Source organism: Streptomyces sp. NPDC006552 (assembly GCF_040611655.1).
Taxonomy (GTDB): domain Bacteria; phylum Actinomycetota; class Actinomycetes; order Streptomycetales; family Streptomycetaceae; genus Streptomyces.
Genome location: NZ_JBEXOS010000013.1, coordinates 1 through 115,343 on the forward strand (window position 1 = coordinate 1; position 115,343 = coordinate 115,343).

The 115,343-nt window shown below is 72.6% G+C and carries 98 protein-coding genes (1 of these 98 running past the window's edge); 69 read left to right on the forward strand and 29 right to left on the reverse strand.

Annotation, left to right across the window (positions count from 1 at the left end):
• The first annotated feature begins 105 nt into the window (after positions 1-105).
• The 3 genes from thiE to ABZY33_RS10560 all read left to right on the forward strand — a co-directional run bounded on the left by thiE (position 106) and on the right by ABZY33_RS10560 (position 2,686).
• Positions 106-753 (forward strand): thiamine phosphate synthase, encoded by a 648-nt coding sequence (gene thiE, locus ABZY33_RS10550; protein ID WP_356491145.1) that lies wholly within the window; start codon positions 106-108, stop codon positions 751-753.
• 67 nt (positions 754-820) lie between these two features.
• A complete protein-coding gene (metF, locus tag ABZY33_RS10555; protein ID WP_356491146.1) occupies positions 821-1,741 on the forward strand; it encodes a methylenetetrahydrofolate reductase [NAD(P)H] in 921 nt (306 codons plus the stop codon).
• A 45-nt stretch (positions 1,742-1,786) separates the two neighbouring features.
• Positions 1,787-2,686: a hypothetical protein gene (locus ABZY33_RS10560; protein WP_356491147.1), complete on the forward strand. Its 900-nt coding sequence runs from the start codon at positions 1,787-1,789 to the stop codon at positions 2,684-2,686.
• Positions 2,687-2,726: 40 nt separating this feature from the next.
• Here the strand turns inward: ABZY33_RS10560 and ABZY33_RS10565 are convergent, their stop codons facing one another.
• From ABZY33_RS10565 to ABZY33_RS10585, 5 genes are all read right to left on the reverse strand, one after another.
• Complete coding sequence (locus ABZY33_RS10565; protein WP_356491148.1) at positions 2,727-4,223, reverse strand: NAD(P)/FAD-dependent oxidoreductase; 1,497 nt, start codon at positions 4,221-4,223, stop codon at positions 2,727-2,729.
• Between the two features lie 43 nt (positions 4,224-4,266).
• Positions 4,267-4,878, reverse strand: coding sequence for a DUF4126 domain-containing protein (locus ABZY33_RS10570; RefSeq protein WP_356491149.1), 612 nt, complete (start codon positions 4,876-4,878; stop codon positions 4,267-4,269).
• A 350-nt stretch (positions 4,879-5,228) separates the two neighbouring features.
• Positions 5,229-5,855, reverse strand: coding sequence for a TetR/AcrR family transcriptional regulator (locus tag ABZY33_RS10575; RefSeq protein WP_356491150.1), 627 nt, complete (start codon positions 5,853-5,855; stop codon positions 5,229-5,231).
• A gap of 35 nt (positions 5,856-5,890) precedes the next feature.
• On the reverse strand, positions 5,891-7,975 hold the full coding sequence (locus ABZY33_RS10580; protein ID WP_356491151.1) for a YhgE/Pip domain-containing protein: 2,085 nt from the start codon (positions 7,973-7,975) through the stop codon (positions 5,891-5,893).
• A complete protein-coding gene (locus ABZY33_RS10585; RefSeq protein ID WP_356491152.1) occupies positions 7,947-8,753 on the reverse strand; it encodes an ATP-binding cassette domain-containing protein in 807 nt (268 codons plus the stop codon). The genes ABZY33_RS10580 and ABZY33_RS10585 overlap by 29 nt, the downstream gene beginning before the upstream one ends.
• Before the next feature lie 155 nt (positions 8,754-8,908).
• Here ABZY33_RS10585 and ABZY33_RS10590 point away from each other — a divergent pair, with 155 nt between their 5' ends.
• The 3 genes from ABZY33_RS10590 to ABZY33_RS10600 all read left to right on the forward strand — a co-directional run bounded on the left by ABZY33_RS10590 (position 8,909) and on the right by ABZY33_RS10600 (position 11,062).
• Positions 8,909-9,463: an SAV_6107 family HEPN domain-containing protein gene (locus tag ABZY33_RS10590; RefSeq protein ID WP_356491153.1), complete on the forward strand. Its 555-nt coding sequence runs from the start codon at positions 8,909-8,911 to the stop codon at positions 9,461-9,463.
• A gap of 98 nt (positions 9,464-9,561) precedes the next feature.
• Positions 9,562-10,383 carry a methyltransferase gene (locus tag ABZY33_RS10595; protein ID WP_356491154.1) on the forward strand — a complete coding sequence of 274 codons (822 nt, stop codon included), beginning with the start codon at positions 9,562-9,564 and terminating at the stop codon, positions 10,381-10,383.
• Between the two features lie 274 nt (positions 10,384-10,657).
• Positions 10,658-11,062, forward strand: a complete 405-nt coding sequence (locus ABZY33_RS10600; RefSeq protein ID WP_356491155.1) for a DUF3040 domain-containing protein — start codon at positions 10,658-10,660, stop codon at positions 11,060-11,062.
• 155 nt (positions 11,063-11,217) lie between these two features.
• Here the strand turns inward: ABZY33_RS10600 and ABZY33_RS10605 are convergent, their stop codons facing one another.
• The 4 genes from ABZY33_RS10605 to ABZY33_RS10620 all read right to left on the reverse strand — a co-directional run bounded on the left by ABZY33_RS10605 (position 11,218) and on the right by ABZY33_RS10620 (position 16,830).
• Positions 11,218-13,638 carry a DUF3488 and transglutaminase-like domain-containing protein gene (locus ABZY33_RS10605; RefSeq protein WP_356491156.1) on the reverse strand — a complete coding sequence of 807 codons (2,421 nt, stop codon included), beginning with the start codon at positions 13,636-13,638 and terminating at the stop codon, positions 11,218-11,220.
• Complete coding sequence (locus ABZY33_RS10610; protein ID WP_356491157.1) at positions 13,635-15,005, reverse strand: DUF58 domain-containing protein; 1,371 nt, start codon at positions 15,003-15,005, stop codon at positions 13,635-13,637. The genes ABZY33_RS10605 and ABZY33_RS10610 overlap by 4 nt, the downstream gene beginning before the upstream one ends.
• 20 nt (positions 15,006-15,025) lie before the next feature.
• The gene (locus ABZY33_RS10615) at positions 15,026-16,069 is read right to left on the reverse strand and encodes a MoxR family ATPase (RefSeq protein ID WP_356491158.1); all 1,044 of its coding nucleotides are present in this window, start codon (positions 16,067-16,069) and stop codon (positions 15,026-15,028) included.
• A gap of 218 nt (positions 16,070-16,287) precedes the next feature.
• Positions 16,288-16,830 carry a carbonic anhydrase gene (locus ABZY33_RS10620; protein WP_356491159.1) on the reverse strand — a complete coding sequence of 181 codons (543 nt, stop codon included), beginning with the start codon at positions 16,828-16,830 and terminating at the stop codon, positions 16,288-16,290.
• 405 nt (positions 16,831-17,235) lie between these two features.
• On the opposite strand from ABZY33_RS10620, the gene rsmH reads away from it, so the two are divergent.
• The 16 genes from rsmH (at position 17,236) to ABZY33_RS10700 (ending at position 35,243) form a co-directional block, all read left to right on the forward strand.
• Positions 17,236-18,192, forward strand: a complete 957-nt coding sequence (gene rsmH, locus ABZY33_RS10625) for a 16S rRNA (cytosine(1402)-N(4))-methyltransferase RsmH (RefSeq protein ID WP_356491160.1) — start codon at positions 17,236-17,238, stop codon at positions 18,190-18,192.
• 25 nt (positions 18,193-18,217) lie between these two features.
• Positions 18,218-18,895, forward strand: a complete 678-nt coding sequence (locus ABZY33_RS10630; protein WP_356491161.1) for a septum formation initiator family protein — start codon at positions 18,218-18,220, stop codon at positions 18,893-18,895.
• 4 nt (positions 18,896-18,899) lie between these two features.
• Entirely contained in the window at positions 18,900-20,852 is a 1,953-nt protein-coding gene (locus ABZY33_RS10635; protein ID WP_356491162.1) for a penicillin-binding protein 2, read from the forward strand.
• A gap of 149 nt (positions 20,853-21,001) precedes the next feature.
• Positions 21,002-22,585 (forward strand): UDP-N-acetylmuramoyl-L-alanyl-D-glutamate--2,6-diaminopimelate ligase, encoded by a 1,584-nt coding sequence (locus ABZY33_RS10640; RefSeq protein ID WP_356491163.1) that lies wholly within the window; start codon positions 21,002-21,004, stop codon positions 22,583-22,585.
• 4 nt (positions 22,586-22,589) lie between these two features.
• On the forward strand, positions 22,590-23,984 hold the full coding sequence (murF, locus tag ABZY33_RS10645; RefSeq protein WP_356491164.1) for a UDP-N-acetylmuramoyl-tripeptide--D-alanyl-D-alanine ligase: 1,395 nt from the start codon (positions 22,590-22,592) through the stop codon (positions 23,982-23,984).
• Entirely contained in the window at positions 23,981-25,054 is a 1,074-nt protein-coding gene (mraY, locus tag ABZY33_RS10650; RefSeq protein ID WP_356491165.1) for a phospho-N-acetylmuramoyl-pentapeptide-transferase, read from the forward strand. Before murF ends, mraY begins: the two co-directional genes overlap by 4 nt.
• 26 nt (positions 25,055-25,080) lie before the next feature.
• Positions 25,081-26,478 (forward strand): UDP-N-acetylmuramoyl-L-alanine--D-glutamate ligase, encoded by a 1,398-nt coding sequence (murD, locus tag ABZY33_RS10655; protein WP_356491166.1) that lies wholly within the window; start codon positions 25,081-25,083, stop codon positions 26,476-26,478.
• A 107-nt stretch (positions 26,479-26,585) separates the two neighbouring features.
• Positions 26,586-27,899 carry a putative lipid II flippase FtsW gene (ftsW, locus tag ABZY33_RS10660; RefSeq protein WP_356491167.1) on the forward strand — a complete coding sequence of 438 codons (1,314 nt, stop codon included), beginning with the start codon at positions 26,586-26,588 and terminating at the stop codon, positions 27,897-27,899.
• A gap of 6 nt (positions 27,900-27,905) precedes the next feature.
• On the forward strand, positions 27,906-28,994 hold the full coding sequence (gene murG, locus ABZY33_RS10665) for an undecaprenyldiphospho-muramoylpentapeptide beta-N-acetylglucosaminyltransferase (protein WP_356491168.1): 1,089 nt from the start codon (positions 27,906-27,908) through the stop codon (positions 28,992-28,994).
• A gap of 28 nt (positions 28,995-29,022) precedes the next feature.
• Complete coding sequence (locus ABZY33_RS10670; RefSeq protein WP_356491169.1) at positions 29,023-29,835, forward strand: FtsQ-type POTRA domain-containing protein; 813 nt, start codon at positions 29,023-29,025, stop codon at positions 29,833-29,835.
• Between the two features lie 288 nt (positions 29,836-30,123).
• Positions 30,124-31,353 carry a cell division protein FtsZ gene (gene ftsZ / locus ABZY33_RS10675; RefSeq protein ID WP_356491170.1) on the forward strand — a complete coding sequence of 410 codons (1,230 nt, stop codon included), beginning with the start codon at positions 30,124-30,126 and terminating at the stop codon, positions 31,351-31,353.
• A gap of 31 nt (positions 31,354-31,384) precedes the next feature.
• Positions 31,385-32,125, forward strand: coding sequence for a peptidoglycan editing factor PgeF (gene pgeF / locus ABZY33_RS10680; protein ID WP_356491171.1), 741 nt, complete (start codon positions 31,385-31,387; stop codon positions 32,123-32,125).
• Positions 32,126-32,131: 6 nt separating this feature from the next.
• Positions 32,132-32,860, forward strand: a complete 729-nt coding sequence (locus ABZY33_RS10685) for a YggS family pyridoxal phosphate-dependent enzyme (RefSeq protein WP_356491172.1) — start codon at positions 32,132-32,134, stop codon at positions 32,858-32,860.
• Positions 32,861-32,986: 126 nt separating this feature from the next.
• Positions 32,987-33,637: a cell division protein SepF gene (gene sepF / locus ABZY33_RS10690; protein ID WP_356491173.1), complete on the forward strand. Its 651-nt coding sequence runs from the start codon at positions 32,987-32,989 to the stop codon at positions 33,635-33,637.
• A 72-nt stretch (positions 33,638-33,709) separates the two neighbouring features.
• Positions 33,710-33,994, forward strand: coding sequence for a YggT family protein (locus ABZY33_RS10695; RefSeq protein WP_356491174.1), 285 nt, complete (start codon positions 33,710-33,712; stop codon positions 33,992-33,994).
• Between the two features lie 46 nt (positions 33,995-34,040).
• Positions 34,041-35,243, forward strand: a complete 1,203-nt coding sequence (locus tag ABZY33_RS10700) for a DivIVA domain-containing protein (RefSeq protein WP_356491175.1) — start codon at positions 34,041-34,043, stop codon at positions 35,241-35,243.
• A 157-nt stretch (positions 35,244-35,400) separates the two neighbouring features.
• Here the strand turns inward: ABZY33_RS10700 and ileS are convergent, their stop codons facing one another.
• On the reverse strand, positions 35,401-38,538 hold the full coding sequence (gene ileS / locus ABZY33_RS10705) for an isoleucine--tRNA ligase (protein WP_356491176.1): 3,138 nt from the start codon (positions 38,536-38,538) through the stop codon (positions 35,401-35,403).
• Between the two features lie 622 nt (positions 38,539-39,160).
• On the opposite strand from ileS, the gene ABZY33_RS10710 reads away from it, so the two are divergent.
• The 5 genes from ABZY33_RS10710 to ABZY33_RS10730 all read left to right on the forward strand — a co-directional run bounded on the left by ABZY33_RS10710 (position 39,161) and on the right by ABZY33_RS10730 (position 44,118).
• Positions 39,161-40,108: a TraR/DksA C4-type zinc finger protein gene (locus ABZY33_RS10710; RefSeq protein ID WP_356491177.1), complete on the forward strand. Its 948-nt coding sequence runs from the start codon at positions 39,161-39,163 to the stop codon at positions 40,106-40,108.
• 81 nt (positions 40,109-40,189) lie between these two features.
• The gene (gene lspA / locus ABZY33_RS10715) at positions 40,190-40,780 is read left to right on the forward strand and encodes a signal peptidase II (RefSeq protein WP_356491178.1); all 591 of its coding nucleotides are present in this window, start codon (positions 40,190-40,192) and stop codon (positions 40,778-40,780) included.
• A 120-nt stretch (positions 40,781-40,900) separates the two neighbouring features.
• On the forward strand, positions 40,901-41,842 hold the full coding sequence (locus tag ABZY33_RS10720; protein ID WP_356491179.1) for an RluA family pseudouridine synthase: 942 nt from the start codon (positions 40,901-40,903) through the stop codon (positions 41,840-41,842).
• Entirely contained in the window at positions 41,839-42,318 is a 480-nt protein-coding gene (locus ABZY33_RS10725) for a GNAT family N-acetyltransferase (RefSeq protein WP_356491180.1), read from the forward strand. Before ABZY33_RS10720 ends, ABZY33_RS10725 begins: the two co-directional genes overlap by 4 nt.
• Positions 42,319-42,531: 213 nt before the next feature.
• Complete coding sequence (locus ABZY33_RS10730) at positions 42,532-44,118, forward strand: Na+/H+ antiporter (protein ID WP_356491181.1); 1,587 nt, start codon at positions 42,532-42,534, stop codon at positions 44,116-44,118.
• 27 nt (positions 44,119-44,145) lie between these two features.
• Here ABZY33_RS10730 and ABZY33_RS10735 read toward each other — a convergent pair whose 3' ends face one another.
• The gene (locus tag ABZY33_RS10735) at positions 44,146-45,255 is read right to left on the reverse strand and encodes a mechanosensitive ion channel domain-containing protein (RefSeq protein ID WP_356491182.1); all 1,110 of its coding nucleotides are present in this window, start codon (positions 45,253-45,255) and stop codon (positions 44,146-44,148) included.
• A 62-nt stretch (positions 45,256-45,317) separates the two neighbouring features.
• On the opposite strand from ABZY33_RS10735, the gene ABZY33_RS10740 reads away from it, so the two are divergent.
• A complete protein-coding gene (locus tag ABZY33_RS10740; RefSeq protein WP_356491183.1) occupies positions 45,318-45,887 on the forward strand; it encodes a dienelactone hydrolase family protein in 570 nt (189 codons plus the stop codon).
• 35 nt (positions 45,888-45,922) lie between these two features.
• Here ABZY33_RS10740 and ABZY33_RS10745 read toward each other — a convergent pair whose 3' ends face one another.
• From ABZY33_RS10745 to ABZY33_RS10755, 3 genes are all read right to left on the reverse strand, one after another.
• Complete coding sequence (locus ABZY33_RS10745) at positions 45,923-46,774, reverse strand: thioredoxin domain-containing protein (RefSeq protein WP_356491184.1); 852 nt, start codon at positions 46,772-46,774, stop codon at positions 45,923-45,925.
• A gap of 55 nt (positions 46,775-46,829) precedes the next feature.
• A complete protein-coding gene (locus ABZY33_RS10750; RefSeq protein WP_356491185.1) occupies positions 46,830-47,510 on the reverse strand; it encodes a hypothetical protein in 681 nt (226 codons plus the stop codon).
• A 73-nt stretch (positions 47,511-47,583) separates the two neighbouring features.
• Entirely contained in the window at positions 47,584-48,915 is a 1,332-nt protein-coding gene (locus ABZY33_RS10755) for a DUF2252 domain-containing protein (RefSeq protein WP_356491186.1), read from the reverse strand.
• Positions 48,916-49,093: 178 nt separating this feature from the next.
• Between ABZY33_RS10755 and dnaE the strand changes: the two genes are divergently transcribed.
• Positions 49,094-52,633, forward strand: coding sequence for a DNA polymerase III subunit alpha (dnaE, locus tag ABZY33_RS10760; RefSeq protein ID WP_356491187.1), 3,540 nt, complete (start codon positions 49,094-49,096; stop codon positions 52,631-52,633).
• A gap of 94 nt (positions 52,634-52,727) precedes the next feature.
• Here dnaE and ABZY33_RS10765 read toward each other — a convergent pair whose 3' ends face one another.
• Positions 52,728-52,919, reverse strand: a complete 192-nt coding sequence (locus tag ABZY33_RS10765; RefSeq protein WP_356491188.1) for a hypothetical protein — start codon at positions 52,917-52,919, stop codon at positions 52,728-52,730.
• Positions 52,920-53,206: 287 nt separating this feature from the next.
• Here ABZY33_RS10765 and ABZY33_RS10770 point away from each other — a divergent pair, with 287 nt between their 5' ends.
• The 4 genes from ABZY33_RS10770 (at position 53,207) to ABZY33_RS10785 (ending at position 57,136) form a co-directional block, all read left to right on the forward strand.
• Entirely contained in the window at positions 53,207-54,445 is a 1,239-nt protein-coding gene (locus ABZY33_RS10770) for an NYN domain-containing protein (protein ID WP_356491189.1), read from the forward strand.
• A gap of 174 nt (positions 54,446-54,619) precedes the next feature.
• On the forward strand, positions 54,620-55,600 hold the full coding sequence (locus ABZY33_RS10775; RefSeq protein ID WP_356491251.1) for an ABC transporter ATP-binding protein: 981 nt from the start codon (positions 54,620-54,622) through the stop codon (positions 55,598-55,600).
• Positions 55,597-56,418, forward strand: a complete 822-nt coding sequence (locus ABZY33_RS10780) for an ABC transporter permease (RefSeq protein ID WP_356491190.1) — start codon at positions 55,597-55,599, stop codon at positions 56,416-56,418. The genes ABZY33_RS10775 and ABZY33_RS10780 overlap by 4 nt, the downstream gene beginning before the upstream one ends.
• A 34-nt stretch (positions 56,419-56,452) precedes the next feature.
• On the forward strand, positions 56,453-57,136 hold the full coding sequence (locus ABZY33_RS10785; RefSeq protein WP_356491191.1) for a DUF2567 domain-containing protein: 684 nt from the start codon (positions 56,453-56,455) through the stop codon (positions 57,134-57,136).
• 3 nt (positions 57,137-57,139) lie between these two features.
• On the opposite strand, the gene ABZY33_RS10790 is transcribed toward ABZY33_RS10785, so the two are convergent.
• The 5 genes from ABZY33_RS10790 to ABZY33_RS10810 all read right to left on the reverse strand — a co-directional run bounded on the left by ABZY33_RS10790 (position 57,140) and on the right by ABZY33_RS10810 (position 62,346).
• Entirely contained in the window at positions 57,140-58,093 is a 954-nt protein-coding gene (locus ABZY33_RS10790; protein ID WP_356491192.1) for a dihydrodipicolinate synthase family protein, read from the reverse strand.
• A gap of 213 nt (positions 58,094-58,306) precedes the next feature.
• Positions 58,307-58,807 (reverse strand): Cys-tRNA(Pro) deacylase, encoded by a 501-nt coding sequence (gene ybaK / locus ABZY33_RS10795; protein ID WP_356491193.1) that lies wholly within the window; start codon positions 58,805-58,807, stop codon positions 58,307-58,309.
• Between the two features lie 17 nt (positions 58,808-58,824).
• Complete coding sequence (locus tag ABZY33_RS10800) at positions 58,825-59,610, reverse strand: LON peptidase substrate-binding domain-containing protein (protein WP_356491194.1); 786 nt, start codon at positions 59,608-59,610, stop codon at positions 58,825-58,827.
• Between the two features lie 11 nt (positions 59,611-59,621).
• The gene (locus tag ABZY33_RS10805; RefSeq protein WP_356491252.1) at positions 59,622-60,590 is read right to left on the reverse strand and encodes a hypothetical protein; all 969 of its coding nucleotides are present in this window, start codon (positions 60,588-60,590) and stop codon (positions 59,622-59,624) included.
• A 172-nt stretch (positions 60,591-60,762) separates the two neighbouring features.
• Positions 60,763-62,346, reverse strand: coding sequence for an oxidoreductase (locus ABZY33_RS10810; RefSeq protein ID WP_356491195.1), 1,584 nt, complete (start codon positions 62,344-62,346; stop codon positions 60,763-60,765).
• A gap of 200 nt (positions 62,347-62,546) precedes the next feature.
• Here ABZY33_RS10810 and hisD point away from each other — a divergent pair, with 200 nt between their 5' ends.
• The 11 genes from hisD (at position 62,547) to ABZY33_RS10865 (ending at position 72,973) form a co-directional block, all read left to right on the forward strand.
• Positions 62,547-63,869 (forward strand): histidinol dehydrogenase, encoded by a 1,323-nt coding sequence (hisD, locus tag ABZY33_RS10815; protein ID WP_356491196.1) that lies wholly within the window; start codon positions 62,547-62,549, stop codon positions 63,867-63,869.
• Positions 63,866-64,984 (forward strand): histidinol-phosphate transaminase, encoded by a 1,119-nt coding sequence (locus ABZY33_RS10820; protein WP_356491197.1) that lies wholly within the window; start codon positions 63,866-63,868, stop codon positions 64,982-64,984. Before hisD ends, ABZY33_RS10820 begins: the two co-directional genes overlap by 4 nt.
• Positions 64,981-65,574: an imidazoleglycerol-phosphate dehydratase HisB gene (gene hisB, locus ABZY33_RS10825; RefSeq protein ID WP_324768309.1), complete on the forward strand. Its 594-nt coding sequence runs from the start codon at positions 64,981-64,983 to the stop codon at positions 65,572-65,574. The genes ABZY33_RS10820 and hisB overlap by 4 nt, the downstream gene beginning before the upstream one ends.
• A 2-nt stretch (positions 65,575-65,576) precedes the next feature.
• On the forward strand, positions 65,577-65,741 hold the full coding sequence (locus ABZY33_RS10830; protein ID WP_356491198.1) for a hypothetical protein: 165 nt from the start codon (positions 65,577-65,579) through the stop codon (positions 65,739-65,741).
• Positions 65,742-65,745: 4 nt separating this feature from the next.
• Complete coding sequence (gene hisH / locus ABZY33_RS10835; protein ID WP_356491199.1) at positions 65,746-66,384, forward strand: imidazole glycerol phosphate synthase subunit HisH; 639 nt, start codon at positions 65,746-65,748, stop codon at positions 66,382-66,384.
• Positions 66,385-66,386: 2 nt separating this feature from the next.
• Positions 66,387-67,112 (forward strand): bifunctional 1-(5-phosphoribosyl)-5-((5-phosphoribosylamino)methylideneamino)imidazole-4-carboxamide isomerase/phosphoribosylanthranilate isomerase PriA, encoded by a 726-nt coding sequence (gene priA, locus ABZY33_RS10840; protein WP_356491200.1) that lies wholly within the window; start codon positions 66,387-66,389, stop codon positions 67,110-67,112.
• Positions 67,109-67,546 (forward strand): RidA family protein, encoded by a 438-nt coding sequence (locus ABZY33_RS10845; protein WP_356491201.1) that lies wholly within the window; start codon positions 67,109-67,111, stop codon positions 67,544-67,546. The genes priA and ABZY33_RS10845 overlap by 4 nt, the downstream gene beginning before the upstream one ends.
• The gene (gene hisF / locus ABZY33_RS10850) at positions 67,543-68,298 is read left to right on the forward strand and encodes an imidazole glycerol phosphate synthase subunit HisF (protein WP_356491202.1); all 756 of its coding nucleotides are present in this window, start codon (positions 67,543-67,545) and stop codon (positions 68,296-68,298) included. The genes ABZY33_RS10845 and hisF overlap by 4 nt, the downstream gene beginning before the upstream one ends.
• A 341-nt stretch (positions 68,299-68,639) precedes the next feature.
• Entirely contained in the window at positions 68,640-69,515 is an 876-nt protein-coding gene (locus ABZY33_RS10855; protein ID WP_356491203.1) for an alpha/beta hydrolase, read from the forward strand.
• A gap of 94 nt (positions 69,516-69,609) precedes the next feature.
• Positions 69,610-71,577 (forward strand): LuxR C-terminal-related transcriptional regulator, encoded by a 1,968-nt coding sequence (locus tag ABZY33_RS10860; protein WP_356491204.1) that lies wholly within the window; start codon positions 69,610-69,612, stop codon positions 71,575-71,577.
• Between the two features lie 157 nt (positions 71,578-71,734).
• Positions 71,735-72,973 carry a helix-turn-helix domain-containing protein gene (locus tag ABZY33_RS10865; protein WP_356491253.1) on the forward strand — a complete coding sequence of 413 codons (1,239 nt, stop codon included), beginning with the start codon at positions 71,735-71,737 and terminating at the stop codon, positions 72,971-72,973.
• A 285-nt stretch (positions 72,974-73,258) separates the two neighbouring features.
• Here the strand turns inward: ABZY33_RS10865 and ABZY33_RS10870 are convergent, their stop codons facing one another.
• A complete protein-coding gene (locus tag ABZY33_RS10870) occupies positions 73,259-73,894 on the reverse strand; it encodes a TIGR03085 family metal-binding protein (protein WP_356491205.1) in 636 nt (211 codons plus the stop codon).
• Positions 73,895-73,976: 82 nt separating this feature from the next.
• Here ABZY33_RS10870 and hisI point away from each other — a divergent pair, with 82 nt between their 5' ends.
• The 10 genes from hisI (at position 73,977) to lgt (ending at position 82,752) form a co-directional block, all read left to right on the forward strand.
• Entirely contained in the window at positions 73,977-74,351 is a 375-nt protein-coding gene (gene hisI, locus ABZY33_RS10875) for a phosphoribosyl-AMP cyclohydrolase (protein WP_356491206.1), read from the forward strand.
• Between the two features lie 16 nt (positions 74,352-74,367).
• On the forward strand, positions 74,368-75,879 hold the full coding sequence (locus ABZY33_RS10880) for an anthranilate synthase component I (protein WP_356491207.1): 1,512 nt from the start codon (positions 74,368-74,370) through the stop codon (positions 75,877-75,879).
• A 49-nt stretch (positions 75,880-75,928) separates the two neighbouring features.
• Complete coding sequence (locus ABZY33_RS10885) at positions 75,929-76,579, forward strand: TIGR02234 family membrane protein (protein WP_356491208.1); 651 nt, start codon at positions 75,929-75,931, stop codon at positions 76,577-76,579.
• 125 nt (positions 76,580-76,704) lie between these two features.
• Positions 76,705-76,956 (forward strand): HGxxPAAW family protein, encoded by a 252-nt coding sequence (locus ABZY33_RS10890; RefSeq protein WP_356491209.1) that lies wholly within the window; start codon positions 76,705-76,707, stop codon positions 76,954-76,956.
• 128 nt (positions 76,957-77,084) lie between these two features.
• Positions 77,085-77,513 carry a DUF2752 domain-containing protein gene (locus ABZY33_RS10895; protein WP_356491210.1) on the forward strand — a complete coding sequence of 143 codons (429 nt, stop codon included), beginning with the start codon at positions 77,085-77,087 and terminating at the stop codon, positions 77,511-77,513.
• 130 nt (positions 77,514-77,643) lie between these two features.
• Positions 77,644-78,453: an indole-3-glycerol phosphate synthase TrpC gene (gene trpC, locus ABZY33_RS10900; protein WP_356491211.1), complete on the forward strand. Its 810-nt coding sequence runs from the start codon at positions 77,644-77,646 to the stop codon at positions 78,451-78,453.
• Positions 78,454-78,758: 305 nt separating this feature from the next.
• A complete protein-coding gene (gene trpB, locus ABZY33_RS10905) occupies positions 78,759-80,048 on the forward strand; it encodes a tryptophan synthase subunit beta (RefSeq protein ID WP_356491212.1) in 1,290 nt (429 codons plus the stop codon).
• Positions 80,045-80,860 carry a tryptophan synthase subunit alpha gene (trpA, locus tag ABZY33_RS10910; RefSeq protein ID WP_356491213.1) on the forward strand — a complete coding sequence of 272 codons (816 nt, stop codon included), beginning with the start codon at positions 80,045-80,047 and terminating at the stop codon, positions 80,858-80,860. Before trpB ends, trpA begins: the two co-directional genes overlap by 4 nt.
• Before the next feature lie 71 nt (positions 80,861-80,931).
• Entirely contained in the window at positions 80,932-81,699 is a 768-nt protein-coding gene (locus tag ABZY33_RS10915; protein WP_356491214.1) for a thioredoxin domain-containing protein, read from the forward strand.
• Positions 81,700-81,798: 99 nt separating this feature from the next.
• The gene (gene lgt / locus ABZY33_RS10920) at positions 81,799-82,752 is read left to right on the forward strand and encodes a prolipoprotein diacylglyceryl transferase (protein ID WP_356491215.1); all 954 of its coding nucleotides are present in this window, start codon (positions 81,799-81,801) and stop codon (positions 82,750-82,752) included.
• A gap of 26 nt (positions 82,753-82,778) precedes the next feature.
• Here the strand turns inward: lgt and ABZY33_RS10925 are convergent, their stop codons facing one another.
• The 3 genes from ABZY33_RS10925 to ABZY33_RS10935 are packed head-to-tail and all read right to left on the reverse strand — an operon-like array spanning position 82,779 to position 85,893.
• Positions 82,779-84,089: a sugar ABC transporter substrate-binding protein gene (locus tag ABZY33_RS10925; RefSeq protein ID WP_356491216.1), complete on the reverse strand. Its 1,311-nt coding sequence runs from the start codon at positions 84,087-84,089 to the stop codon at positions 82,779-82,781.
• On the reverse strand, positions 84,089-84,937 hold the full coding sequence (locus ABZY33_RS10930; RefSeq protein ID WP_356491217.1) for a carbohydrate ABC transporter permease: 849 nt from the start codon (positions 84,935-84,937) through the stop codon (positions 84,089-84,091). Before ABZY33_RS10930 ends, ABZY33_RS10925 begins: the two co-directional genes overlap by 1 nt.
• Complete coding sequence (locus tag ABZY33_RS10935) at positions 84,934-85,893, reverse strand: sugar ABC transporter permease (RefSeq protein ID WP_356491218.1); 960 nt, start codon at positions 85,891-85,893, stop codon at positions 84,934-84,936. Before ABZY33_RS10935 ends, ABZY33_RS10930 begins: the two co-directional genes overlap by 4 nt.
• Before the next feature lie 315 nt (positions 85,894-86,208).
• Here ABZY33_RS10935 and ABZY33_RS10940 point away from each other — a divergent pair, with 315 nt between their 5' ends.
• The 3 genes from ABZY33_RS10940 to ABZY33_RS10950 all read left to right on the forward strand — a co-directional run bounded on the left by ABZY33_RS10940 (position 86,209) and on the right by ABZY33_RS10950 (position 93,417).
• On the forward strand, positions 86,209-86,940 hold the full coding sequence (locus tag ABZY33_RS10940) for a VIT1/CCC1 transporter family protein (protein ID WP_356491219.1): 732 nt from the start codon (positions 86,209-86,211) through the stop codon (positions 86,938-86,940).
• A 395-nt stretch (positions 86,941-87,335) separates the two neighbouring features.
• Complete coding sequence (gene gltB, locus ABZY33_RS10945; protein ID WP_356491220.1) at positions 87,336-91,964, forward strand: glutamate synthase large subunit; 4,629 nt, start codon at positions 87,336-87,338, stop codon at positions 91,962-91,964.
• Positions 91,957-93,417, forward strand: coding sequence for a glutamate synthase subunit beta (locus ABZY33_RS10950; protein ID WP_356491221.1), 1,461 nt, complete (start codon positions 91,957-91,959; stop codon positions 93,415-93,417). The genes gltB and ABZY33_RS10950 overlap by 8 nt, the downstream gene beginning before the upstream one ends.
• A gap of 130 nt (positions 93,418-93,547) precedes the next feature.
• Here the strand turns inward: ABZY33_RS10950 and ABZY33_RS10955 are convergent, their stop codons facing one another.
• Positions 93,548-94,366, reverse strand: coding sequence for a chitosanase (locus ABZY33_RS10955; protein ID WP_356491222.1), 819 nt, complete (start codon positions 94,364-94,366; stop codon positions 93,548-93,550).
• 44 nt (positions 94,367-94,410) lie between these two features.
• On the reverse strand, positions 94,411-95,295 hold the full coding sequence (locus ABZY33_RS10960) for a rhomboid family intramembrane serine protease (RefSeq protein ID WP_356491254.1): 885 nt from the start codon (positions 95,293-95,295) through the stop codon (positions 94,411-94,413).
• A 114-nt stretch (positions 95,296-95,409) separates the two neighbouring features.
• Here ABZY33_RS10960 and ABZY33_RS10965 point away from each other — a divergent pair, with 114 nt between their 5' ends.
• The 6 genes from ABZY33_RS10965 (at position 95,410) to ABZY33_RS10990 (ending at position 100,599) form a co-directional block, all read left to right on the forward strand.
• On the forward strand, positions 95,410-95,994 hold the full coding sequence (locus tag ABZY33_RS10965; protein WP_356491223.1) for a HutD family protein: 585 nt from the start codon (positions 95,410-95,412) through the stop codon (positions 95,992-95,994).
• Positions 95,995-96,020: 26 nt separating this feature from the next.
• Positions 96,021-96,626 (forward strand): TetR/AcrR family transcriptional regulator, encoded by a 606-nt coding sequence (locus tag ABZY33_RS10970; RefSeq protein ID WP_356491224.1) that lies wholly within the window; start codon positions 96,021-96,023, stop codon positions 96,624-96,626.
• 143 nt (positions 96,627-96,769) lie between these two features.
• Entirely contained in the window at positions 96,770-96,973 is a 204-nt protein-coding gene (locus ABZY33_RS10975) for a cold-shock protein (RefSeq protein WP_005318814.1), read from the forward strand.
• Positions 96,974-97,065: 92 nt separating this feature from the next.
• Complete coding sequence (locus ABZY33_RS10980) at positions 97,066-98,709, forward strand: DEAD/DEAH box helicase (RefSeq protein WP_356491225.1); 1,644 nt, start codon at positions 97,066-97,068, stop codon at positions 98,707-98,709.
• 236 nt (positions 98,710-98,945) lie between these two features.
• Positions 98,946-99,671: an SDR family oxidoreductase gene (locus tag ABZY33_RS10985; RefSeq protein ID WP_356491226.1), complete on the forward strand. Its 726-nt coding sequence runs from the start codon at positions 98,946-98,948 to the stop codon at positions 99,669-99,671.
• Between the two features lies 1 nt (position 99,672).
• Positions 99,673-100,599: an SDR family oxidoreductase gene (locus tag ABZY33_RS10990; protein WP_356491227.1), complete on the forward strand. Its 927-nt coding sequence runs from the start codon at positions 99,673-99,675 to the stop codon at positions 100,597-100,599.
• A gap of 31 nt (positions 100,600-100,630) precedes the next feature.
• Here the strand turns inward: ABZY33_RS10990 and ABZY33_RS10995 are convergent, their stop codons facing one another.
• Positions 100,631-101,536: a hypothetical protein gene (locus ABZY33_RS10995; RefSeq protein ID WP_356491228.1), complete on the reverse strand. Its 906-nt coding sequence runs from the start codon at positions 101,534-101,536 to the stop codon at positions 100,631-100,633.
• Positions 101,537-101,788: 252 nt separating this feature from the next.
• Here ABZY33_RS10995 and ABZY33_RS11000 point away from each other — a divergent pair, with 252 nt between their 5' ends.
• On the forward strand, positions 101,789-104,875 hold the full coding sequence (locus tag ABZY33_RS11000) for an endo-alpha-N-acetylgalactosaminidase family protein (protein WP_356491255.1): 3,087 nt from the start codon (positions 101,789-101,791) through the stop codon (positions 104,873-104,875).
• A 443-nt stretch (positions 104,876-105,318) separates the two neighbouring features.
• On the opposite strand, the gene ABZY33_RS11005 is transcribed toward ABZY33_RS11000, so the two are convergent.
• A complete protein-coding gene (locus tag ABZY33_RS11005) occupies positions 105,319-107,061 on the reverse strand; it encodes a beta-galactosidase family protein (RefSeq protein WP_356491229.1) in 1,743 nt (580 codons plus the stop codon).
• 137 nt (positions 107,062-107,198) lie between these two features.
• Between ABZY33_RS11005 and ABZY33_RS11010 the strand changes: the two genes are divergently transcribed.
• From ABZY33_RS11010 to ABZY33_RS11030, 5 genes are all read left to right on the forward strand, one after another.
• Positions 107,199-108,086: an AraC family transcriptional regulator gene (locus ABZY33_RS11010; protein WP_356491230.1), complete on the forward strand. Its 888-nt coding sequence runs from the start codon at positions 107,199-107,201 to the stop codon at positions 108,084-108,086.
• A 6-nt stretch (positions 108,087-108,092) separates the two neighbouring features.
• Complete coding sequence (locus ABZY33_RS11015; RefSeq protein ID WP_356491231.1) at positions 108,093-108,446, forward strand: chorismate mutase; 354 nt, start codon at positions 108,093-108,095, stop codon at positions 108,444-108,446.
• 141 nt (positions 108,447-108,587) lie between these two features.
• A complete protein-coding gene (gene pepN, locus ABZY33_RS11020; RefSeq protein ID WP_356491232.1) occupies positions 108,588-111,101 on the forward strand; it encodes an aminopeptidase N in 2,514 nt (837 codons plus the stop codon).
• A 203-nt stretch (positions 111,102-111,304) separates the two neighbouring features.
• Positions 111,305-112,696: an aminotransferase class V-fold PLP-dependent enzyme gene (locus ABZY33_RS11025; protein WP_356491233.1), complete on the forward strand. Its 1,392-nt coding sequence runs from the start codon at positions 111,305-111,307 to the stop codon at positions 112,694-112,696.
• Positions 112,693-114,132: a SidA/IucD/PvdA family monooxygenase gene (locus ABZY33_RS11030; protein ID WP_356491234.1), complete on the forward strand. Its 1,440-nt coding sequence runs from the start codon at positions 112,693-112,695 to the stop codon at positions 114,130-114,132. Before ABZY33_RS11025 ends, ABZY33_RS11030 begins: the two co-directional genes overlap by 4 nt.
• Before the next feature lie 16 nt (positions 114,133-114,148).
• Here the strand turns inward: ABZY33_RS11030 and ABZY33_RS11035 are convergent, their stop codons facing one another.
• On the reverse strand, positions 114,149-115,343 hold the 3' portion of the coding sequence (locus ABZY33_RS11035; RefSeq protein WP_356491256.1) for a 5'-nucleotidase C-terminal domain-containing protein. 623 nt of this gene lie beyond the right edge of the window; the window shows 1,195 of its 1,818 coding nt (coding positions 624-1,818); its start codon lies off the right edge, out of view; it ends in the stop codon at positions 114,149-114,151.

The window sequence follows — 115,343 nt, forward strand, 5'->3', positions numbered from 1 at the left end:
GAGATGTTGAGCTGGTACTTGCCGGAACCGGAGATGCCGAACTGGCTGTCGACCGCGATGACCTCGTGGTGCAGGGCGCCCTTCGACACCACGGGGGATGTCCCAATGGCCGACCCGCAGCGCGCCCGGCTCGCCGACGCCCGGCTCTATCTCTGCACCGACGCCCGCAAGCGCCAGGGAGACCTGCCGGAGTTCCTCGACGCCGTGCTCTCCGGCGGCGTGGACATCGTGCAGCTGCGCGACAAGGGCATGGAGGCCGGCGAGGAGCTGGAGCACCTCGCGGTCCTCGCCGCCGCGGCCCGCCGCCACGGCAAGCTCGTCGCGGTCAACGACCGGGCGGACGTCGCGCACGCGAGCGGCGCGGACGTCCTCCACCTCGGCCAGGGCGACCTGCCCGTCCCCGCGGCCCGCGCCCTCCTCGGCGACGACGTCCTCATCGGCCGCTCCACGCACTCCGCCGCCGAGGCCGCCGCGGCCGCCGTCCAGGACGGCGTGGACTACTTCTGCACCGGCCCCTGCTGGCCGACCCCGACCAAGCCCGGCCGCCACGCCCCCGGCCTCGACCTGGTGCGGCACACCGCGTCCCTCGGCACCGACCGCCCCTGGTTCGCCATCGGCGGCATCGACCTGGAGAACCTGGACGAGGTCCTGGCGGCCGGCGCCCGCCGCGTCGTCGTCGTCCGCGCCCTCACGGAGGCCGCCGACCCGGCCGCCGCGGCCGCCGAGTTCGCCAAGCGGCTGCGCACGGCCTGAATCCGGGGGCCGTCCGCACCGTGGACAGGGATTAGGGGCAACCGCATTCCCTCAGTAACCTGCCGGTATGGCCTTTGGCACCGCTTCCACCAGGACTGATCGAGCGCGCACCGTGCGCGACATGCTCGCCGCCGGAAAGACGACGTATTCGTTCGAGTTCTCCGCGCCGAAAACCCCGAAGGGCGAGCGCAACCTGTGGAACGCCCTGCGCAGGGTCGAGGCCGTCTCGCCGGACTTCGTCTCCGTGACGTACGGCGCCGGCGGCTCCACGCGCGCGGGCACGGTCAAGGAGACCGAGCAGATCGTCGCCGACACGACGCTGACGCCGGTCGCCCACATCACCGCCGTCGAGCACTCGGTCGCGGAACTGCGGAACATCATCGGCCAGTACGCCGACGCCGGCATCCGGAACATGCTGGCCGTGCGCGGAGACCCGCCGGGCGACCCGATGGCCGACTGGATCTCGCATCCGCAGGGGCTGACGTACGCGGCCGAACTCGTCGAGCTGATCAAGGAGTCGGGCGACTTCTGCGTCGGCGTCGCCGCGTTCCCCGCGATGCATCCGCGCTCCGCGGACTGGGACACCGACGTGCGGCACTTCGTCGACAAGTGCCGGGCGGGCGCCGACTACGCGATCACGCAGATGTTCTTCTACCCGGAGGAGTACCTGCGGCTGCGCGACCGGGTCGCCGCGGCGGGCTGCGAGACGCCGATCATCCCCGAATGCATGCCGGTGACGAGCGTGCGCATGCTGGAGCGGCTGCCGATGCTCAGCAACGCGGATTTCCCCCCGGCGCTGAAAGAGCGGATCCTCACAGCGAAAGACGATCCGGCCGCTGTACGCTCCATTGGCATCGAGTTCGCCACGGAGTTCTGCGCGAAGCTGCTTGACGAGGGTGTACCGGGTCTGCACTTCATTACGCTCAACAACTCCACTGCGACGCTGGAGATCTACGAGAATCTGGGCCTGCACGAACAGCGGGCCTAGTGGGCCGTACCCGCACGGGGATACGGCCGTACGAGAGGGGCGTACATGGGCTGGGCGGTCCTCTACATCGCGTTCGGACTGGTGGCGCTCTGGCTCCTCGGTGAGGTGCTGCTGCAGTACAAGGCGCGGCTGCGCTGGCGCCTGCTCGCCTTCGTGGGCTTCCTCGGGGTGGTCCTGGGCGTCCTGATGCCCTCGGTGTACGTCATCGGGATCGGCGCCATCGCCTTCGCGATCGGCCAGACGTACGTCACGCTCTCCTTCCGCAGCGGCTTCGCGGCGGGCTGGGCCCTCAAGAACGCTCCTGGCGCGCCGGAGAGCGGCAGTAAGCGCCGCAGGAAGGCGCCGGCCCGCAAGGACCCGACGCTGGAGGTCTCGGACCTGGAGTACGAGCAGGGCCCGCAGCAGGAGTACGCGCAGCCGACGGAGGCGCCGCAGAGCGCGGCCGAGTCCACCGCGGTGTACGCCACCACGGAGCCGATGCCCGACGACACCGGCCAGTACGGCGTCTACAGCGACGCGGCGTACGCGCAGTCGGCGCAGGGTACTCAGGCCCAGGCCCAGGCCCAGGGCTACGGCTATGACACGGCGTCCTACGGCTACGACCAGCAGGGCTACGGGTACGACGCGACGCAGCAGCAGTACGCGGCGCCGTACTCCGATCCGTACATCGGCAACCAGAGTTATCCGGCGCAGCCCCAGTACGGCGACCCTTACGCCGCCACCGGCGAGCAGCAGTACAGCGACCCGTACGCGACGGACGCGGGCTACGGCACGGACACCCCGCCCGGCGGCGTCTGGGTGCCGCAGCAGCGCAACAGCGAGGGCCGGCAGCAGGAGTACGGCGGCGAACTGCCCCCCGAGCAGCCCTATCCGGCCTACCCGCAGCACGACCCGAACACCGGGTACGACACCGGCTACAACGAACAGCAGCAGTACCGGTACTAGGCCTCCTTCGCCCGCGCTCGCCCGGAGACCCGCCCGCGGCTCACTGCGAGCCGCGGAACTCCGGGCCCTCGACGATCAGGCCCGCCACCAGCGCCCCGCTCATCCCCGCGTGCGGCAGCCCGCCGCCCGGATGTGCCCAGCCGCCCACCGCGAAGAGGCCGGGCAGCTCCGTCCGGTTGGCCGGGTGCAGCAGCCGCCCGCCGGCGGCGGCCAGCGCGGGCGCGGGCACGGCCCCGCCCTGCGCCCCGGTCGCCTCGGCGATGTCCTGGGGCGTGCGCAGCTCGTGCCACAGCAGCCGCTCGCGCAGGCCGGGCAGGGCCTGCGCGGCCTGCGCGAGGACCGCGTCCACGTCCGCCGCGCCCACGCGCGCGTGGGGCGGCACGGTCACGGTGACGGTGACCGCCTCGTGGCCGGCGTCCGGGACGTGCGCGGCCTCGCCGGCCCGCAGCACCGCGACCGTCGGCCGCCGTGGCGGCGGGCCGCCGTCGAAGACCCAGGCCAGCTCGGCGTCCCGGTCCGTGCCATGCACCACCGTCCGGTGCGGTGTGTCCTCGGGCCGGGCCCCGCGCAGCGCCAGATGGACCGTCAGCCGGCTGGGCACGGCGCGCTCGGACCAGGCCGGCACCTCCCCCCGGACAGCCTGCCCCGGCAACAGCCCGGCGAGCACGCCCGGCGCGACGCCCGCCACCACGAAGTCGGCCTCCTCGGCCGCCTCCCCGGCGAGCTCCACACCGGCCGCCCGGCCGTCCTTCACCACGATCCGCGTGACGGCCGTACCGAAGCGGAACTCCACCTTGCGTCGCAGACAGCGCGCGTACACCGCGTCCGCGAGCGCCCGCAGCCCGCCGGCCACCGCCCACGTCCCGAACGTCTGCTCCATGTAGGGCAGCACGGCCGCGCTCGCCGGCGCCGTCCGCGGATCGAGCCCGTACGCCAGCGCGTACTGCTCCAGCAGCGCCACCAGGCGTGGCTCGCCGCCCAGCTCGAAGGCGCCGATCTCGGCCAGGGTGCGCGCCGTGCGGTCCTTGCGCAGCAGCCGCCGCCGGACCGGGGCCGGGTACGGCTCCCGGTCGGCGAGCACCTGCCAGTTCGGCCACAGCGGCTCTTCGAGCAGCGGGCGCCGGGAGCGGTCCCAGGCCTCCCGCGCCCGGTCCATGAACGCCGACCAGCGCTCGCCCGCCCCCGCGCCGACGGCCGCGTCCAGAGCCTCGGCGACCCCGGCACGCCGCGCGTTCGGCAGGTCCGCGCGGGTGCCGTCCGCGAAGACGTGCCGCACCGCGGGCTCGACCTGGGTCAGGCCGACGAGGTCCTCCAGGGGCTCCTTGCCCGTCTTGACGAACAGGTCGCGGTAGACCGCGGGCAGGAGCAGCAGGCCGGGACCGGTGTCGAAGGCGAAGCCGTCGCGCTCGATGTGGCCGACGGCGCCGCCGTACGTCGCCGCGCGCTCGAAGACCACCGGCCGGTGGCCCGCGACGGCCAGCCGGGCGGCGGCCGCCATGGCGCCGAGCCCCGCGCCGATCACCGCAATTCGTGCCATGGCAGGGACTTTATCGGCCGCCACCGACAGCGCGGCCCGCAGGTCACGGCAGCGGCGGCACCTGCCGGGCCAGCCGTTTCTCCTCGCGCCGCTGGGCCCGCCTGCGCAGGAACCGCCGGATGCGCCGCACCAGGAGGAAGAGCATCAGCAGCCCGAGGACCAGCAGCACCGCCGCGATGATCGCGGCCGCCTCGGGGTGGAACATCGCGAACGTCACGAGGCCGGCGACCCCGAGGTCCTCCGCGGTGCTCAGGACGAAGTTCGACGCGGGCTCGGGCGAGGTGTTGACCGCCATCCGGGTGCCGGCCTTCACCGCGTGACTGGCCAGCGCCGTGGAGCCGCCGACCGCGCCCGCCGCCAGGTCGGAGAGCGACCCGCTCTGCCCGGCGAGCAGCGCCCCGACGACGGCGCCCGACACGGGCCGGATCACGGTGTGCACGGCGTCCCAGGCCGAGTCCACGTAGGGGATCTTGTCGGCGACCGCCTCGCACAGGAAGAGCACCCCGGCCGCGATCAGGACGTCCGGGCGTTGCAGCGACGCGGGGACCTCGTCGGTCAGTCCGGTCGCGCCGAAGATGCCGAGCAGCAGGACCACCGCGTACGCGTTGATGCCGCTCGCCCAGCCACTGGTGAAGACCAGGGGGAGTACGGACACGGGCCCGATCGTAACCAGTGGCGCGCCGTCTGCGCCCGAGGCCGAGCGCGCGGGCCTGAGTATCCGTACTCAGACACGCAGATGAGTAGCCGCACGGATGGGCCGCGACCTGCGAGGACGGGAGAGTGTTCCCCACGGAGAGGGGCGCGGATCCGGTACCGCCGGCACGGGGCGGCGGAACGGGCGCGGCGCCCTTGGCCGCTCCTCTCGCCCGCGAGGGTGGGAGCGAGGCACGGGGGACCCGGGGGAGACCCGATACGGGGGTCCGACGGGGGCAACGGGGGATGCGCCGGTCCGGTGAGGCCTGAGATCGACCACAGGCCTTGCCGGACCGGCGCTCTGTTCCCCGGTCAGGGCCGGCCGGTCAGCGGCTGGCCGCCGCCGACCCGGCCCTGGAGCAGCAGCGACAGCGCGGCGTGCACGTCGTCCAGCGAGCGCTCCGGCTGGAACGCCTGCCAGTCGAGCGCGGCCACCAGCACCATGCCCACCAGGGCGGCCGCCGTCAGCGGGACGTCGATCTCGTCGCTCAGCTCGCCGTTCTCCACGGCGCCGCGCAGCACGCCCTCGACGACGGCCACCGCCTCCTGGCGGACCACGGCGAGCGTCGACTGCCAGGCACGGTTGGTGCGCCACAGCTCGGCTACGTAGAGCTGCGTGAAAGCCGGGTACTCGTCGATGAAGACGAGGCCCGCGCGGATCATCGCGTCCAGGGCGTCGACCTTGCTGCCGCCGGACTCGTCCGCCTTCTGTGCCGCCTCGCGCAAGGAGGCGGTGAGCAGCCCGACACCGTGGCGCAGCAACTCCTCGAAGAGCACCGACTTGCTGGCGAAGTTGTAGTAGACGGTGCCCTTGGCGACGCCGGCGCGCTCGGCGATCTCGTCGACCGTCGTGGCGGAGAATCCCTGCTCGGCGATGAGCGTGACAGCGGCCTCGTAGAGCTTCTGCCGGGTGGCCTGACGCCGTGTGCTGCTTTCCATGCCCCCGATTCTCACAGGCCGCCCCGCGGGGGCGCTCACAGGCTCAGCTCCGGGTGCAGCCGGTCCAGCGTCCACACCTGCTTGCGCCGCGCCGTCAGGGCGGTGAGCGCGAGCGCGCCGGCGGTGAAGGCGGTGAGGACCACGCACGCCTGCCACACGGGGCCGAGTCCGCCGCCGGTGATCAGCCGCCGCAGGGCCTCGACGACGTAGCTCATGGGCAGGTACGGGTGGATCGCGTTGAAGAAGCCCGGGCTCGTCTGGACGGGGTAGGTGCCGCCCGCCGAGGTGAGCTGGAGCATCAGGAGGGCGAGCACCAGGATGCGGCCCGCCGCGCCGAACTGTGCGTTCAGCCACTGCACGAGGGCGGCGAAACACGCCGTGACGAGGCACAGGAAGCCGACGGTCCCGGCGGCGTGCAGCAGATGAAGGCCCAGGGCCCAGTGCAGGACGGACATCAGGGCGGCCACCTGGAGGAGGCCGAGCGCGGCGACCGGCAGCCAGCCCGCAAGGGCCACACGCCAGGACGAGGCGCCCACAGCCAGGGCGCGCCGGTTCAGCGGCTGGATCAGCATGTAGGCGACCATCGCGCCCACCCACAAGGAGAGCGGAATGAAGTACGGGGCGAAGCCCGTCCCGTAGTTGGGCGCCTGGTGCAGTGAGCGCGAGGCGAGCTGCACCGGGTCCGCCATCACTTCGGTGCGCTGATCGCGGTCCTTCTTGTCGTAGTCGGGGATCTTCTGGACGCCGTCGTGCAACCCGCCGGCCAGCTTGCCCGAGCCGTCGGCCAGCTTGAACATGCCGCCCTGGAGGTCATCGGCCCCGGTCTTCAGCTTGCGCACACCGGCGTCGAGCTTGGTGGAGCCGGTCTTCGCCGTTCCCAGTCCCGTATGCAGCTTCTCGGCGCCGGTGGCGACCTGGCCCGCACCCTTGTTGAGCCGGTTGATCTGCGCGACGGCGTTCTCGACATCCTGGTCGAGGGTGGGGGCGCGTCGGGCGAGCGCGGAGGCCTGCTTCTGGAGCGTCGCCAGGTGGCTGTCCATGAGGTCCAGGTCGCCGTGCTCGTTCTGGATGAGCGTGTGCAGGTCGTCCGAGACGGTCGCGACGTCCTTGGCGGCGGTCCTGGCCTTCTTCAGGTCCGGGCAGGCCGGGTCGTCGATCACCGCCTTCTCGCAGCGCCGTTCGTAGACCCCGTCGAGGAGGTCGGCGCCGGCGTGGGCGCCCGTGCGGGCGGCGGGCGCGAGTCTCACCAGGTCGTCGAGGTTGTCCCGGACGCCCTGCGCGGAGTCGGCGACGAGCCGGGCGGTGTCGCCGATCTGCTTCTTGTTGCCCTTCAGGAAGGGCAGCACCTGGCCGGCGGCCCCGTTGACCTTGTCCGCCAGGGTCCGGGTGCCGGCGGAGACCTGCCGGGAGCCGGTCTCCAGATCACCGGCGCCCTTGTCGAGCTTCTTCAGGCCGCTCGCCAGGTCGCCGCTGCCCTTCTTGGCGTCCTTCAGGCCGTCGGCGAGATCCTTCGAGCCCTGCTCGGCCTTGCCGATCCCGCCCTTGAGGTCGTCGGCGCCCTTCGCCGCCTTCTGGGTCGCGTCATGGATGTCCGAGAAGGAGATGAAGATCTTGTCCAGGAAGGACCGCGACGCGTGCGTGGACGCGGCGGCCCGCACCTCGGAGAAGACCGTCCGGGAGATCTGTCCGACGATGTAGTTGTTCGCGTCGTTCGTGCGCACCCGCAGGGCGCCGGTCTCGGGAGCGTCCCCGGAGCTGGACGCGACGCGCTTGCTGAAGTCCGCGGGCATCGTCAGCGACAGGTAGTACGTGCCGTCCTCCACGCCGCGCTCCGCCTGCGCCGCGCTGACCTCGTGCCACTGGAAGGTGTCGCTGTCGTACAACCCCTTGGTGATGTCGTCGCCCGCGGTGATCTTCTTCCCGGCCGCGGACGCCCCCTTGTCGTCGTTGACGAGCGCCACCGGAATCCGGTCGAGCCGCCCGTAGGGGTCCCAGAAGGACCACAGGTACAGCGCGCCGTAGAGCAGCGGCAGCAACAGCAGGGCGACGAGCGCGGCGCGCGGCAGCTTTCCCCTGCCGAAGCGCCTGAGTTCAAGCGCGGCGAGCTTCGGCGAGCGCATCGGCCGTCTCCTTGTCGGTGTCGGTCGGGGAGGTGGCGGCGGTGCCGGTGCCGGCGGGCGGAGCGGCGTGCTGCCCCATGGTCGTCACGACGACGTCCGCGCCGGCCGGTGCCTCGCTGCACACGGCGAGGACGGTGGTACCCGCCGCCGCCAGCGACCGCAACTGCGCCCAGACCTCGGTCCGCTCCGCCTCCGAGAGCTTCAGATCGGTGTCGTCGACGCCGAGCAGCCGCGGCCGTCCGATGAGCGCGAGCGCCAGGGAGAGCCGCAGCGCCTCGGCCCGCTCCAGGTCGCGGACGGCCGTGCGGGAGCCCTTGGGCAGGGCGGCGGGGTCCAGACCGGCAGCGGCCAGGGCGGCACCGATCCGGGCCCTCGCCGTCGCCGCGCGCTCGGAGCGCGGGCGCAGCAGCCCGCGCAGCCCGCCGTCGAACCGCCGTTGCAGCAGCGCCCGTTCCCGCAGGTGCTCCGCCACGGTGAGGGCCGGATCGAGATCGGTCACGCCCGGCACGTGCGCCAGCGCGCTGATCCGGCGTACCGCCGCCATCTGCTTCGGCAACCGCAGCCCGCCGACGGTGGCGGTCCCCTCGGCCGGGCGCATACGTCCCGTCAACGCGAGCAGGAGACATGTGCGGCCGCTGCCGGAGGGCCCCACGAGGGCGACGAGCGTGCCGGGCGCCGCGTCCACGCCGACCCCGCGGAACGCCCAGCCGCGCGGCCCCCGCACCCCGAGCCCCGCGGCGCCGACGGCGGCTCCGCCTTCCGGACCGTCCACGGCCATGGTCCCCCCACTTCTGTACTGACCAGTCAGTGCAAAAAAGTAGCCTGATCCGCCGATCGGGGCAAAGGGGCAGGTCAGAGCGGATTGTCAGTGGCGTACCGCACGATGGGCACATACGGCCACTGCGCCGTCACACAGACGACAGGAGGTTCGTCATGGTCAGGTACTCCGCAGCAGCCGCGCGCCGCCGCGCCACCACCGGCCCTGCCCCCTCACTGACCGGACCGGCGACCGACGTCCACCCCGTACTGCGGCGGGCGGGAGCCCCGCCCGCCGCGCTCGACCTGCTCGCCCAGGCCCGTGCCGGACTCGACGAAGCGACCATGCTGGAGCCGCCGAACGAGCGGTACGCGACCGCCCACCTCGCCGCCCTGCGCACCGCCGCGGCCGTGCTCGCCGCCCGCGGCAGGCCCGAGGAGACCGCCAAGCGCCGCGCCAAGATCCGCAGCGCCTGGGAGGTGCTTCCCGAGATAGCGCCTGAACTGGCGGAGTGGAGCGCCCTGTTCGAGGCCGGGGCCGCCCGCCGGGCGCGCGCCGAGGCCGGCATCCGCGGCGCGGCCAGCGCCCGCGACGCCGACGACCTGCTGCGCGACGTGGCGATGTTCCTCCGCCTGGTCGAGCGGATGCTCGTGCTGCAGCCCGCGCTGCCGCAGCCGCGCCGGGAGGACGACGCCCGGTCGTCCCGGCGGGAGGTGCCCGACGCGGGGTGACCAGCGGTTGTGGTGACGTACACGGATGGCGGGGCCGCCCGTCGGCGCCCATTAGGGTGGGGACGCCCGAACCTGTTCACGCCGAGGAGCCAGCTGCCGTGTCGGACCCGATGCGTCCCCCCGTCTCCCACTCACGAGCGACGCCGTCGTCCCCCGACCCCTCGCGCTCCCGAGCCTCCCTGCGCACCGCCGTGGTCCAGGAGGTCCTGACGGACGCCCTCGACCGTCGCGCCAAGGCGGTCGGGAGCGAGACGCTCGACGTCCTCGACACGGGAGGCGGCAGCGGCAACTTCGCGGTGCCCGCCGCCCGGCTCGGACACCGCGTCACCGTCGTCGACCCCAGCCCGAACGCGCTGTTCGCCCTGGAGCGCCGGGCCGCCGAGGCCGGCGTGGCCGACCGGGTCCGCGGCGTCCAGGGCGACGTCTCGGGCCTCTTCGACGTTGTGAAGCGGGAGACGTACGACGCCGTCCTGTGCCACGGGGTCCTGGAGTACGTCGAGGAGCCCGCGGAGGGCGTGCGCAACGCGGTGGGCGCGCTGCGCCCCGGTGGTGTGCTCAGCCTGCTCGCCGCCGGACTGGGCGGAGCCGTCCTCGCGCGCGCCCTCGCCGGCCACTTCAAGGAGGCCCGCCAGGCGCTCGGTGATCCGGCGGGCCGCTGGGGCGAGGGCGACCCGGTGCCGCGGCGGTTCACCGCCGAGCAGCTCTGCGGACTGGTCGCGGCGGCGGGGGTGGAGGTGGGCGCGGTGCACGGCGTGCGGGTCTTCGCCGACCTCGTGCCCGGCGTCCTCGTGGACACCGAGCCCGGCGCCTTCCAGGAGCTTCTGCAGCTGGAGGCGGCCGCCGCGGAGCTGCCCGCCTTCCACGCCGTGGCGACGCAGTTGCATGTGCTGGGTGTGAAGCAGGAGACGGACCCGGCCTGACCCCGGCGGTCCGCCGCCGCTGATCAGCGGCGCAGTGGCGGATGGAGTACGCCACAGGCCCCCCGATCGGGCGCCTGTCGCCGTATGATCGGGGTAGACGGTCCGGCATGACGGAACGGCCACTGGGGAATGACGCTCAGTGAGCCGGAGCGGCGTGGCGCGGTCCGGAATGGTGAAGTTGGCGTAGAGGGGCGGGTTTCACGGGGGGCGATTCCCTGCCTATCCTGAAGGGGACCCCCGGTCGCCCCGGCGACTGCACGATGAGGAGGACTCCGTGCCGCTCTCGGAGCACGAGCAGCGAATGCTCGAGCAGATGGAGCGAGCGCTGTACGCCGAAGATCCCAAGTTCGCGACAGCGCTTGAGGGAAGCGGGCTGCGTACGTACACCCGACGTCGGGTCTACCAGGCAGTCGCGGGCTTCCTGGTGGGTATCGCGCTCCTCATGGCAGGAATGGTCGCGCAGCAGATCTGGATCAGCGTGGTGGGGTTCCTCGTCATGCTCGGATGTGCGGTGCTCGCGGTCACCGGATGGCGCAAGGCGCCCAAACCGGGCGAACAGCCGGCGGGAGCGGTGCCAGGCGCCCCCGCGGCCCGACGGCAGAGCAAACCGAAGCGCTCGGTGATGGACCGGATCGAGCAGCGCTGGCAGCGCCGCCGCGACGAGCAGGGTGGCCGCTGAGCGACCCGTCGCCACCGGACCACGTACAGGTGTGAAGGGTGACCGCCCCGGCGGTCACCCTTTGTGCGTAACGGACCCGCACGGAGCTGAGCGACGCCGAGGGCCCCGGCCACCCTGAGGTGGCCGGGGCCCTCGGCGCACTCGGAAGCGGGCGCTCAACTCTCCTGCCCCGACGGGCCCGAACGGGAGGGCCGGTCGAGCGCCGCCGACCACCGCTCCCGCAGCCGTACCGCGAACGCCTCCCGACGCCGCGCGAGCGCCCACGCCACCCGGACGGCCGAGCGCGGCGCGAGCGTCGCACGCAGCCGCGCCGGGCCGCTCACCTGGGCGTGCAGCGCGGTGTACACGTGCCGCACGTCCTCACCCAGGCCCGCGACGGGCGCCGGCCGGGGCGCGTACAGCACCTGCTCCACCGCCGACGCCACCCGGCCGACGGCCGCGGCCGCCGGCGCGTCGAGCCCGCCCAGCCGCACGATGCGCGCCGCCGCCTTGCGCGGGGTCTGCGCCTCGTCCGGGGGGATGCCGTGGTCCCAGGCGGTGTCGGTCACCTCGCGCCAGGCCGCCAGCGCCCGGGAGCCGATGCCGGCGTCCGTCCGCCCGGCCGGGCCGAGCCGTCCCGCCCTGACCCGGCGCCGCCACACCATCGGCAGCAGCGGCACCGTGACGACCACCACCGCGACCAGCGCCACCAGCAGGATGTCCCCGAGCGGCAGCCCGTCGTCCGGGTCGGAGCCGGTGAGCGCCGGGGCCGCGTCGCCACAGCTGCCGTCCCGGCGCTGGGCCGCCGAACAGCTCTGGGACGACGAGGGCTGCGCGACCGAGGGCGCCGCGGAGGCGGAGGTGCTCGGCGCCGCCGGATCGCTCGGGCCGCCCGCCGGCGCGGTGTCCTGCGTGTACTCCGGGACCGTGCCGCGGTTCGGCGTCGGCTCGAAGCGGGTCCAGCCCACGCCCTCGAAGTACAGCTCCGGCCAGGCGTGCGCGTCACGCAGCCCCACCGTGTACGTACCCGTGCCCGCGGGCGAGCCGGGCGTGAAGCCGACCGCGACGCGGGCCGGGATGCCCAGCGTCCGGGCCATCGCCGCCATCGAGAAGGAGAAGTGGACGCAGAAGCCCTCCTTCTGCTTCAGGAACCGGGCGATGGCGGCCGAGCCGCTGCCGGCCTGCACCTCGGTGTTGTACGTGAAGCCGCCGTTGACGGCGAAGTAGTCCTGCAGTCTGACCGCGCGCTCGTAGTTGTTCGCCGCGCCCGCCGTGACCCGCAGCGCGGTCGTGCGCACCACGTCCGGCAGCGAGCCCGGCACCTTGGTGAACTCGCGCGCCACGTCCTTCGGCGGCGCCCCGGCGTCACCCAGCTGCTCCGCCGTCGGCCGCACGATCAGGCTCTCGACGGTGTACGACTTCCCACGCGTCGTCTGCCCGTGGTCGCCCACCAGGGTCCGGCCGACCTGCTCGAACCGCCACCGCCCGTCGATGGAGACCCGCGTCGCGGGGTAGGGCATCGGCAGCCAGTCCTGCGCGTACCAGTCGGCCGCGGAGATACGCGTCCTGACCTCGGTCCTGCCGATGCCCCCGTCGAGCCCGGGCGGACCGGGCAGCGGCGAGGGCACATCCGTGATGCTGCGGACCGAGGGGCGCCAGGTCGTGCCGTCGAACTCGTCGAGCGCGACGATCCGCAGATACATGTCGGAGGTCTGCTCGGCGTCCGTCCGGTACGTCATGACCGTGCGGTCCTCCGGCTGGTTCAGGCTGTTCTGCAGCGAGACCAGCGGGTTGACCGCGGAGATGGTGCCGCCGCCCCCCGGACCGTGGCCCACACCGGCGCCGGACGCCCCGATGAGGCCGCCGTCCATGGCCGGCAGGAAGGACGGTACGAGCGCCGCGACGCCGAGGACCAGCACGCCGATGCGGCGCCCGGTGCGGACGGGGGCGAGCGCGCCCGACCCGCCGTCCGGCCCGGGCCGTGCGCCGGGCACGCGCCCGGCGCCGCCGAACACCCGGCCCCACTGCGCCAGCCGGTCCCGGCTCTCGGCGAGCAACAGCAGCAGATAGCCGCCGGCCGCGAAGAGGAACCACAGCCAGTCGATCCAGCTGTCGGAGAGCCCAGCGGCGACCGAGTACAGCGCGAGCAGCGGCAGCCCGGCCGGGGCCGCGCTGCGGAAGGTGACCGCGAGCGCGTCCACCAGCAGACCGATCACCAGCGTGCCGCCGACCAGCATCAGCCGGATGCCGTCCGAGAGCGGCGCCGGGATCATGTACCGGCCGATGTCGTCCGCGCCGGCCTCCAGCAGCGCCCCGAAGTGCCCGAAGGCCCGCGGGCCCGGCACGATCGCGCCGAGCGCCTGCTCGTGCGCGAAGACGAGGGTGAGCAGCAGCAGGGAGACCAGCGCCTGGGCCGCGACCGTCAGCGGCCGCGGCAGCGGGACCCGGCGGGCCGCCGCGCCCACCGCGGCCTGGAGCACCAGCAGGATCGCGGCCTGCATGATCCATGTCGATCTGTCGACCAGGGGGAGCAGGGCGCACGCGGCCAGGAAGGTGGCCAGGGTGGCGCAGACCGTCAGCCGGGCACCGCCGCTCATGACCGACCCCCCGTGCTCGGCGCCGGGCTCGCGGTCCGCTCCCGGTCGGCCTGGCGCCACATGTCCACGACCGAGGCGCCGGACGGCACGGCCACCGCGGTCCAGCCGGCCTCCTGGAGCAGGCGCAGCCGCTCGGCGCACTCCGGCGCGACCGCCCCGCGCGTCCAGGCGGCGCTGTCCAGGAGAAAGGCGACGGCGCCCCGGCTGCGCCGGCGCATCCTCGCGGCCACCGCGGCCTGCTCCTCGTCCAGGTCGCCGAAGAAGGCGACCAGAAGTCCTTCGGTGCCCCCGCGCAGCACGTCATAGGCGGCCGAGAGCGTGTCCGTGTCCGCGTGGTCGACGACCGCGAGCGTGTCCATCATCAGACCGGCCGCGTCCGCCGCCTCCTGGCTCGCGCCCGCGAAACCGTCCGCGCCCTCGCCCGGCACCGCGGTGCCACTGTCCGTCAGCAGCCGCACGGAGAAGCCCCGTTCCAGCATGTGCACCAGGACGGAGGCGGCGCCGGACACCGCCCACTCGAACGCCGAGTCGGGGCCCGCGCCCTGGAAGGCCGCACCGCGCGTGTCGAGCAGCACCGTGCAGCGGGCCCGCTGCGGCTGCTCCTCGCGGCGCACCATCAGCTCGCCGTAGCGCGCCGTCGAGCGCCAGTGGACGCGGCGCAGATCGTCGCCGTAGCGGTACCCGCGCGGGATCACGTCGTCCTCACCGGCCAGCGCGAGCGAGCGCTGGCGCCCGTCGCCGTACCCCTGGGCCTCACCGGCCAGGCGCACCGGCGGCAGCGGCTCCACCCGCGGGATCACCGTCAGGGTGTCGTACGTGGCGAAGGACCGGGTCAGTTCGCACATGCCGAAGGGGTCGGTGAGCCGCAGTTGCAGCGGTCCCAGCGGGTAGCGGCCGCGCAGGTCCGAGCGGACCCGGTAGGACACCTCGCGGCGGCCGCCCGCCTCGACGCGGTCCAGGACGAAGCGGGGCCGCGGTCCGAGCACGTACGGCACCCGGTCCTGGAGCATCAGCAGGCCGGTGGGGAGCCGCGAGACGTTGTCCATCCGCAGGTGGACCCGGGCCTCGGAAGCGGCGGGCACGCGCGCGGGGGAGAGGCGGCGGCTGCCCGCGACCCGGTAGCGGGTGCGGTACAGGACGCCCGCGCAGACCAGGGGCAGGACCGCGAGGAGCAGGCCGACCCGGAGCAGATCGCTCTGGCCCAGGACGTACGCGCAGACGGTCGCGGCGACGCCGGCGGCGAGGAACGAACGGCCGCGGGTGGTCAGCCCGGCGAGCGCCGTGCGCAGGCCGCTTCCGCCCCCCTGGCCGCCCGCGTCGCCCGTCGCGTCGCCGCCGTCCGCGACACCGCCCCCGGGGGCCGCCATGGGATACCCCCCGGCCGCCATCACAGGCCCCGGGCGGAGGGCGGCTGCTGGCCGTAGAGGGGAGGCGCCGCGGGGTAGCCCTGGCGGGGCGCGCGGGTGTCGGCCGCCGGGACCGGGACGCGCTGGAGGATGTCGAGGACGACCTGCTCGGCGGAGCGCCGGTTCAACTGGGCCTGCGCGGTGGGCAGCAGCCGGTGGGCCAGCACCGCGACGGCCAGCGCCTGCACGTCGTCCGGCAGCGCGTAGTCGCGCCCGCTGAGCGCCGCGGAGGCCTTGGCCGCGCGCAGCAGGTGCAGCGTCGCGCGCGGGGAGGCGCCGAGTCTGAGATCGGGGTGGTTGCGCGTGGCGGCCACCAGGTCGACGGCGTAGCGCCGCACCGGGCCGGCGACATGGACCGTGCGCACCGCGTCGACCAGCTTCACGATGTCGTGCGCGTGCGCCACCGGCTGGAGGTCGTCCAGCGGTGAGGCGCCCCCGTGGATGTCGAGCATCTGCAGCTCGGCCTCCGGGCTGGGGTAGCCGATCGAGACGCGCGCCATGAAACGGTCGCGCTGCGCCTCGGGCAGCGGATACGTGCCCTCCATCTCGACGGGGTTCTGCGTGGCCACCACCATGAAGGGGCTCGGCAGTTCGTAGGTCTTGCCGTCGATGGTGACCTGGCGCTCCTCCATGGACTCGAGCAGCGCGGACTGCGTCTTCGGGGACGCCCGGTTGATCTCGTCCCCGATCACGATCTGCGCGAAGATGGCCCCCGGCTTGAACTCGAACTCCTGGCGCTGCTGGTCCCAGATCGAGACCCCCGTGATGTCCGAGGGCAGCAGGTCGGGCGTGAACTGGATGCGCCGCACCGAGCAGTCGATGGACCGCGCCAGCGCCTTGGCGAGCATCGTCTTGCCGACGCCGGGCACATCCTCGATGAGCAGATGCCCCTCCGCGAGCAGCACGGTCAGCGAAAGCCGTACGACCTCCGGCTTGCCCTCGATCACACCCTCCACCGATCCGCGGACACGCTCCACGGTGGTGGTCAGATCAGTGAGGCTCGCTCGATCGTCATAGGTCGTCACCCGGCCCTCCTCGGCCCTACGCTCCCGGGCCGGTGCTCCCGCGACGCGGACCGGCCCACCCCGAAACACGGACACCACGCGCGAGCAGTCGTGCACGCTCGCGCGAGGTGTCACGCACGCATTCTTGTTGCCGTTACCGGTTCGTGTCACTCGCCTGTGGACAACTGGCCGCGATATGTCAGGCCTTACGGCCTTTTGAGGGCATGCGGGGCTGCCCCTCAGCGGGGCAGGATCTCCCGCAGCTCGCCCGTCTTCACGTCGAGGACAAAGCCGCGCACGTCGTCGGTGTGCGGCAGGAAGGGCGAGGTGCGCACCTTCTCGATGGCCTGCCGCACGTCCTGCTCGACGTCGGCGAACCCCTCCACGGCCCAGCTGGGACGCTGTCCGACCTCCAGCTCCAGCTCGTGCCGGAACTCCTCGCCGAGCCCCTCCATGCCACAGCCGCTGTGGTGCACCAGGAGCACGCTGCGGGTGCCGAGCGCGCGCTGGCTGATGGTCAGCGAACGGATCACGTCGTCGGTGACGGCACCGCCCGCGTTGCGCATGAAGTGGCAGTCGCCCAGCTCCAGGCCGAGCGCGGCGTACAGGTCGAGACGGGCGTCCATGCACGTGACGACGGCGACGCGCGCGGCGGGACGCGCGCTCAGGCCGGGGTCGCTGAACGCGGCGGCGTACCGCGCGTTCGCCTCGACACAGCGGTCGGTCACGGTGGCGGCGCCCGCTATGGCGCCGTCGGCAGGGCTGGAGGAGGAAGTCGTCATGGTGACGACGGTAGTCGGCGGGGGCGCCCGTGGCCCGCTGTGGAAGGGGACAAAGAACGTGATCACGGCTTGTTGTGAGGCAACCCACAGGGGGGCCGCGCCGCGTCCGAACGGGTGAACCGACCGGCTGGGCGACCCCGGACCGCCGGTCCGCGACGCGCAGGCCGGTTGATTGACCGGGGGGCACCGTGGACTAAAGTGACGCCGAACCCCAATAACGAAGCAACACGGAGATCCCGGCGCCGCCGGACGCTCCCCGCGTGCGCGGCGCGTACGTACGGCTCGGCCTCCTCCCGCTCCGGTCGGCCGGCGTCCCTTCCCCGGCGCCGACGGACCCCATCCCCTTCAGGAGCGGGCGGGGACCCGGCAGTGCGTACGACCGCCCGCCGGACCTGAGAGGGCCCCTTGAGTCAGCGACATGTTCCGGTGATGCTCCAGCGCTGCCTGGACCTGTTGGCCCCGGCACTCGCCCAGCCGGGGGCGGTCGTCGTCGACTGCACGCTCGGTCTGGGCGGCCACAGCGAGGCCCTGCTCGCCACGTTCCCCGCGTGCCGTCTCGTCGCCCTCGACCGCGACAAGGAAGCGCTGCGCCTCTCCGGCGAGCGCCTCGCGCGCTTCGGCGACCGGGCCACCCTCGTCCACGCCGTCTACGACGAACTGCCCGAGGTCCTGGAACGGTTGGAGATCCCCCGTGTCCAGGGCGTCCTCTTCGACCTCGGCGTCTCCTCCATGCAGCTCGACGAGGCCGACCGAGGCTTCGCCTACGCGCAGGACGCGCCGCTCGACATGCGCATGGACCAGACGACCGGGATGAGCGCCGCCGAGGTCCTCAACACGTACGCGCCGGGCGAACTGGTGCGGATCCTGCGCCAGTACGGCGAGGAGAAGCAGGCCAAACGGATCGTCTCGGCCGTCGTGCGCGAGCGTGAGAAGGAGCCGTTCGACAACAGCGCCCGGCTCGTCGAACTGATCCGCGACTCCCTGCCGCAGGCCGCCAAGCGCACCGGCGGCAACCCCGCCAAGCGCACCTTCCAGGCGCTGCGCATCGAGGTCAACGGCGAGCTGAGCGTGCTGGAGCGGGCCGTCCCGGCGGCGGTGCGGGCGCTCGCGGTCGGCGGCCGGATCGCCGTCCTGTCGTACCACTCGCTCGAGGACCGGCTGGTCAAGCAGGTCTTCGCGGCGGGCGCGGCCACCACGGCGCCGCCCGGTCTGCCCGTCGTCCCCGAGCGCTACCAGCCCCGGCTCAAGCTGCTCACCCGCGGCGCCGAACTCCCCACGGAGGAAGAGGTCGCCGAGAACCGCCGGGCCGCGCCGGCACGGCTGCGGGGTGCGCAGCGCATCCGCGAGGAGGTCGCCGAGTGAGGCACGCGCGCGTGGAGAGGTGGTCATGACCGCCAGGAGCGGCTCGAAGGACAGTAGGAACGCCGGGGGCTCCCCGGGGGCCAAGGGCTCCGGGCGCCCCAGGACGTCCGGGGCCAAGGCGCCCGCGGCCGGCGGCGCTCCGGGTCCCAAGAAGTCCGCCCGCGGGCCCGGCGCGCCGGCCGGAGGCAGGGCCGCCCGCCTGGCCCGGATCTTCCCGGTCGCCCCGGGCGGCGGCGCGCAGGCCGCGCGGGCCCCCTTCGTCCTCCTCGTCGTCCTGCTGCTCGGCGGCGGCCTCATCACCCTGCTGCTGCTGAACTCCTCGCTCAACGAAGGATCGTTCAAGCTCAGCAAGCTCAAGAAGCAGACCACCGAACTCACCGACGACGAGCAGCAGCTCCAGCGCGACGTCGACTCCTACTCGGCGCCCGACTCCCTGGAGCGCCGCGCCCGCGAACTGGGCATGGTGACGGGCGGCGACCCCGCCTTCCTCGGCCCGGACGGCACCGTCCGCGGCGTGCCGAAGCCGGCCGCGCTGACCGCGCCGGCGTACCGGCCGGTGCCCCCGCCGGAGACCCTCGCGACGTTCCCGGACCCGCCGCGGCCGGCCGCGGCGCCGCCCTCCGCCGCCGTTCCCACCCCTTCGCCCGCGCAGCCCGCCCCGGCGCCGCCCGTGGCCTCCGCTCCTTCGAATCCCGGCAGGTGACGCCATGACCGACAGGGAGCCCCCGCGCCGCCGCGTGCCAGGACCCGCGCGCTCGGCGGGCACGTCCCGCCCCGCCCCGCAGCGGCGCCCGCGCCCGGCCGCGCGGCGCCCGCGCCCCGCGCCCGGCCGGGGGGCCACGCCCCTGCGCCTGGGCAGCCCGCGGCCCCGCCTGCGCATGGTGAGCCTCGGCCTGACCCTCGTCCTCCTGGTCTTCGTGGTCCGCCTCCTTCAGGTGCAGGGCGTCGACGCGAGCGCGTACGCCGCCAAGGCCGAGCTGAACCGGTACGTCAGCCACACCATCGCCGCCGAGCGCGGCAACATCACCGACCGCAGCGGCGTCTCCCTGGCGACCAGCGTGGACGCGTACGACATCACCGCGGACCCGACGCTGTTCACCAAGAAGGCCACCCAGGTCAAGGACGCGCCCGAGCAGGCGGCGGCGCTCCTGTCGCCGATCGTCGGGGTCGACGCGGACCAGCTCGCCAAGAAGCTGCGGACCCCGGACACCCGGTACGTGCGGCTGGCCGCGCGGCAGACGCCGCAGGTCTGGAAGCAGATCAAGGACCTCAGGTCGACGCTGAACGACAAGGCGAACGCCGAGGGCCGCACGGCCAGCGTGCTCTCGGGCGTCCTCGCCGACCCCAGCAGCAAGCGCGTGTACCCGAACAAGGACCTCGCCGCCGGGATACTGGGCTGGGTCAACGCCGACGGCAAGGGCGGCGGCGGCGTCGAGCAGCAGCTCGACAAGAAGCTCGCGGGCAAGGACGGCAAGATCCGCTACGCCCAGTCCGGCGGGCAGCAGGTGCCGACCGCCGGCAGCACCGAGCAGCCCGCGGTGGCCGGCTCGGACGTCGAGCTGACCATCGACCGCGACATCCAGTGGGCCGCGCAGAACGCGATCACCGAGCAGGTCGCGAAGTCCCAGGCCGACCGCGGCTACGTGATAGTGCAGGACACGCAGACCGGCGAGGTCCTGGCGATGGCGAACGCGCCCGGCTTCGACCCGAACGACCTGTCGCAGGCCAATGCGACGGCCCTGGGCAACGCCGCCCTCCAGGACGCCTTCGAGCCCGGCTCCACCGCCAAGGTCATGTCGATGGCGGCGATCCTGGAGGAGAACGCGGCCACGCCGCTGACCCACGTCACCGTGCCCAACCGGCTGCACCGCGGCGACCGGCTCTTCCAGGACGACATCGACCACGCGACCTGGCACCTCACGCTCAACGGCGTGCTCGCCAAGTCCAGCAACATCGGCACGATCCTGGCCACCGGCCAGCTCGGCCCCACCCAGCCGAAGGCCAACAAGAAGCTCTACTCCTACCTGCGCAAGTTCGGCATCGGCCGGCCCAGCGGACTCGGCTTCCCGGGTGAGACCCCCGGCATCCTCGCGCCGGCCGCCAAGTGGTCGACGTCGCAGCAGTACACGATCCCCTTCGGGCAGGGCTTCTCCATCAACGCCATGCAGGCCGCCTCCGTGTACTCCACGATCGCCAACGACGGCGTGCGCATCGAACCGACCTTCGTGCGGGGCGAGAAGGGCCCCGACGGCCGGTTCACGCCCGCGCCCCGGCCCAAGGAGACCCGGGTCGTCAGCGCGAAGACGGCGAAGTCGGTCGCGAAGATGCTGGAGTCGGTGGTCGACGACGAGGAAGGCACCGGCACGAAGGCCCGCATCCCCGGCTACCGCGTCGCCGGCAAGACGGGCACGGCCAACCGCGTCGACCCCGCCACCGGCCGCTACAAGGGGTACACGTCGTCGTTCGCCGGGTTCGCGCCCGCCGACAAGCCGCGTGTCACCGTCTACTGCGCCATCCAGAACGCCACGAGCGGCAGCTACTTCGGCGGCCAGATCTGCGGCCCCATCTACAAGCAGGTCATGGAGTTCGCCCTGAAGACCCTCCAAGTCCCGCCCACGGGCACCACGTCCGCACGGCTGCCCGTCACGTTCAAGCCATGACGGCCCGTACCCGCCGTGACCATGATCACCTCACCCGGTGAAGACACTCTGAAGAGCCCGTGACCACCACCACCTCGGACGCCGGGAACGACCGGCCGCCACGCCCCCCTTTTAGCTCAGCGGGGGGTACGCCCGGTACGCTCACCGCCGTGCCACACGCTGATCAGTCCCAAACCACCCAGAAGGGCGCTCCCGTGACGTATCCCGGGCCGCCGCGGCCGGTCGAGGTCTCCGCCACCCCCCTCGCGGAACTGGCAGCTCAGCTGGGTGTCCCCGTGCCCCGGGCGGCCGACGCGGCAGCGGGCCTCCCCACTGTCCGCGGCATCACCCACGACTCGCGTGCGGTGCGCCCCGGCGACCTGTACGCGGCTCTGCCCGGCGCCCGCGCGCACGGCGCCGACTTCGCCGCGCAGGCCGCGACCCTCGGCGCGGTCGCCGCCCTCACCGACCCGGCCGGTGCCGACCGCGTCGCCGAGGCCGGGCTGCTGCCGCTCGTCGTGGAGAACCCGCGCGGGCGCATGGGCGAGCTGGCCGCCACCATCTACGGCCACCCGGGCACGGATCTGCTCCAGCTCGGCATCACCGGCACGTCGGGCAAGACCACGACGGCGTACCTCGTCGAGGGCGGTCTGAAGTCGGTCCGCTCGACCGGGCTCATCGGCACCGTGGAGATGCGCATCGGCGACGAGCGCATCAAGTCCGAGCGGACCACCCCCGAAGCCACCGACCTCCAAGCGCTCTTCGCGGTCATGCGCGAGCGCGGCGTCGAGGCCGTCGCCATGGAGGTCTCCAGCCACGCTCTCGTGCTCGGCCGGGTCGACGGCTGCGTCTTCGACGTCGCCGTCTTCAACAACCTCAGCCCGGAGCACATGGAGTTCCACTCCGGCATGGAGGACTACTTCCAGGCGAAGGCGCAGCTGTTCACCCGCGCACGCAGCAAACAGGGCGTGGTGAACTTCGACGACGAGTACGGGCGCAGGCTGATCACCGAGTCGGAGGTGCCCGTCGTCACGTTCTCCGCGGAGGGCCACCCCGACGCCGACTGGCGCGCCGAGGACGTCGAAGTCGGGCCGCTCGGCTCGACCTTGACCGTCGTGGGCCCCCAGGGCGAGCGGATCGCCGCCAAGGCACCGCTGCCGGGCGCCTTCAACGTCGCCAACACGCTCGCCGCCATCGTCACCCTCGCCGTCGCCGGGATCGACCCGCAGACCGCCGCCGACGGCGTCGCCGCCGTCCCCGGGGTGCCGGGCCGCCTGGAGCGCGTGGACGCCGGGCAGAAGTACCTCGCCGTCGTCGACTACGCGCACAAGACCGACGCCGTCGAGTCCGTCCTGCGGGCGCTGCGCAAGGTCACCGAGAACAAGCTGCACATCGTGCTCGGCTGCGGCGGCGACCGGGACCGGACCAAGCGGATGCCGATGGGCGCCGCCGCCGCCCGGTTCGCCGACACCGCCATCCTCACCTCCGACAACCCCCGCGGCGAGGACCCCCTCGCGATCCTCGCCACCATGCTGGCGGGCGCCGCCGACGTGCCGGCGCACGAACGCGGCGACGTCGCCGTCTTCGAGGACCGTGCCGCCGCCATCGCCGCGGCCGTCGCCCGGGCCGAGCCCGGCGACACGGTGCTCGTCGCGGGCAAGGGCCACGAGCAGGGCCAGGACATCGCCGGGGTGGTGCGTCCCTTCGACGACCGCCTGGTGCTTCGCGAAGCCATCGAGCAAACCCAGGGATGAAGTTGTGATCGCCCTCTCCCTCGCCGAGATCGCCTCAGTCACCGGCGGGCAGACGTACGACATACCGGATCCGCAGGTCCAGGTCACCGGGCCGGTCGTGATCGACTCGCGCAAGGTCGAGGCCGGCAGCCTGTTCGCCGCGTTCGCGGGCGAGCGCGTGGACGGCCACGACTACGCGCGCGAGGTCGTGGACAAGGGCGCGGTGGCCGTCCTGGCGTCCCGCCCCGTCGGCGTGCCCGCCGTGGTCGTCGACGACGTACAGGCGGCGCTCGGCGCGCTCGCCCGGCACGTCGTCGAGCGGCTCGGCGCCACCCTCGTCGCGCTGACCGGTTCGGCCGGCAAGACCAGCACCAAGGACCTGATCGCCCAGGTGCTGCGCCGCAAGGCCCCCACGATCTTCACCCCCGGCTCCTTCAACAACGAGATCGGGCTGCCGCTCACCGCGCTCTCCGCCACCGACGAGACCCGGTTCCTGGTCCTGGAGATGGGCGCCCGCGGCAAGGGCCACATCCAGTACCTGACGAGCCTGACCCCGCCCCGGGTCGGCGTCGTCCTGAACGTGGGCTCCGCGCACATCGGCGAGTTCGGCGGCAAGCAGCAGATCGCGGAAGCGAAGGGCGAGCTGGTCGAGTCGCTGCCCGCCGACGGCACCGCGATCCTCAACGCGGACGACCCCCTCGTGCGGGCCATGGCGTCCCGTACGCAGGCGAAGGTGCTGCTCTTCGGAGAGGCCGCCGAAGCCGACGTACGTGCCGAGAATGTCCGGCTCACGGAGAACGGACAGCCTGCCTTCAGCCTTCACACACCCTCCGGGTGCAGCGAAGTGACCTTGCGCCTGTACGGTGAGCACCACGTGTCGAACGCGCTCGCCGCGGCCGCCGTCGCCCATGACCTTGGCATGTCCGTACAGGAGATCGCACTCGCGCTCTCCGAGGCGGACTCCCTGTCCCGCTGGCGGATGGAGGTCACCGAGCGTTCGGACGGCGTCAGAATCGTCAACGACGCCTACAACGCGAACCCCGAGTCCATGCGAGCGGCCCTGCGCGCGCTGGTGGCCATGGGCCGGGGGCGGCGGACGTGGGCGGTGCTCGGGCAGATGGCCGAGCTGGGCGACGAGGCGCTGACCGAGCACGACGCGGTCGGACGGCTCGCCGTCCGGCTCAACGTCAGCAAGCTCGTGGCAGTCGGGGGCAGGGAAGCGTCCTGGTTGCAACTGGGCGCCTACAACGAGGGTTCGTGGGGTGAGGAGTCGGTGCACGTGTCCGACGCACAGGCGGCGATCGACCTGTTGCGCAGCGAGCTGCGCCCGGGTGACGTCGTGCTCGTGAAGGCATCCAGGTCGGTGGGCCTGGAGAGCGTGGCACAGGCGCTGCTCGAGGGCGAGGTCGATGCCCGATGATGAAGCAGATCCTCTTCGCGGGCGTGATCGGGCTCTTCCTGACCCTGATCGGTACGCCGCTGCTCATCAAGCTCCTCGCGCGCAAGGGCTACGGCCAGTACATCCGCGACGACGGCCCGCGCGAGCACCACGCCAAGCGCGGTACGCCGACCATGGGCGGTATCGCCTTCATCCTGGCGACCCTCATCGCGTACTTCCTTTCCAAGCTGATCACCGGCGCGACCCCGACCCTGTCGGGTCTGCTCGTCCTCGGCCTGATGGCCGGCATGGGCCTGGTCGGCTTCCTCGACGACTACATCAAGATCGTCAAGCGGCGCTCGCTCGGTCTGCGGGCCAAGGCGAAGATGGCCGGGCAGCTCACCGTCGGCATCGCCTTCGCGGTGCTGGCCCTGCAGTTCGCGGACGCCCGCGGGCAGACCCCGGCCTCCACCCGCCTCTCCTTCGTGGAGGACTTCGGCTGGACGATCGGCCCGGTGCTCTTCGTCGTCTGGGCGCTGTTCATGATCCTCGCGATGTCGAACGGCGTGAACCTCACCGACGGCCTCGACGGCCTCGCCACCGGCGCCTCCGTGATGGTCTTCGGCGCCTACACCTTCATCGGCGTCTGGCAGTTCCAGGAGTCCTGCGCCAACGCGCAGAGTCTCACCAACCCGGCCGCGTGTTTCGAGGTCAGAGACCCACTCGACCTGGCGGTCGTCGCCTCGGCCCTGATGGGCGCCTGCTTCGGCTTCCTGTGGTGGAACACCTCGCCCGCCAAGATCTTCATGGGCGACACCGGCTCGCTGGCCCTCGGCGGCGCCCTCGCCGGGCTCGCGATCTGCTCGCGCACCGAGCTGCTGCTCGCCCTGCTCGGCGGCCTCTTCGTGATGATCACGATGTCCGTGGTCATCCAGGTCGGCTCCTTCAAGATGACCGGCAAGCGGGTCTTCCGGATGGCGCCGCTTCAGCACCACTTCGAACTCAAGGGGTGGTCCGAAGTCCTTGTCGTGGTCCGCTTCTGGATCATCCAGGGCATGTGCGTGATCGTCGGACTCGGCCTCTTCTACGCAGGATGGGCAGCCAAGAAGTGACATCTGGTCAGGGCTCCTGGCAGGGGATGAGCATCACCGTCGCCGGTCTCGGCGTGAGCGGCCTCAGCGCCGCCCGCGCCCTGGCCGGCCTCGGCGCGTCCGTCACCGTCGTGGACGGCGGCGACGGCCCCGCCCAGCGCGAAAAGGCCGCTCTTCTTGAAGAAGAGGGCATCTCCGTACGGCTGGGGGATGCCACCACGCTGCCCGAGGGCACCGGCCTGGTCGTCACCTCGCCGGGCTGGAAGCCGGCCTCGCCCCTGTTCGCCGCGGCCGCGGCGGCGGGCGTGGACGTCATCGGCGACGTGGAGCTCGCCTGGCGCCTTCGCGGCCCCGACGCGGCGCCCTGGCTCGCCATCACGGGCACGAACGGCAAGACCACCACGACGCAGATGCTCGCCGCGATCCTGGCCGCCGCGGGCCTGCGCACGGCCGCCGTCGGCAACATCGGCACCCCGATCGTCGACGTGGTCCTGGAGGGCGACGACGCCTACGACGTCCTCGCCGTCGAGCTCTCCTCGTACCAGCTGCACTGGGCGCCCTCGCTGCGCGCCCACTCCGGAGCCGTCCTCAACCTCGCCCCCGACCACCTCGACTGGCACGGCTCCATGGCGGCGTACGCCGCCGACAAGGGCCGCATCTACGAGGGCATCCAGGTCGCCTGCGTCTACAACCTCGCGGACCCCGCCACCGAGCGCCTCGTGCGCGCCGCCGACGTCGAGGAGGGCTGCCGCGCGATCGGCTTCACCCTCAACGCGCCCGGCCCCTCCGAACTCGGCGTCGTCGACGGCATCCTGGTCGACCGGGCCTTCGTCGCGGACCGGCAGAACAGTGCCCAGGAGCTGGCCGAGGTCTCCGACGTCACCCCGGCGGCCCCGCACAACATCGCCAACGCCCTCGCGGCCGCCGCCCTCGCCCGCGCCTTCGGCGTCGAGCCGGCCGCCGTCCGCGCCGGACTGCGCGCCTTCACCCCCGACGCCCACCGCATCGCGCACGTCGCCGACGTCGCCGGGGTCGCCTACGTGGACGACTCCAAGGCGACCAACACCCACGCCGCGCAGGCCTCGTTGGCCGCGTACGAGTCGATCGTGTGGATCGCCGGCGGGCTCGCGAAGGGCGCGACCTTCGACACCCTCGTCACGGACGCGGCGAAGCGGCTGCGGGGCGTCGTCCTGATCGGCGCCGACCGGGCCCTGATCCGTGAAGCCCTGGAGCGACACGCCCCGGAAGTACCCGTCGTCGACCTCGACCGGACCGACACTGGGGCGATGTCCGCGGCGGTCCAGGAGGCGGCACGGCTCGCCCGCCCGGGGGACACCGTGCTGATGGCCCCGGCCTGCGCGTCCATGGACATGTTCACCAACTACAACAAGCGCGGCGAGGCGTTCGCACAAGCGGTGCGCGAACTCGGCGCCGCCGGCGTCTGACGGTACCTTCGGGTGCCCGGTGACGCCGGGCACCCCTCGGGAGGGGAACGTGGCAGCGCACCAGCAAACGCCGAGCAGGCCGTGCGGCGCACCATGGGGGAGCGGCAATGGCCGGTAGCAGCGCCCGGACCACCAAGCGCCCCCCGGCGCCCCCGCGGAAGACCAGCCGGGTCTACCGGGCGCGCGCCAACCCCGCCCGCCGCCTGTACACGCAGGCCCGCCGTGCCTGGGACCGGCCGCTCACCGCGTACTACCTGATCCTCGGCTCCGCGCTGCTCATCACCGGGCTCGGCCTGGTCATGGTCTACTCGGCGTCCATGATCACGGCCCTGCAGATGGGCCTGTCCAGCTCCTACTTCTTCCGCAAGCAGTTCGTCGCGGCCGTCCTCGGCTCGCTCCTGCTGGTGGTCGCGATGCGGATGCCGGTCAAGCTCCACCGCGCCCTCGCCTACCCGATCCTCGCCGTCAGCGTCTTCCTGATGGTCCTGGTGCAGGTGCCCGGGATAGGAGTGTCGATCAACGGCAACCAGAACTGGATCTCGCTCGGCGGCCCCTTCATGCTCCAGCCCAGCGAGTTCGGGAAGCTGGCACTCATCCTGTGGGGCGCCGACCTGCTCGCGCGCAAGCACGACAAGCGCCTGCTCAACCAGTGGAAGCACATGCTGGTGCCGCTGGTCCCGATGGCCTTCCTGCTGCTCGGCCTGATCATGCTCGGCGGCGACATGGGCACGGCGATCCTGCTCACGGCCATTCTTTTCGGCCTGTTGTGGCTGGCGGGGGCCCCCACCCGGCTCTTCGTCGGCGTGCTGTCCGTGGCCGGCGCGATCGGCGTCATGCTGATCAAGACCAGCCCGAACCGGATGGCCCGGCTCGCCTGTCTGGGCCGCGCCGACGCAGGTCCGGACGACATGTGCTGGCAGGGACTGCACGGGATCTACGCCCTGGCGTCCGGCGGATTCTTCGGTTCCGGCCTCGGTGCCAGTGTGGAGAAATGGGGCCAACTGCCCGAAGCGCACACCGACTTCATCTTCGCCATCACCGGTGAGGAACTGGGCCTGTCCGGGACGCTGTCGGTGCTCGCCCTCTTCGCGGCTCTAGGCTATGCGGGTATCCGCGTGGCCGGACGCACGGAGGACCCCTTCGTGAGATATGCCGCGGGAGGCGTGACGACCTGGATCACGGCGCAGGCCGTGGTCAACATCGGTGCGGTGCTCGGCCTGTTGCCGATCGCCGGGGTCCCGCTCCCGCTCTTCTCGTACGGGGGGTCCGCGCTGCTGCCGACCATGTTCGCCGTAGGTCTGCTGATCGCGTTCGCGCGGGACGAGCCCGCGGCGCGGGCGGCCCTGGCCATGCGGCAGCCACGGATGAGATGGAACACGATGCGACGGCGCGCCTCGGCGCGTACGTCCGGAGAGCGGTGAATTTCGGTGCATGTCGTACTCGCCGGTGGGGGGACCGCCGGCCACATCGAGCCTGCGCTCGCCCTCGCGGACGCCCTGCGCAGGCAGGACCCGACCGTGGGGATCACGGCGCTCGGCACGGAGCGCGGCCTGGAGACCCGTCTCGTACCGGAGCGCGGCTACGACCTGGCCCTGATCCCCGCCGTGCCGCTGCCCCGCAAGCCCACCCCGGAACTGATCACGGTCCCCGGGCGGCTGCGCGGCACCATCAAGGCGGCCGAGCAGATCCTGGAGCGCACGAAGGCGGACTGCGTCGTCGGCTTCGGCGGCTATGTCGCGCTCCCCGGCTACCTCGCCGCCAAGCGCGCCGGGGTCCCGATCGTCGTCCACGAGGCCAACGCCCGGCCCGGCCTCGCCAACAAGATCGGATCGCGGTACGCGGCGGGGGTGGCCGTCTCCACCCCGGACAGCAAGCTGCGTGACGCCCGCTACATCGGCATCCCGCTGCGCCGCACCATCGCGATGCTGGACCGGGCCGCGGTCCGCCCCGAGGCCCGCGCCGCGTTCGGCCTGGACCCGAACCTACCGACGCTGCTGGTCTCCGGCGGCTCGCAGGGCGCCCGCCACCTGAACGAGGTGGTGCAGCGCGTCGCGCCGCTGCTCCAGCAGTCCGGCATCCAGATCCTGCACGTGGTCGGCCCGAAGAACGAACTGCCGCAGGTGCAGCAGATGCCGGGAATGCCCCCGTACATCCCGGTACCGTACGTGGACCGGATGGACCTCGCGTACGCCGCGGCCGACATGATGCTCTGCCGCGCGGGTGCGATGACCGTCGCCGAACTCTCCGCCGTCGGGCTCCCGGCCGCCTACGTCCCGCTGCCCATCGGCAACGGCGAACAGCGGCTCAACGCCCAGCCGGTGGTCAAGGCCGGCGGCGGGGTACTGGTCGACGACGCGGAGCTGACCCCCGAGTGGGTCCAGGGCAACGTCCTGCCGGTGCTCGCCGACCCGCACCGGCTGTACGAGATGTCCCGTGCCGCCTCCGAGTTCGGCCGGCGGGACGCCGACGACCTGCTCGTCGGGATGGTGTACGAGGCGATCAACTCACGCCGCTAGGGGCGTACGACAGGTGAGGCGGGGCAGCGTGGCCGGAGCGAGAACCGCGGACCGCGGCGAACGAGAGGACGCCGGGGCGTCCGCGTCCGGCCCGCCCCCGCCGCCCCGCCGGCTGCGGCTGCCGGGCCCGCGCGTCCTGGTGCTGGCCGGGGTCCTGCTCGTCCTGGCCGGCGCGGGCGGCAGTTGGCTGCTGTACGGATCGCAGTGGCTGCGCGTGGAGCGCGTCACCGTCACCGGCACCGGTGACACCACGCCCGCCCAGGTGCGCGCGGCGGCCGCGGCGCCGGTCGGCGCCCCGCTGATGTCCGTGGACACGGGCGCCCTCGCGGACCGGGTGCGCCGCGCACTCCCGCGCGTCGCGTCGGTGGACGTGGAGCGCTCGTGGCCGCACGAGATCGCGCTGAAGGTGACAGAACGTCAACCGGTCCTGGTGGTCGAAGACACCGAGAACGCGGGCAAGTTCGTCGAGGTGGACCACGAAGGGGTGCGGTTCGCGACGGTCGACAAGGCCCCGCGAGGCGTTCCCCGGCTGGAACTGGCGCCGGACCGCGAGGGCGCGGCGGCCAGCCTGCGCCGCTTCGGACCCGACCGCCTGGTCCGCGAGGCGGTCCGCGTCGCCGGGCGCCTTCCCGGCGCGGTCGCACGCGACACCCGCACCGTCAAGGCCCGTTCGTACGACGCCCTCACGCTGGAGCTCACCGGCGGGCGGGAGGTCGTCTGGGGAAGCGCCGAGGAGGGGGAGCGCAAGGCGCGCGTGCTCACCCTTCTGATGAAAGCCGCTCCCAAGGCCCGGCACTTCGACGTGAGTGTGCCCACCGCCCCTGCCTCATCGGGGAGTTGACGCACATCAGCGCAGGCCAGCACCCTGGTTGGGCAGCGCTACGGCTGATCACATAGGGTGAAAAGAAAAACGGGAGGTTCGGCGTGTTCGTTGAACGGGCGCCACTTGTCGACTTAGTGTCAGGTTCGGAAGAGTCCAGGGAACAGACACACTGGTAACCCTAAACTTCACCGTTAGGGTTCGGGTCGGCAGTCGACTAGTAGTCCGGACCGTCCCCATTCGACATCAGTCGTCGCATCGGCAGAACGCGAAGCGGCGACACGTAACTCGAGGCGAGAGGCCTTCGACGTGGCAGCACCGCAGAACTACCTCGCAGTCATCAAAGTCATCGGTGTCGGCGGCGGTGGTGTCAATGCCATCAACCGGATGATCGAGGTCGGTCTCAAGGGCGTCGAGTTCATCGCCATCAACACCGACGCGCAAGCTCTGTTGATGAGCGACGCGGACGTCAAGCTCGACGTCGGCCGTGAACTCACCCGCGGACTCGGCGCCGGAGCCAATCCGGCAGTCGGCCGCAAGGCGGCCGAGGACCACCGCGAGGAGATCGAGGAGGTCCTCAAGGGGGCCGACATGGTCTTCGTCACCGCCGGTGAGGGTGGCGGCACCGGCACCGGCGGCGCACCCGTCGTGGCCAACATCGCCCGCTCGCTCGGCGCGCTCACCATCGGCGTGGTCACCCGGCCGTTCACCTTCGAGGGGCGCCGCCGGGCCAACCAGGCGGAGGACGGCATCGCCGAGCTCCGCGAAGAGGTCGACACCCTCATCGTCATCCCGAACGACCGGCTCCTGTCCATCTCGGACCGCCAGGTCTCGGTCCTCGACGCCTTCAAGTCGGCGGACCAGGTCCTGCTCTCCGGTGTCCAGGGCATCACCGACCTCATCACCACGCCCGGCCTGATCAACCTCGACTTCGCCGACGTCAAGTCCGTGATGTCCGAGGCCGGTTCCGCCCTCATGGGCATCGGCTCGGCCCGCGGCGACGACCGCGCGGTGGCCGCCGCCGAGATGGCGATCTCCTCGCCACTCCTGGAGGCGTCCATCGACGGCGCCCGCGGGGTGCTGCTCTCCATCTCCGGCGGCAGCGACCTCGGCCTCTTCGAGATCAACGAAGCGGCCCAGCTGGTCAGCGAGGCGGCGCACCCCGAGGCGAACATCATCTTCGGCGCCGTGATCGACGACGCCCTCGGCGACGAGGTGCGGGTCACGGTCATCGCCGCCGGGTTCGACGGCGGACAGCCACCGGCCAAGCGGGACACCGTCATGGGTTCGTCGTCGGCCAAGCGCGAGGACCCGGTACCGGCCTCCCGCCCGGCACCGGCCCCCGAGCCCGCCCGGCCGGCCTTCGGCGGCCTCGGCAGCGTCACACAGCGCGAGGAGCAGAAGCCCGCGGAGCCCACCGAGCCGCCCGCCCCGGTGAGCGAGGTGCCCGCCGCCCCGGTCACCCAGCCCCACGTCCCGCGGCCGTCCTACCCGGACAGCCAGGCCGAGGAGCTGGACGTCCCGGACTTCCTGAAGTGACTCTCCCGGCCGCGAGGGGAACCGCACGGCAGTGATAGGTCAGCGGGAGACCGTACGTGCGACGAGTGGCGCCCACTTCGCCTTCACCGACCGGTGGGGCGGGGTGAGCGCCGCTCCGTACGAGGAGCTCAATCTCGGCGGCGCGGTGGGCGACGACCGCGCCGCCGTGCTGCGCAACCGGGAGCTGACGGCGCGGACGCTCGGTCTCGAACCGGCGCGGGTCGTCTGGATGAACCAGGTGCACGGCCCCGATGTGGCGGTGGTGGACGGGCCCTGGGCCGCGGACGCCGGCCTTCCGGCCGTCGACGCCCTGGTCACCACGGAGCGGCGGTTGCCGCTCGCCGTGCTCACCGCGGACTGCACCCCGGTCCTGCTCGCCGACCCGGCCGCCGGTGTCGTGGCCGCCGCCCACGCGGGACGCCCGGGCATGGTCGCCGGGGTGGTGCCCGCGGCCGTCGCGGCGATGGTGGAGCTGGGCGCGGAGCCCGGCCGGATCGTGGCCCGCACCGGCCCCGCGGTCTGCGGCCGGTGCTACGAAGTACCGGAGCGGATGCGGGCGGAGGTCGCCGCCGTGGAACCGGCGGCGTACGCCGAGACCAGCTGGGGCACGCCCGCCGTCGACGTGAGCGCCGGCGTCCACGCCCAGCTGGAGCGGCTCGGGGTGCGCGACCGGCGGCAGTCGCCGGTCTGCACGCGCGAGTCCCACGACCACTTCTCCTACCGCCGCGACCGGACCACGGGCCGGCTCGCGGGCTATGTCTGGCTGGACTGATACGACATGACGGACCTTCAGGGACGCAAGGAAGAAATCGCCGCGAATCTGGCCGCGGTGGAAGAACGTATCGCCAAGGCCTGTGCGGCCGCCGGGCGCCGGCGCGACGACGTGACCCTGATCGTGGTCACCAAGACCTACCCCGCCTCCGATGTGCGGATTCTCTCCGGACTCGGGGTCCGGCACGTGGCCGAGAACCGCGACCAGGACGCCGCCCCCAAGGCGCAGGAATGCGCGGATCTGCCGCTCACCTGGCACTTCGTGGGTCAGTTGCAGACCAACAAGGTGCGGTCCGTGGTGGGTTATGCCGATCTGGTGCAGTCCGTGGACCGGGTGAAGCTCGTCACGGCGCTCGCCAAGGAGGCCGGGCGGACCGGGCGTGAACTCGGCTGTCTGATCCAGGTCGCGCTCGATGCCCAGGAGGACGGCCGGGGCGAGCGCGGCGGCGTGGGTGTCGGCGGCATCGAGGAGTTGGCCGCGCGCGTGGCCGAGGCGCCGGGCCTGCGGCTCGACGGACTGATGACCGTCGCCCCGCTCACCGGGGCCTACGCCGGACGGCAACAGGCCGCGTTCGAGCGGCTCATGGATTTGTCGACTGCCCTGCGCGCGGCTCATCCGGCTGCGAACATGGTGTCGGCAGGGATGAGTTCGGACCTCGAACAGGCCGTGGCGGCCGGAGCGACACATGTGCGCGTCGGTACGGCGGTACTCGGAGTCCGACCCAGGCTCGGGTAACGTCGCCAAGAAGTCGGACCACAGCAGAAAATATGGTCATTCTCGCTGATGGGCGGGGAGATCGCGTGGATCGCGGGCACTTGGTTTGACGTCACCCGATCCACCACAGAGCGGAGGACTCAGAGCATGGCCGGCGCGATGCGCAAGATGGCGGTCTACCTCGGCCTCGTGGAGGACGATGGGTACGACGGCCGGGGGTTCGACCCCGACGACGACTTCGAACCCGAGCTCGACCCTGAGCCCGAGCGTGCCCCTCGACGGCACGACCGGCACGAACCGTCGCATCAGTCACACAACTCCCGCGCCGCAGAAGCGGACGAATCGGTGCGAGTGGTGCAGCCGCCCGCGCCGCGCGAGCCGGTGCGCCAGCCCGCTTCGGTCCCTGCTGATTCCGGACGTCCGGCGCGAATCGCCCCCGTGGCATCCATCACACCTGAACGTCAGAGCCTGGAGAAGAACGCACCGGTGATCATGCCCAAGGTCGTGTCCGAGCGGGAGCCCTACCGCATCACCACGCTGCACCCCCGGACCTACAACGAGGCCCGTACCATCGGGGAACACTTCCGTGAGGGCACCCCGGTGATCATGAATCTGACGGAGATGGACGACACCGACGCGAAGCGACTTGTCGACTTTGCCGCCGGTCTGGTCTTCGGTCTGCACGGCAGCATTGAGCGGGTGACCCAGAAGGTGTTCCTGTTGTCTCCTGCTAACGTCGATGTCACGGCGGAGGACAAGGCCCGTATCGCAGAGGGTGGGTTCTTCAACCAGAGCTGAGACGCAGGAGTAGTTCGACGGCCGGTTCACTGGTCGCGAGGCACGAGTAACAGGGGAGAGGGAACCACCGACATGGGCGTGGTTTTGGATGTGGTCTACATCGCGCTGATGTGTTTCCTCATCGTGCTGATCTTCCGGCTGGTCATGGACTACGTCTTCCAGTTCGCCCGCTCGTGGCAACCCGGCAAGCCGATGGTGGTCGTTCTGGAGGCCACTTACACTGTCACTGATCCACCGCTCAAGCTTCTGCGGCGGGTCATCCCGCCGCTGCGTCTCGGGGGCGTGGCGCTCGACCTGTCCTTCTTCGTACTGATGATCATCGTCTACATCCTGATCTCCGTCGTGAGCCGGCTGTGAACGATACGGTCTTGCCGAATGCCGACGACTACGTTGAGGTGAAGAGATGCCGTTGACCCCCGAGGACGTGCGGAACAAGCAGTTCACGACCGTCCGCCTCCGAGAAGGCTATGACGAGGACGAGGTCGATGCCTTCCTCGATGAGGTCGAAGCCGAACTGACCCGCCTGCTCCGTGAGAACGAGGACCTGCGCGCCAAGCTGGCCGCGGCCACCCGCGCCGCCGCGCAGAACCAGCAGCAGGGTGGCATGCGCAAGGGCCCCGGCGGCCCCGATGGCCAGGGCGGTCCGCAGGACCAGCAAGGACACCAGCAGGGACATCAGCAGGGGCCCCCGCAGGGTATGCGCGGTCCCGGCGCTCCGGTGCCCGCCGGGATATCGGGCCCGCCGCAGCAGCAGATGGGCGGCCCCATGGGCGGCCCGCCGCAGCTGCCGAGCGGCGCCCCGCAGCTGCCGGCCGGTCCCGGTGGACACGGTCCGCAGGGGCCCGGTCCGCAGGGTCCCGGTCCGATGGGCCAGGGCCCGATGGGTCAGGGTCCGATGCAGGGCCAGATGGGCGGTCAGCCGCAGCTGGGCGGACCGATGGGCGGCCCCATGGGCGGTCACGGCGGTCCTCCGCAGATGCAGCAGCCCGGTCAGGGCGGCCCCGGTGGCGACAGCGCCGCGCGGGTCCTCTCGCTGGCCCAGCAGACCGCCGACCAGGCGATCGCCGAGGCACGGTCCGAGGCCAACAAGATCGTCGGCGAGGCCCGCAGCCGCGCCGAGGGTCTGGAGCGTGACGCCCGGGCCAAGGCCGACGCCCTGGAGCGGGACGCGCAGGAGAAGCACCGCGTCGCGATGGGCTCCCTGGAGTCCGCCCGCGCCACGCTGGAGCGCAAGGTCGAGGACCTGCGCGGCTTCGAGCGCGAGTACCGCACGCGGCTGAAGTCCTACCTGGAGTCGCAGCTGCGCCAGCTGGAGACCCAGGCGGACGACTCGCTGGCCCCGCCGCGGACCCCGGCGACCGCTTCGCTGCCGCCGTCCCCGGCGCCGTCGATGGCTCCGGCCGGTGCGGGCGCCCCGTCCTACGGTGGCAACCAGGGCATGGGGGGCAACCAGCAGAGCGGTGGCCCGTCCTACGGCAGCGGCCAGCAGCAGATGTCGCCGGCCATGACCCAGCCGATGGCACCGGTGCGGCCGCAGGCGCCGCAGCCGATGCAGCAGGCCCCGTCGCCGATGCGCGGGTTCCTCATCGACGAGGACGACAACTAAGGGGCTCCGCGCCTGTAGCAGGCGTCGGCGTTCATTCAGGCCGCGGCCCGGATCGTGTACAGCGATCCGGGCCGCGGCCTTTTCGCCTCGCGGGGAGCGCGCGAAGGGGTCGGCCCCGCCGGATGATTCCGGCGGGGCCGACCCCTTCGCTGCTGGGCTACGCCTTGCGGAGGCGGAACGTCAGGCTCAGGCCCTCGTCGGTGAAGGGCTCGCCGTACGCGGTGTCCGCCTCGCCCTGGGCGAAGTCCGTCGCCAGGACCTCGTCCGCGATCAGGCCGGAGTGCTCGGACAGGGCCGAGATCACCGCCGGGTCCGTCGACGTCCAGCGCAGGGCGATCCGGTCCGCGACGTCCAGGCCGCTGTTCTTGCGGGCCTCCTGGATCAGGCGGATCGCGTCCCGGGCCAGGCCGGCTTGCCGCAGCTCCTCCGTCAGCTCCAGGTCGAGCGCGACGGTCGCGCCGGAGTCGGAGGCGACCGACCAGCCCTCGCGCGGGGTCTCCGTGATGATGACCTCGTCGGGGGCGAGCGGGACGGTCTCGCCGTCGATCTCGACCGACGCCGTGCCCTCGCGCAGGGCGAGGGAGAGCGCCGCCGCGTCCGCCGCTGCGACCGCCTTCGCCACGTCCTGGACGCGCTTGCCGAACCGCTTGCCGAGCGCCCGGAAGTTCGCCTTCGCGGTCGTGTCGACCAGCGAGCCGCCGACCTCCGCGAGCGTGGCCAGCGAGGAGACGTTCAGCTCCTCGGTGATCTGCGCGCGCAGCTCGGGGGAGAGCGCCTCGAAGCCGGAGGCCGCGACCAGCGCGCGGGAGAGCGGCTGGCGGGTCTTGACGCCCGACTCCGCGCGCGTGGCGCGGCCCAGCTCCACCAGGCGGCGGACCAGCTCCATCTGCGTGGACAGGGCCGGGTCGATCGCCGGGCGGTCGGCCTCGGGCCACGACGACAGGTGCACCGACTCCGGGGCTCCCGCGGTGACCGGGACGACCAGGTCCTGCCAGACCCGCTCCGTGATGAACGGCGTGAGCGGCGCCATCAGCTGGGTGACGGTCACCACCACGTCGTGCAGGGTGCGCAGCGCGGCCTTGTCGCCCTGCCAGAAGCGGCGGCGCGAGCGGCGCACATACCAGTTCGAGAGGTCGTCGACGAAGGCCGACAGGAGCTTGCCGGCGCGCTGGGTGTCGTACGCCTCCAGGGCCGTGGTCACCTCGGCGGTGAGCTGGTGCAGCTCGGACAGGAGCCAGCGGTCCAGGACCGTGCGCTCGGCCGGGGCCGGGTCCGCCGCGCTGGGCGCCCAGCCCGACGTACGGGCGTACAGGGCCTGGAAGGCGACCGTGTTCCAGTACGTGAGGAGGGTCTTGCGGACGACCTCCTGGATCGTGCCGTGGCCGACACGGCGGGCCGCCCACGGGGAGCCGCCGGCCGCCATGAACCAGCGGACCGCGTCCGCGCCGTGCCGGTCCATCAGCGGGATCGGCTCCAGGGTGTTGCCCAGGTGCTTGGACATCTTGCGGCCGTCCTCGGCGAGGATGTGGCCGAGGCACACCACGTTCTCGTACGACGACTCGTCGAAGACCAGGGTGCCGATCGCCATCAGGGTGTAGAACCAGCCGCGGGTCTGGTCGATGGCCTCGGAGATGAACTGCGCGGGGTAGCGGGACTCGAAGAGTTCCTTGTTCTTGTACGGGTAGCCCCACTGCGCGAACGGCATCGAACCCGAGTCGTACCAGGCGTCGATGACCTCCGGGACGCGCGTCGCCGGCCGTGCGCACCCCTCGTGGGTGCAGGGGAAGGTGATGTCGTCGATGTACGGGCGGTGCGGGTCGAGCTGCCCGTGGTCGGTGCCGGTCAGCTCGGTCAGCTCCGCACGGGAGCCGACACAGGTGAGGTGGCCCTCCTCGCAGCGCCAGATCGGCAGCGGGGTGCCCCAGTAGCGGTTGCGGGAGAGCGCCCAGTCGATGTTGTTCTGGAGCCAGTCGCCGAAGCGGCCGTTCTTGACGGTCTCCGGGAACCAGTTGGTCTTCTCGTTCTCCTGGAGGAGACGCTCCTTGACCGCGGTGGTGCGGATGTACCAGGACGGCTGCGCGTAATAGAGCAGCGCCGTGTGGCAGCGCCAGCAGTGCGGGTAGCTGTGCTCGTACGGGAGGTGCTTGAAGAGCAGGCCGCGGTCGCCCAGGTCCTGGGTGAGCGCTTCGTCGGCCTTCTTGAAGAAGACGCCGCCGACCATGGGGACTTCAGGGGAGAAGGTGCCGTCGGGCAGGACCGGGTTCACGACCGGCAGGCCGTACGCCCGGCAGACCTTGAGGTCGTCCTCACCGAACGCGGGGGACTGGTGGACCAGACCCGTACCGTCCTCGGTCGTCACGTACTCGGCGTTGACCACGTAGTGGGCCTCCGCCGGGAACTCGACGAGGTCGAACGGACGTTGGTAGGTCCAGCGCTCCATCTCGGCGCCGGTGTATGCCTCACCGGTGGGCTCCCAGCCCTCGCCGAGCGCCTTCCCGACCAGCGGTTCGGCGACGACGAGATGCTCCTCGCCGTTCGTCACCACGACATAGCGGACCTCGGGGTGCGCGGCGACCGCCGTGTTCGACACCAGGGTCCAGGGCGTCGTCGTCCAGATCAGGAGCGCGGCCCGGCCCGCCAGCGGACCGGAGGTGAGGGGGAAACGGACATAGACCGAGGGGTCGACGACCGTCTCGTACCCCTGCGCCAGCTCGTGGTCGGAGAGGCCGGTGCCGCAGCGCGGGCACCAGGGGGCGACGCGGTGGTCCTGGACGAGCAGGCCCTTGTCGAAGATCTGCTTCAGCGACCACCAGACGGACTCGATGTACTCCGGGTCCATCGTCACGTAGGGGTCGTCGAGGTCGGTCCAGTACCCCATGCGGGTCGTCAGCGCGGCGAAGGCGTCGGTGTGCCGCAGCACGGACTCGCGGCACTTGTCGTTGAAGGCGGCGATGCCGTACGCCTCGATGTCCTTCTTGCCGCTGAAGCCGAGCTCCTTCTCGACCGCCAGCTCCACCGGGAGGCCGTGGCAGTCCCAGCCCGCCTTGCGGGCCACGTGGTAGCCGCGCATGGTGCGGAAGCGGGGGAAGACGTCCTTGAAGACGCGGGCCTCGATGTGGTGGGCGCCCGGCATGCCGTTGGCGGTGGGCGGGCCCTCGTAGAACACCCACTCGGGGCGCCCCTCGGACTGCTCCAGGGTCTTGGCGAAGATCTTCTGCTCGCGCCAGAAGTCGAGCACCGCGTGCTCGAGGGCGGGCAGATCGACCTGGGCGGGCACCTGTCGGTACTGCGTCATCAGTCTTCCTCCGGCGGACGTGCTCTCTTCCGTCGGAGGGACGAGAGGCTGCTGCGCCGTGTGCGGCGCGCTCCCGCGGTACCACCCTCCTTGGCCCCCGGTGCGTGGTGTGCTCCGGTGAGCCCCCTCATTGGGGTCGCGATGCCGGGTCTACTGACCGCAGTGCGCGCACTGCGGCGTTCTTCCGGCGGCTCCGGGGTGATCTTCGCGTCGCGCTCGCCTCCGGGCTTCCACCGGCCCCGGATCGCTCTTGGCTGCGTACGTCGCTACTCGGCCCCATCCACGCTTTTCGCTGCGCCCAGTGTACGGCGCCGGGGCGCGGCGGCCGACCGGTTATCGCCGGGGCGCGGGGCGCACCGCCCGGCGGTACGCGGTGACCCGAATGGCGATACGTACGGTGACCGGTCACGGTCGCCGGCGAGCGGGCGCGGCGGGGGCGGACGGCGGGCGATCACCGGGCCCATCAGGCGGGGAACCGCGTCCGGCCCGCGCCGGTGCGTCCCGGGAGGGGCGCGGGCGGGCCCGGCTCGTGCCGCGCGCCCCGTTGCCGCGAGCCGGAAGTCGATTTATCGTCCCAGCACGATTCGCGTGCAAGATCACAATTCGTGAAGGGGCCGCGGCCATGGTGGCGAAGAAGAGCGCCGATCAGCAGTCGGCGTCCGGCAGATCCACGGGCGCGGGTGCCTCCGGCGGGGCCGCCGAGGCCTCCGGTGAGGACGCGGCGCCCAAGAAGAAGGCGGTCGGCAAGAAGGCGACGGGCAAGAAGGCGACGGGCAAGAAGGTGGCCGGCAAGAAGGTGGCGGACAAGAAGAGCGCGGCCGCACCGGCAGCCAAACGTACGGCCAAGAAGGCGGCGGGTACGGGCGCCGCGGCTACAGGGGAGAGCGAGAGTGCCGCCGAGGGTGCCGAGACGCCCGCGGCGGGGAAACGTACGACCAAGAAGGCGACCGAGGGGACCACGAAGGCGGGCACCGCTGAGCGTGGTGCCGGTGAGCGGTCCGCCGGGCGCAAGGGTGCGGTGAAGAAGTCGGTCGCCTCCGCGACCGAGGGCGCGGCCGAGGCCGCGAAGACGACGGGAGCCACGACGGTGGTTGCGAAGAAGACTCAGGGCACGGCCACGGCGGCGGAGCAGCCCGGCGCGGTTCCCAAGGCGCGGGAGGCCGCCGCGGAACCGGGGGAGCTGGCGGTACGGCCCGGCGAGGACCCCTGGACGCCGGAGGAGGCCGGTGAGGCGCGGGCCGAACTGCAGAGCGAGGCGCTGCGGCTCGGCAGCGAGATCGAGGCGGCGGAGACCGCGCTCGCCGGGCTCATGCGGGACTCCGGCGACGGCGCCGGGGACGACGAGGCCGACACCGGGACGAAGAACATCACGCGCGAGCACGAGATGGCGCTGGCCGCCAACGCGCGCGAGATGCTGGAGCAGACCCGGCGGGCCCTCGACCGGCTCGACGCGGGCACGTACGGGCTCTGCGAGAACTGCGGGAACCCGATCGGCAAGGCGCGGATGCAGGCGTTCCCCCGGGCGACCCTGTGCGTGGAGTGCAAGCAGAAGCAGGAGCGCCGCTACTAGGGAGGCCGCACCGTCCCTGTGGGGCCGCTCGGGTGTGCCGTACTCTCGTCCTCAGTCAGGTACCTAGGTCGAGGGACTCACGTGGCAGAGGCGGAGCGCATCATCGGTACGCCGGATTCTCCCGAGGCGGGGGCAGCGGAGCCGGAGAAGGACGGCGGGGCCGGATCGTCGGCCGCGCCGGCCCGGGGCAGGCGGCGCATCGCCGTGCTGTTCGCCGTGGCCGTGCTGGCGTACGCCCTGGACCTGGGCAGCAAGCTGCTGGTGGTCGCCAAGCTGGAGCACCGTGACTCCATCCAGGTCCTCGGGGACTGGCTGCAGCTCGAAGTGATCCGCAACCCGGGGGCCGCCTGGGGCATCGGCGAGGCCTTCACGATCGTCTTCACCGTGATCGCGGCCGCCGTGATCGTCGTCATCGCGCGGCTGGCGAAGAAGCTGTACAGCACCCCGTGGGCGATCGCCCTCGGGCTGCTGCTCGGCGGGGCGCTCGGCAACCTCACGGACCGGATCTTCCGTGCTCCCGGCGTCTTCGAGGGTGCCGTCGTCGACTTCATCGCGCCGAAGAACTATCCGGTCTTCAACCTGGCCGACTCCGCGATCGTCTGCGGCGGCATCCTGATCGTGCTGCTGTCCTTCCGCGGCATCGACCCGGACGGCACCGTCCACAAGGACTGAGGCTCCGCGCGGCCAGGCCCGGTGCCTGGTGAGCGGGGTCACGGCCCGGGGAGGGGCCCGCGGCCCCGGTGACCGGGGCTGTGGTGCGGGGCTGTCGGTGCGCTCCTGCATACTCGATGCGTGAGCACCGTTCCCGAGATCCGAACCCTGCCCGTGCCCGACGGCCTGGAGGGCGAGCGCGTCGACGCCGCCATCTCCCGCATGCTCGGCTTCTCCCGCACCAAGGCCGCCGAGCTCGCCGCCGCCGGGAAGGTGACGGTGGACGGTTCGGTCGTGGGCAAGTCCGAGCGCGTGCACGGCGGGGCCTGGCTGGAAGTGGAGATGCCGCAGGCCGCCGCGCCGGTGCAGATCGTCGCCGAGCCCGTCGAGGGCATGGAGATCGTCCACGACGACGACGACATCGTGGTCATCGTGAAGCCGGTCGGCGTCGCCGCCCACCCGAGCCCCGGCTGGACCGGCACCACCGTCATCGGCGGGCTCGCCGCCGCCGGGTACCGGATCTCCACCTCCGGCGCCGCCGAGCGGCAGGGCATCGTGCACCGCCTCGACGTGGGCACCTCCGGCCTCATGGCCGTCGCCAAGTCCGAGCGCGCCTACACGTCGCTGAAGCGGCAGTTCAAGGAGCGGGTGCCGGACAAGCGCTACCACGCGCTCGTGCAGGGCCACCCCGACCCGATGAGTGGCACCATCGACGCCCCCATCGGCCGCCACCCGAACCACGACTACAAGTGGGCCGTGACCGCCGAGGGCAAGCCTTCGGTGACTCACTACGACCTCATCGAGGCGTTCCGCGCCGCCTCCCTGCTCGACATCAAGCTGGAGACCGGCCGCACGCACCAGATCCGCGTGCACATGTCCGCACACCGGCACCCCTGCGTCGGCGACCTGACGTACGGCGCCGACCCGACGCTCGCCAAGCGGCTGGGGATCACCCGGCAGTGGCTGCACGCGGTGCGGCTCGGCTTCGAGCACCCGGCGGACGGGCAGTGGGTCGAGTTCGCCAGCGAGTATCCCGAGGACCTCCAGGTCGCGCTGGACCGGGTGCGGGCGGAGAGCGAGTGAGCTCGGCGCCGGGGTACGCCGTCCGCGTCGCCGCGACCGACGCGGACCGCGCGTCCTGCTTCGCCGTGCGCCGGGAGGTCTTCGTCGAGGAACAGGGCGTGCCGGAGGATCTTGAGTACGACGCGTACGACGCCGGGGCGGTCCATGTGCTGGCGGTGCGGGAGGACGACGGGCTGCCGCTCGGCGCGGGGCGGTTGCTGACGGGTGAGGCCGCGGCGGCCAAGAACGGCGGGGCACCGGATGTCGGGGCGCTCGGGCGGTTGGCCGTGCTGAAGGTCGCGCGGGGTCTTGGCGTGGGTGCGGCGCTGGTGGCGGCCGTCGAGGAGGCTGCCCGGGGCCGGGGGATGACCGCGGTCGACCTTCATGCGCAGACGCATGCGCTGGGGTTCTACGAGCGGTTGGGGTACGTCGCGTACGGCCCCGAGTTCCCGGACGCCGGGATTCCTCATCTGGCGATGAGGAAGTCTCTGGCGTAGCGGTCGGGTGCCGCTTTCGTCGTGGCTGGTCGCGCAGTTTCCCGCGCCCCTGAAATGCGCACTGCGTGCGCCGTTCCAGGGGCGCTTCTCCCTACCTGGGGCTGCGGCGGAGCCGCATGCTCGACGGGGCCCGGATGATCACCGGTCGGGACGGGGCGGCGTGGCACTCTGGAGGCCGAACGTTCTTGATCGTCGACCTTGGCCGGAGCACCCGTGGATCAATTGGCCCTGCTGTTCGTGCTGTTGCTCGGGGCCGTCCTGAGCGTGCCGCTCGGCGACCGGCTCGGGCTGCCGGCGCCGGTCCTGATGACGCTGCTCGGCATCGTCCTCGCGCTGATCCGGGCCGTCCCGAACGTCGACGTCCCACCGGACCTGATCCTCCCGCTGGTCCTGCCGCCCCTGCTCTACGCGGCCGTGCACCGCACCTCGTGGCGCCAGTTCGCGGCGAACAGACGGCCCATCTTCCTGCTGGCCGTCGCGCTCGTCTTCGTCACCACCGCCGCGGTCGCCCTCATCGCGAACGCCGTGGTGCCGGGGCTGCCGCTCGCCGCCGCCGTGGCGCTCGGCGCGCTGGTGGCGCCGCCCGACCCGGTCGCCGCGACCGCCGTCGCCGGCCAACTCGGCCTGCCCCGGCGCCTGGTGTCGATCCTGGAGGGCGAGGGACTGTTCAACGACGTGACCGCGATCGTGCTCTACCACGTCGCGATCGCCGCCGCCGTCAGCGGCAGCTTCTCGCTGCCGCACGCCGCGCTCCAGCTGGTCCTCTCCGCGGTCGTCGCCGTCGCCGTCGGGGTCGCCCTCGGCTGGACCGCCAACCGGCTGATGGGCTACCTCGGCGACGCCACCCTCCAGATCGGGCTCACCCTCCTGGTCCCGTACGCCTCCTACGTGCTGGCCGAGGAGCTGAGGGGCTCGGGTGTGCTCGCGGTGCTGACCACCGCCATGTTCCTGGCCGAGCGCGCCTTCGACGCCGACGACGTGCTCACGCGGCTGACCGGCCGCGCCTTCTGGGACGTCGTCGACACCCTGGTCACCGGCGTCGCCTTCGGCCTGATCGGCCTGGAGGTCCACAACGTCGTCCGCACCGCGGAGGGCCACTGGGGCCAGATGCTCGGCTGGTCGGCCGCGGTCGTCGGGGTCGTGATCGTCGTCCGCCTGCTGTGGCTGCTGCCGATGACCTGGGTGACCCAGCGGCTGCACGCGCGGCGCGACGTCGCCGAGGAGATCCCGGTCAGCTGGCGCGAGACCGTCATCATGTGGTGGTCCGGGATGCGCGGGGTGGCCTCCGTAGCCCTGGCCCTCGCCATCCCGCTGACCATGGACGACGACTCGCCCTTCCCCAAGCGCGACGAGATCGTCTTCATCGCCTTCGGCGTCATCATGGCGACCCTGGTGCTCCAGGGGCTCAGCCTGCCGTGGCTGGTGAAGAAGCTCGGGGTGCAGGCCGACACCGAACTGGAGCAGGAGTACGAGAAGGACCTCGCCCTGCGTGCCGCGAAGGCCGCGAAGCGCCGGCTCAAGGAGATCGAGGAGGTCGAGGAGCTGCCGGAGGACGTGCAGGAGCAGATGCTGCGCCGCGCCTACGACATCGGGCTGCGGATCAATCCGGAGCTGGGGGCCGAGGAGCGGCGCGCGTCCCAGGCCAAACGGTTCGCCCGGATCAAGCGGGTGCGCCGGATCCAGAACGAGATGCTCTCGGCGGCCCGGCACGAGGTGCTCGCCGCGCGCAGCGAGCCCGGCGCCGACCCGGAGGTCGTCGACCGGGTGCTGCGGCAGCTGGACGTACGGAGCCTGCGCTGAGGGCCGGCTCCGGCGGACGGCGGGCGGTCAGCCCCGGCCGGTGCGGGGCGCGTGGCCGTTGCGGATGAGGTCGCGGGTCGGCAGGGTCGTGCCGATCTCCCCGGGGGCGATCAGGGCCGTCGCCGTGTTGACCCGGGGCAGCGCGTAGGGGTGGTGGTCGGTCAGCCAGCGGAGCAGCTGCTCGCGCACCCGGACCCGTACCGTCCAGATGTCGTCCGCGTCCTTGGCGGTGACCACGGCGCGGACCTGCATCGTGCTGGGCGTGGAGTCGGTCACGGCCAGGCTCCAGTCGCGGCCGTCCCAGGCGGCGCAGTCGAGCAGGATGTCGTGCAGCTTCTCGCGCATGAGCGGCACCGGGGCGCTGTGGTCCAGGTGGAAGAAGACGGTGCCGGTCATCTGGGAGCCGCCGCGCGACCAGTTCTCGAACGGCTTCGATGTGAAGTACGACACCGGCATGGTGATCCGGCGCTCGTCCCAGGTCCGGACGGCGAGGTAGGTGAGGGTGACCTCCTCGATGGTGCCCCACTCGCCGTCGACCACGACGGTGTCGCCGATCCGCACCATGTCGCCGAAGGCGATCTGGAAGCCGGCGAAGAGGTTGCCGAGCGTCGACTGGGCGGCGACACCGGCCACGATGCCCAGGATGCCCGCGGAGGCCAGCAGGGAGGCGCCCGCGGCCTTGAAGGCGGGGAAGGTCAGCAGCATCGCGGAGACCGCCACGACGCCGACCACCGCGATAACGATGCGCTGGATCAGGGTGACCTGGGTCCGCACCCGGCGGACCCGGGCCGCGTCACGGTGGCTGGTGGCGTAGCGGGCGTAGGACGATTCGACGACGGCGGTCGCGATCCGCACGACCAGCCAGGCGGTGGCGCCGATCAGGACCAGGGTGAGCGCCTGGCCGACCCCGGCGGAGTGCTCCTTCGTCAGCTCGGCCTGGTCGTAGGAGCCTCTCAGCAGGGCCGCGCAGAGCGTGAACTGGAAGGGCAGGCGGCAGCGGCGCAGCAGTCCCCACAGTGGAGTCTCGTGGTGGCGTCGGTCGGTGCGTTGCAGCAGACGGTCGACGGCCCACCCGAGAAGGAGTGTGAGCACGACCGAGCCACCGACAACGATCAGCGGGCGCAGTACGTTCTCCATCCCTCGACCGTAACCGGGATCGGCCTGCTCTAACCTGTGGCGTTCCTGGCACCATGGGCCCCATGAACATCATGCTTTTCCACTCCACGTACGGACTGCGGCCCGCGGTGGAGGCCGCCGCCGACCGGCTGCGCGGCGCCGGGCACGAGGTGTGGACCCCGGATCTCTTCGAGGGGCGGACCTTCGACACGGTCGAGGAGGGCATGGCCCACCGGGACCGGATCGGCAAGGACGAACTGCTCAAGCGGGCCGTGCTGGCCGCCGCGCCCTACTCCGACCGCGGCCTGGTGTACGCGGGGTTCTCGTTCGGCGCCGCGGTCGCGCAGACCCTCGCCCTCGGCGACGAGAAGGCGCGGGGGCTGCTGCTCCTGCACGGCACGTCCGACCTGGCCGCGAACGCCTCCGTCGACGAGCTGCCGGTCCAGCTGCACGTCGCCGAGCCCGATCCGTTCGAGACGGACGACTGGCTGACCGCGTGGTATCTGCAGATGGGGCGGGCGGGGGCGGACGTGGAGGTCTACCGGTACGCCGGGGCCGGTCATCTCTACACCGACCCGGAGCTGCCGGACCACGACGCGCAGGCCGCCGAGGCCACCTGGCGGGTGGCGCTCGGCTTCCTGGACGCGCTCTAGGGGCCTTCAGCAGGCGAAGGCCCTCCTGGCGCGGTTCAGGCCTTGAGGGCCTTGTCGAGCGCCGTCTTGTACTCGGCCACCGTCATCGGGGCGTTCTGCCCGTCCGACCCGGTCAGTTTCTTGCCGTCCATGACGAGGCTCGGGGTGCCGTTGACGCCGTCCTTGTTCTTGTCGAACGTCGTGGACATCTTCATCGCCCACTCGTCATAGGTGCCGTTCTTGACGTCCTTCTGGAACGCCTTGTCGTTCTTCAGGGCGTCGACCGTGTTCGCGACCTTGATCAGGTAATCGTCGCTCTTGAACTTGTCGTCCGTCTCCTCGGGGTGGAACTGCTTCGAGTAGAGGGCCGCCTTGTAGTCGAGGAAGGCGTCCGAGCTCACGTTCAGGGCGGCGCCGAGCGCGCTCAGGGCGTTCTTGGAGCCTTCGCCGTTGCTGCCGATCTGTCCCTTGCCCGTGCTGTCGCCGTCGATGAAGGTGGCGCCGACGTACTGGATCTTGTACTTGCCGTCGTCGACGTCCTTGAGGACGGTGGGACCGACCGTCTGCTCGAAGGAGGCGCAGATGGGACAGCGCGAGTCCTCGTAGAGCTTCAGGGTCTTCTTGGCGCTGTCCTTGCCGATGACGACGGTCGTACCGTCCTTGCCCGTCGTGTGCGCGGGCGCGACGACGTCGGCGCTCTTGGCGTCCAGGGCCTGCTCCCAGTGGGACGGCTTGTTGCCCTGGACCACCAGGTAGCTCACGACGCCGGCTATCGCGAGGACGGCAACGACGGAACCGGCGACGATCGCCTGCCGCTTCGCCTTGTCCTTCTTGGCCTGCCGTTCGCGTTCGACTCGCAGCCGCTCGCGGGCCGCCGACTTCGCCTGCTGGCTGTTGCGCTTGCTCATGATCTGTCTGCTCCGTGGATGTCAGAAAGGGGTTCGGGACTGTCGTGCGCCGGCTTCAGACGGCCGGGCACGGCGGTCCGCGCCGTCCCACGGAGTGCAGCCGGATACGCGCGCGGGCGGCCGGCACGGCGGCGGCGGGGCGCGGCCGGCGCGGTGCGGGCTCCAGGTGGGCCCCGGCCGCGGCGCAGGCGATCAGCAGCGGGCGGAACGCGAACACGGCGACCGCGCGCAGCAGCTGGGCCAGGGCCTGTTCACCGCGGCGCAGCCAGCCCGCCGCGAGCAGCCCGACCGCGACGTGCGCGCCGAGCAGCAGCCAGGACGCCGCCGGGTCGCTGTGGGCGAGCAGGGCGGCGGCCCGGTCACCGGTACCACCGGTCATCCGGGCCAGCGGGGCGCCGACGCTGCCGCCGCACAGCACGTCGAAGCCGAACGAGCGCAGCGGCCCGGCGACCGGGCCGCCCGCCTCGCCGTAACAGACGTGCTGGCCGGTGGTGAAGACCGTGTCGGCGGCCAGTTCCAGCGGGACGAGCAGCGCCGCGATCCGGCCGAAGCCACGCTCCCGGCCGGCCAGCGCGTAGGCGAGCCCGAAGACGGCGACGCCGGTCACGGCGACCGGCGTGAGCGGCAGCGGGGCCCGGGACAGCAGGACGTGCGACGCGGCGGAGAGCGTCACGACGAACGCCGTGAAGAGGGCCGCGCGCACGGCTCTGAGCTGAATCCCGGATATGTCGTCCATCGCGGCAGAGTGTGCCATGACCGGCGGTAGGCGATGGCTAAAGGGTGCCTGTGCGTTATGGAATCGTGCGGGCCTAGGCGGGCAGCCCCGGGATGCGGCCGTTGCGGAACAGGTCCACGAAGATCTGGTGGTCCGCACGCGCGCGGGCCCCGTACGTGTGCGCGAAGTCGACCAGCAGATCCGCGAAGCCGTCCTCGTCGGCGGCGATCGCCGCGTCGATGGCGCGCTCCGTGGAGAACGGTACGAGCGACTCGCCGGACTGGTCGTCCGCGGCCGCGTGCATCGCCGCCGTGGCCCGGCCGAGGTCCGCGACGACCGCCGCGATCTCCTCCGGGTCGTCGATGTCGCCCCAGTCCAGGTCCACCGCGTACGGCGACACCTCGGCGACGAGCTGGCCGGAGCCGTCCAGCTCGGTCCAGCCCAGCCACGGGTCGGCGTGCGCCTGCAGGGCGCGCTGCGAGATGACCGTGCGGTGGCCCTCGTGCTGGAAGTAGGCGCGGATCGCCGGGTCGGTGATGTGCCGGGAGACGGCCGGGGTCTGGCCCTGCTTCATGTAGATCACGACGTCGTTCTCCAGCGCGTCGCTGTTGCCCTCCAGCAGGATGTTGTACGAGGGCAGGCCCGCGGAGCCGATCCCGATGCCGCGCCGCCCGACCACGTCCTTCACGCGGTACGAGTCCGGGCGGGTCAGCGAGGAGTCCGGCAGCGTCTCCAGGTACCCGTCGAAGGCCGCGAGGACCTTGTACCGCGTCGCCGCGTCCAGCTCGATGGAGCCGCCGCCGTCGGCGAACCGGCGCTCGAAGTCGCGGATCACGGTCATCGAGTCGAGCAGCCCGAAACGGGTCAGCGAGCGGGCGTCGCGCAGCGCGTCCAGGAGCGGGCCCTCGGCGGTGTCCAGCGTGAAGGGCGGCACCTCGTCGCTCTTGGCGCCCGTGGCCAGCGCGTGGACGCGCTCGCGGTAGGCCGCCGCGTACGTGCGCACCAGGCCGGTGATCTGGTCGTCGCCCAGCGCCTTCGCGTAGCCGATCAGCGCCACGGAGGCGGCGAACCGCTTGAGGTCCCAGGTGAACGGGCCGACGTACGCCTCGTCGAAGTCGTTCACATTGAAGATCAGCCGGCCCGTCGCGTCCATGTACGTGCCGAAGTTCTCCGCGTGCAGGTCGCCGTGGATCCACACCCGGCTGGTGCGGTCGTCCAGGTAGGGGCCGCCGTGCTGCTCGCGCTCCACGTCGCGGTAGAACAGGCAGGCCGTGCCGCGGTAGAACGCGAACGCCGAAGCGGCCATCTTGCGGAACTTGACCCGGAACGCGGCGGGGTCCGCCGCGAGGAGTTCGCCGAAGGCGGTGTCGAAGACGGCGAGGATCTCCTCGCCGCGCTGCTCAGCGGTGGGCTGCGGGACCGACATCGCCGGGTGCCTCCTGGTACAGATGGTGCGTGGGCTCGTATGACACGCAGGACGGGCGTCCTGCCCTGTCCAACGACCGACCGTACTCCGGAGTGCCCGTCGGCTGTCACCTCGCGGTCGTAGACTTCCAAGCTGTCCCCGCCGCGTTCGCCCCTTGTTCGCCATTGGAGCCCCACCCGTGACAAAGCCGCCCTTCACGCACCTGCACGTCCACACCCAGTACTCGCTGCTGGACGGTGCCGCGCGGCTGAAGGACATGTTCGACGCGTGCAACGAGATGGGCATGACGCACATCGCGATGTCCGACCACGGCAACCTGCACGGGGCGTACGACTTCTTCCACTCGGCGCAGAAGGCGGGCGTCACGCCGATCATCGGGATCGAGGCGTACGTCGCCCCCGAGTCGCGGCGCAACAAGCGCAAGATCCAGTGGGGCCAGCCGCACCAGAAGCGCGACGACGTCTCCGGCTCGGGCGGTTACACGCACAAGACGATCTGGGCGGCGAACAGGACGGGGCTGCACAACCTCTTCAAGCTCTCCTCGGACGCGTACGCCGAGGGCTGGCTCCAGAAGTGGCCGCGCATGGACAAGGAGACGATCGCGCAGTGGAGCGAGGGCCTGATCGCCTCCACCGGCTGCCCCTCCGGTGAGCTGCAGACCCGCCTTCGCCTCGGCCAGTTCGACGAGGCCCTGAAGGCCGCCTCCGAGTACCAGGACATCTTCGGCAAGGACCGGTACTTCCTGGAGCTGATGGACCACGGCATCGAGATCGAGCGCCGGGTCCGCGACGGCCTCCTGGAGATCGGCAAGAAGCTCGGCATCCCGCCGCTGGTGACGAACGACTCGCACTACACGTACGCGCACGAGGCGACCGCCCACGACGCCCTGCTGTGCATCCAGACCGGCAAGAACCTCTCCGACCCGGACCGCTTCCGCTTCGACGGGACGGGCTACTACCTGAAGTCGACGGACGAGATGTACGCCGTCGACTCCTCGGACGCCTGGCAGGAGGGGTGCCGCAACACGCTCCTGGTCGCCGAGCAGATCGACACCACCGGCATGTTCGAGAAGCGCGACCTCATGCCGAAGTTCGAGATCCCCGACGGCTTCACCGAGGTCACCTGGTTCCAGGAGGAGGTCCGCCGCGGCATGGAGCGCCGCTACCCGGGCGGCGTCCCCGAGGACCGGCAGAAGCAGGCCGAGTACGAGATGGACATCATCATCCAGATGGGGTTCCCGGGGTACTTCCTGGTCGTCGCCGACTTCATCATGTGGGCGAAGAACAACGGCATCGCGGTCGGCCCCGGCCGCGGCTCCGCGGCCGGCTCGATCGTCGCGTACGCCATGGGCATCACCGACCTCGACCCGATCACGCACGGACTGATCTTCGAGCGGTTCCTCAATCCCGAGCGCGTCTCCATGCCCGACGTCGACATCGACTTCGACGAGCGCAGGCGCGTCGAGGTGATCCGGTACGTGACCGAGAAGTACGGCGCCGACAAGGTCGCCATGATCGGCACGTACGGAAAGATCAAGGCCAAGAACGCGATCAAGGACTCCGCGCGCGTGCTCGGCTACCCGTACGCGATGGGGGACCGGCTCACCAAGGCGATGCCCGCCGACGTCCTCGGCAAGGGCATCGACCTCTCCGGCATCACCGACCCGCAGCACCCCCGCTACGGGGAGGCTGGCGAGATCCGGGGGATGTACGAGAACGAGCCGGACGTCAAGAAGGTCATCGACACCGCCAAGGGCGTCGAGGGCCTGGTCCGGCAGATGGGCGTGCACGCGGCCGGCGTGATCATGTCCAGCGAGCCGATCGTCGACCACGCCCCGCTGTGGACCCGGCACACCGACGGCGTCACCATCACGCAGTGGGACTACCCGCAGTGCGAGTCGCTCGGCCTGCTCAAGATGGACTTCCTGGGCCTGCGCAACCTCACCATCATGGACGACGCCGTCAAGATGGTCCGCGCCAACAAGGGCATCGACCTGGAGATGCTCTCGCTCCCGCTCGACGACCCCAAGACCTTCGAACTGCTCTGCCGCGGTGACACGCTCGGCGTCTTCCAGTTCGACGGTGGTCCGATGCGCTCGCTGCTGCGCCAGATGCAGCCCGACAACTTCGAGGACATCTCCGCCGTCTCGGCCCTGTACCGGCCGGGCCCGATGGGCATGAACTCGCACACGAACTACGCGGAGCGCAAGAACGGCCGCCAGGAGATCACGCCGATCCACCCGGAGCTCGAAGAGCCCCTGAAGGAGACGCTCGGCCTGACCTACGGCCTCATCGTGTACCAGGAGCAGGTGCAGAAGGCCGCCCAGATCATCGCCGGGTACTCGCTCGGCGAGGCCGACATCCTCCGTCGCGTGATGGGCAAGAAGAAGCCCGAGGAGCTGGCGAAGAACTTCGTCCTCTTCCAGGAGGGCGCGAAGAAGAACGGCTACTCCGACGCGGCGATCCAGGCCCTGTGGGACGTCCTGGTGCCGTTCGCCGGCTACGCGTTCAACAAGGCGCACTCCTCCGCGTACGGTCTGGTCACCTACTGGACCGCGTACCTGAAGGCCAATTACCCGGCCGAGTACATGGCGGCGCTGCTCACGTCCGTCAAGGACGACAAGGACAAGTCCGCGGTCTACCTGAACGAGTGCCGCCGCATGGGCATCCGGGTCCTGCCGCCGAACGTGAACGAGTCGCTCCACAACTTCGCCGCCCAGGGCGACGACGTGATCCTCTTCGGCCTGGAGGCGGTCCGCAACGTCGGGACGAACGTGGTGGACTCGATCATCCGCTCGCGCAAGGCGAAGGGGAAGTTCGAGTCGTTCCCCGACTACCTCGACAAGGTCGAGGCCGCCGCCTGCAACAAGCGCACCACCGAATCGCTCATCAAGGCCGGTGCGTTCGACACGATGGGGCACACCCGCAAGGGCCTCACCGCGCAGTACGAGCCGATGATCGACAATGTCGTCGCGGTCAAGCGCAAGGAGGCCGAGGGACAGTTCGACCTCTTCGGCGGCATGGGTGAGGCGGACAGCAGCGAACCGGGGTTCGGGCTCGACGTCGAGTTCTCCACCGACGAGTGGGAGAAGACGTATCTGCTCGCCCAGGAGCGGGAGATGCTCGGCCTGTACGTCTCCGACCACCCGCTCTTCGGCCTGGAGCACGTGCTCTCCGACAAGGCGGACGCCGGTATCGGTCAGCTGACCGGCGGCGACTTCTCCGACGGCGCCGTGGTCACCGTGGGCGGCATCATCTCGGGCCTGCAGCGCAAGATGACCAAGCAGGGCAACGCCTGGGCGATCGCCACCGTCGAGGACCTCGCCGGCTCCATCGAGTGCATGTTCTTCCCGGCGACCTACCAGCTGGTCTCGACCCAACTCGTCGAGGACGCCGTGGTGTTCGTCAAGGGCCGCCTCGACAAGCGCGAGGACGTGCCCCGCCTCGTCGCCATGGAGATGCAGGTCCCCGACCTGTCGAACGCGGGCACCAACGCGCCCGTGGTCCTCACCATCCCGGCGCTCAAGGTCACTCCGCCGATGATCAGCCGCCTCGGCGAGATCCTCAGCAACCACCGGGGCGACAGCGAGGTGCGGATCAAGCTCCAGGGGCCGCGCAAGACCACGGTCCTGCGGCTCGACCGGCACCGCGTGAAGCCGGACCCGGCGCTCTACGGCGACCTGAAGGTGCTGCTCGGCCCGGCCTGCCTGGCCGGCTGACCCGGCCCGCCACCGCCGCCGTCCGTACGTCGAGGGGCGCACCCCGGATCCTGGGTGCGCCCCTCGTCACGTACCAAATGCCTTAGGCGGTGCGTCAGTTGTGCCCGAAGCGCTTCTTGTGCTTACGGGCGACGTCCGACGGGCTGCCCATCGCCTGCGGCTCCAGCGTCGCCTGCGACGTCGACTGGGCCTCCATGGTGGACTTCTGGACTTCCTCGCGGCCGCGCTCCGCACCGGACGAGCGGTTCTGGTCGCCGGACTGCTTGCGATTCTTGTTCTTGGCCATATTGATCTGCCTCCTATTGGGGGGAGATTGGGAGATCTCGGGGCCAGGTTCGCGTTCAGATTCACATAGCCTGATAAAGATCGCATATCGGGCAATTACCGTGCGTGACACGGGGGATCGAGGCGCACCCGGCGCGCCTTCACCGCATCCGCCACGCCGAAGATCGAGTTCGGGCCGTTAACCCCCGTGCCGTCGGGCAGACTCGAAGGAAACCCGAAGCGAACCCGCGGGCGCCGCCCCGTGAGCGCGTCCGGACTGTCGTAAGTCGGCGAAAGAGGGTGGATCGCGTGGACCGCTGCATCGTCCTGGTGGATGCCGGGTATCTCCTGGGGGCCGCCGCGAGTCTCCTGGCCGGCGAGCCCTCCCGCTCCCGCATCCACGTCGACCACGCCGCCCTCATCCAGGGCCTGCGCGAGCGCGCCGAGAGCGAGACCGAGCGCCAGCTGCTGCGCATCTACTGGTTCGACGGCGCCCCCGACCGGGTTCCGCAGCCCGAGCACCGCAGGCTGCGCGTGATGCCCCGCGTCACCGTCCGGCTCGGCGCTCTGACCCGCAGCGACGGCCGCTGGGCGCAGAAGGGCGTCGACGCGGCCATGCACGCCGAGCTGACCGAACTGGCCCGCAACCGCGCCTGCTCCGACGTGGTCCTGGTCACCGGCGACGGCGATCTGCTGCCCGGCATGATGGCCGCCAAGGAACACGGCGTCGCCGTCCACCTGTGGGCCGTGCAGGCCGCCGACGGCGACTACAACCAGTCCGAGGACCTGGTCGCCGAGGCCGACGAGCGGCGCGTGCTCGACCGGGTCTGGATCACCAAGGCCGTCCGCGCCAAGGAGCTGGGCGGGGTCTGCGCCCCGCAGCCCGTGCCGCGCCCCGAGATCGCCGCGATCCTCTCCGCGCCGCTGCCCGAGGCCGCCCACGCCCAGGCCGGACGCCCGGTCGACGAGGGCGCCGACGCGCCGCCCGCCCAGCACGAGCCCGCCGCCCGCCCGCAGAGCGAGGCGGAGGAGCGCGCCGCCGCCGTCAAGGGCGTCCCCACCCCCAAGGACCTGGCGGCCCTGCGCGGCCCCGGCACGACCGCCGCACCGGCCGCCCAGCACCCCACGAACGCGACGCTGCGCTGGTCCTCCGACAAAGGGTGGGTGGAGCGCCCCGGCGGCGGCGGTGAGCCCCCGGAGGCGGCCTCCCTGCCCACCCTCGCCCAGCTCACCACCGCGGAGCAGCGCTGGGCCGACCGCGAGGAGGACATCACCGCGGTCAGCGGCGACCCCTACGAGGTGGGCCAGGTCTTCGCCCGCCGGTGGATGGCGCGCCTCGCCGACCCGGCCCGGCTCGCCAAGCTGGGCGGCATGTACCCGCGGGTGCCGCACCGCATCGACGGCGAGCTGCTGCGCTACGCGGCGCGCTTCGGCCTCCTCGCCCACAAGGACGACCAGATCGACGAGCACGACCGGTACGCGATCCGGGCCGGGTTCTGGCGCGAGATCGACGTGCGCACCGCGGAGCACGCCACCGCCGGGGAGTGACGACCCGCGCGGGCGGGGGACGCCCCGGCGACCGGCTCCCGGCCCTGCCCGGCGCCGCCGCCCGCCTCATTTGTCCGGCCCCGCGCGCAATGAGGCGGCCCGGACCCCGTACTCTCGTTCCTCGTGAGTACGCGCACCGATGATGCCGCCCCGGACCACAAACGGGCCGCTGTGGTGTGCGCGGTGCGCGGTCTCAGCAAGACCTACCCGGCCGTCCGCGGGCGGCGCGGGGTCCCCGCCGCCCCGCCGGTGCGGGCCACTGACGACGTCCGGCTCTCCATCCGCCGCGGGGAGATCTTCGGGCTGCTCGGGCCGAACGGCGCCGGCAAGTCCACCCTCGTGCGGCAGCTGACCGGGCTGATGCGCCCCGACACCGGCAGCGTGGAGATCCTCGGCCACGACATCGTGCGCCACCCCGAGCGGGCCGCGCGGATCCTCGCCTACCTCGGCCAGGAGTCGACCGCCCTGGACGAGCTGACCGTCTCCCTCGCCGCCGAGACCACCGGCCGGTTGCGCGGGCTCCCCCTGCGCGCGGCCCGCGCCGAGCGGGACGCCGTCCTGGAGGAGCTGGGGCTCACCCCGCTGGCCTCGCGCCCGCTCAAGAAGCTCTCGGGCGGCCAGCGGCGCCTGGCCTGCTTCGCCGCCGCCCTCGTCGGCGAGCGGCCCCTGCTCGTGCTCGACGAACCCACCACGGGCATGGACCCCGTCGCCCGGCGCGCCGTGTGGGCCGCGGTGGACCGGCGCCGGGCCGAGCGCGGCACGACCGTGCTGCTGGTCACCCACAACGTCATCGAGGCCGAGACCGTCCTCGACCGCGTCGCCGTCCTGGACGCCGGACGGGTCATCGCCTGCGACTCCCCGGCCGGGCTCAAGGACCGCGTCGCCGGGGAGGTGCGGGTCGAGCTGGTGTGGCGGGAGAAGGCGCCCCTCCAGCTGCCCGAGGTCGCCCGGCTGCGCGAGCACGCCGTGGAGGCCGGACGGCGCTGGTCGCTGCGGCTGGCGCCGGACGCGGCCCGGGCCGCGGTCGCCGCGGTCACCGGCGGCCCGGCCTTCGACTCCCTCGACGACTTCACGCTCGCCACGCCGAGCCTGGAGGACGTCTATCTGGCACTCGGCGGCAGCCGCAGCAGTGTGAAGGGCCTGGTGAAGGCATGACCGCCGTATCCACGGAAGCCGTGCGCGAGCGCCGGCACCGGCCGCCGGCCGTGACCGCCGACGACGGGCTCGCCCCCCGGGCCCGGTTCCTGCCCTCGCTCGCCGCGGTCTACCGCGCCCAGCTCTCCCGGGCCCGGGTGGCCCGCATCCCGCTGCTGTTCGTGGCGACCTTCCAGTCCATCGGGATCATGATCCTGATGCGCGGCGTCGTCGACCGGGGCGGCGGTGAGGCGCGGGCCGTCGTCGCCGGCTCCGCCGTGCTGGTCGTCGCCTTCGTCGCGCTCAACCTGCTCGCCCAGTACTTCGGGCAGCTGCGCGCGGCCGGCGGCCTCGACCACTACGCGACCCTGCCCGTGCCGCCCGCCTCCGTGGTGCTCGGCGTCGCGGGCGCCTACGCCTCGTTCACCGTGCCCGGCACCGTCGTCACCGCGGTCGCCGGCTGCGCCATGTTCGACCTGCCGCTGACCCACCTGTGGGTGCTGGCCGCGGTGATCCCGCTGGCCGGAGCCGCCCTCGCCGGGCTCGGCGCCGCCCTCGGGCTGCTCGCGCCCCGGCCCGAACTGGCCACGCTGCTCGGCCAGTTGGGCATGTCCGCGGCGCTGCTGCTCGGCGTGCTGCCGGCCGACCGGATGCCGCAGGCCGTGCGGTACGCGCGGGACCTGCTGCCCTCGACGTACGGCGTCGAGGCCCTCGCGCGGACCTTCGGCGGCCACCCCGACTGGCCCACCGTCCTGCTCGACCTCGGCGTCTGCGCGGCCGTCGGCGTCGCCTCCCTGGCCGTGGCCACCTGGGCCTACCGCCGGGCAGCCGTCCGGTGACGCGCCCGGCGGGCACGCCTGGCACGATGGCAGGGTGACCGCACCGCTGACGCCGCCGCCTCATCAGCCCCCGCACGACAACGGGCACGGGGACCCCTGGCAGGCCCCCGACCCGATGACCGGGCACCTGCCCCCCGCGCCGCAGCACGCGCAGGACGGACCCGGGCTGCGGACCGAGCTGCGCGAGGCCGCCCTCGTGACGGTCGCGGTCGCGCTCACCGGCCTGCTGCTGGGCGCGCTGTGGCTGTGGCTCGCGCCGCGGATCCCGCTCGTGTCGGACAGTACGGCGGTCTACCTCAAGGACACCGAGGGCGAACAGGCCATCGGGATCGACGGAACGTTCACTCTGCTCGGCCTCGCGTTCGGCGTGCTGGCCGGCCTGGCGGTCTTCCTGTGGCGCCGGCGCGGCGGCGTCCCGCTGGTCGTCGGACTCACCCTGGGCAGCCTGCTCGGGGGCCTGCTCGCCTGGCGGTTCGGGATCTGGCTCGGGCCCACGCAGGACGTGGCCGCGCACGCCAAGCAGCTCGGCAAGGGCATCGTCTTCGACGCCCCGCTCGAACTGAAGGCCAAGGGGGCGCTGCTCGCCTGGCCGCTGGCCGCCCTGGTGGTCCACCTCGGGCTCACCGGCCTCTTCGGCCCCCGCGACCCCGACCCGTACGCCGGTTACTACGACCACGCCCCGCGCCCCGCGCAGGAGCCGCCGGGCACGCAGGTCTGAGGGCTACGGCCGGCCGGGGAGCAGACCCGCTCCGACGAGCAGGCGCCGGACCCGGGCCAGCTCGGAGGCGTCCAGCGGGACCTGCGGCGCCGCGGTCGCCGGGCAGCCGATGATCCCCTGGAGGTGGACGGCCGCCTTGAACGCGCCGAGCGCCGACGACGAACCGCCCATCCGGGCCGGGTCGCCCGCGTCGACGATCGCGAACAGTGCGGCGAGCCGGTCCTGTTCGCGCCGGGCGGTCTCCCAGTCGCCGGCGCGGGCGGCCGCGTAGAGCCGTACGTAGGCGTGGGCGTCCACATTGCCGAGTCCGGGAACGACGCCGTCGACGCCGGCCAGCAGGGCGCCGTCCACGGTCAGTTCGGCGCCGGTGAGTACGGCGAAGGCGGGGGCCGCGGCGCGCAGCGGGCCGAGCAGGCGGCGCAGGGAGCCCTCGTCGCCGCTGGAGTCCTTGAGCCCGGCGAGCGTGCCGTCGGCGGCCAGCGCGAGGACGGTGTCCCGGCCCAGTTCGGTGTGGACCGCGGACGGGATGTCGTAGGCGAACACCGGCAGCCCCGTGCCGGACCGCAGCCGCCGGAAGTGGCTCCCGACCTCGGCCGGGTGCGTGCGGGTGTAGAACGGCGCGGTGGCGACCAGCGCGTCCGCGCCCGCCCGCACCGCGTCCTTCGCCCGCTCCAGGACCCGTGCGGTCGTCGTCTCGATGACCCCGGCGAGCACCGGCACCCGGCCCGCCGCCGCCTCCACCGCGGCCTCCAGGGCGGTGCGCCGCTGGAGGTCCGTGAGGTAGGCCGCCTCGCCGCTGGAGCCCAGCAGGAACAGACCGTGCACCCCGGCGTCGACGAGGTGCCCGGCCAGCCGTCGCACCGAGGCGATGTCCACCTCGCCCTCCGGCGTCAGCGGCGTGACCAGGGGCGGGACGACGCCGCGGAGCGGGGCGGGAAACGGGGCGCGCGAAGTCATGGCGGTGGTCTCCCGGTCGGGTCGGCGGGCGGACGCGGACGGTGCGGCGACGCAGGTGGGACCGTGACGTGGGACGTCCCACCTCCAGGGTGACAGTGCGGCACCGGCTTCGGCGGTGTCAAGAGCGCGGCGGGCGGGCGAACGCCCGGTGAACAGCGCTCCCGGGGAGCGGTGCGGGCGGCGCCGGGCGCAGCGGCCCGGTCCGCCGCGGGGTCAGGCGCGTCCGACGGGAGCGAGTACCGCGCCGGTCAGGGCCACCAGGTCGCCGGGGGCCAGTTCGACCTCCAGGCCGCGGCGGCCCGCCGAGACGCAGATCGTCGGGTGCTGCCGCGCCGAGGCGTCGATGACCGTGGGCAGCGACTTGCGCTGGCCCAGCGGGGAGATGCCGCCCCGGACGTACCCGGTGGTGCGCTCGGCGAGCGCCGGGTCGGCCATCGCGGCCCGCTTGCCGCCGACCGCCGCGGCCAGCGCCTTCAGGTCGAGCTGGCCCGCCACCGGCACGACCGCCACGGTCAGCCGGCCGTCGACGTCGGCGACCAGCGTCTTGAAGACCCGGTCGGGGGAGACCCCCATCGCCTCTGCGGCCTCCTCGCCGTACGAGGGATGGGCCGGGTCGTGCTCGTAGGCGTGCACGGTGAACGCCGTGCCCGCGGCGGTGAGCGCCACCGTCGCGGGGGTGCCCGCGGACTGCTGCTTCTTGGTCTTCTTCGCCACCGTGCCTGGTCCCTACGTCAGTTGCGGCTGGTCGCCTGGCGCGTCAGCTCCGCCGCGGGCAGCGACGGCAGATGCCGGATGATCGCGGTCTCGGCGCGCAGCAGCCGCAGCTCGTCGCGGAGCCGCGACGCCGCGTCCGGGGCCTGGAGCAGCCGCTGCTTGGTCGGGACGTCGAGCACGGCGGCCGCCGCCACCAGGTAGGACACCACCGAGGGGTCGTCGGGCAGCTCGGCGCCGGTCGTCAGCGACCGCTCGCGGGCCCCGGCCAGCCGCTTCTGGTAGGAGCGGAACGCGCGCAGCACCCCTTCCGCCAGAGCGCCCGCCTCGTCGCCGTCCTCCTCGGGCAGCTCCTCGACCTCGGCGGTCAGATAGGGGCCCGAGGCGTCGACCGAGAGGAGCTTCACCCGGCGGGTGCCGGTGGCAAGCACCTCGAAGCTGCCGTCGGGGCGCTCGCGGATCGTCGCCGCGTCCGCGACGCACCCCGTGCCGTGGAACGACGTCAGGGGGTCGTCGCCGAAGCCGGCCGCGGGCCCCGCGCCCGCCTCCTTGGTGGTGGCGTCGTCCGGCATGCCGGAGGCGCTGGGGGCGACCTCGTGCCCGTCGCGGATCGCGACGACGGCGAAGCGGCGCGGCTCGTCGGAGACGGCCGGATCGGCGTCGGGGCCGGACGGATCGCTGGGAGAGGCCTTCAACAGGTCGCGCATCAGGGCGCGATAACGCTCCTCGAACACGTTCAGCGGGAGCACGAGCCCCGGGAACAGCACCGAGTTGAGCGGGAAGAGCGGAAGCCGGACGGTGGTCACGACGCTCAAGCCTAATGGGCGCCGGCCCCGCCGGGCCCGCCGCGCAGCGGGAGGGTGGCCGCGACCTCGATGCGGACCTCGTCGCGCAGCTCCAGGAACCGCTCCAGCGGATCGTCCGCGAGCCGGTCCCAGGGGAAGGAGGTCGCGTACGGGCCGAGCAGCCGCAGCTGTTCGAGGGCGTCGGGCCAGCGCTCCAGCTCGATGAGGACGCAGGCCAGCAGATTGCGCACCTCGGCGGGCCACGGGTCGGCCGCGTCGTACCGGCGGGAGAGCTCGATCGCGAGGTCGGCGGCGGCGTCGAGGCGGGTGCGCGGCACACCCGCCGGGGCCTGCGCCGTCAGGTACGCGAAGGCGGCGCGGACGGGCAGGGCCTGGAGCAGGGAGCCGGGCAGGGCGTCCTGGGCGGCCCGCTCGGCGAAGTCGAAGCACTCGGCGTGCGAGCCGTACCAGGCCGCCGAGAGGTACTGGAGGGCCGCGACGTGACAGCCGTAGTGGTGCGGGGAGCGGCGGACCGCCTGGGCCCACGCGGACTCGAACGCGGTGTGCGGGGCGTTCGAGCCGCGCGCGTGGTCCAGGGCGACGCGCCAGGGCACCGGGTCGCGGGGGTCGGCCCCGGCGGCGGCCGCGATCAGCGGGCCGACCTCGCGCAGCAGCTCGGCCCGGGCCGGGGAGGCGAAGGCGCGGCCCACCGCCAGCTCGGCCTTGACCAGGAGGAGGTCCGGGTCGTGCGGGTGGGCACGCTGCCAGGCGTCGAACCACTCGGCGCGGGAGGCGGCGAACGCGGCGAGGCGCAGCACATAGCGGTCGCGGTTCTCCCACTCGGCCCGCTCCCGGGTGTGGGCGAGGACCTCGGCGGCGGCCCGGTACTCGCCGCGGCCCGCGGCGACCAGGGCCGGGGCGAGGCGCTCGTCCGGGGCGTCGAGCAGGATCTCGTCGTCCGGCGGCAGGCCCGCGGCCAGGGCCCCGGTGTGGCGGATCATGCGGGCGGTGCGGATGAGAGCACGCAGGAACGGCACGGCTGCCTCCTCTGCGTGCGGACGGAACGGTGGTGGCGCTGGACGGAACGATGATGGCGCTGGAAGGACGGTCGCGGGCGGCCGGTGGTTGCCTACGCGCCGGTAACAATTCGGCGGCGCCGCGGGCCCGGCCCGCTCAGTTGCGGCGCAGCAGCCGGGTGGTGCCCGCCGCGACCGTCGTCGCCAGGATCCAGCCGAGGATGATCATGGCCGACGCCGCCCACTGCCAGCCGCCGCGCAGCTGCCAGCTGCTGGACTGGCCGAGGTCGATCACCGGCAGCAGCAGATCGAGGGCGAAGAGGGTCGCGTTCCACTGCGGGCCCTCGCCCGGCTTCATCGGGGGGTGCGGGGCGCGGCTGAAGGCGAACGCGCCGACCGCCCAGAGCACCGCCATCCACACCGCGGCCCGGCCCGGCCGGTACCCGTAGGCGACCGTCCAGTCCTGGAGGTAGCCCCACACCTTCGCGGCCGGCGGCAGCGTCTCGCGGCGCCGCCGCTGCTTGGCGAGCAGCACCTCGCGGGCGTCGGAGTCCTCACCGCTGTTGCGCAGCACGGTGGCGAGCCGCTCGTAGGGCTCCGGGTTGTACTCCGGCGTCGCGGCCGCCACCCACTCCAGGCGCTGGGCGAGGGGGAAGGGGCCGAACGGGATGAGGTTCTCGTAGGTGAACCCGCCCATCCGCAGCTGCCCGGGGCCGGGCCAGCCGGCCGCCTTGTCGACCAGGTTGACGATCTTGGCGCCGGAGAGCACGATCCGGCCGCGCCGCGGCCGCTCGCCGAGGAAGCGCAGCTCGGGGGTCTGGACGCGGCGCAGGGATATCTCCTGATCGTCCTCCAGGACGAAGAGGGCCGCGTCCAGGTCGACCGCGTCGCCGAACCGGCCGTCGTCGAGCCGGATCCCGCCGACGCAGCTGAAGCGCTGCACCCGCGTGCCGCGCGCCGGCGTCACGCCCCCGGCGAGGAGCGGCACGCCCAGACCCGCCGGGGTCAGGTACAGCGTGCGCTCGACGGTCAGCTGCGGGGCGTTCAGAGCCAGCCGGCCCTGGGCGTTGCTCAGCCGGCAGCCGCGCAGCGAGAGCGAGACGCCGACCGTGGCGCCGCGCAGGCTGACCTCGCCGTGCGTCTCCACCATCTCGGCCTGGAGGTCCTGCCCGACCGTGAGGCCGTCCGCCATGAGCGACTTGCCGCGCCGGTCGCGGAAGACGACGGCCTGGTTGAGCAGCAGGTCTGTGCCGATGTGGGCGTCGCTCAGCCGGATGCCGTGGTGGAAGCGGCAGCGCGGCAGGTGCAGATCGCCCTCGGTGTGCACCCGGGCCCCCTCCAGGCGCGGCACCGAGCAGTCGACGAGCCGCACCGTCGAGAAGCGCGCCTCGGGCACCAGCACCTCCTTCTCGAAGCGGCACTGCTTCAGCTCCACGTAGGGGCCGATCGCGCCGCCCGCCAGGTCGAGCACGTCCGTGATCTGCAGGCCGGTCAGCTTGAGGGAGGGGACCCGGCCGGAGAGGGCGGGCGGCCCGTCCAGCAGCAGCCATGCCACGACCCGCGCCCGCACGCTGCGCTCGGGCCCCCAGGGGTGCCCGCCGTGCGGGTCGTCCACCGCCACGACCCCGCTGCGCAGGTCGTAGCCGGTGCCGTTGCGAAAGGCCAGCCACATGCCCGCCTCCGCGGGGGTCAGCCCCTCCGGTACGTCCCCGTCGCCACTGCCGCTCCCCACGTCGACCACGCCTGTTCTTCCTCCCCGTGCACCCCTCGGTCACCTGCTACTCGCGGGTTTCGTACAACCGTTCATGCCCGCTGGGTGACGGTCTGAACACTCACCGTGAAGGCTCGTGGAGCCGCCGCGCGACAACGGCCGAAACCGGGTGTGTATCAGCCACTGATACGGGCGGCCGGTGCCGCTCGGGCGTCTGAGAGAATTGGTGCGTGATCTCTCGAATCGATCTGCGCGGCGCCGCCCTCCCCGAGGGTCAGGCCCTGCGCTCGCTGCTGCCCCGTGCCGACTTCGACGTCACGGCCGCCCTGGAGAAGGTGCGGCCGATCTGCGAGGACGTGCATCATCGCGGCGACGCGGCGCTGATCGACTTCGCAGCGACGTTCGACGGCGTCACGCTCAAGAGCGTGCGCGTCCCGGCCGAGGCCATCACCGAGGCCCTCGCCACGCTCGACCCCGCCGTCCGCGCCGCCCTGGAGGAGTCGATCCGGCGCGCCAGGATCGTGCACCGCGCCCAGCGCCGCACCACCGAGACCACGCAGGTCGTGCCGGGCGGCACGGTCACCGAGAAGTGGGTCCCGGTGGACCGCGTCGGGCTGTACGCGCCCGGCGGCCGCGCCGTCTACCCCTCCTCCGTGATCATGGACGTGGTCCCGGCGCAGGAGGCCGAGGTCCCCTCGATCGCGCTCGCCTCACCGGCCCAGAAGGAGTTCGGCGGCCTGCCGCACCCGACGATCCTGGCCGCCTGCGCGCTGCTCGGCGTCGACGAGGTGTACGCGGCGGGCGGCGCCACCGCCGTCGCGATGTTCGCCTACGGCACCGAGTCCTGCCCGCCCGCCCCGATGGTGATGGGCCCGGGCAACATCTGGGTGGCCGCCGCCAAGCGCTACTTCACCGGCGTCATCGGCATCGACTCCGAGGCCGGTCCCACCGAGATCGCCGTCCTCGCCGACGCCACCGCCGACCCGGTGCACGTCGCGGCCGACCTGATCAGCCAGGCCGAGCACGACCCGCTCGCCGCCTCCGTCCTCGTCACCGACAGCGAGGAGCTGGCCGAGGGCGTCGCCAAGGAGCTGGCGGCGCAGGTCGCGGTCGCCAAGCACCGCGAGGAGCGGATCGAGCCCGCCCTCGCCGGCAAGCAGTCCGCGATCGTCCTCGTCGACTCCGTCGCGGACGGCCTCGCCGTCGTCAACGCCTACGGGGCCGAGCACCTGGAGATCCAGACCGCCGACGCCGCCGCCGTGGCCGAAAAGGTGCGCAACGCCGGCGCGGTCTTCGTCGGCCCGTACTCCCCGGTCTCGCTCGGCGACTACGCGGCCGGGTCCAACCACGTCCTGCCCACCGGCGGCTGCGCCTGCCACTCCTCGGGCCTGTCCGTGCAGTCCTTCCTGCGCGGCATCCACGTCGTGGACTACAGCCGCGACGCCCTCGCCGAGATCACCTCCCACGTGGTGACCCTCTCGGAGGCCGAGGACCTGCCCGCGCACGGCGCCGCCCTCAAGGCCCGCTTCGGTTGGAAGGTGCCCACGCGGTGACCGGCATCGACGACCTCCCCGTCCGGGACGAGCTGCGCGGCAAGTCCCCGTACGGCGCGCCCCAGCTGGACGTACCCGTCCGGCTGAACACGAACGAGAACCCCTACCCGCTGCCCGAGCCGCTCGTCGCGCGGATCGCCGAGCGCGTCGCCGACGCCGCCCGGAACCTGAACCGCTACCCGGACCGGGACGCGGTCGAGCTGCGCACCGAACTCGCCAGGTACCTCACCCGCACCACGGGCCACAAGGTCACCACCGGGCAGGTCTGGGCGGCCAACGGGTCGAACGAGGTGCTCCAGCAGCTGCTCCAGGCGTTCGGCGGCCCCGGCCGCACCGCCCTCGGCTTCGAGCCCTCGTACTCGATGCACCCGCTGCTCGCCCGCGGCACCAACACCGGCTGGATCAGCGCCCCGCGCACCGCGGACTACTCCCTCGACGTGCCCGGCGCGATCGAGGCGATCCGCACGCACCGGCCGCACGTCGTCTTCGTCACCAGCCCGAACAACCCCACCGGCAACGCCGTCGCGGCCGAGGACGTCCTCGCGCTGCACGAGGCCGCGGGCCGGGACGCCATGGTGATCGTCGACGAGGCGTACACCGAGTTCAGCCACGGCGCCTCGCTGCTGCCGCTGATCGAGGGCCGCCCCAACCTGGTGATCTCGCGGACCATGTCCAAGGCGTTCGGCGCGGCCGGACTGCGCCTGGGCTACCTGGCCGCCGACCCGGCCGTGGTCGACGCCGTCCAGCTGGTGCGCCTGCCCTACCACTTGTCGGCCGTCAACCAGGCCACGGCGCTCGCCGCCCTGGAGTACACCGACACCCTGCTCGGCTACGTGGAGCAACTGAAGAGCGAACGCGACCGCGTGGTCGCCGAGCTGGAGGGGCTCGGCTTCGACGTCACCGTCGCCGACGCCAACTTCGTCCAGTTCGGCGTCTTCAAGGACCCCCACGCGGTCTGGCGGTCCATCCTCGACCGCGGTGTCCTCATCCGCGACAACGGGGTGCCCGGACGGCTGCGGGTCTCCGTCGGCACCCCCGAGGAGAACGACGCGTTCCTGGACGCGGCCCGCGCAGTGAAGAAAGCCTCAATGGACGATCAGGAGCCTGGCGCATGAGCCGCATCGGACGCGTGGAACGGACGACGAAGGAGACCTCGGTCCTCGTCGAGATCGACCTGGACGGGACGGGCAAGGTCGAGGTGGCGACCGGCGTCGGCTTCTACGACCACATGCTCGACCAGCTCGGTCGGCACGGCCTGTTCGACCTCACCGTCAAGACCGAGGGCGACCTGCACATCGACTCGCACCACACCATCGAGGACACCGCCCTCGCCCTCGGCGCCGCCTTCAAGCAGGCGCTCGGCGACAAGGTCGGCATCTACCGCTTCGGCAACTGCACCGTCCCGCTGGACGAGTCGCTCGCGCAGGTCACCGTCGACCTCTCCGGCCGCCCCTACCTCGTGCACACCGAGCCCGAGAAGATGGCGCCGATGATCGGCGAGTACGACACGACGATGACCCGGCACATCCTGGAGTCCTTCGTCGCCCAGGCCCAGATCGCCCTGCACGTCCACGTGCCGTACGGGCGCAACGCCCACCACATCGTGGAGTGCCAGTTCAAGGCCCTCGCCCGGGCCCTGCGCTACGCCTCGGAGCGCGACCCGCGCGCCGCCGGCATCCTCCCCTCGACGAAGGGCGCCCTCTAGTCATGAACGGCCTCGCGACCGTCCTCATCGTCGTCGGCCTGTTCCTGCTCGGCGGCGTCTACTCCTTCGCCAAGCAGGGCATGGGCAAGAGCCTGATCACCCTGCTCTCCCTCAGCGCGGCCTTCTGCCTGATCGCGGGCGTGCTGCGGCTCGACTACTGGAACTGACCCCATGACAGAGAAGAAAGTGGTCGTCTTCGACTACGGCTTCGGCAACGTCCGCTCCGCCGAGCGCGCCCTCGCCCGCGCGGGCGCCGACGTCGAGATCACCCGCGACTACGACACGGCGATGAACGCGGACGGGCTCCTTGTGCCCGGCGTCGGCGCGTTCGCCGCCTGCATGCAGGGGCTCCGGCAGGCCCGCGGCGACTGGATCGTCGGCCGCCGCCTCGCCGGCGGCCGCCCGGTCATGGGCATCTGCGTCGGCATGCAGATCCTCTTCGCGCGCGGCGTCGAGCACGGCGTCGAGACCGAGGGCCTGGACGAGTGGCCCGGCGCCGTCGAGCCGCTCAAGGCCGACATCGTGCCGCACATGGGGTGGAACACCGTCCGCGCACCCGGGGACAGCACCCTCTTCGCCGGCCTCGACGCCGACGAGCGCTACTACTTCGTGCACTCCTACGCCGTCCAGGACTGGCAGCTCGAAGTGCACAACCCGCACCTGCGGGCGCCGCGGGTCACGTGGGCCACCCACGGTGAGCCGTTCGTCGCCGCCGTGGAGAACGGCGCACTGTGGGCGACACAGTTCCACCCCGAGAAGTCCGGCGACGCCGGAGCCCAGCTGCTGAAGAACTGGATCGGAACCCTTTAGCCATGAGCAAGCTCGAACTCCTCCCCGCGGTCGACGTCCGAGACGGTCAGGCGGTCCGCCTTGTCCATGGCGAGTCCGGCAGCGAGACCTCCTACGGCTCCCCGCTGGAGGCCGCCCTCGCCTGGCAGCGCTCCGGCGCCGAGTGGCTCCACCTGGTCGACCTGGACGCCGCGTTCGGCACCGGCGACAACCGCGCGCTGATCCGCGAGGTCGCCGAAGCGATGGACATCAAGGTGGAGCTCTCCGGCGGTATCCGCGACGACGACACGCTCGCCGCCGCGCTCGCCACCGGCTGCACCCGCGTCAACCTCGGCACCGCCGCCCTGGAGAGCCCCGAGTGGGTCGCCAAGGTCATCGCCGAGCACGGCGAGAAGATCGCGGTCGGCCTCGACGTGCGCGGCACCACGCTGCGCGGCCGCGGCTGGACCCGCGACGGCGGCGACCTCTACGAGACCCTCGCGCGGCTCGACTCCGAGGGCTGCGCCCGCTACGTCGTCACCGACATCGCCAAGGACGGCACGCTCCAGGGCCCGAACCTGGAGCTGCTGAAGAACGTCTGCGCGGCCACCGACCGCCCGGTCGTCGCCTCGGGCGGCGTCTCCTCCCTCGACGACCTGCGCGCCATCGCCGCCCTGGTCCCGGTGGGCGTGGAGGGCGCGATCGTCGGCAAGGCGCTGTACGCCGAGGCGTTCACGCTGGAGGCCGCGCTGGAGGCGGTCGCCGCATGAGCACCCACGACGCCGGCGCGGTCAGGCGCCACCCCTCGGGTGGCCCTTACGAGGAGACCATCGGCTACTCGCGCGCGGTGGAGCTGCCGACCGGGCTCGTCCTGGTCTCCGGCTGCACCTCCGTCATCGACGGCGTGATCGACGCGGGCACGCCCTACGAGCAGACGGTGAACGCCTTCGGGGTCGCCCTGAAGGCGCTGCGGGACCTGGGCCTGGGCGCCGAGCACGTGGTGCGTACCCGGATGTACCTCACCCACGCCCGGGACGTGGACGACGTGGGCCGCGCCCACAAGGAGCTGTTCGACGCCGTCCGCCCCGCCGCGTCCATGATCATCGTCTCCGGCTTCATCGACCCCAGCCTGGTCGTCGAGGTGGAGGTCGAGGCGTTCCGCCCGCAGCCGGGCACGCCGGCGCACGCAGGAGAAGCACAGTGAGTCTCGCCGTACGGGTCATCCCCTGCCTCGACGTCGACAACGGCCGCGTCGTCAAGGGGGTCAACTTCCAGAACCTGCGCGACGCGGGCGACCCCGTCGAGATGGCCAAGGTCTACGACGCCGAGGGCGCCGACGAGCTGACCTTCCTCGACATCACGGCGTCCTCGGGCGACCGCGAGACCACGTACGACGTGGTGCGCCGCACCGCCGAGCAGGTCTTCATCCCGCTCACCGTCGGCGGCGGCGTGCGCACCGCCGACGACGTGGACAAGCTGCTGCGCGCCGGGGCGGACAAGGTCGGCGTGAACACCGCGGCCATTGCCCGGCCCGAGCTGATCCGCGAGATCGCGGAGCGGTTCGGCCGCCAGGTGCTCGTCCTGTCCGTGGACGCGCGGCGCACCGCGTCCGGCTCGTTCGAGGTCACCACGCACGGCGGGCGCCGCTCCGCCGGCCTCGACGCGGTGGAGTGGGCGCACCGGGCCGCGGAGCTGGGGGCGGGGGAGATCCTGCTCAACTCGATGGACGCGGACGGCACGAAGGATGGCTACGACCTCGAGATGATCGAGGCGGTGCGGCGGCACGTGTCCGTGCCGGTGATCGCGTCGGGCGGCGCGGGGGCGCTGGGGCACTTCGCCCCGGCGGTGGCGGCGGGGGCCGATGCGGTGCTCGCCGCGTCCGTCTTCCACTTCGGTGACCTGCGGATCGGTGAGGTGAAGGGCGGCCTGCGCGCAGCGGGGTACCCCGTCCGGTAGCGCCCGCGCCGTCCCCCGGGCCCGTTCGTCTGCCGCCCCGGTGGGGGCTGGTCGCGCAGTTCCCCGGGCCCCTGAAGCAAGCGGCTCCGCCGCAGCTCCAGCGCCCGACGAGAGGCCGCACGAAGTGCGCCTCTCAGGGGCGCGGGGAACGGCGCGCTCAGCCCCCACCGGGGCCGCGGGCGAACGGGGTTCTGAGGCGCGGGGCCCTCGGCATCCCGGGACCGGTGATTTCGCCGATGCACATGTCACCGCTCACCCCCCACCGTGGTCGCAGTCCAGCCCACGGTGGTGTCCCGGGACGGATACCACCCTCCCCCCGAGAGGACCGCATCGTGCTGAAGATGCGCACCCGCATGATCCGTACGGGACTTGCCACCCTGCTGGCCCTGGGTGGCCTGGCCACCTCGCAGGCCGTCGCCGCGCAGGCCGCCGACAACCCCTACGAGCGCGGCCCCGCCCCCACCACGTCCAGCGTCGAGGCGCTGCGCGGCCCGTACTCCGTCGCGCAGACCTCCGTGTCCTCGCTGAGCGTCACCGGGTTCGGCGGCGGCACGATCTACTATCCGTCGTCCACCTCCGACGGCACGTTCGGCGCCATCGCGATCTCCCCGGGCTTCACCGCGTACCAGTCGTCCATCGCCTGGCTGGGCCCGCGCCTGGCCTCGCAGGGGTTCGTCGTCTTCACCATCGACACCAACACCACGCTCGACCAGCCCGACAGCCGGGGCCGCCAACTCCTGTCCGCCCTCGACTACTTGACGCAGAGAAGCTCGGTGCGCACCCGCATCGACACCAGCCGCCTCGGCGTCATGGGGCACTCGATGGGCGGCGGCGGCACCCTCGAAGCCGCCAAGAGCCGGCCCTCGCTCCAGGCGGCGATCCCGCTCACCGGCTGGAACCTCGACACCACCTGGCCCGAGGTCAGGACGCCGACGCTGGTCGTGGGCGCGGACGGTGACACCATCGCGCCGGTCGCCACCCACTCCGAGCCGTTCTACCGGAACCTGCCCAGCTCGCTCGACAAGGCGTACCTGGAGCTGCGCGGCGCCACGCACTTCACGCCGAACTCGTCCAACACCACGATCGCGAAGTACAGCATCTCGTGGCTGAAGCGGTTCATCGACAACGACACCCGTTACGAGCAGTTCCTCTGCCCGCTGCCCGCGGCGAGCCTGACGATCGCCGAGTACCGCGGGAACTGCCCGCACACCTCCTGACGGGCTGTGCGGGAGCACAGTGTCGTGCGGCGCCGGTTGGGTCCCCTCCCAACCGGCGTCGCGGGTGCGGCGATCCGTCCGTACGGTGACGTAAGTGAGCGCCAGATGTGTCCTGTTGCTGACCGCGGCCGCCTACGAGAGCGACCCCGAGGAGCCGCGCGTGGACGGCGGCCTCGTGCTGCGGGCCGCGGCGGCCGCCGGGCTCGACGCGGACGCCGTGGACGCCGCCGAGCGCGCCGGGCTGCGGCGCGGCCCCGACGGCCGGCTGCGGCTGCCCGGCCGCCGCGCCGTGTACGAGGCGGCGCGGCCCGCGCACCGCAGAGCCGCCCACCGGCTGCTGGCCGAGGCCGCGGCGGGGGAGCGGCACCGCACGGCGGAGCTGCTGCACCGGGCGCTCGCGGCGCCCTGCCCGGACAGCGCGAGGGGCGACGCCCTGGCCGCCGCGGCCCGGCTGCCGGGCCCCTCGCGGGGGGAGCGGGCCACCGCCCTCGCCCTCGCGGCGGCGCTCGCCGCCGAGCCGGGCGTCCGCGCGGAGCGGCTCGTCGCCGCGGCGGACCAGGCCCGGCTCGCGGGCCGTCCGCACCGGGCCCGCGAACTCCTGGACCGCGCGGGGCCGTTGGCCTGCCCGGACGAGGTGCGCGGGGCCGCCGCGCTGGTGCGCGGCCTGCTCGCCCTGCGGGACGGCCCGGTCGCCGACGCCCGCGCCTCGCTGCTCCTCGCCGCCCGGCTGTGCCCCCGGGGCCGGGCCTGCGAAGCCTGGCTCGCCGCGGCGGAGGCCTCCTGGGCGCTGGGGGACGCGGAGGCGTACCGGGACGTGGTCGGGGAGGAGCGGGCGGGGACCGCCACCGCCCGCTCCTACGGGCGCGCGATGGCCGCCGCCCTCGACGACCGTTACGCGGCGGGCCGGGCGGCGCTGCGCCGGTTCGTCGCCGCGGCGGCGGACGCGGGCGACCCGGACGCCCTGCTGCGGGCCGGGGCCGCCGCCCTCGTAGCCGGGGACGTGGAAGCCGCCTGCCGGCTCGGCAGCCGCGCGCTCGCCGCCGCCCGCGCCCTCGACGCGGGCCCCGAGGTGCCCCGCGCCCTGGAACTGCTCGCCTACGGGGAACTGCGCGCCGGGCGGCACGGCCGCGCCCGCGCCCACGCCGAGGAGGGGCTGCGGGCCGCGCGCCTCACCGGGCAGCGCAACGTCCTCGCCCACCAGCACGCGATCCTCGCCCTGGTCGCCTCCCTCGACAGCGACGCCGGCACCGTCGCCCGGCACGCGGCCGCCGCGCAGGACATCGCCGCCCGGCACGGCCTCGTCCAGGCCGCCACCCTCGCCCAGTGGGCGCTGGCCCGGGCCGATCTGGCCCGCGGCCGCGCGGCCGGGGCGGCGGCCCGGCTCGGACCGCTGGTGCGGCCCGGCCCGCGCGGCGGGCACTTCGCCGTGCGCATGCTCGCCGTGCCGTGCTTCGTGGAGGCCGCGGTGGCGGCCGGGGACCTGGAGGGGGCCCGGGCGGCCGTCGCGGAGTTCACGGTGTGGGCCGAGCGCGGGTACGACCCGCAGTCCCAGGCGCAACTGGCTCGCTGCCAGGCCCTGCTGGCCTCCGGCGACCCCGCCCGGGCGGAGGCCCGCTTCACCGAGGCGCTGGCCCGGCACGAGCGGACCGGCGGCGACTTCGAACGGGCCCGCACCGCCGAACTGCACGGCGAATGGCTGCGCCGCGCCCGCCGCCCCGCCCGCGCCCGGATCCTGCTGCGCGACGCCCTGGTCGCCTTCGAGCGGTGCGGCGCCACGGTCTGGGCCGCCCGCACGGCCGCCGAACTCCGCGCCACCGGCGACGCCCCCGGCCACGAGGAACCCCCGGGCAGGCTCGCCGAACTGACGCCGCAACAGCTGCGTATCGCGCACTGTGTCGCGGAGGGCGCCACCAACCGCGAGGTGGCCTCGCGCCTCTCGGTGAGCCCCCGCACCGTCGACCACCATCTGCGCAACGTCTTCGCCCAGCTCGGCGTCCGCTCCCGCGTCGAACTGGCCCGTCTGGTCGCCGGCGCCGCCCACCGGCCGACCCCCCGCACCTGACCGGCCGGCGCCCCCGCTCCACATCACGGTTTGTGCGCGGCACGAGGTCGTTATCCCCGGAGGGCTGGAGACCGACCAGACGGTATGTCATTCTGCGGGCCCAGGGCGGCTCCGGCGCGCCCCGGCACGAGCCGAGCCGAGGAGGACCGTGACCGTGATGCCCGCGCACCTCGTACGTCCCCGCCCCCGCCCCCGGACCGGCGCCGCGCCCGCCGGCTCCGACGCCGTCGCCGTCCTGCGCCGCGCCGCGCTGCCGCTCATGGGCCGCCTCCCGGCCCTCGCCGACCGGCTCATGGCCGACCTGCACGCCACCGAACCGGCCTACCGCGCCGCCATCGACGCCGACCCCGGCGACATCCGCCGCGAGGTGCTGCGCTCCCTGCGGCACAGCGTCGCCTCGCTGCTCGACCCCGGCCGCTCCCGCGAGGCCGCCCGCGCCTGCTCCGCCCGGATCGGCGCCGAACGCGCGGCTCGCGGCCTGCCGCTCGACGCCCTGCTTGGCGCGTTCCGGCTCGGCGGCGCCGTGATCTGGCAGGCCCTCGTCGACGAGGTGACCGGCCGCCACCCGCGCGACGCCCACCTGCTCGTCCATCTCGCCGCCGACGTGCGCGAGTACGTCGACGAGCACTGCGCCTGCGTCGCCGAGGCCTACCACCGCGCCGAGCACGAACTGACCTGGCGCCGCGAGAACCGGCGCCGCCTGATGGCCGCCGCCCTCCTCGACGGCGCCACCCGCATCGCCGACCTGCCCGACGCCGCGGCCGCGCTCGGCCTGCCCGAACGCGGCCGCTACGCCGTGGTCCTGGTCACCGGCGCCCGCGGCGCGGCGACCGGCCGCTCCGGACCCGGCGGGACCCGGACCGTGTGGCACCCGGGGCCCGACGCCGAGCGCGGCATCGTCGCCCTGGGGGAGTGCGACGTACGCGGGCTCGCCGCCCACTGGCGCGCCGCGACCGACCGCGCGGCCGGCGTCCGCGTCGGCGTCGGCTCCGCCGTCGAGGGCCTCGCCGGGATCGGCAGCGCCCGGCGCCTCGCCGAGACCGCGCTGCGCATCTGCCCGCCGGGCGGCGGCACCGTCCTGCTCGACGACGAACTGCCCGCCGCCCTCGTGGCCGGCGCCCCGGTGCTCGGCGGCCTGCTCGCCGACCGGGTGCTCGGCCCGCTGCGCGCACTGCCGCCCGCCGACGGGGCGCTCCTGCTCGACACGCTGACCGCCTGGCTGGAGTGCGACGGCTCCGCGCAGCGCGCCGCGGCCCGGCTCTACTGCCACCGCAACACGGTCCTCAACCGGCTGCGCCGCTGCGAACAACTCACCGGCCGCAGCCTGACCCGCCCCGCCGACCAGGTGGAACTGGCGCTGGCCCTGACGGCGCACCGACTGCGCCCGCGCACCTGACGCCGGGCCCCGGCCTGTCCGCCGGGCTCGCCGGAACGCCGAGCGGGGCCCTGCTCCAGAGCCACGCGGGCCCCGCCTGTGCCGGTGGGCCGTCGGGCTGTGGGGCACGGGAGCCGTCTTCGCCGTGAGCGCGGGCGTCTGCGCACTGGGCGGCGCGGTCGCCCTCGCCTCCCCGCACCTGCGCAGAGCGGAACTCCTCCAGGGGCAGACGGGCCTGCCAGGGGCAGACGGGCCTGCCAGGGGCAGACGGGCCTGCGAGGGCAGGCCCAGGACCCGGCCCGCCCCCTACAGCCCCAGCGCCTTCGTCTCGCCCAGCTGGGCGATGGCCGCCTTGTCCCCCTCCTGCTCCACATTCGCCGCGTCCTGGCGGCCGAACGCGAACATCAGCAGCTCCGAGGGCTCCCCGGTGACCGTCACCACCGGCGTGCCGCGGTGCGCGACCGCCGTCCGGCCGTCCGGGCGGCGCAGCACCAGGCCGACGGGCGCCTTGCGGCCCATCACCCGGGCCATCCGCTCCAGCCGCGACCACAGCACCTCGCTGAAGACCGGGTCGAGCTCGCGCGGCGAGAAGTCCTCCTGCGCGCGCCGCACGTCCTCGGCGTGGATGTAGAACTCGACGACGTTCGCGGCCTCGTCGAGCTGCTTCAGAGAGAACGGCGAGAACCGGGGCGGCCCCGTCCGGATCAGCTGGATCAGTTCCTCGTAGGGCTTCTCCGCGAACTCGCCCCGCACCCGCTCCAGACGCGGAGCGAGCTGCTTGACGAGGGCGCCGCCGGCGGCGTCGGGCCGGCGCTCGCGCACCACGACGTGCGCCGCGAGATCACGGGCGGTCCAGCCCTCGCACAGAGTGGGGGCCTCCGGGCCCACCGCCTCCAACAGATCGGCGAGGAGAAGTCGTTCACGCTTGGCATGGGTCGACATGCCCGCCAGCCTACGACCGCCCGCACCGTCCGGACAGTGGACGGCCGCCCGGATTCCGGCCCGGGCGCGGCACAATGGCCCCATGAGCAGCACGCCCCCGCCCAGTGACCTCGACCCGGCGATCGCCGCCCGCCTCAAGCGCGGCGCCGACGGCCTGGTCCCCGCCATCGCCCAGCAGTACGACACCGGCGAGGTGCTGATGCTCGGCTGGATGGACGACGAGGCGCTGCACCGCACCCTGACCACGGGCCGTTGCACGTACTGGTCGCGCAGCCGCCAGGAGTACTGGGTCAAGGGCGACACCTCGGGCCACGTCCAGCACGTGAAGTCCGTCGCCCTCGACTGCGACGCCGACACCGTCCTCGTCAAGGTCGACCAGGTGGGCGCCGCCTGCCACACCGGCGCCCGGACCTGCTTCGACGCCGACCAGCTGCCGGTCACGGCCGCCACCGCCTAACACCTAAGCTCCTCCCATGGATCTCGAGACCTTCCGCAAGCTCGCGACCGACCGCCGAGTGATCCCCGTCAGCCGCAAGCTCCTCGCGGACGGCGACACGCCCGTCGGCCTCTACCGAAAGCTCGCCGCCGAGCGGCCCGGCACGTTCCTCCTGGAGTCCGCGGAGAACGGGCGCTCCTGGTCCCGGTACTCCTTCGTCGGCGTGCACTCCACCGGCACGCTGACCACCCGCGACGGACAGGCCCACTGGCAGGGCACCCCGCCGGTCGGCGTCCCCGTCGACGGCGACCCCCTCGCCGCCCTGCGCGCCACCGTCGAGACCCTGCACACCCCGCGCTACGAAGGCCTGCCGCCGTTCACCGGCGGCATGGTCGGCTACCTCGGCTACGACGTCGTGCGCCGCCTGGAGAAGATCGGCCCCGGTGAGCGGGACGACCTGCATCTGCCCGAGCTGACGATGCTGCTCACCAGCGACCTCGCCGTGCTCGACCACTGGGACGGCTCCGTCCTGCTCATCGCCAACGCCATCAACCACAACGACCTCGACACCGGCGTCGACGAGGCCTACGCCGACGCCGTGGCCCGGCTCGACGCCATGGAGGCCGACCTCGGCAGGCCGGCGCACACCGCCCCGGCCGCGCTGCCCCCCTCCGAGCTGCCCCCGTTCGAAACAGGCACAGTCACCGCGCTGTGGGGCGGCGAGCAGTACCAGGAGGCCGTCGAGAGCGTAAAGGAGCGGATCCGGGCGGGTGAGGCCTTCCAGGTCGTGCCCTCCCAGCGGTTCGAAACCCCGTGCACGGCAAGCGCGTTGGACGTCTACCGCGTCCTGCGGGCGACGAACCCCTCCCCGTACATGTACCTCTTCCGCTTCGACGGGTTCGACGTCGTCGGCTCCTCCCCGGAGGCCCTGGTCAAGGTGGAGGACGGCCGCGCCATGGTCCACCCCATCGCCGGCACCCGGCCGCGCGGCGCCACCCCCCAGGCCGACCAGGCGCTCGCCGAGGAGCTGCTCGCCGACCCCAAGGAGCGCGCCGAGCACCTGATGCTCGTCGACCTCGGCCGCAACGACCTCGGGCGGGTCTGCGAACCCGGCTCCGTCGAGGTCGTCGACTTCATGTCCGTCGAGCGGTACTCGCACGTCATGCACATCGTCTCCACCGTGACCGGCCGGGTCGCCGGCGGCCGCACCGCCTTCGACGTGCTCACCGCCTGCTTCCCGGCCGGCACCCTCTCCGGCGCCCCCAAGCCCCGCGCGATGCAGATCATCGACGAACTGGAGCCGTCCCGGCGCGGCCTGTACGGCGGCTGCGTCGGCTACCTCGACTTCGCTGGCGACTCCGACACCGCCATCGCCATCCGCACCGCGCTGCTGCGCGAGGGCACCGCGTACGTGCAGGCGGGCGCGGGTGTCGTCGCCGACTCGGACCCCGTCGCCGAGGACACCGAGTGCCGCAACAAGGCCGCCGCCGTCCTGCGCGCCGTCCACACGGCGAACCGGCTGGGCGCCGCCGGCAGCGGTGTGAAGTGACCCACGCCTCGCGCCCCCGGCACACATACACCTGTGCGGACAGGCGATAGTGGAGTACGTGACTGCCGTACCGCACCCCCGAACCGAAGCCCCCGACACCGCCGGGCCGAGCAGAGACGGCCGGCGCAGTCTGGGCGTCGCCCTGCTCTTCGGTGCCGCGGGCGCCGCGGTCGCGCTGCTCGCGTCCCGGCAGGAGTGGTGCTCCGGCGTCGCCGCCGTCGCGGGCGGCAAGCTGCCGCTGACCGCCAAGGGAAGCGACGTGACGGGCGTCCCCGCCGCCCTCGCCATCGTCGGACTCGCCGCTCTCGTCGCCGTGTTCGCGGTGCGCCGCGCCGGCCGCGTCCTGGTCGCGGCGCTGCTCGCGCTCAGCGGCGCGGGCGCCGTCGCCGCCGCCGTGCTCGGCGCCGACGACCGCTCCGCGCTCGACGAGAAGGCCGCCCGGGCCGCCGGCACCTCGAACTCCACGGTCGACGCCCTCAGCCACACCGCCTGGCCCTACGTCGCGGCCGCGGGCGGCGCCCTGCTGCTGATCGCCGGCGTCCTCGCCGTCGTCTACGGCGCCGCCTGGCCCTCCATGGGCGGCCGCTACGAGCGCGACGGCTCCCCGCGCGCCCGCCGGCAGAAGCCGGTCGACCCCGACCGCCCCGAGGAACTGTGGAAGGCCCTCGACCGCGGCGAGGACCCGACGGGCACGGCCTGACCCCGCGTTCGTCCCGTACGCACAGGTACGGGACAATGGAGCCGCAGGACGTGATCGCGGCAGCCCCCACGCCCCGGCGGGGAGCGGGCACTGCCGCATAGGCCATAAGCAACGAGGAGCAAGCCATGGCGGACAGCAGCCACGGACACACCCCGGCCGCCTGGACCGGTGTCATCATCGCCTTCATCGGGTTCATCGTCGCGGGCACTTTCATGGTGATGGTGAAGCCCGTCGGGTTCTGGGTCGGGATGGCGCTGCTGGTCATCGCCCCGATCGTCGGCGGCGTGATGAGCATGGCGGGCCTGGGCAAGCCCAAGCGCGCCGAGCTGGTGCTGCCGGCCAAGGCGTCCGGGCATGCCGCGGGCTCGGAGGCCTGACACCTCCGCCACGACGGACGACCAGGGGCGGGACGGCGCGGACGCCGTACCGCCCCTGTCGCGTCCTGCGGGAGTCGCCGGCCGCGTCCCGACGGGCGGCGCGCGGCGGCCCGGGGGAGAATTCCGGCGTGAGCGCCGAGACGACCCGCACCGCCCCCGCCCGCCCGCTGCGCCGCGCGGCCGTCCCGCTGGGCGTCCTCGCCGGGGTCGCCGCCGCCTTCGCCTACGTCGGCGCGGTCGACCCGAACGAGGCGGGGCACTACCCCGCCTGCCCGCTGCTCAGCGCCACCGGCGTCTTCTGTCCTGGCTGCGGCGGCCTGCGCAGCGCCCACGCGCTCGTGCACGGCGATCTCGGCGGCGCTCTGGGCGCCAACGCCCTCGCCGTGGCCGGATACGCGCTCTTCGCCGTGGTGTGGGCCGTCTGGGCCGGCCGGGCGATGCGGGGTCGCCCGTTCGGCCTCTCTCCGGGCCGCGTCCACCTGTGGACGCTGGGCGCCGTCGTGCTGGCCTTCACCGTTGTCCGGAACCTGCCCTTCGGTGGCTCCCTACACCCTTGATCCACACCATCTGTCCAGGTAGTGGGACCACGAACAACCGGATGCGAAGCCTTCGGCCCTCTGCGGATACCATCGCAGTGACCACTCGGTTGCTCTGTGAACCGAATCGCAAGAAAGGAAGTCCGCTCGCGTGAGTGTGCTCGACGAGATCATCGACGGAGTCCGTGCCGACCTCGCGGAACGGCAGGCGCGCGTCAGCCTCGACGAGCTCAAGGAGCGCGCGGCGCAGGCTCCCGCTGCCAAGGACGGGGTCGCTGCCCTGCGCGGTGACGGCGTCAAGGTCATCTGCGAGGTCAAGCGGTCCAGCCCCTCCAAGGGCGCGCTGGCCGCCATCGCCGACCCGGCCGCCCTCGCCGCCGACTACGAGGCGGGCGGCGCGGCCGTCATCTCCGTCCTCACCGAACAGCGGCGCTTCGGCGGCTCCCTCGCCGACCTCGAAGCGGTCCGCGCGAAGGTCGACATCCCGGTCCTGCGCAAGGACTTCATCGTCACCTCCTACCAGCTGTGGGAGGCCCGCGCCTACGGCGCCGACCTGGTCCTGCTGATCGTCGCCGCGCTCGACCAGCCCGCCCTGGAGTCCCTCATCGAGCGGGCCGAGTCCATCGGTCTTACCCCGCTCGTCGAGGCACACGACGAGGACGAGGTGGAGCGGGCCGTCGACGCCGGGGCGAAGATCATCGGCATCAACACCCGCAACCTCAAGGACCTCACGGTCGACCGGGGCACCTTCGAGCGGGTCGCCCCGGACATCCCGGACCACATCGTCAAGATCGCCGAGTCCGGCGTGCGCGGCCCGCACGACCTGATCGCGTACGCCAACGCGGGTGCGGACGCCGTCCTCGTGGGCGAGTCCCTGGTGACCGGCCGCGACCCGCGCTCCGCCGTCTCCGACCTGGTCGCCGCCGGCGCGCACCCCGCGCTGCGCCACGGACGGGGCTGACCCCGCACCATGCCCATCGCCGCCCGCCTCGCCCCCGGCTGCCGCCCCCGCGGCTGCCGGGCGCCCGCGCGGCGCGTGCGGGGCCGCCGGGTGCGGTACGTCATCGGCGATGAGCCGGGCCAGGTGAACGGCATGCGATGGCCCGCGGCGCACTTCAGCGCCGCTTGAGATCAGCCCCGCAAGGGGCGCGGGGAACTGCGCGACCAGCCGTCGACGGCTGTCCGTCGCCACACCACCGCGGCATCTACGGCGCGAAGGCGTACCCACGTCCACTCATCACGCCACACCAGTGAGGTAAGCCCGCTATGTCCAGCGAGTACTTCATCCCGGACCCCGAGGGTCTGGTCCCCACCGCCGAAGGCTACTTCGGCGCGTTCGGCGGCACGTTCATCCCGGAGGCGCTCGTCGCCGCCGTGGACGAGGTCGCCGTCGAGTACGACAAGGCCAAGAACGACCCCGAGTTCGCCCGCGAGCTGGACGACCTCCTCGTCCACTACACGGGCCGCCCGTCATCGCTGACCGAGGTGCCCCGGTTCGCCGAGCACGCGGGCGGCGCCCGCGTCTTCCTCAAGCGCGAGGACCTGAACCACACCGGCTCACACAAGATCAACAACGTGCTCGGCCAGGCGCTGCTCACCAAGCGCATGGGCAAGACCCGCGTCATCGCCGAGACCGGCGCCGGCCAGCACGGCGTCGCCACGGCCACCGCCTGCGCGCTGTTCGGCCTCGAATGCACCATCTACATGGGCGAGATCGACACCGAGCGCCAGGCCCTGAACGTGGCCCGCATGCGCATGCTCGGCGCCGAGGTCATCGCCGTGAAGTCCGGCAGCCGCACCCTCAAGGACGCCATCAACGAGGCGTTCCGCGACTGGGTCGCCAACGTCGACCGCACGCACTACCTCTTCGGCACCGTCGCCGGACCCCACCCCTTCCCGGCGATGGTCCGCGACTTCCACCGCGTCATCGGCGTCGAGGCGCGCCGCCAGATCCTGGAGCGCGCGGGACGGCTGCCCGACGCCGCGATCGCCTGCGTCGGCGGCGGCTCGAACGCCATCGGCCTCTTCCACGCCTTCATCCCGGACGCCGGCGTCCGCCTCGTCGGCTGCGAGCCCGCGGGCCACGGCATCGAGACCGGCGAGCACGCGGCGACCCTGACCGCGGGCGAGCCCGGCATCCTGCACGGCTCCCGCTCCTACGTCCTCCAGGACGAGGAGGGCCAGATCACCGAGCCGTACTCGATCTCGGCGGGCCTCGACTACCCGGGCATCGGCCCCGAGCACGCCTACCTCAAGGACAGCGGCCGCGGCGAGTATCGCGCCGTCACCGACGATGCCGCGATGCAGGCGCTGCGCCTGCTCTCGCGCACCGAGGGCATCATTCCGGCCATCGAGTCCGCGCACGCCCTCGCCGGCGCCCTGGAGGTCGGCAAGGAGCTGGGCCCGGACGGGCTGATCGTCGTCAACCTGTCCGGCCGCGGCGACAAGGACATGGACACCGCCGCCCGCTACTTCGGTCTCTACGACGAGGGCGCCGACGCCGAGGTCGCGGCCGACGCCGCGCAGACCGCCGAGATCGAGGGGGACGCCAAGTGAGCGGGAACATCCAACTCCTGTCCGACACCCTGGCGGCCGCCGGGGCCGAGGGCCGCGCCGCCCTCATCGCCTACCTGCCCGCCGGCTTCCCGACGGTCGACGGCGGCATCGAGGCCGTCAAGGCCGCCTTCGACGGCGGCGCCGACGTGGTCGAGGTGGGGCTGCCCCACTCCGACCCGGTGCTCGACGGGCCGGTCATCCAGACCGCCGACGACATCGCGCTGCGCGGCGGCCTGAAGATCAAGGACGTCATGCGCACGGTCCGCGAGGCCCACGAGGCCACCGGCAAGCCGGTCCTCGTCATGACGTACTGGAACCCCGTCGACCGCTACGGCATCGAGCGGTTCACCGCCGAACTCGCCGAGGCGGGCGGCGCCGGCTGCATCCTGCCCGACCTGCCCGTGCAGGAGTCGGCGACCTGGCGCGAGCACGCCGACAAGCACGGCCTCGGGACCGTCTTCGTCGTCGCGCCCAGCAGCAAGGACGAGCGGCTCGCCACCATCACGGCGGCCGGCTCGGGCTTCGTCTACGCCGCCTCGCTGATGGGTGTCACCGGCACCCGCGAGTCCGTCGGCGGCCAGGCCCAGGACCTCGTGCGCCGCACCAAGGCCACCACCGACCTGCCCGTCTGCGTCGGCCTCGGTGTCTCCGACGCCGACCAGGCCAAGGAGGTCGCGGCCTTCGCCGACGGCGTCATCGTCGGCTCGGCGTTCGTGAAGCGGCTGCTCGACGCGGCGGACGAGGCCTCCGGTGTCGCGGCGGTCCGGGCCCTCGCCGCGGAGCTGGCCGCGGGCGTACGGCGCACCGTGTAGCCAGGTCACCCATCTGGGTGGAAGTGAACCGGGGAGGCACGCTCGTGGCTCCCCGGTTCGTTGGCGCAGGTGTGAGCGAGAAGAACCGTGAGGGAAAGCGCGTGGCCCGGGACCGGCTGGCCGCGGAGCGAGACAAGCAGCGAGCCGCGGAGAAGCGGCGCCGCACACTGATCGTCGGCGCCGCCGTCATCTGCGTGCTCGGCCTGGCCGCCGTGATCGGGGTGGTCGCGGCGAACTCGGGGGACGACAGTTCCGGCTCCACGTCGGCGGCCGCGCCGAAGGGCGCCGCCGGCAAGGACGGGCTGGCCGTCCCGGTGGGCAAGGACAGCGCCGGATCGACGCTCACGGTGTGGGAGGACTTCCGCTGCCCCGCCTGCAAGTCCTTCGAGGACGGCTTCCGCTCGACGATCCATGAGCTGACCGACGCGGGACAGCTGAAGGCCGAGTACCACACGGTCACGCTGATCGACTCGAACATGGGCGGCAGCGGCTCGCTGCGCGCGGGGAACGCGGCGGCGTGCGCGCAGGACGCCGGCAAGTTCACCGAGTACCACGACGTGCTGTACGAGAACCAGCCGAAGGAGACCGAGGACACCTTCTCGGACAACGGCAAGCTGATCGACCTGGCCGGCAAGGTCGACGGCCTCGTCACCGACTCCTTCAAGAGCTGTGTGAACGAGGGCACGCACGACGGCTGGATCGCTAAGTCCTACAAGGCGTTCCAGGACGCCGGCCACAAGGGCACCCCGACGGTGCTGCTCAACGGCAAGAACCTCATGGACGACCAGACCATGACCCCGGCGAAGCTGAAGCAGACGGTGCAGGACGCCGACAAGTAGGACCGGTTCCGGGCGGGGGCTGCGTGCGGGGCTTGTTATGGAGACGTAGCCGGGCTGCCGGACGTGACCGCGGCCCGGCACGGTAGCGTCGACCCTGCCATGGAACTTGCCTACATCCCCAGTCCGTCGCAGGGCGTGGTCCACCTCGGGCCGATCCCGCTGCGCGGCTACGCGTTCTGCATCATCATCGGCGTCTTCGTGGCCGTGTGGCTCGGCAACAGGCGCTGGGTCGCCCGCGGCGGGCAGCCCGGCACGGTCGCCGACATCGCGGTCTGGGCGGTGCCCTTCGGCCTGGTCGGCGGGCGCCTCTACCACGTGATCACGGACTACGAGCTGTACTTCAGCGACGGCCGTGACTGGGTGGACGCCTTCAAGATCTGGGAGGGCGGCCTCGGCATCTGGGGCGCCATCGCGCTCGGCGCGGTCGGCGCCTGGATCGGCTGCCGCCGCCGCGGTATCCCGCTCCCGGCCTGGGCCGACGCCCTCGCCCCCGGCATCGCCCTCGCGCAGGCCGTCGGCCGCTGGGGCAACTGGTTCAACCAGGAGCTGTACGGCAGGAAGACCGATCTGCCGTGGGCCCTGAAGATCACGTCGGACGCGGACGGGCGGATGCCCGGCACCTACCACCCGACGTTCCTGTACGAGTCCCTGTGGTGCATCGGGGTCGCCCTGCTCGTCATCTGGGCCGACCGCAGGTTCAAGCTGGGCCACGGCCGGGCGTTCGCGCTCTACGTGGCCTCGTACTGCGTCGGCCGGTTCTGGATCGAGTACATGCGGGTCGACGACGCGCACCACATCCTGGGGATGCGCCTCAACAACTGGACGGCGATCTTCGTCTTCCTGCTCGCCGTGGTCTACCTGGTGGTGTCGGCGAAGAAGCGGCCGGGACGCGAGGAGATCGTCGAGCCGCAGGCGTCCGGCTCCGACACGGTCCAGGACGAGGCGGGTACCGAGGCCGGTACCGAGGCCACGAGCGACACCGAGGCCAAGGACGAGGCCGCGACCAAGGGCGATGCCGACACCGACACCGACGCCGAGGTCAAGAAGGCCTGAGCGGGGTCGCTGGGTCCACCCTCGGATCAGCGCTGGTAGCGGTCGAGGATGCGGTTGCCGTCGGTGGCCAGGCGTGCGCGGAGTTCACCGACGCCGAAGGCGCCGTTGTAGTACTCCTGGAAGGCCGGGGTGGCGACCTTGTCCTTCCACTCCGCGTAGCCGCGCACCCCGAGGACGGGGGAGGGGCGCAGCGCGGCGGCGATGTCGGACCCGGTCTTCCAGCCGTACGTGTCCGTGGTGAGCGCCGGGTCCTCGAGCGCCTGCGTACTCGTCGGCAACAGCCAGTCCCCGCGCGCCAGCCGGACCTGGTGCCGGGCCTGGGTGAGGTACGCGATGAAGTCGGTCGCCGCCTGTTTGTGCGGGCTGTCCGCGGAGACCGAGAGGGTCTGCGGGGCGGTGCCCTGCGCCAGACCCCCGGCGCCGGAGGGCATGGGCAGCACCGTCCAGTCGAACCCCTCGGGCGCCTGCTGCTGGACCTGCTGGCGGTAGGAGAAGTTGAGCGGCAGCATCGCGTAGCGGCCCGCGAAGAAGCCGGGCAGGGTGTCCGAACCCGACATGCCGAGGCCCGACCGGGGCGCGGTGCGGTCCGTGTTGACCTGCCGGTTGATGAGCTGCGCCACGGCCGCGTCCCGCTCGCCGTAGCGGATCTCGTTCTTGCCGTCCTTGTCCTGGTAGAAGATCCGGCCGCCGGTGGACAGGGCGAGGTTGACGGACTGGCTGACCGGTTCCTTCATCGACCAGGCGACGCCGTAGCGCTCGGGCTTGCCGTCGTGGTTCCGGTCGCGGGTGAGGGTGCGGGAGACCGACTCGAACTCCTCCCACGTCCACGGATGCCGGGCCGTCGGGATGCGCACGCCGGACTGTTTCAGCAGCTTGGTGGCGGCGATGAGGACACGCGGCTCCTGGAGGAAGGGGACGCCGTACGTCGCGTCTTTGTAGGTGGTCGTGGACCAGGACGTCCGGGGGATGTCCTTGCGCAGGGACGCGGGCAGGTACGGCGTCAGGTCGGCGAGGTAGCCGCCGTTGGCGAAGTCCGTGAGGTCGGAGGCGTCGTCGTGCAGGATGTCCGGCGCCTCGCCGCCCTCGAAGGAGGTGAGGAGCTGGTCGTGGACGGTGTCCCAACTGCCCTGGACGTACTTGACCTTGACGTGCGCGTGGGTGTCGTTCCACTGCTTCACCAGGGCCTTGTTGGCGTCGACCGACTCCTTCTGCCAGGCCAGGGAGAGGAATTCGAGGGTGACCGTGCCGTCGGCCGAGTGCCCGCTCCCGCCGCAGCCGGCCACCAGCACCGTACACAGGGCGGCCGGGACCAGCGCGCCGGTCCGTCGTGCGCGCATCAGCCCTTCACCGCCCCGCTGAGCATGCCGCCCACGAGCCGGCGCTGGAGCAGTGCGAAGAAGACGAGGCTGGGGAGGGTGGCGAGGACGGAGGCCGCCGCCAGTGGGCCGAGGTCCGCGACGCCCTCGGCGCCGAGGAAGCGGGTGAGGATGACCGACATCGTCTGGTTCTCCGGGGACTTGAGGAGCACGAGGGCGAAGAAGAACTCGTTCCAGGCCGTCACGAAGCTGAACATCAGCGTGGCCACCAGGCCGGGCGCCAGCAGCGGCAGCACCACGCTGACGAGGGTGCGCAGCCGGCCCGCGCCGTCCATCGCCGCCGCCTCCTCCAGCGAGACCGGCACCGCCTTCACGTAACCCTGGAGCATCCAGAGCGAGAACGGCAGGTTCCAGACGACGTAGACGATGATCAGGCCCGGGATGCTGTCGATCATGCGCAGGTTCTTCAGGACGAGGAACAGCGGGATGATCACCAGGACGAACGGGACCATCTGGCTGACCAGGATCCACGCGGTGCCCGCCCGGCTGACGCGGGTCCGGTGGCGGACCATCACGTACGCCGCCGGGACGGCGACCGCCACCGAGATCAGGGAGGCGCTCACCGCGACGGTCAGGCTGTTCAGGGCGGAGTGCAGCAGGGGCTGGGCGTCGAACGCGGCCCGGTAGTTGTCCAGGCCCGGGTGGCGGGGGAGCCAGGCCGGGTCGATCGAGCCCAGTTCCCGCGGGGACTTCAGCGAGGTCGACAGCAGCCACAGCAGGGGGAAGGCGAGGAAGACCAGGTAGCACAGGAGGGCCGCGTACTGGCCCGTCCGGCCCGCCGCGCGGGAGAGTGCCCGGTTCGCGCTCATGCCGTGTCCTCCTTCAGGCGCCTGCGCAGGAAGAGGGTGAGCAGCACCGCGATCACCGCGATCATGACGAGGCCCATCGCGGCCGCGTAGCCGAACTGCCCGTACTTGAACGCCTCTTCGTAGGCGAACAGCATCGGCAGGCGGGTCTTGCCGCCCGGGCCGCCCTGTGTGAGCACGTAGACCAGGCCGAAGGAGTTGAAGTTCCAGATGAAGTTCAGGGCGGTGATGGACAGGACCACCGGCTTGAGGGCCGGCCAGGTCACGGTGGTGAAGCGGCGCCACCGCCCGGCGCCGTCCAGCTGGGCCGCCTCGCGCAGTTCGAGCGGCACGTTCTGCAGGCCCGCGAGGAGGACGACCGTGGTCTGCGGCATGCCCGCCCAGACGCCGACGACGATCACCGCGGGCAGCGCGTAGGAGAGGTCGGAGAGCCAGTCGACGTTCTCGTGGACGACGCCGAGCTGGGTCAGCGCCTTGTTGAGGACGCCCGCGTCCGCGTGGTAGACGAGGCGCCACATGATGCCGACCACGACTTCCGGCATCGCCCAGGGGACCAGCGCGAGGGTGCGGGCCAGCCAGCGGAAGCGCAGGTTCTGGTCGAGCAGCAGCGCCAGGCCGAGGGCGAGGACGAACTGCAGGACGGTGACGCACACCGCCCAGATCAGGCCGATGCGGAACGACTCCCAGAAGAGGCTGTCGTGGCGCAGGTCCAGGAGGTTGTCCAGGCCGATGAACCGGGTGGGGGAGGTGCGGCCCGCCTGCGCGTCCGTGAACGCCAGCGAGAGGCCGTACAGCAGGGGCCCGACGCTGAGCAGCAGGATCGGGAGGAGCGCGGGGAGCAGCAGGAACCAGGCGTCCCGGTCCAGGCCGAGCGCTGCTCTGCGCTGTCCGGGGGTGCGCGGCGGCGGGGTGCCGCGGCTGCCCGGGACGGCGCTGTCCCGGGAGGCGGTGCGTCTCATGCTCGGACCTCGTGAACTCTCGGGCGCCGAGGCCGCTGCCCTCGGCTCTGCTGTCTCCTCGGCGGGCAGGAGCGGGTCTTTCCGTACACGCTTCCCGGAGCGGGAGAGGCTTACGGATGCTCGGTGCCAGATTCCCCCGCCGTCAACGGACCAGCCAAGTGATCCATCTCACGGGCGAGCCGGGGAAGAGTGAGGTCAGGTCCGTTGCGCAGGGTGCAAAACCGCAGGTAAGTACGGCCTTCCTTGCTAGCGGCGCCTCTGCTTCGCGCGTACTTTCGACGGCGTAGGACGACATCGGGGAGTGGGGATCAGAGCATGGCCATCATCGAGACCGAGGCGACGCTGCACGACGCGCACCGGGACAACCACACCCACCGCGATGTCAGCGGCGGCTGGCTGCGCCCGGCGGTGTTCGGCGCGATGGACGGCCTCGTCTCCAACTTCGCGCTGATGGCCGGCGTGGCCGGCGGCGCCGTCTCGCAGCAGACCGTGATCATCACCGGCCTCTCCGGGCTCGCCGCCGGCGCCTTCTCCATGGCGGCCGGCGAGTACACCTCCGTCGCCTCCCAGCGCGAGCTGGTCGAGGCGGAGCTGGCCGTCGAGCGGCGGGAGCTGCGCAAGCACCCGGTGGACGAGGAGCGCGAGCTCGCCGAGCTGTACGTGTCGCGGGGCGTCGAGCCCGAGCTGGCCGCGGAGGTGGCGCGGCAGCTGTCGAAGGACCCCGAGCAGGCGCTGGAGATCCACGCGCGCGAGGAGCTGGGGATCGATCCGGGCGACCTGCCCTCGCCGACGGTGGCCGCGGTCTCCTCGTTCGGCTCGTTCGCGCTGGGCGCCCTGCTGCCCGTCCTGCCCTACCTGCTGGGGGCGAGCGCGCTGTGGCCCGCCGTGGTGCTCGCACTGGTCGGCCTCTTCGCCTGCGGGGCCGTGGTGGCCCGGGTGACGGCGCGCTCGTGGTGGTTCAGCGGGGTGCGCCAGCTGGCCCTGGGCGGCGCCGCGGCGGGTGTGACGTATCTCCTGGGCAGCCTCTTCGGAACCGCAGTAGGTTGACGGCTCGCCGGTCACGACCGGAAGATGGCTATACAGGGTCTTGCATAAGTAGTCGTTACTGGACTGTTTCGATTGCTTGACCACGGGGCATGAGCCGTAAGCGCTGTGGGCAATGAGGCCCGCGACGCGCAACGGCGTACCGGCCCCCGGGACATCGATCTGCCCGCCGGTGTTCCCCTCCACCGCCACCCGCGGTGTCCGCATGATGGAACGAAGTATCCGGTTTCCGAGATTCGCTCCATCATGTAATCTGCACGAAATTTTGCAGCAGCTTGAACTCCAGCAGTACGTCAGAGGTACTGCGGGCAGCGCTTCTCAGTACTTCAGCAGTACCTCGCAGAGGGCCAACGTCGTCCCTCGGCACCACCAATGCCACGACGACGACGGGAGAGCCGATGCGTACGCCGCGCCAGCCGTCCCAGCACTCCAGCAACGGCCGGATCGCCACGAACCGGTCGCACATGGATGCTCGCCCTGCCGCCCAGGGCATGTACGACCCGCGCAACGAGCACGACGCCTGCGGCGTCGGCTTCGTGGCCACCCTCACCGGCGAGGCGAGCCACGCGCTGGTCGAACAGGCGCTCACGGTTCTGCGCAACCTGGAGCACCGCGGCGCCACCGGCTCCGAGCCCGACTCGGGTGACGGCGCGGGCATCCTGTCCCAGGTCCCGGACGCTTTCCTGCGCGAGTCGGTCGGCTTCGACCTGCCCGCGGCCGGTTCGTACGCCGTCGGTATCGCCTTCCTGCCCGAGCAGGGCACGCAGGAGTACGTCGCGCACATCGAGACGATCGCCGCCGAAGAGGGCCTGACGGTCCTCGGCTGGCGCGAGGTCCCGGTCGCCCCCCAGATGCTGGGCGCCACCGCCCGCGCGACGATGCCCGCCTTCCGGCAGCTCTTCGTCGCGGACGGCGTCAACAAGGACATCGCGCTGGACCGCAAGGCGTTCCTGCTGCGCAAGCGCGCCGAGCGCGAGGCCGACGTGTACTTCCCGTCGCTCTCCGCCCGCACCATCGTCTACAAGGGCATGCTGACCACCGGCCAGCTGGAGCCCTTCTTCCCGGACCTGTCCGACCGCCGCTTCGCCTCGGCCATCGCGCTCGTGCACTCGCGCTTCTCCACGAACACCTTCCCCTCGTGGCCGCTGGCGCACCCCTACCGCTTCGTCGCGCACAACGGTGAGATCAACACCGTCAAGGGCAACCGCAACTGGATGCGGGCCCGCGAGTCCCAGCTCGCCTCCCGGCTGTTCGGCGCCGACGCCGACGGCAAGCAGAAGCTGGAGCGGGTCTTCCCGGTCTGTACGCCGGACGCCTCGGACTCCGCGTCCTTCGACGAGGTGCTCGAACTGCTCCACCTCGGCGGCCGTTCGCTTCCGCACAGCGTGCTCATGATGATCCCGGAGGCCTGGGAGAACCACGCCTCCATGGACGCCGACCGGCGCGCCTTCTACCAGTACCACTCCACGATGATGGAGCCCTGGGACGGCCCGGCCTGCGTCACCTTCACCGACGGCACCCAGGTCGGCGCCGTTCTCGACCGCAACGGCCTGCGCCCCGGCCGCTACTGGGTCACCGACGAGGGCCTCGTCGTCCTCGGCTCCGAGGTCGGCGTCCTCGACATCGACCCGGCGAAGGTCGTCAAGAAGGGCCGCCTCCAGCCCGGCCGGATGTTCCTCGTCGACACCGCCGAGCACCGCATCATCGAGGACGACGAGATCAAGGCCGGCCTCGCCGCCGAGAACCCGTACGCGGAGTGGCTCGAAGCCGGCGAGATCGAGCTCTCCGACCTGCCCGAGCGCGAGCACATCGTCCACACGCACGCCTCCGTCACGCGCCGCCAGCAGACCTTCGGCTACACCGAGGAAGAGCTGCGCATTCTCGTCGCGCCGATGGCCAGGACCGCCGCCGAACCGATCGGCTCGATGGGCACCGACACCCCGATCGCCGCCCTCTCGGCGCGCCCGCGGCTGCTCTTCGACTACTTCACGCAGCTCTTCGCGCAGGTCACCAACCCGCCGCTGGACGCGATCCGCGAGGAGCTCGTCACCTCGCTGCGCTCCTCGCTCGGTCCCGCGGGCAACCTGCTGGAGCCCACGGCCGCCTCCTGCCGCTCGGTCACCCTGCCCTTCCCGGTGATCGACAACGACGAGCTGGCCAAGCTCATCCACATCAACGCCGACGGCGACATGCCCGGCATGAAGGCCGCGACCCTCTCCGGCCTCTACCGGGTCTCCGGCGGCGGCGAGGCCCTCGCCGCCCGCATCGACGAGATCTGCGCCGAGGCCGACGCCGCCATCGAGGCCGGCGCCCGCCTCATCGTCCTCTCCGACCGGCACTCCGACGCCGAGCACGCGCCGATCCCCTCGCTCCTGCTCACCGCCGCCGTCCACCACCACCTCATCCGCACCAAGCAGCGCACCCAGGTGGGGCTGCTGGTCGAGGCCGGTGACGTCCGCGAGGTCCACCACGTCGCGCTGCTGATCGGCTTCGGCGCCGCCGCCGTCAACCCGTACCTGGCGATGGAGTCGGTCGAGGACCTGGTCCGCGCCGGCACGTTCCTGGCCGGTGACGAGAACGGCGAGCCCGAGGAAGCCATCCGCAACCTCATCTACGCGCTCGGCAAGGGCGTCCTGAAGGTCATGTCCAAGATGGGCATCTCGACCGTCGCCTCCTACCGCGGCGCGCAGGTCTTCGAGGCCGTCGGCCTCGACGAGGCCTTCGTCGAGAAGTACTTCAACGGCACCACCACCAAGATCGGCGGCGCCGGCCTCGACGTCATCGCCGAAGAGGTCGCGGCCCGCCACGCCAAGGCCTACCCGGTCACCGGCATCGCGCCGGCCCACCGCGCGCTCGACATCGGCGGCGAGTACCAGTGGCGCCGCGAGGGCGAACCGCACCTGTTCGACCCGGACACCGTCTTCCGGCTCCAGCACGCCACGCGCTCGCGCCGCTACGACATCTTCAAGAAGTACACGGGCCGGGTGAACGAGCAGTCCGAGCGCCTGATGACGCTGCGCGGCCTGTTCGGCTTCAAGACCGGCGAGCGGCAGCCGATCCCGATCGACGAGGTCGAGCCGGTCTCGGAGATCGTCAAGCGGTTCTCGACCGGCGCCATGTCCTACGGCTCCATCTCGCGCGAGGCCCACGAGACCCTCGCCATCGCCATGAACCAGCTGGGCGGCAAGTCCAACACCGGTGAGGGCGGCGAGGACCCCGAGCGCCTCTACGACCCGGCGCGCCGCTCCTCCATCAAGCAGGTCGCCTCCGGCCGCTTCGGCGTGACCAGCGAGTACCTCGTCAACGCCGACGACATCCAGATCAAGATGGCGCAGGGCGCCAAGCCCGGCGAGGGCGGCCAGCTGCCCGGCCACAAGGTCTACCCGTGGGTCGCCAAGACGCGGCACTCGACGCCCGGCGTCGGCCTCATCTCGCCGCCGCCGCACCACGACATCTACTCCATCGAGGACCTGGCCCAGCTGATCCACGACCTGAAGAACGCGAATCCGCAGGCGCGGATCCACGTGAAGCTGGTCTCCGAGGTCGGCGTCGGCACGGTCGCCGCGGGTGTCTCCAAGGCCCACGCGGACGTCGTCCTCATCTCCGGCCACGACGGCGGCACCGGCGCCTCGCCGCTCACCTCGCTCAAGCACGCGGGCGGCCCCTGGGAGCTGGGGCTCGCCGAGACCCAGCAGACGCTGCTCCTCAACGGCCTGCGCGACCGCATCGTCGTGCAGACCGACGGCCAGCTCAAGACCGGCCGCGACGTGCTCATCGCCGCGCTGCTCGGCGCCGAGGAGTTCGGTTTCGCGACCGCGCCGCTCGTCGTCTCCGGCTGCGTCATGATGCGCGTCTGCCACCTGGACACCTGCCCGGTCGGCATCGCCACGCAGAACCCGACGCTGCGCGAGCGGTTCTCCGGCAAGGCCGAGTACATCGTCAACTTCTTCGAGTTCATCGCCGAAGAGGTCCGCGAGCTCCTCGCCGAGATGGGCTTCCGCACCCTCGAAGAGGCGGTCGGCCACGCCGAACTCCTCGACACCGAGCGGGCCGTGACCCACTGGAAGGCGCAGGGCCTGGACCTGGCACCGCTCTTCTACGTGCCCGAGCTGCCCGCCGGAGCCGTCCGCCACCAGATCGCCACGCAGGACCACGGCCTGGAGAAGGCGCTCGACAACGAGCTGATCAAGCTCGCCGCCGACGCCCTCGCCGCGAACGACCAGACCGAGGCCCAGCCGGTCCGCGCCCAGGTCGCCATCCGCAACATCAACCGCACGGTCGGCACGATGCTCGGCCACGAGGTGACGAAGAAGTTCGGCGGGGCGGGGCTGCCCGACGACACCATCGACATCACCTTCACCGGCTCCGCGGGCCAGTCGTTCGGCGCGTTCGTGCCGCGCGGCGTGACCCTGCGCCTGGAGGGCGACGCCAACGACTACGTCGGCAAGGGCCTGTCCGGCGGCCGCATCATCGTCCGCCCGGACCGCGGCGCCGACCACCTCGCCGAGTTCTCCACCATCGCCGGCAACACGATCGCCTACGGCGCGACCGGCGGCGAGCTGTTCCTGCGCGGCCGCACCGGCGAACGCTTCTGCGTCCGCAACTCCGGTGCCACGGTCGTCGCTGAGGGCGTGGGCGACCACGGCTGCGAGTACATGACCGGCGGCCACGCGGTCATCCTCGGCGAGACGGGCCGCAACTTCGCGGCCGGCATGTCGGGCGGCGTCGCGTACGTCATCGACCTGGACCGGGACCAGGTGAACGCCACGAGCGTCGCCGCGGTCGACGTCCTGGACGACGCCGACAAGGAGTGGCTGCACGACGTCGTGCGCCGCCACGCGGAGGAGACCGGCTCGACGGTCGCCGAGAAGCTGCTCGCCGACTGGACGGTGTCCGTGGAGCGCTTCAGCAAGATCATCCCCAGCACGTACAAGGCAGTGCTCGCCGCCAAGGACGCCGCCGAGCGAGCGGGTCTCTCCGAGACCGCGATCACCGAGAAGATGATGGAGGCGGCGACCAATGGCTGATCCCAAGGGCTTTCTCAACCACGGGCGCGAAGTCGCCGAGACGCGCCCCGTCGACGTGCGCCTGCGCGACTGGAACGAGGTCTACGTCCCGGGCTCGCTGCTCCCCATCATCAGCAAGCAGGCCTCGCGCTGCATGGACTGCGGCATCCCGTTCTGCCACAACGGCTGCCCGCTGGGGAACCTGATCCCCGAGTGGAACGACTTCGCCTACCGCGAGGACTGGTCGGCGGCGCAGGAGCGGCTACACGCCACGAACAACTTCCCGGAGTTCACCGGTCGCCTGTGCCCCGCCCCGTGCGAGTCGGCGTGCGTGCTCGGCATCAACCAGCCGCCCGTCACCATCAAGAACGTCGAGGTCTCCATCATCGACCAGGCGTGGGACCGCGGCGACGTCGCGCCCCAGGCCCCGGAGCGGCTCTCCGGCAAGACCGTCGCCGTCATCGGCTCGGGCCCGGCGGGTCTCGCCGCCGCCCAGCAGCTGACCCGGGCAGGACACACGGTCGCCGTCTACGAGCGCGCCGACCGCATCGGCGGCCTGCTGCGCTACGGCATCCCCGAGTTCAAGATGGAGAAGCGCCACATCAACCGCCGCATCGAGCAGATGCGCGCGGAGGGCACCAAGTTCCGCACCGGCGTGGAGATCGGCCGCGACCTCGACGCCGCCAAGCTCCGCAAGCGCTACGACGCCGTCGTCGTCGCCGCCGGCGCCACGGTCTCCCGCGACCTGCCGGTCCCGGGCCGCGAGCTGAACGGCATCCACTTCGCCATGGAGTACCTGCCGCTCTCCAACAAGGTGCAGGAGGGCGACTTCGTGCAGCCCCCCATCACCGCCGCGGGCAAGCACGTCGTCGTCATCGGCGGCGGCGACACCGGCGCCGACTGCGTGGGCACCGCCCACCGCCAGGGCGCCGCCTCCGTCACGCAGCTGGAGATCATGCCGCGCCCCGGCGAGGAGCGCAGCCCCAACCAGCCCTGGCCGACCTTCCCCATGCTCTACAAGGTCACCTCCGCGCACGAGGAGGGCGGCGAGCGGGTCTACTCCGTCTCCACCACCCACTTCGAGGGCGACGAGGACGGCAACGTCCAGGCGCTGCACCTCACCGAGGTCGAGTTCATCGACGGCAAGCTCACCCCGAAGCCCGGCACCGAGCGCAAGATCCCGGCGCAGCTGGTCACCCTGGCCATGGGCTTCACCGGCACCGACCAGGAGAACGGCCTCGTCGCCCAGTTCGGCCTGGACCTCGACGCCCGCGGCAACATCGCGCGCGACGCCGACTTCCAGACCAACGTCCCCGGCGTCTTCGTCGCCGGCGACGCGGGCCGCGGCCAGTCCCTGATCGTCTGGGCCATCGCGGAGGGCCGCTCGGCCGCCCGCGGCGTGGACCGCTTCCTGACCGGCGTCTCCGAACTGCCCGCCCCGATCCGCCCGACGGACCGCGCCCTCGCGGTCTGACCCCCAGAACGTCCCGTACAACGGCGTACGGAACTGAGCGCGACGCCTGCCCCACTGTCCCCGACCGGACGACCGGGTGGGCGTCGCGGTGCGTCCGGGCCCGCGCCCACGGCGTACGCCCCGCACCGGCTCAGCCCACGCGGTACGTCTCCCCGTACACCCGCCACGTCAGCGGCGTCCGCAGCGACAGGTTCCCGTCGTACAGGAACCGGCGCTGGGCGGTGTCGAGGCGGCTCGTGTCCCGGTGGGCGCGCTGTGACTTCATCAGGGCGCGCCGCCCGTCCAGGAAGATGTCCAGGTACGCCGTCTCGTCGCCGCCCTCGGCGGGGGTGTCGGCCTCCTTCATGGCCCGGGTGCGCAGGCCGTAGAAGCCGTCCGGGCCGGTGCCGGGGCCGTGCATGACCATCGCGTCGTAGTAGATGAACTGGCCGAGCGTGCCCAGGCCGTCGCGCTCGGCGCGGCGGACCGCCGGATCGAAGTAGGTCCGGTCGCGCTCCTCGTCCTGCGCCGCGCGGAACGCCGCCACCTTCGCCTCCGCCTTCCAGGCCGCCGGGAAACCCGGGTCGAGGCCCGCGTGCGAATCCGTGCCGTCGACCTCGCGCAGCGCGGGCAGGTAGCGGGCGAGGCCGTTGTCCGGGTGGGCCTTCGTGTAGTGCTCCACCAGCGTCAGCAGGTCGTGGGTGCCGGTGCAGAACCCGATGATGCCCGCCGTGTAGCCCTGCCCGTCGCCGATGTCCTCGACGTAGCCGTACTGGCCGCGCCAGTCCAGCGTGGAGTTCTCCGCGCTGGACACCAGCTCCTGCGCCAGCTCCTTCTTGTCCGGTGCGGCGAGCCCGGCCCCGCCGGCGCCCGCCGCGGGCGCCGGCTCGGAGGACCGGCAGGCGACCGCCGCCGTCGCCAGCCAGGCCACGGTGAGGAACGGAAGGAGGAGGCGGCCCGCGCGTTTCATGCGGGACAGCGTATGCGGGCGCCCGGACACGCGTGCGGAGCGCCCTACAGCGCCGCCGCGCCCACCGCCGCGGCAACCCCCAGCAGCACCAGAGCCGCCCCGCACACCGCCCCCTGCACCACGCCCCGGCGCCCCCGCGGCGCGTACACCAGGCCCGCCGTCACCAGACCGCCCGCCAGCAGCCCGCCCAGGTGCCCCTGCCACGACGTGAACCCGGCGGAGACCAGCATCCACAGCAGGAAGTACGCCATGAACCGGTTGACCCCGCGCATGTCCGCACCGAGCCGCCGCGCGATCACGTAGTACGCCGCGCCCAGGCCGAAGATCGCGCCGGACGCCCCCATCGTCGGGGTCCGCGGCGCGAGCAGCAGGACCAGGACCGAACCGCCCAGCGCGGCAAGGAGATAGACGGCGAGGTAGCGGACGTGGCCCAGCTGGGCCTCGACGATCCGGCCCAGGTTCCACAGCGAGGCCATGTTCAGCACGATGTGCAGGATGCCGAACACGCCCTCGGTGGGCGGCAGATGGAGGAAGGCGCCGGTCAGCAGCCGGTACCACTCACCGTCCGCCACCCCCTCGGCGTGGAAGTCCGCCGGGTAGCGGTCCTGATAGACGTAGCCCACGCCGTCCGGCCCGACAAGCCCGAGGCCCAGCATCTGCAGCCGCTCCACCACGGCCGGCCACAGCACCTCACCCAGGTAGGCGAGCACGTTCACGGCCATCAGCGCGTACGTCACCACAGGCACGGCCGACACACGGCCACCGGCCACCGTGCGGGCCCGCCGCACCGAACGGGCCCCCTCCCGCACGCACTCCGGGCACTGGAACCCCACGGCGGCCTCACGCATACAGGCCGGGCATATGGGCCGCTCACAGCGGACGCAGCTGATCTGCGTCCCGGTGCCGGCATGGCGGTAGCACGCCGGCACCGCGGCGGACTGAGGCGAGGGCTCCACGGCCGGGCTCCTGAAAGTCGTCGACGTAAGCGGCGAACAACATAGCCAACCCCGCCCGCCCCGCCGCGCCGGGTACGCTCGACGATCATGACCGACCCCGTCGTCCGTGCCCTGCCCGCCGCCGGCCGCGCCGCCGTCGCCTGGAAGAACGGGGGCGGCGTCACCCGGGAGATCGCCGCCGCGCCGCCGGACGCGGACATGGCCGGCTTCGTATGGCGGGTCAGCATCGCCGACGTGGCCGCGGACGGGCCGTTCTCCGCGTTCCCCGGCGTCGACCGCACCCTCACCATGGTCGAGGGCGACGGCATGGAGCTGACCGTCGGCGCGACCGCCACCCTCGTCGACTCCCGCTACGTGCCCCGCGACCTCCCCGGCGACGTGCCCACCGGCTGCCGGCTGCTCGGCGGACCCGTCGTCAACCTCAACGTGATGTGGCGCCGCGCCGCCCTCGCCGTCCCTCCGACCGTCGCCGTCGTCCGCGGCCGGCTGCCCCTCGCCCCGGGCGCCACGCTCGTGATCGCCCTCACCGAGGACGGCGCGGCGCTCCCCGGCCTGACCCTCGGCCGCCACGACGCCGCCCTCGTGGACGGCACCGGGCGGCTGCACGCCCCCGGGCCCGTCGCCGTCATCACCGGAGTACGGCCCGCCGCCGGACAGGCGGTGGCCCGGTGAGCCGGCGAGCGGACCACAATGGGGGCGTGCCTACCAAGAAGAAGCCCCAGGCCGCCCCGGACGGCCGGCGCCGCGAGATCCTGGCGACCGCGGCCGAGGTGTTCGCCGCCCAGGGGTACGACGCCACCACCGTCCGCACGATCGCCGACGCGGCGGGCATGCTCGCCGGCAGCCTCTACTACCACTTCGACTCCAAGGAATCGATGCTGGAGGAGATCCTGCGGACCTTCCTCGACGAGCTGTGGACGGGGTACGACACCGTGCTCGCCGCCGGACTCGGCCCCCGGCAGACCCTGGAGGCCCTCGTCACGGAATCGTTCCGGGAGATCGACCGGCACCGCTCGGCCGTCGCGATCTACCAGCGGGAGGCACGGCAGCTCGCCGGACAGCAGCGGTTCGCGTTCCTCGCCGACTCCCAGCGCCGCTTCGAGGAGACCTGGCTCACCACCCTGGAACGCGGCGTCGCCGGCCAGGCGTTCCGCGCCGACCTCGATCTGCGGCTCGCCTACCGCTTCGTCCGGGACACCGTCTGGGTCGCCGCCTCCTGGTACCGGCCCGGCGGACAGCACCGCCCCGAGGAGATCGCACGCCAGTACCTGGCCATGGTGCTGGACGGACTCGCGGCCCGCTGACGAGTCGTGCTAAGATCAGCGTGTTGCAGTTTTGGTACCCATAGACTTTATGTGCGCCTGACGGGAATGATCCTCAGGCGCATTATTGTTTTGCCGGGGCGTTCTCGGAATGGGGGGCTGCTACCTGTTTCAAGGAGAATGACATGGCCACCGGTACCGTTAAGTGGTTCAACTCGGAAAAGGGCTTCGGCTTCATCGAGCAGGACGGCGGCGGCGCTGACGTCTTCGCCCACTACTCGAACATCGCCACCTCGGGCTTCCGTGAGCTCCAGGAAGGCCAGAAGGTGACCTTCGACGTCACGCAGGGCCAGAAGGGCCCCCAGGCGGAGAACATCCTTCCCGCCTGATCCAGCATCACCGGGCCGGGGTCCGCACCTTCACGGTGCGGGCCCCGGCTCATGCTGTCCCCACCCCCCGGAGTCCCCGGAAGGCATGCCGCATGGCCAGCTCAGCCCGCCCGTCCCGCCGTCGCAGTCCCCGCCCCGCAGCAGCAGGAGCGCGGCGCGCCCCCGAGCAGCAGCGCCGGCAACAGCCCACGCCGCCGCGCGAGTTCACCATGCCGGAGAACACCACTCCCGCGCTGCCCCCGGTCGACGCCTTCGACGAACTCGACATGCCCGCGGCCCTCTTGAAGACCCTGGCCGCACAGGGCGTCACCGCGCCGTTCCCGATCCAGGGCGCGACGCTGCCCAACTCGCTCGCCGGCCGTGACCTGCTCGGCCGCGGCCGCACCGGCTCAGGCAAGACCCTCGCGTTCGGTCTGTCGCTGCTCGCCCGCACCGCCGGGTCCAAGGCCGAGCCGAAGACCCCGCTGGCACTCGTCCTCGTCCCCACGCGCGAGCTCGCCCAGCAGGTCACCGACGCCCTCACCCCGTACGCCACCTCGCTCCACCTGCGGATGGCCACCGTCGTCGGCGGCATGTCGATCTCCCGCCAGGCCGGCCAGCTGCGCCGCGGCGCCGAGGTCGTCGTCGCCACCCCCGGCCGCCTCAAGGACCTCATCGAGCGCGGCGACTGCGCCCTCGGCGAGGTGCGGATCACCGTCCTCGACGAGGCCGACCAGATGGCCGACATGGGCTTCATGCCGCAGGTCACCGCCCTGCTCAAGCAGGTCGCGCCCGGCGGTCAGACCATGCTCTTCTCGGCGACGCTCGACCGGAACGTGGACCGGCTCGTCAAGCAGTTCCTCACCGACCCCGTCGTGCACTCCGTCGACCCGTCGGCGGGCGCCGTCACGACGATGGAGCACCACGTCCTGCACGTGCTCGACGAGACCGAGAAGAAGGCCGTCACCGCGCGCATCGCCGCCCGTGAAGGCCGCGTCATCCTCTTCGTCGACACCAAGCGCGCCGCCGACCGGCTCGCCAAGCGGCTGCTGGCCAGCGGGGTGTACGCCGCGCCCCTGCACGGCGGCCGCAGCCAGCCGCAGCGTAACCGCACCCTTGAGCAGTTCAAGGACGGCCGGGTCACCGCGCTGGTCGCCACGAACGTCGCGGCCCGCGGTATCCACGTCGACGACCTCGGCCTGGTCGTCAACGTCGACCCGCCCACCGAGCACAAGGACTACCTGCACCGCGGCGGCCGCACCGCCCGGGCCGGCGAGTCCGGCAGCGTCGTCACGCTCGTGCTCCCCGAGCAGAAGCGCGACGTGCAGCGGCTGATGCGCGACGCCAAGGTGCAGCCCCGCACCACGCAGGTCCGCTCCACCGACGAGGAGCTGGTGACGATCACCGGGGCGCGCGAGCCCTCCGGTGTCGCCGTCACCATCGCCGTCCCCGAGCAGGCCGCGCCGGACACCGCCGCCAAGCCGCGCCGCTCGCGCCGTTCGCGCGGCAGCGGCAGCGGCTCCGGCTCCGGCAACGGCGGCTCCGGCCGCGCCGCGGGTGGCGAGGGCCAGCGCTCGGGCCAGGGCGGTCAGCGCTCCGCGCAGGGCGGCCAGCGCTCGGCCCAGGGTGGCCAGCGTGCCGCTCAGGGTGCGGGTGGCGGGCGGCGGCGCTCGGGTGCCGGTACGGCGAACGGTGCCGCGGGTGGTAACCGGCGTGGCCACGGGGGCCCGCGTGGGCCCCGTCAGGCCGCGGCCTGAGCGAGCCCCCTCCGGGGGCGTGGTCGAACAGCGGGCCCCGCGTCGGTAGTCATCGGCGCGGGGCCCGCTTTTTTGTTCGCCGCGGGGGTGGGGTCTCGTTGTCGCGGGGCCGCCGGTGGGGGCCGGGCGCGCAGTTCCCCGCGCCCCTGGGGGGCGTGCGGCCGGGTGGTGGTCATGCGGGGTGTCGTCGGTTACCTTCGACCTAACGTTTGTTTGGTGCGGTGAGAGGGGGCCGGGTGGTCGTCGTCGTCACGGGCGGGACCAGGGGAGTGGGCGCCGGGATCGCGGCGGCCTTCGCGCGGGCCGGGGCGCGCGTCCTGGTCTGCGCCCGGCGCCCGCCCGAAGTGCCCCTGCCCGGCTGCGAGTTCATCCCCGTCGACCTGCGGGACGCGGCAGCCGTGCGGGAGTTGTTCGCCGGGCTCGACCGGGTGGACGCCCTGGTGAACAACGCCGGCGGCACCCCGTACCGGCTGCTCGGTGACACCGACGCCGAGCGGCACGCGCGGGTCATCGAGCTGAACCTCACCGCGCCGCTGACCGCCTCGCTCGCCGCCCGCGCCCACCTCGCCGCCGCCCGCGGCTCGATCGTGATGATCGGCAGCGTCAGCGGGGCCCGCCCGTCGCCCGGCACGGCGGCCTACGGGGCGGCCAAGGCGGGCCTGGAGAGCCTGGCGCGGTCCATGGCCGTGGAGTGGGCGCCGGACATCCGGGTCAACACCCTCGTCCTCGGCATGGTGCGCACCGAACGGGCCGCCCTGCACTACGGGGATGACGCGGGCCTCGCGGCCGTCGGCGCGACCGTGCCGCTGGGCCGGCTCGCCGAGCCCCGGGAGGTCGGCGAGGCCGCCGTGTTCCTGGCATCGGACGCGGCGTCGTACATCACCGGGGCCAGCCTGCTCGTGCACGGCGGCGGCGAGCGCCCCGCGTTCCTGGACGCGGCAACGGCCAACAAGGAGGCGTGAGATGGAGCGGACGGGCGGCGGGCTCTGTGCGGGACGGGTGGTGGCGGTCACCGGGGCCGGGCGGGGGCTGGGCCGCGCGCACGCCCTCGCCTACGCCGCCGAAGGCGCCCGGGTCGTCGTGAACGATCTCGGGGTGGGCCCCGACGGCGCCCCCGCACCGGACAGCCCCGCCGCCCGTGTCGTGCGGGAGATCGAGGAGGCGGGCGGCACCGCCGTCGCCCACGGCGGGGACATCGCCGCCCCCGACGGGGCCGCGTCGCTCGTGGACACGGCCCTCGCCGCGTTCGGCCGGCTCGACACCCTGGTGAACAACGCGGGGTTCCTGCGCGACCGCATGCTGGTCAACCTCGCCGAGGACGACTGGGACGCGGTGCTGCGGGTCCATCTCACGGGCCACTTCCTGCCGTTGCGGCAGGCCGCCGCGTACTGGCGGGCCGAGGCGAAGGCCGGCCGCACGGTGACCGCCCGCGTCGTCAACACCTCCTCCGGGGCCGGCCTCGCGGGCTCCGTCGGACAGGGCAACTACAGCGCGGCGAAGGCCGGGATCCTCGGCCTGACCCTGGTCGCCGCCGCCGAGCTGGCCCGGTACGGAGTGCAGGTCAACGCGATCGCGCCGGCCGCCCGGACCCGGATGACCGAGGCCACGTTCGCCGCGACGATGACCGCGCCGCGGAGCGGCTTCGACGCGATGGCACCGCAGAACGTGGCGCCGCTGGTCGTCTGGCTCGGCTCCGGCACGCCGAGCGCCGGCGTCACCGGCCGGGTCTTCGAGGTGGAAGGCGGCCGGATCACGGTGATGGACGGCTGGCGGCCCGGCCCCACCGCCGACAAGGCCGCCCGGTGGACCCCGGCCGGAGCGGGCACGGCGGTCCGCGAACTGCTGGCACGGGCCGAGCCGCCCCGGCCCGTCTACGGCGCCGGCCGGTGACCCGGAGCCCGGCACCGCTCCTGACCAGGCCCTAGGTGTCACACTCCAAAACCGTGCGGCACAACCCGCACCGCGCCCGTACCCGCCCGCGCACCGGCACCCGGATCCACTGGTGACACGTAGGGCAGGGGAACGAGACCCGCAGCCCGGACCGCCCCTGCGAGCCGTCCCCGGAGAACGCGTACGGGCCCGCGGGCGCCGGACCGCGCGGGCCGTGGTCCTGCGCGTAGCGGCGGTCCTTGGCGTACCGGCGCCGGCCCGCCCACCCCGCCGCGGTGAGCGGCGGCTGCTGCTCGTCCCGGCGCGCCTGCGCCAGCCCCTTCGTGTACGCCGTGTACGCCTGCGCGCTGGTGAACCACGTCTCCGGCGCCTCCCCGAACGCCAGCGACCGCTTCGCCAGGACGTACCCGAACTCCTCCGGCGTCAGATACCCCAGCTTCTGCGACGACGCCCCGTCCTCCCGGTACGCGTCCAGGAGCAGCCAGCCCGCGCCGAGGTAGGTGGCCGCGGTGTCGGTGAGGATCTCGTTGTCCCGCGTCCCCGGGTACGCCAGACCCAGCCGGTGCAGATAGACGTGCATGATCTCGTGCGCCAGCGCCGCCCCGATGTCCCGGCGGTGCGTACGGAACCGGTCGTTCAGCTCGATGAAGTACTCCGGCCCCGCGGCCAGTTCCACACTCGCCGCGTGCTCCATCTCCCGGAAGCCGATGATCATGCGGGCGTCCGGCAGGTGGTAGTGGCGCATCAGCTCGCGGGCCACCCGCTGCGCGCCCAGATGCAGGTCGTCCTGGTCGCCGAAGGCCACGTCGGCCGGGGCGACGCTCGTCGCGAACGTGTGCACCGTGTCGTACGAGAGGCGCTTGTAGAGCGCGGTGACCGCCTCCCGCACCGTCTCCAGATGCGGATAGCCGTGCACCACCGGCCCGCCGTTCACCACGAGCGCACCCCCTGGAGCCCGCCGGATCGCCTGTCCCCGGGGGCCGCCCCCGGGCCCGGCGTTTCCAGGGTACGGCCGGTGCCTCCCCCCGGCGCCGGGCGCGTGCGGCGTCCGTTAGTCCAACACCTGTCCCCGCTTTGTCCATGGGCTCTCCCGCCCGGTGCGGCGCATCGTGATCGACACCCCGAACCGCCATGCGAAGGAGCGCCCGTGCCTCCCACAGGCCAGCCGATGCCGACCTCAGGCCAGCCGATGCCGACCACAGGCCGGCCGGCCGAGCCCGCCGGCCCCAGCCGCAGGGCCGTCGTCGCCGCCGGCGCCGCCGCCGGCACGAGCCTCACGCTCGGCCTCGCCGCCCCCGCCACCGCCGCGAGCGGCCCGGACAGCGCCGTACTGCGCTCCGCGGAGCTCGACGTCCGCGTCGCCACCGGCTTCCCGTCCGTCGTCTCCTACACCGACCGCGCCACCGGCGCCGTCCTGCACGCCCAGCCGGACCCCGTCACCACCGTGCTCGTCGACGGCGTCACGCACACCCCGAAGGTGACCGCCACGATGCGCCCCGGCCACGCCGACTACCGGCTCGCCCTGCCCGGCGCCACCACCATCGACGTCCGCATCACCGTCGCGGGCGACCGCGTCGACTGGCGCGTCACCCGCATCCGCGACACCGCCGACCTGCGCGTCGGCACCCTCCAGATCCCCGGCCTCGCCCTGCTCTCCGTCCGCAGCGACCAGCCCGGCGCCGCGCTGCTCGCCGCGAAGGTGCAGCTCGACAAGGCCAAGAGCGGTGACACCCTCCTCACCCCGAAGGCCGACAGCCCCGCCGCCGCGCCCACCGGCTGCGCCTACGCCGTCCTCGCCCACGACACGCTCGGCGGCGCCGTCGAGACCAACACCGTCTACGACCGCCCCGACGCCGCCAGCAGCTGGGAGAACGGCCGCCTCTGGTACGAGACCGTCCGCGGCGAGGGCCACACCGCCGTCCGGCTCGCCCCCGGCCAGTGGACGCACCGCGCCGCCACCGCCCCCGTCGACGCCACCGAGCCCCTCCCGTACGCCACCGTCATCGTCACCCGGGACCGGGGCGGCGACGGCACAGTCGACTGGCAGGACGCCGCGATCGCCTTCCGGTCCATCGCCGTCACCCCGCGCGGCGCCGACGAACAGCACCTGCGGGTCGTCCCGCACATCCCCTTCAACTTCGCCTCGCAGGCCACCAACCCGTTCCTGGCCACCCTCGACGAGGTCAAACGCATCCACCTCGCCACCGACGGGCTGCGCCAGTACACCCTGCTCAAGGGCTACCAGTCCGAGGGCCACGACTCCGCCCACCCCGACTACGCCGGGAACTACAACGAGCGCGCCGGCGGCCTCGACGACCTCAACACCCTGGTGCGCGAAGGCGCCCGCTGGAACAGCGACTTCGCCGTCCACGTCAACGCCACCGAGTCCTACCCCGTCGCCCACGCCTTCTCCGAGACCCTCGTCGACAAGACGGACAAGCAGTGGGACTGGCTCGACCAGAGCTACCGCATCGACCAGCGCCGCGACCTCGTCTCCGGCGACATCGTGCGCCGCTTCGCCGCACTGCGCCGCGACGCCGACCCCGCCCTCAACACCCTCTACATCGACGTGTTCCGCGAGTCCGGCTGGACCTCCGACCGCCTCCAGCGCACCTTCCGGGACCAGGGCTGGAACGTCACCTCCGAATGGGCCCACGGCTTCGAACGGTCCTCCCTGTGGTCGCACTGGGCCACCGAGACCGACTACGGCCCCGACACCTCGCGCGGCATCAACTCCCGCCTGATCCGCTTCGTCCGCCACCACCAGAAGGACGTCTTCGCCGACAAGTGGCCCACCCTCCTCGGTGTCGCCCGCATGGGCAACTACGAAGGCTGGACCGGCAAGACCGACTGGACCACCTTCTACCGGCTCATCTGGACCCACTCGCTGCCCGCCAAATACCTCCAGGCACAGCCCATCACCACCTGGGACGAGCACGAGATCACCTTCGCCGGCGCCACCCGGACCCGCGTCAGCGACGCCACCGGCACCCGCCGCATCACCACCGACGACCGCCTCGTCTACGACGACGGCACCTACCTGCTGCCCTGGGAACCCCGCAACGCCACCGACCCGGCCAAGCTCTACCACTACAACCCCGAAGGCGGCACGAGCAGTTGGCGGCTGCCGCGCGCGTGGGCGGGGCTGTCCCGCGTCGCCCTGTACCGGCTCACCGACCAGGGCCGCGTCTTCGTCGCCCACGTCCCCGTCACCGCCGGCTCCGTCACGCTCGACGCCGCCGCCGACCAGCCCTACGTCCTCTACCGGCGCCGCACCGACCTCGACCGCGACCCCGCCTGGGGCCAGGGCACCCCGCTGCGCGACCCCGGCTTCCACTCCGGCACCCTGACGGCCTGGACCGTCACCGGCCCGGCCGCCGTGCACCGCAGCGACCTCGGCGACCACGAACTGGTCATCGGCCCCGGCGCCGCCGCCACCGTCACCCAGCGCCTGGCCCGGCTCGCCCCCGGCAGCTACGCCGCCTCCGTCCAGGTCGAGGTCGGTGCCACCGCGGGCGAGCGGCGCCGCGCCTCCCTGGAGCTGCGCACGGCCGACGGCGTCACCGCCACCAACTGGACGGACACCTCGACCGCGGTCAACCAAGTGGCCGCCGACCGCAAGCACGGCACCCGCTTCCAGCGCATGTTCACGTACTTCACCGTCCCCCAGAGCGGCGGCCCCACCACCCTCACGCTGCGCGCCGCGGCCGGTCAGGCGCGCGTCCGCTTCGACAACGTCCGTGTCGTGCGGGCGGCCCGGCCCGCGCCGCCCTCCGGAGACCTCGTCCGCGAGGACTTCGAGCACGTGCCGCAGGGCTGGGGCCCCTTCGTGAAGGGCGACGCGGGCGGCGCCACCGACCCGCGCACCCACATCGCCCAGCGCCACGCCCCCTTCACCCAGCGCGGCTGGAACGGCAAGACGATCGACGACGTCATCGACGGTACGCAGTCCCTGAAGTCCCGCGGCGAGAACACCGGCCTCGTCTACCGCACCGTCCCGCACACCGTCCGCTTTCTGCCTGGCCGGCGGTACCGGGTCCGGCTGCGGTACGAATGTGAACTGGCGGGCCAGTACGCCTGGATCACCGGGGTCGACGCGCCCGCCCCCGCGGAGCTGGACCGGGTCCCGCTCCCCGTCGCCCTCGAACCCGCCACGCTGACGTACGAGTTCGTGGCGCCGGCGGTGGGGGAGGCGTGGGTGGGTCTGCGGAAGGTGGGGGACGACGGTACGGCTGAGTTCGCCCTCGACGGGTTTGTGGTGACGGGGCCGATGTGACGTGACGTGACGGGCCGCGGGTGCCGGTACGTCCGACACCCGCGCGCCCGGCGGGGGCTGGTCGCGCAGTTCCCCGCGCCCCTGACGGGGCGGTTGTTCGGCCGGCTGGCCGGTGGGGGCTGGTCGCGCAGTTCCCCGCGCCCCTGATGGGGCGGTTGTTCGGCTGCCCGGCCGGTGGGGCTTCTCGCGCCGTTCCCCGCGCCCCTGGAGCATGCGGCTCCGCCGCAGCCCCAGGGGAGAGAGCGCACGCAGTGCGCCTCTCAGGGGCGCGAGGAACTGCGCGACCAGCCCCCACCGCACGCGCGGACGAAAGCGGGTCTTTTAGGGGCGCGGGGAACTGCGCGACCAGCCCCCACCGCACCTGCAGTCGAAGACGGGTTTTTCAGGGGCGCGGGGAACTGCGCGATCCGCCACGACGGCGCGGCAGTCGGAGTACGGCCCGGTCAAGACAGCCGCACCTCAAGCCCCCCGGCCCGGTCGAGCTCCAGGACCCACACCTCGTTCGACCCCTCCCGCATCACCGGTCCAGGCACATACAACGACCCCTGCGGCCCAGCAGCCCAGTACCGCCCGAGACAGAACCCGTTCACCCACACGAACCCCCGCCCCCACCCCACCAGCTCCAGCGAAGCGTCCCCCGCCCCGGACACCTCGAAGCCCCCCCGGTACAACCCCCGCCCACCCGCGACGGCACCCCCCGCCCCGAGCCCCGCCACCGCCGAAGGCGTCACCGCGTCGAGCCGCAACCCCCGCGCCCGCACCCCGTGCAGATACTGCCGCTCGTGCAGCAGCCCGCCCGTGATCCCCTTCGTCTCGCCCGTGCGCGGGCCGTAGTTGACCCGGCCCAGCGACTCCACCCACAGCTCCACCCGCGCGTGCCCCGCGACCGGCTCGGCGAGCACCGGCTCCTCCTCGGTGAGGACCCCGGCCCGCTCCCCGTCGACGTACACGACCGCGAGGTCCCGCAGCCCGCTCGCCCGCAGCGGGTACGGCTGCCGTGGCCCGGGCACCGTCACCGCGTACCGCACCAGACCCCGGTCCACGTCCAGCTCCTCGAAGGTCGGCGGCACCGCGTGCTCCGACTCCGGGCCGCCGAGCGCCGCCAGCACGTCGTCCAGCGCGGTGCAGGACGTCAGCGCGGCCGTCACCGGAGCCGCGAGCGCCGCCGGCGGCTCGGGCACCTCGGGCAGCGGCCCGTCCGCGTACGGCGCGAGGACCTCCCGGAACAGCCAGAACTTCTCCGTCGGCCGCCCGAACTCGTCGATCGGCGCGTCATAGTCGTAGGAGGTGACATCCGGCTCCAGCGCGCCGTCGTGCAGGGGCCCGCCCCGGTTCGCCCCGGCCCAGCCCCCGAAACTCGTACCGCCGTGCGCCATGTACAGGTTGACCGACGCCCCGCACTCCAGGATCTCCCGCAGCGCCCGCGCCGCGTCCGCCGGCTCCCGTACGACATGCTCGGCGCCCCAGTGGTCGAACCAGCCGCACCAGAACTCCATGCACATCAGCGGCCCCCCGGGCCGGTGCGCGCGCAGCGTCGCGAAGGCATCGCGCGCGTGCGAGCCGAAGTTCGCCGTGGCGAGGACGCCCGGGACGGAGCCGCCCGTCAGCATGTGGTCCTCGGGCCCGTCCGACGTGAACAGCGGCACTGTCACACCGAGTTCGACAAGGAGGTCGGCAACAGCCCGCAAGTAGAGCGCGTCCGAGCCGTAACTGCCGTACTCGTTCTCCACCTGCACCATGATCACCGGACCGCCCCGGTCGCACTGCCGCTCCACGACCTGCGGCAGCAGCACCTCGAACCAGCGCCGCACCCACGCCAGGAACTCCGCGTCCCGGGTCCGCACCCGCGCCCCCAAAGGCCCCGTCACCCAGTGCGGCAACCCCCCGTTCTCCCACTCGGCACACATGTACGGGCCGGGCCGGACGATCACCCACAGGCCCGCCTCCCGCGCCGCGTCCACGAAACGCCCCACCGCCGCCACGTCCCGCACCTCACCCGGCCGCGGCTCGTGCAGGTTCCACGGGACATACGTCTCCACGCAGTTCAGGCCCATCGCCCGCAACATCCGCAACCGGTGCGCCCACTGCCCCTCGTGCACCCGGAAGTAGTGCAGCGCCCCCGACAGCAGTCGCACCGGCCGGCCGTCCACCTCGAAATCGCGCTCGCCCACCCTGAACTCGGCCATCACGTGCTCCTCCGTGCCTGACGGGCGCTCCACCCGCCGGCCGCCACTGTCACCTCTGGCGGGCGACGGGGTCCATGGACAAAGATCGGCTGGTGTTGGACGGGGACACCCGCACGAACCACCACGGGAGGGGACACATGTCCACGTACCACACCTGGATGCGGTACTTCACACCCAGCCCGGTCCACCACCGCCTCGGCCTCGTCTGCCTCGGCGTCGGTCTCCAGCACGGACTGCTGCCCCCCGTCGGCCCCCGCACCCTCGACCACCACGTCGCCGTCGTCATCACCGCGGGCAGCGGCTGGCTCGAACAGGCTGACGGCCACCGCACCCCCGTCACCGCCCCCGCCCTGCTCTGGCTCACCCCGAACCGCCCCCACCACTACGGCGCCGACCCCGCCACCGGCTGGGACGAGTGCTTCGTCGACTTCACCGGCCCCGCCACCACCACCTACACCGAACTCGGCTACATCGAACCCGACCGCCCCCTCGTCCCCCTCTCCGACGCCGCCCCCGCCCGCGCCGCCGTCGGCCGCATCGCCCGCGCCGCCCGCCGCGGCAACCCCCTCCTGGAGGTCGAGACCGGCGCCGCCGTCCACGAACTCCTCGTCGCCCTGCGCCGCGCCCGCGCCGACATGGCCCCCGACGGCGACCCCGTCCTGCACGCCCTGGCCCGCGACGCCTTCCAGCCGCTGTCCGTCGCCGAACACGCCGCCCGGCACGGCATGACCCCGGCCGAACTGCGCACCGCCGTCCGCCGCGGCGCCGGCTGCAGCCCCAAGGACTACCTCCTCGGCATCCGCCTGGGCCGCGCCAAGGAACTCCTCGCCGCCACCGAACTGCCCGTCGCCGCCGTCGCCCGCCGCGTCGGATACGACGACCCCGCCTACTTCTCCCGCCTCTTCACCCGCCGCGTCGGCACCGCCCCCGTCCGCTTCCGCGAACAGCAGGGCCGCACCGTCCCCGGCGGCTGGTCCGACCGCGTCCCCGACCCCGACGACCCGCCCATGCTCCACGTAGGCTGACCTTCCATGACCACCAGCACGTCCGCCCCGCAGCCGGAAGTCGACCCGGCGATCCGCGCCGAACTCGGCCGCCTGCGCGACAGCATCGACAACATCGACGCCGCCGTCGTCCACATGCTCGCCGAGCGCTTCAAATGCACCCAGCAGGTCGGCCACCTCAAGGCCCGGCACGCACTGCCCCCGGCCGACCCCGCCCGCGAAGCCCGCCAGATCGACCGCTTGCGCCAGCTCGCCGAGAACGCCAAGCTCGACCCCGCCTTCGCCGAGAAGTTCCTGAACTTCATCATCAGCGAGGTGATCAGGCACCACGAACAGATCGCCGCCGATTCAAGCCCCTCCGGGGACACCTCCCCGCGTTAGCCGGGGGAAGACCGAGGAGCGGGGTCCGGGGCAAAGCCCCGCGGCCTCGGCGTGGTCGCCGGTCGAGCCGACGTCACCCGCTCACGCACCGTCGTAGCCGGTCGCCCCGCGCCCCATGAAGCGCCGCAGCCATCCGGCACCATGGGGTCCATGCCCGTACTGACGCGCGACGAAGCGCAGACCCGAGCCCGGCTCCTCGACATCCAGCACTACACCGTCGACCTCGACCTCACCCGCGGCGCCGACACCTTCGACTCCCGCACCACGATCCGGTTCACCGCCCGCACCGCGGGCGACACCTTCGTCGAGCTGAACCCCGCCGAGCTGCGCTCCGTCACCCTCGACGGGCAGCCCCTCGACCCCGCCGCCCTCACCGGCAACCGGCTGCCGCTCACCGGCCTCACCGCGGGCCCTCACGAACTGCACACCGACGCCACCATGCGCTACTCGCACACCGGCGAAGGCATGCACCGCTTCACCGACCCCACCGACGGCGAGACCTACGTCTACACCCAGCTGTTCATGGACGACGTCCAGCGCGTCTTCACCGCCTTCGACCAACCCGACCTCAAGGCCCGCTTCGACCTCACGGTCACCGCCCCCGACGGCTGGAGCGTCCTCGCCAACAGCGTCACCGAGGAGCTCGGCGACGGACAGTGGCGAGCCGCCACCACCCCGCCGCTGCCCACCTACCTCGTCGCCGTCGCCGCCGGCCCCTGGCACTCCGTGCGCACCGAACACCGCGGCCTCCCCTTCGGCCTGCACTGCCGCCGCTCCCTCGCCCCCCACCTCGACGCCGACGCCGACGACCTTCTCGACCTCACCCGCGCCTGCTTCGACCGCTACCACGAGAAATTCACCGAGCCCTACCCCTTCGACTCCTACGACCAGGCGTTCGTCCCCGAGTTCAACGCCGGCGCCATGGAGAACCCGGGACTCGTCACCTTCCGCGACGAATTCGTCTACCGCTCCGCCGTCACCGACACCGAACGCCAGACCCGCGCCATGGTCATCTCCCACGAAATGGCCCACATGTGGTTCGGCGACCTCGTCACCCTCCAATGGTGGGACGACATCTGGCTCAACGAGTCGTTCGCCGAATACATGGGCTACCAGACCCTCACCGAAGCCACCCGCTACACCGACACCTGGGTCGAGTTCGCCGTCACCCGCAAATCCTGGGGATACGACGCCGACCAGCGGCCCTCCACCCATCCCGTCGCCCCCGAAGCCGTCGCCGACACCGCCTCCGCCCTCCTCAACTTCGACGGCATCTCCTACGCCAAGGGCGCCGGAGCCCTGCGCCAGCTCGTCACCTGGCTCGGCGAGAAGGACTTCCTCACCGGCATCAACACCCACTTCGCCCGGCACAAGTTCGCCAACGCCACCCTCGCCGACTTCATCGACTCCCTCGCCTCCGCCACCGACCGGCCCGTCCACACCTGGGCCGACACCTGGCTGCGCACCACCGGCGTCGACACCCTCACCGCCCACGTCACCGAGGGCACCGGCCCGGACACCTGGACCCTCACCCTCGACCAGGCCGGCAGCCGCCCCCACCGCATCGCCGTCACCCTCCTCGACCGCGACCCCGCCGACGGCCGCACCCTCACCCCGCGCGACCGCCTCGACCTCGACGTCCCCGGCACCCCACTGACCCTCCCCGGACCCCGCCCCGCCCTGATCGTCCCCAACGACCAGGACCTCACCTACGCCAAGGTCCGCCTCGACCCCGCCTCCGAAGAAGCGGTCCTGCGCGGCATCTCCGGCGTCCCCGACCCCCTCACCCGCGCCGTCCTGTGGAACACCCTGCGCGACATGGTCCGCGACGGCCACCTCCAGCCCGCCGCCTACCTGGAGGCCGCCCGCGCCCACCTCCCCGACGAGAGCGACCTCGCCCTCGTCCAAGGCGTCCTCACCTTCGCCCGCACCCAGGTCGCCGACCGCTTCACCACCCCCGCCGAACGCCCCGCCGCCCTCACCCTCCTCACCACCCTCGGCACGGACCTGCTGCGCCGCACCGCCGACGGCACCGACCCCGGCCTGCGCCTCACCGCCGTACGCCACCTCATCGACACCGCCCAGCACGCCGACACCATCCGCGGCTGGCTCGACTCCGGCGCCGTCCCCGACGGACCCGACCTCGACCCCGAACTGCGCTGGCGCATCCTCGGCCGCCTCAGTGTCCTCGGCGCCGTCGACGACGCCGTCATCGAAGCCGAACTCGCCCACGACCCCAGCGCCACCGGACAAGAAGGCGCCGCCCGCTGCCGCGCCGCCTTCCCCGACCCCCAGGCCAAAGAAGCGGCCTGGTCCGCCCTGTTCACCACCGACCCCGACCGCGAACTCTCCAACTACCTCTTCACCGCCACCGCCCAGGGCTTCTGGCAGCCCGAACAGAGCGACCTGCTGCGCCGCTACGTCCCCCGCTACTTCACCGACGCCCCCGCCCTCGCCGAACGCCGCGGCCCCGCCCTCGCCGCCGCCGCGGGCCGCCACGCTTTCCCCGCCCACGCCATCGACGAGGACACCCTGCGCCTCGGCGAGAAATGCCTCACCGAAGGCACCCCCACCCCCGCCCTGCGCCGCAGACTGGCCGACGAACTCGACGACCTCGCCCGCGCCCTCAAGGTCCGCGCCACCCAGCAGAGCTGACCCCGAACCCCACCGGCCCGTGCCCCGACCACCGGGGCACGGGCCGCGTTATACACCACCGACATCCCAGCCCCGCACAGGAATACCACTTTCGGGTCTTCCTGCCGCATTCGCCCAAGACGCCCCGACGGAACATCCAAGACTGATGCGGCAACGGCCCCCGGCCCGCGCCCGTCCACCAGTCGCAGACCCGAAGGACGCCCATGAGCAGCCCCCCGCCCCTCGCCGGAGGCACCCGCGGACCCGACGCCCTGCGCCCCCTGCTCACCACCGTCCTCGACGCACTCCACGACGGCGCCACCCGCCGCGCCGGCCCCCTGCCCGCCGGCGGCCCCGCCACCGTCGCCGCCCGCCTCCGCGACCAGGCCGGCACCCTCCTGCCCGCCCAGGGAACCGGCGCCGACACCGCCCTGCGCACCCTCGTCACCGCCCTCACCGAAGGCGCCGCCGACCCCGCCGACCCCCTCTGCGCCGCCCACCTGCACTGCCCCCCGCTCGCCGTCGCCACCGCCGCCGACCTCGCCGCCAGCGCCCTCAACCCCTCCATGGACTCCTGGGACCAGGCCCCCGCCGCCTCCGCCCTCGAAGACCTCGTCACCACCACCCTCGCCCGCGAGATCTACGGCGACCCCCGGCCCCCCGCCGACGCCCTCGTCACCACCGGCGGCACCGAAGCCAACCAGCTCGCCGTCCTCCTCGCCCGCGAGACCACCCCAGGACCCGGCCCCCTCCACCTCCTCGTCGGCACCAACGCCCACCACAGCCTCGCCCGCGCCACCTGGCTGTACGGCCTGCCCGACCCCGTCACCGTGCCCGCCCCCACCGGCACCCTCGACCCCGCCGCCCTCGACGCCGCCCTCAGCGACCTGCCAGGCGCCAAACTCGTCGCCGCCACCGCCGGCACCACCGACGCCGGCCTCATCGACCCCCTCCCCGAGATCGCCGACGTCTGCGAACGCCACGGAGCACGCCTGCACATCGACGCCGCCTACGGCGCCGGCCTCCTCTTCAGCGCCCGCCACCGCCGCCTCCTCGACGGCCTCGCCCGCGCCCACACCGTCACCCTCGACCTGCACAAACTCGGCTGGCAACCCGTCGCCGCCGGACTCCTCGCCCTCCGCGACACCACCGACACGGCCGCCCTCACCTACCAGGCCGACTACCTCAACGCCGACGACGACACCGAAGCCGGCCTCCCCGACCTCCTCGGCCGCTCTCTGCGCACCACCCGCCGCCCCGACATCCTCAAGATCGCCGTCACCCTCAAAGCCCTCGGCCGCACCGGACTCGGCGCCCTCACCGACCAGGTCATCGCCCTCGCCCACCACCTCGCCCGGCTCGTCGACGACCACCCCGCCCTCGAGCTCTACGACACCCCCACCCTCTCCACCGTCCTCTTCCGGCCCCGCGGCGCACCCCCCGAAACCCTCGCCGCCATCCGCCGGGCCCTGCTCACCGAAGGCCGCGCCGTCCTCGGCCGCGCCCGCACCGACGACGGCGGACTCTGGCTCAAGGCCACCCTGCTCAACCCGCACACCGACCCCGGCGACCTCGCCGCCCTGCTGAAACTGGTGGAAGGACACACCCCCCGATGAACGCCGTGCCAGCCGCCCGCGCCCCGCGCCCCACCCGGCCCACCGACGCACCCCGCGACCTCGTCGGCATCGGCATCGGCCCCTTCAACCTCTCCCTCGCCGCCCTCGCCCACCCCCTCACCACCCTCGACACCGCCTTCTACGACCAGCGCCCCGCCTTCCACTGGCACCCCGGCCTCCTCATCGACGGCGCCACCCTCCAAGTCCCCTTCCTCGCCGACCTCGTCACCCTCGCCGACCCCACCAGCCCCTGGACCTTCCTCAACTACCTCAAAACCCGCGGCCGCCTCTACCCCTTCTACTTCGCCGAGCACTTCCACATCCAGCGCGGCGAATACGACGCCTACTGCCGCTGGGTCAGCGAGAACCTCCCCGCCCTGCACTTCTCCCACCAGGCCGACACCATCCGCTGGAACGACGAACGCGCCCTCTTCGAAGTCGACCACACCCGCCTCGACGCCGACGGAGAAGCCGAGGCCCTCGGCCGCACCTACACCCGGCACATCGCCCTCGGCATCGGCACCGAACCCCACATCCCCGAACCCCTCAAACCCCTCACCGACGCCCCCACCGTCCCCGTCATCCACTCCGCCGACTACCTCACCCACCGCGCCGAGCTGCTCACCGCCGACCACATCACCGTCATCGGCTCGGGCCAGTCCGGCGCCGAGATCTTCCTCGACCTCCTGCGCGCCCGCCCGGCAGGCCACGAAAGACTCCACTGGCTCACCCGCACCGAAGCCTTCGCCCCCATGGAGTACAGCAAACTCGGCCTCGAACACTTCACCCCCGACTACACCCACTACTTCCACCACCTCCCCCAGAGCGAACGCGACCGCCTCCTCCCCGCCCAATGGCAGCTCCACAAAGGCATCGACGCCGACACCATCGCCGCCATCCACGAAGAGCTCTACCGCCGCACCCTGAACGGCGGCTGGCCCGACGCCACCCTCACCCCCGGCGTCACCGTCCGCACCGCCGGCCGCGTCGCCACCACCAAAGTCGAACTCCACCTCGAACACCGCGGCCAGGGCACCCGCTCCCGCCTCACCACCGACGCCGTCGTCCTCGCCACCGGCTACCAGGAACGCCCCCTCGACCAACTCCTCAGCGGCCTCGACCCCTACCTCCGCCGTGACAGCGCCGCCCGCCCCCGCATCGACGAACAGTTCCGCCTCGTCCTCGACCCCCACGTCCAAGGCTCCGTCTACGTCCAGAACGCCGAACGCCACACCCACGGCGTCGGCGCCCCCGACCTCGGCCTCGCCGCCTGGCGCAGCGCCACCATCCTCAACACCCTCACCGGCAAAGAGCCCTACCCCCAGCCCCGCCGCACCGCCTTCACCACCTTCGGCCTCACCCCCCACGACCACCGCGCCCCCCGCCCCGGACACCAGGCGGAAAGGCGCGGCCCACTCGTCGAACTCCAGGGCTGACCCGCGGCCCAGGAACCTAGAACACCGGCGTCCCCTCCCGCGTCAACCGCCAGTCCACCGACGCGAAATCAGCCGGATCCAGCTCACCCTTGGCCGTCACCCACTCCGCGATCCGCGTCCGGATCTCCGTCGACTCCGACCACAACTCCGGCGCCGACGCCACATGCGGGAACGCACCCCCGCCGTTCGCCCGGTAGTTGTTCACCGCGAACACGAACTGCGCCGCGTCATCCAGCTCGACCCCGCCGAACTTCAGATTCCTGATCCGCGACCCCGCCGGCTGCGCGATGTCGATGTCGTACGTCAGCCCCGACACATAGTCGTAGTTGTAGTCCGGCCGGTTCTCCGCGTTCGTCAGCTTCTCCACATCCACCGGCGCACCCGCCGCCGTCCGCACGAAATACTGCGCCGAGAACTCCAGATACGCCCGCACCTGCGCACCCGTCAGCAACTTCGCCACCAACGTGTTGTCGTACACATACAGCCCCGACAGGTCACGGATCGTCACGTCACCGGCCGGAATCTCCGACGTCCGCGAGAACGGCGACGCCTGCGACAACACCGGCAGCGACGCGTACTGCGTCGACTTCAACGCCTCCGTCACCACATCCGCCTGCACCTTATTGATCAGATCGATGATCGGCGCGTCCTTGTACCGCGCGTCCACCGTGGTCAGCGTCGTCGTCGCCTGCCCCACCACCTGGTTGACGTACTTCACGACCAGCGCGTGCTCGTCCGCCAGCAGCTTCGTGATCTTCGGGTCGTCCGCCACCGACGCCGAGTCCAGTAGCTTCGAGCGCACCGACTCGACCGACCAACGGCCCCTCTCCCACACCAGATCGAAGTCGAACAGCGCCAGCCGCTCCGCGAAGCACAACGGCTCCGCGAGCACGACCGGCTTGCCCGTCTTCTCGTTCGTCACCACCTGCTGCTCGATCTCCACATGCGCGTGACCGACCAGGATCGCGTCGATCCCCGGCACCTTCGCCGCCATGTTCGCCGCCGCGTTCTCCACATACGGCAGCTGATCACCCCACGACGACGTACCCGACGCACCCGTGTGCGCCGACACGATGACCACGTCCGCACCCATCGACCGCAGCTTCGGAACCCACAGGGCGGCCTGCTCCTCGATCCCCGGGAACTTCAGCTTGCCCTGCACATACGCCTTGTCCCAGATCGCGATCCCCGGGTTCGTCAGCCCCAGGACC

Excerpts from the sequence above, each read along its gene's own strand:
- thiE (WP_356491145.1), top strand. The coding sequence starts at position 106 with ATGGCCGACCCGCAGCGCGCCCGGCTCGCCGACGCCCGGCTCTATCTC.
- metF (WP_356491146.1), top strand. The coding sequence starts at position 821 with ATGGCCTTTGGCACCGCTTCCACCAGGACTGATCGAGCGCGCACCGTG.
- ABZY33_RS10560 (WP_356491147.1), top strand. The coding sequence starts at position 1,787 with ATGGGCTGGGCGGTCCTCTACATCGCGTTCGGACTGGTGGCGCTCTGG.
- ABZY33_RS10565 (WP_356491148.1), bottom strand. The coding sequence starts at position 4,223 with ATGGCACGAATTGCGGTGATCGGCGCGGGGCTCGGCGCCATGGCGGCC.
- ABZY33_RS10575 (WP_356491150.1), bottom strand. The coding sequence starts at position 5,855 with ATGGAAAGCAGCACACGGCGTCAGGCCACCCGGCAGAAGCTCTACGAG.
- ABZY33_RS10580 (WP_356491151.1), bottom strand. The coding sequence starts at position 7,975 with ATGCGCTCGCCGAAGCTCGCCGCGCTTGAACTCAGGCGCTTCGGCAGG.
- ABZY33_RS10585 (WP_356491152.1), bottom strand. The coding sequence starts at position 8,753 with ATGGCCGTGGACGGTCCGGAAGGCGGAGCCGCCGTCGGCGCCGCGGGG.
- ABZY33_RS10590 (WP_356491153.1), top strand. The coding sequence starts at position 8,909 with ATGGTCAGGTACTCCGCAGCAGCCGCGCGCCGCCGCGCCACCACCGGC.
- ABZY33_RS10605 (WP_356491156.1), bottom strand. The coding sequence starts at position 13,638 with ATGAGCGGCGGTGCCCGGCTGACGGTCTGCGCCACCCTGGCCACCTTC.
- ABZY33_RS10610 (WP_356491157.1), bottom strand. The coding sequence starts at position 15,005 with ATGGCGGCCCCCGGGGGCGGTGTCGCGGACGGCGGCGACGCGACGGGC.
- ABZY33_RS10620 (WP_356491159.1), bottom strand. The coding sequence starts at position 16,830 with ATGACGACTTCCTCCTCCAGCCCTGCCGACGGCGCCATAGCGGGCGCC.
- ABZY33_RS10630 (WP_356491161.1), top strand. The coding sequence starts at position 18,218 with ATGACCGCCAGGAGCGGCTCGAAGGACAGTAGGAACGCCGGGGGCTCC.
- ABZY33_RS10635 (WP_356491162.1), top strand. The coding sequence starts at position 18,900 with ATGACCGACAGGGAGCCCCCGCGCCGCCGCGTGCCAGGACCCGCGCGC.
- mraY (WP_356491165.1), top strand. The coding sequence starts at position 23,981 with ATGATGAAGCAGATCCTCTTCGCGGGCGTGATCGGGCTCTTCCTGACC.
- murD (WP_356491166.1), top strand. The coding sequence starts at position 25,081 with ATGAGCATCACCGTCGCCGGTCTCGGCGTGAGCGGCCTCAGCGCCGCC.
- ftsW (WP_356491167.1), top strand. The coding sequence starts at position 26,586 with ATGGCCGGTAGCAGCGCCCGGACCACCAAGCGCCCCCCGGCGCCCCCG.
- ABZY33_RS10685 (WP_356491172.1), top strand. The coding sequence starts at position 32,132 with ATGACGGACCTTCAGGGACGCAAGGAAGAAATCGCCGCGAATCTGGCC.
- sepF (WP_356491173.1), top strand. The coding sequence starts at position 32,987 with ATGGCCGGCGCGATGCGCAAGATGGCGGTCTACCTCGGCCTCGTGGAG.
- ABZY33_RS10695 (WP_356491174.1), top strand. The coding sequence starts at position 33,710 with ATGGGCGTGGTTTTGGATGTGGTCTACATCGCGCTGATGTGTTTCCTC.
- ABZY33_RS10700 (WP_356491175.1), top strand. The coding sequence starts at position 34,041 with ATGCCGTTGACCCCCGAGGACGTGCGGAACAAGCAGTTCACGACCGTC.
- ileS (WP_356491176.1), bottom strand. The coding sequence starts at position 38,538 with ATGACGCAGTACCGACAGGTGCCCGCCCAGGTCGATCTGCCCGCCCTC.
- ABZY33_RS10710 (WP_356491177.1), top strand. The coding sequence starts at position 39,161 with ATGGTGGCGAAGAAGAGCGCCGATCAGCAGTCGGCGTCCGGCAGATCC.
- ABZY33_RS10735 (WP_356491182.1), bottom strand. The coding sequence starts at position 45,255 with ATGGAGAACGTACTGCGCCCGCTGATCGTTGTCGGTGGCTCGGTCGTG.
- ABZY33_RS10740 (WP_356491183.1), top strand. The coding sequence starts at position 45,318 with ATGAACATCATGCTTTTCCACTCCACGTACGGACTGCGGCCCGCGGTG.
- ABZY33_RS10745 (WP_356491184.1), bottom strand. The coding sequence starts at position 46,774 with ATGAGCAAGCGCAACAGCCAGCAGGCGAAGTCGGCGGCCCGCGAGCGG.
- ABZY33_RS10750 (WP_356491185.1), bottom strand. The coding sequence starts at position 47,510 with ATGGACGACATATCCGGGATTCAGCTCAGAGCCGTGCGCGCGGCCCTC.
- ABZY33_RS10755 (WP_356491186.1), bottom strand. The coding sequence starts at position 48,915 with ATGTCGGTCCCGCAGCCCACCGCTGAGCAGCGCGGCGAGGAGATCCTC.
- ABZY33_RS10765 (WP_356491188.1), bottom strand. The coding sequence starts at position 52,919 with ATGGCCAAGAACAAGAATCGCAAGCAGTCCGGCGACCAGAACCGCTCG.
- ABZY33_RS10780 (WP_356491190.1), top strand. The coding sequence starts at position 55,597 with ATGACCGCCGTATCCACGGAAGCCGTGCGCGAGCGCCGGCACCGGCCG.
- ABZY33_RS10790 (WP_356491192.1), bottom strand. The coding sequence starts at position 58,093 with ATGACTTCGCGCGCCCCGTTTCCCGCCCCGCTCCGCGGCGTCGTCCCG.
- ABZY33_RS10805 (WP_356491252.1), bottom strand. The coding sequence starts at position 60,590 with ATGATCCGCCACACCGGGGCCCTGGCCGCGGGCCTGCCGCCGGACGAC.
- hisB (WP_324768309.1), top strand. The coding sequence starts at position 64,981 with ATGAGCCGCATCGGACGCGTGGAACGGACGACGAAGGAGACCTCGGTC.
- ABZY33_RS10830 (WP_356491198.1), top strand. The coding sequence starts at position 65,577 with ATGAACGGCCTCGCGACCGTCCTCATCGTCGTCGGCCTGTTCCTGCTC.
- hisH (WP_356491199.1), top strand. The coding sequence starts at position 65,746 with ATGACAGAGAAGAAAGTGGTCGTCTTCGACTACGGCTTCGGCAACGTC.
- priA (WP_356491200.1), top strand. The coding sequence starts at position 66,387 with ATGAGCAAGCTCGAACTCCTCCCCGCGGTCGACGTCCGAGACGGTCAG.
- ABZY33_RS10845 (WP_356491201.1), top strand. The coding sequence starts at position 67,109 with ATGAGCACCCACGACGCCGGCGCGGTCAGGCGCCACCCCTCGGGTGGC.
- ABZY33_RS10855 (WP_356491203.1), top strand. The coding sequence starts at position 68,640 with ATGCGCACCCGCATGATCCGTACGGGACTTGCCACCCTGCTGGCCCTG.
- ABZY33_RS10865 (WP_356491253.1), top strand. The coding sequence starts at position 71,735 with ATGCCCGCGCACCTCGTACGTCCCCGCCCCCGCCCCCGGACCGGCGCC.
- ABZY33_RS10870 (WP_356491205.1), bottom strand. The coding sequence starts at position 73,894 with ATGTCGACCCATGCCAAGCGTGAACGACTTCTCCTCGCCGATCTGTTG.
- hisI (WP_356491206.1), top strand. The coding sequence starts at position 73,977 with ATGAGCAGCACGCCCCCGCCCAGTGACCTCGACCCGGCGATCGCCGCC.
- ABZY33_RS10880 (WP_356491207.1), top strand. The coding sequence starts at position 74,368 with ATGGATCTCGAGACCTTCCGCAAGCTCGCGACCGACCGCCGAGTGATC.
- ABZY33_RS10890 (WP_356491209.1), top strand. The coding sequence starts at position 76,705 with ATGGCGGACAGCAGCCACGGACACACCCCGGCCGCCTGGACCGGTGTC.
- trpB (WP_356491212.1), top strand. The coding sequence starts at position 78,759 with ATGTCCAGCGAGTACTTCATCCCGGACCCCGAGGGTCTGGTCCCCACC.
- lgt (WP_356491215.1), top strand. The coding sequence starts at position 81,799 with ATGGAACTTGCCTACATCCCCAGTCCGTCGCAGGGCGTGGTCCACCTC.
- ABZY33_RS10925 (WP_356491216.1), bottom strand. The coding sequence starts at position 84,089 with ATGCGCGCACGACGGACCGGCGCGCTGGTCCCGGCCGCCCTGTGTACG.
- ABZY33_RS10930 (WP_356491217.1), bottom strand. The coding sequence starts at position 84,937 with ATGAGCGCGAACCGGGCACTCTCCCGCGCGGCGGGCCGGACGGGCCAG.
- ABZY33_RS10935 (WP_356491218.1), bottom strand. The coding sequence starts at position 85,893 with ATGAGACGCACCGCCTCCCGGGACAGCGCCGTCCCGGGCAGCCGCGGC.
- ABZY33_RS10940 (WP_356491219.1), top strand. The coding sequence starts at position 86,209 with ATGGCCATCATCGAGACCGAGGCGACGCTGCACGACGCGCACCGGGAC.
- gltB (WP_356491220.1), top strand. The coding sequence starts at position 87,336 with ATGCGTACGCCGCGCCAGCCGTCCCAGCACTCCAGCAACGGCCGGATC.
- ABZY33_RS10950 (WP_356491221.1), top strand. The coding sequence starts at position 91,957 with ATGGCTGATCCCAAGGGCTTTCTCAACCACGGGCGCGAAGTCGCCGAG.
- ABZY33_RS10955 (WP_356491222.1), bottom strand. The coding sequence starts at position 94,366 with ATGAAACGCGCGGGCCGCCTCCTCCTTCCGTTCCTCACCGTGGCCTGG.
- ABZY33_RS10965 (WP_356491223.1), top strand. The coding sequence starts at position 95,410 with ATGACCGACCCCGTCGTCCGTGCCCTGCCCGCCGCCGGCCGCGCCGCC.
- ABZY33_RS10975 (WP_005318814.1), top strand. The coding sequence starts at position 96,770 with ATGGCCACCGGTACCGTTAAGTGGTTCAACTCGGAAAAGGGCTTCGGC.
- ABZY33_RS10980 (WP_356491225.1), top strand. The coding sequence starts at position 97,066 with ATGGCCAGCTCAGCCCGCCCGTCCCGCCGTCGCAGTCCCCGCCCCGCA.
- ABZY33_RS10990 (WP_356491227.1), top strand. The coding sequence starts at position 99,673 with ATGGAGCGGACGGGCGGCGGGCTCTGTGCGGGACGGGTGGTGGCGGTC.
- ABZY33_RS11000 (WP_356491255.1), top strand. The coding sequence starts at position 101,789 with ATGCCGACCACAGGCCGGCCGGCCGAGCCCGCCGGCCCCAGCCGCAGG.
- ABZY33_RS11005 (WP_356491229.1), bottom strand. The coding sequence starts at position 107,061 with ATGGCCGAGTTCAGGGTGGGCGAGCGCGATTTCGAGGTGGACGGCCGG.
- ABZY33_RS11010 (WP_356491230.1), top strand. The coding sequence starts at position 107,199 with ATGTCCACGTACCACACCTGGATGCGGTACTTCACACCCAGCCCGGTC.
- ABZY33_RS11015 (WP_356491231.1), top strand. The coding sequence starts at position 108,093 with ATGACCACCAGCACGTCCGCCCCGCAGCCGGAAGTCGACCCGGCGATC.
- pepN (WP_356491232.1), top strand. The coding sequence starts at position 108,588 with ATGGGGTCCATGCCCGTACTGACGCGCGACGAAGCGCAGACCCGAGCC.
- ABZY33_RS11025 (WP_356491233.1), top strand. The coding sequence starts at position 111,305 with ATGAGCAGCCCCCCGCCCCTCGCCGGAGGCACCCGCGGACCCGACGCC.
- ABZY33_RS11030 (WP_356491234.1), top strand. The coding sequence starts at position 112,693 with ATGAACGCCGTGCCAGCCGCCCGCGCCCCGCGCCCCACCCGGCCCACC.